At 44.7% G+C, this 115,343-nt stretch carries 101 protein-coding genes (2 of these 101 running past the window's edge); 60 read left to right on the top strand and 41 right to left on the bottom strand.

From position 1 onward, the window contains the following. From H4K34_RS09160 to H4K34_RS09140, 5 genes are all read right to left on the bottom strand, one after another. Window positions 1-737: the 5' portion of a serine hydrolase domain-containing protein gene (locus H4K34_RS09160; protein WP_210757123.1), read on the bottom strand. It extends 523 nt beyond the left edge of the window; 737 of the gene's 1,260 nt are visible here — the first part of the coding sequence; its start codon is at window positions 735-737; its stop codon lies off the left edge, out of view. 73 nt (window positions 738-810) lie between these two features. Next, window positions 811-1,527, bottom strand: a complete 717-nt coding sequence (locus tag H4K34_RS09155; RefSeq protein ID WP_210757122.1) for a hypothetical protein — start codon at window positions 1,525-1,527, stop codon at window positions 811-813. A gap of 68 nt (window positions 1,528-1,595) precedes the next feature. After that, entirely contained in the window at window positions 1,596-2,477 is an 882-nt protein-coding gene (locus tag H4K34_RS09150) for a cupin-like domain-containing protein (protein ID WP_210757121.1), read from the bottom strand. 252 nt (window positions 2,478-2,729) lie between these two features. After that, entirely contained in the window at window positions 2,730-3,428 is a 699-nt protein-coding gene (locus H4K34_RS09145) for a LytR/AlgR family response regulator transcription factor (protein WP_210757120.1), read from the bottom strand. Next, window positions 3,419-4,414: a sensor histidine kinase gene (locus H4K34_RS09140; RefSeq protein WP_210757119.1), complete on the bottom strand. Its 996-nt coding sequence runs from the start codon at window positions 4,412-4,414 to the stop codon at window positions 3,419-3,421. The genes H4K34_RS09145 and H4K34_RS09140 overlap by 10 nt, the downstream gene beginning before the upstream one ends. 218 nt (window positions 4,415-4,632) lie before the next feature. Between H4K34_RS09140 and H4K34_RS09135 the strand changes: the two genes are divergently transcribed. From H4K34_RS09135 to H4K34_RS09090, 10 genes are all read left to right on the top strand, one after another. Next, window positions 4,633-5,607 carry a hypothetical protein gene (locus H4K34_RS09135; protein WP_210757118.1) on the top strand — a complete coding sequence of 325 codons (975 nt, stop codon included), beginning with the start codon at window positions 4,633-4,635 and terminating at the stop codon, window positions 5,605-5,607. After that, window positions 5,604-6,542 carry a hypothetical protein gene (locus tag H4K34_RS09130; protein ID WP_210757117.1) on the top strand — a complete coding sequence of 313 codons (939 nt, stop codon included), beginning with the start codon at window positions 5,604-5,606 and terminating at the stop codon, window positions 6,540-6,542. Before H4K34_RS09135 ends, H4K34_RS09130 begins: the two co-directional genes overlap by 4 nt. Continuing rightward, on the top strand, window positions 6,539-7,384 hold the full coding sequence (locus H4K34_RS09125; RefSeq protein ID WP_210757116.1) for a DNRLRE domain-containing protein: 846 nt from the start codon (window positions 6,539-6,541) through the stop codon (window positions 7,382-7,384). The genes H4K34_RS09130 and H4K34_RS09125 overlap by 4 nt, the downstream gene beginning before the upstream one ends. A gap of 180 nt (window positions 7,385-7,564) precedes the next feature. Continuing rightward, entirely contained in the window at window positions 7,565-8,356 is a 792-nt protein-coding gene (locus H4K34_RS09120; protein WP_210757115.1) for an AraC family transcriptional regulator, read from the top strand. Between the two features lie 67 nt (window positions 8,357-8,423). Then, window positions 8,424-8,987, top strand: coding sequence for a hypothetical protein (locus H4K34_RS09115; protein WP_210757114.1), 564 nt, complete (start codon window positions 8,424-8,426; stop codon window positions 8,985-8,987). Beyond that, on the top strand, window positions 8,984-10,036 hold the full coding sequence (locus H4K34_RS09110; protein ID WP_210757113.1) for an alpha/beta fold hydrolase: 1,053 nt from the start codon (window positions 8,984-8,986) through the stop codon (window positions 10,034-10,036). The genes H4K34_RS09115 and H4K34_RS09110 overlap by 4 nt, the downstream gene beginning before the upstream one ends. A gap of 9 nt (window positions 10,037-10,045) precedes the next feature. Then, window positions 10,046-11,674 (top strand): T9SS type A sorting domain-containing protein, encoded by a 1,629-nt coding sequence (locus H4K34_RS09105; protein WP_210757112.1) that lies wholly within the window; start codon window positions 10,046-10,048, stop codon window positions 11,672-11,674. 6 nt (window positions 11,675-11,680) lie between these two features. Further along, complete coding sequence (locus H4K34_RS09100) at window positions 11,681-12,589, top strand: TolB family protein (RefSeq protein WP_210757111.1); 909 nt, start codon at window positions 11,681-11,683, stop codon at window positions 12,587-12,589. Window positions 12,590-12,599: 10 nt separating this feature from the next. After that, window positions 12,600-13,136 (top strand): hypothetical protein, encoded by a 537-nt coding sequence (locus H4K34_RS09095; protein ID WP_210757110.1) that lies wholly within the window; start codon window positions 12,600-12,602, stop codon window positions 13,134-13,136. 27 nt (window positions 13,137-13,163) lie between these two features. Then, window positions 13,164-14,270, top strand: coding sequence for a hypothetical protein (locus tag H4K34_RS09090; protein ID WP_210760506.1), 1,107 nt, complete (start codon window positions 13,164-13,166; stop codon window positions 14,268-14,270). Between the two features lie 64 nt (window positions 14,271-14,334). Here H4K34_RS09090 and H4K34_RS09085 read toward each other — a convergent pair whose 3' ends face one another. Continuing rightward, complete coding sequence (locus tag H4K34_RS09085; protein WP_210760505.1) at window positions 14,335-14,835, bottom strand: hypothetical protein; 501 nt, start codon at window positions 14,833-14,835, stop codon at window positions 14,335-14,337. 65 nt (window positions 14,836-14,900) lie between these two features. Next, window positions 14,901-15,032 (bottom strand): hypothetical protein, encoded by a 132-nt coding sequence (locus H4K34_RS09080; protein ID WP_407644578.1) that lies wholly within the window; start codon window positions 15,030-15,032, stop codon window positions 14,901-14,903. A gap of 105 nt (window positions 15,033-15,137) precedes the next feature. Between H4K34_RS09080 and H4K34_RS09075 the strand changes: the two genes are divergently transcribed. From H4K34_RS09075 to H4K34_RS18140, 3 genes are all read left to right on the top strand, one after another. Next, window positions 15,138-15,602, top strand: coding sequence for a replicative DNA helicase (locus tag H4K34_RS09075; RefSeq protein WP_210760504.1), 465 nt, complete (start codon window positions 15,138-15,140; stop codon window positions 15,600-15,602). 84 nt (window positions 15,603-15,686) lie between these two features. After that, the gene (locus tag H4K34_RS09070; RefSeq protein ID WP_210760503.1) at window positions 15,687-16,220 is read left to right on the top strand and encodes a hypothetical protein; all 534 of its coding nucleotides are present in this window, start codon (window positions 15,687-15,689) and stop codon (window positions 16,218-16,220) included. 37 nt (window positions 16,221-16,257) lie between these two features. Beyond that, complete coding sequence (locus H4K34_RS18140) at window positions 16,258-16,386, top strand: hypothetical protein (protein ID WP_281384742.1); 129 nt, start codon at window positions 16,258-16,260, stop codon at window positions 16,384-16,386. 85 nt (window positions 16,387-16,471) lie between these two features. Here the strand turns inward: H4K34_RS18140 and H4K34_RS09065 are convergent, their stop codons facing one another. Genes H4K34_RS09065 through H4K34_RS09045 form a run of 5 tightly spaced genes read right to left on the bottom strand, consistent with a single transcriptional unit; the run spans window position 16,472 to window position 20,254 of the window. Beyond that, window positions 16,472-16,936: a GNAT family N-acetyltransferase gene (locus H4K34_RS09065; RefSeq protein ID WP_210760502.1), complete on the bottom strand. Its 465-nt coding sequence runs from the start codon at window positions 16,934-16,936 to the stop codon at window positions 16,472-16,474. Continuing rightward, window positions 16,929-17,330 (bottom strand): hypothetical protein, encoded by a 402-nt coding sequence (locus H4K34_RS09060; protein ID WP_210760501.1) that lies wholly within the window; start codon window positions 17,328-17,330, stop codon window positions 16,929-16,931. Before H4K34_RS09060 ends, H4K34_RS09065 begins: the two co-directional genes overlap by 8 nt. 5 nt (window positions 17,331-17,335) lie before the next feature. Further along, complete coding sequence (locus tag H4K34_RS09055) at window positions 17,336-18,778, bottom strand: aldehyde dehydrogenase (protein ID WP_210760500.1); 1,443 nt, start codon at window positions 18,776-18,778, stop codon at window positions 17,336-17,338. Between the two features lie 2 nt (window positions 18,779-18,780). After that, window positions 18,781-19,569, bottom strand: coding sequence for an SDR family oxidoreductase (locus H4K34_RS09050; protein WP_210760499.1), 789 nt, complete (start codon window positions 19,567-19,569; stop codon window positions 18,781-18,783). After that, the gene (locus H4K34_RS09045) at window positions 19,559-20,254 is read right to left on the bottom strand and encodes an ABC transporter ATP-binding protein (protein ID WP_281384741.1); all 696 of its coding nucleotides are present in this window, start codon (window positions 20,252-20,254) and stop codon (window positions 19,559-19,561) included. Before H4K34_RS09045 ends, H4K34_RS09050 begins: the two co-directional genes overlap by 11 nt. Window positions 20,255-20,430: 176 nt before the next feature. On the opposite strand from H4K34_RS09045, the gene H4K34_RS09040 reads away from it, so the two are divergent. The 4 genes from H4K34_RS09040 (at window position 20,431) to H4K34_RS09025 (ending at window position 24,664) form a co-directional block, all read left to right on the top strand. Continuing rightward, on the top strand, window positions 20,431-20,616 hold the full coding sequence (locus H4K34_RS09040) for a Sec-independent protein translocase subunit TatA/TatB (RefSeq protein WP_210760563.1): 186 nt from the start codon (window positions 20,431-20,433) through the stop codon (window positions 20,614-20,616). A 10-nt stretch (window positions 20,617-20,626) separates the two neighbouring features. Further along, window positions 20,627-22,045, top strand: coding sequence for an Asp-tRNA(Asn)/Glu-tRNA(Gln) amidotransferase subunit GatA (gene gatA / locus H4K34_RS09035; RefSeq protein ID WP_210760498.1), 1,419 nt, complete (start codon window positions 20,627-20,629; stop codon window positions 22,043-22,045). Between the two features lie 80 nt (window positions 22,046-22,125). Next, complete coding sequence (locus H4K34_RS09030) at window positions 22,126-23,652, top strand: lytic transglycosylase domain-containing protein (RefSeq protein ID WP_210760497.1); 1,527 nt, start codon at window positions 22,126-22,128, stop codon at window positions 23,650-23,652. A gap of 4 nt (window positions 23,653-23,656) precedes the next feature. Then, complete coding sequence (locus tag H4K34_RS09025) at window positions 23,657-24,664, top strand: DUF4837 family protein (protein WP_210760496.1); 1,008 nt, start codon at window positions 23,657-23,659, stop codon at window positions 24,662-24,664. Here H4K34_RS09025 and recO read toward each other — a convergent pair. Together recO and porZ are read right to left on the bottom strand one after the other, a co-directional pair. Further along, window positions 24,661-25,386, bottom strand: a complete 726-nt coding sequence (recO, locus tag H4K34_RS09020) for a DNA repair protein RecO (RefSeq protein WP_210760495.1) — start codon at window positions 25,384-25,386, stop codon at window positions 24,661-24,663. The two genes, H4K34_RS09025 and recO, sit on opposite strands and share 4 nt — an antisense overlap. Beyond that, the gene (porZ, locus tag H4K34_RS09015) at window positions 25,386-27,698 is read right to left on the bottom strand and encodes a type IX secretion system anionic LPS delivery protein PorZ (RefSeq protein ID WP_210760494.1); all 2,313 of its coding nucleotides are present in this window, start codon (window positions 27,696-27,698) and stop codon (window positions 25,386-25,388) included. Before porZ ends, recO begins: the two co-directional genes overlap by 1 nt. Window positions 27,699-27,831: 133 nt before the next feature. Between porZ and H4K34_RS09010 the strand changes: the two genes are divergently transcribed. From H4K34_RS09010 to H4K34_RS08970, 9 genes are read left to right on the top strand one after another with little or no spacing between them, the layout of a single operon-like run. Then, window positions 27,832-29,169 carry a PSP1 domain-containing protein gene (locus tag H4K34_RS09010; protein WP_210760493.1) on the top strand — a complete coding sequence of 446 codons (1,338 nt, stop codon included), beginning with the start codon at window positions 27,832-27,834 and terminating at the stop codon, window positions 29,167-29,169. After that, a complete protein-coding gene (locus H4K34_RS09005) occupies window positions 29,153-29,647 on the top strand; it encodes a gliding motility lipoprotein GldH (RefSeq protein WP_210760492.1) in 495 nt (164 codons plus the stop codon). The genes H4K34_RS09010 and H4K34_RS09005 overlap by 17 nt, the downstream gene beginning before the upstream one ends. Then, window positions 29,628-31,958, top strand: a complete 2,331-nt coding sequence (locus H4K34_RS09000; RefSeq protein WP_210760491.1) for a transglycosylase domain-containing protein — start codon at window positions 29,628-29,630, stop codon at window positions 31,956-31,958. Before H4K34_RS09005 ends, H4K34_RS09000 begins: the two co-directional genes overlap by 20 nt. Window positions 31,959-31,979: 21 nt before the next feature. Further along, complete coding sequence (locus H4K34_RS08995; RefSeq protein ID WP_210760490.1) at window positions 31,980-32,681, top strand: CoA transferase subunit A; 702 nt, start codon at window positions 31,980-31,982, stop codon at window positions 32,679-32,681. Continuing rightward, window positions 32,682-34,409, top strand: a complete 1,728-nt coding sequence (locus tag H4K34_RS08990; protein ID WP_210760489.1) for a hypothetical protein — start codon at window positions 32,682-32,684, stop codon at window positions 34,407-34,409. It begins immediately after the preceding gene. Between the two features lie 6 nt (window positions 34,410-34,415). Further along, a complete protein-coding gene (locus H4K34_RS08985) occupies window positions 34,416-35,072 on the top strand; it encodes a CoA transferase subunit B (RefSeq protein WP_210760488.1) in 657 nt (218 codons plus the stop codon). Further along, window positions 35,073-36,407 carry a hypothetical protein gene (locus tag H4K34_RS08980; protein WP_210760487.1) on the top strand — a complete coding sequence of 445 codons (1,335 nt, stop codon included), beginning with the start codon at window positions 35,073-35,075 and terminating at the stop codon, window positions 36,405-36,407. It abuts the gene before it with no gap. Further along, window positions 36,404-37,798, top strand: a complete 1,395-nt coding sequence (locus tag H4K34_RS08975) for an ArnT family glycosyltransferase (protein WP_210760486.1) — start codon at window positions 36,404-36,406, stop codon at window positions 37,796-37,798. Before H4K34_RS08980 ends, H4K34_RS08975 begins: the two co-directional genes overlap by 4 nt. A 40-nt stretch (window positions 37,799-37,838) precedes the next feature. Continuing rightward, on the top strand, window positions 37,839-38,558 hold the full coding sequence (locus H4K34_RS08970; RefSeq protein WP_210760485.1) for a hypothetical protein: 720 nt from the start codon (window positions 37,839-37,841) through the stop codon (window positions 38,556-38,558). A 24-nt stretch (window positions 38,559-38,582) separates the two neighbouring features. Here the strand turns inward: H4K34_RS08970 and H4K34_RS08965 are convergent, their stop codons facing one another. Next, window positions 38,583-40,241: a dipeptide ABC transporter ATP-binding protein gene (locus H4K34_RS08965; RefSeq protein WP_210760484.1), complete on the bottom strand. Its 1,659-nt coding sequence runs from the start codon at window positions 40,239-40,241 to the stop codon at window positions 38,583-38,585. A gap of 125 nt (window positions 40,242-40,366) precedes the next feature. On the opposite strand from H4K34_RS08965, the gene H4K34_RS08960 reads away from it, so the two are divergent. Next, on the top strand, window positions 40,367-42,553 hold the full coding sequence (locus H4K34_RS08960; RefSeq protein ID WP_210760483.1) for a bifunctional alpha,alpha-trehalose-phosphate synthase (UDP-forming)/trehalose-phosphatase: 2,187 nt from the start codon (window positions 40,367-40,369) through the stop codon (window positions 42,551-42,553). On the opposite strand, the gene H4K34_RS08955 is transcribed toward H4K34_RS08960, so the two are convergent. The 3 genes from H4K34_RS08955 to H4K34_RS08945 are packed head-to-tail and all read right to left on the bottom strand — an operon-like array spanning window position 42,550 to window position 47,668. Then, window positions 42,550-44,337, bottom strand: coding sequence for a glycoside hydrolase family 15 protein (locus H4K34_RS08955; RefSeq protein ID WP_210760482.1), 1,788 nt, complete (start codon window positions 44,335-44,337; stop codon window positions 42,550-42,552). The two genes, H4K34_RS08960 and H4K34_RS08955, sit on opposite strands and share 4 nt — an antisense overlap. 51 nt (window positions 44,338-44,388) lie before the next feature. Next, window positions 44,389-45,102: a 3'-5' exonuclease gene (locus tag H4K34_RS08950; protein ID WP_210760481.1), complete on the bottom strand. Its 714-nt coding sequence runs from the start codon at window positions 45,100-45,102 to the stop codon at window positions 44,389-44,391. Between the two features lie 10 nt (window positions 45,103-45,112). Next, window positions 45,113-47,668, bottom strand: a complete 2,556-nt coding sequence (locus H4K34_RS08945) for a T9SS type B sorting domain-containing protein (protein WP_210760480.1) — start codon at window positions 47,666-47,668, stop codon at window positions 45,113-45,115. Between the two features lie 44 nt (window positions 47,669-47,712). On the opposite strand from H4K34_RS08945, the gene H4K34_RS08940 reads away from it, so the two are divergent. After that, window positions 47,713-48,699 (top strand): aspartate-semialdehyde dehydrogenase, encoded by a 987-nt coding sequence (locus H4K34_RS08940; protein WP_210760479.1) that lies wholly within the window; start codon window positions 47,713-47,715, stop codon window positions 48,697-48,699. A 98-nt stretch (window positions 48,700-48,797) separates the two neighbouring features. Beyond that, window positions 48,798-49,358, top strand: coding sequence for a peptide-methionine (S)-S-oxide reductase MsrA (msrA, locus tag H4K34_RS08935; protein WP_246452222.1), 561 nt, complete (start codon window positions 48,798-48,800; stop codon window positions 49,356-49,358). 52 nt (window positions 49,359-49,410) lie between these two features. Here the strand turns inward: msrA and H4K34_RS08930 are convergent, their stop codons facing one another. Both H4K34_RS08930 and H4K34_RS08925 read right to left on the bottom strand, forming a co-directional pair. Continuing rightward, window positions 49,411-51,285 carry an ABC-F family ATP-binding cassette domain-containing protein gene (locus tag H4K34_RS08930; protein ID WP_210760478.1) on the bottom strand — a complete coding sequence of 625 codons (1,875 nt, stop codon included), beginning with the start codon at window positions 51,283-51,285 and terminating at the stop codon, window positions 49,411-49,413. Between the two features lie 23 nt (window positions 51,286-51,308). Further along, window positions 51,309-51,950, bottom strand: a complete 642-nt coding sequence (locus tag H4K34_RS08925; protein ID WP_210760477.1) for a hypothetical protein — start codon at window positions 51,948-51,950, stop codon at window positions 51,309-51,311. Window positions 51,951-52,138: 188 nt separating this feature from the next. Between H4K34_RS08925 and H4K34_RS08920 the strand changes: the two genes are divergently transcribed. After that, window positions 52,139-53,302 carry a methionine aminotransferase gene (locus H4K34_RS08920; RefSeq protein ID WP_210760476.1) on the top strand — a complete coding sequence of 388 codons (1,164 nt, stop codon included), beginning with the start codon at window positions 52,139-52,141 and terminating at the stop codon, window positions 53,300-53,302. Here the strand turns inward: H4K34_RS08920 and H4K34_RS08915 are convergent, their stop codons facing one another. The 3 genes from H4K34_RS08915 to secA form a co-directional block, all read right to left on the bottom strand. Continuing rightward, complete coding sequence (locus tag H4K34_RS08915) at window positions 53,303-54,742, bottom strand: hypothetical protein (protein ID WP_210760475.1); 1,440 nt, start codon at window positions 54,740-54,742, stop codon at window positions 53,303-53,305. It abuts the gene before it with no gap. Further along, complete coding sequence (locus H4K34_RS08910) at window positions 54,743-55,336, bottom strand: RNA polymerase sigma factor (RefSeq protein WP_210760474.1); 594 nt, start codon at window positions 55,334-55,336, stop codon at window positions 54,743-54,745. Between the two features lie 145 nt (window positions 55,337-55,481). Next, complete coding sequence (secA, locus tag H4K34_RS08905; RefSeq protein ID WP_210760473.1) at window positions 55,482-58,823, bottom strand: preprotein translocase subunit SecA; 3,342 nt, start codon at window positions 58,821-58,823, stop codon at window positions 55,482-55,484. Window positions 58,824-58,964: 141 nt separating this feature from the next. Here secA and H4K34_RS08900 point away from each other — a divergent pair, with 141 nt between their 5' ends. Both H4K34_RS08900 and H4K34_RS08895 read left to right on the top strand, forming a co-directional pair. Next, the gene (locus tag H4K34_RS08900; RefSeq protein WP_210760472.1) at window positions 58,965-60,092 is read left to right on the top strand and encodes an FIST signal transduction protein; all 1,128 of its coding nucleotides are present in this window, start codon (window positions 58,965-58,967) and stop codon (window positions 60,090-60,092) included. Next, window positions 60,079-62,226 (top strand): ATP-binding protein, encoded by a 2,148-nt coding sequence (locus H4K34_RS08895; protein WP_210760471.1) that lies wholly within the window; start codon window positions 60,079-60,081, stop codon window positions 62,224-62,226. The genes H4K34_RS08900 and H4K34_RS08895 overlap by 14 nt, the downstream gene beginning before the upstream one ends. A gap of 29 nt (window positions 62,227-62,255) precedes the next feature. On the opposite strand, the gene H4K34_RS08890 is transcribed toward H4K34_RS08895, so the two are convergent. Together H4K34_RS08890 and H4K34_RS08885 are read right to left on the bottom strand one after the other, a co-directional pair. Beyond that, entirely contained in the window at window positions 62,256-62,480 is a 225-nt protein-coding gene (locus H4K34_RS08890; protein WP_210760470.1) for a DUF2795 domain-containing protein, read from the bottom strand. 96 nt (window positions 62,481-62,576) lie between these two features. Further along, window positions 62,577-63,119 carry a cob(I)yrinic acid a,c-diamide adenosyltransferase gene (locus tag H4K34_RS08885; protein WP_210760469.1) on the bottom strand — a complete coding sequence of 181 codons (543 nt, stop codon included), beginning with the start codon at window positions 63,117-63,119 and terminating at the stop codon, window positions 62,577-62,579. A gap of 83 nt (window positions 63,120-63,202) precedes the next feature. Here H4K34_RS08885 and H4K34_RS08880 point away from each other — a divergent pair, with 83 nt between their 5' ends. The 6 genes from H4K34_RS08880 to H4K34_RS08855 all read left to right on the top strand — a co-directional run bounded on the left by H4K34_RS08880 (window position 63,203) and on the right by H4K34_RS08855 (window position 71,812). Then, on the top strand, window positions 63,203-63,613 hold the full coding sequence (locus H4K34_RS08880) for an arsenate reductase/protein-tyrosine-phosphatase family protein (protein ID WP_210760468.1): 411 nt from the start codon (window positions 63,203-63,205) through the stop codon (window positions 63,611-63,613). A gap of 42 nt (window positions 63,614-63,655) precedes the next feature. Further along, window positions 63,656-65,491, top strand: a complete 1,836-nt coding sequence (locus H4K34_RS08875) for a cation:proton antiporter (protein WP_210760467.1) — start codon at window positions 63,656-63,658, stop codon at window positions 65,489-65,491. Between the two features lie 304 nt (window positions 65,492-65,795). Next, entirely contained in the window at window positions 65,796-67,070 is a 1,275-nt protein-coding gene (locus H4K34_RS08870) for a glycoside hydrolase 5 family protein (protein ID WP_210760466.1), read from the top strand. Then, a complete protein-coding gene (locus H4K34_RS08865; protein WP_210760465.1) occupies window positions 67,057-70,725 on the top strand; it encodes a glycosyltransferase family 2 protein in 3,669 nt (1,222 codons plus the stop codon). Before H4K34_RS08870 ends, H4K34_RS08865 begins: the two co-directional genes overlap by 14 nt. A gap of 33 nt (window positions 70,726-70,758) precedes the next feature. Beyond that, window positions 70,759-71,178 (top strand): RidA family protein, encoded by a 420-nt coding sequence (locus tag H4K34_RS08860; protein ID WP_210760464.1) that lies wholly within the window; start codon window positions 70,759-70,761, stop codon window positions 71,176-71,178. Then, window positions 71,171-71,812 (top strand): HD domain-containing protein, encoded by a 642-nt coding sequence (locus tag H4K34_RS08855; protein WP_210760463.1) that lies wholly within the window; start codon window positions 71,171-71,173, stop codon window positions 71,810-71,812. Before H4K34_RS08860 ends, H4K34_RS08855 begins: the two co-directional genes overlap by 8 nt. 49 nt (window positions 71,813-71,861) lie before the next feature. Here the strand turns inward: H4K34_RS08855 and H4K34_RS08850 are convergent, their stop codons facing one another. Next, window positions 71,862-72,587: a hypothetical protein gene (locus tag H4K34_RS08850; protein ID WP_210760462.1), complete on the bottom strand. Its 726-nt coding sequence runs from the start codon at window positions 72,585-72,587 to the stop codon at window positions 71,862-71,864. Between the two features lie 17 nt (window positions 72,588-72,604). Next, window positions 72,605-73,015 carry a hypothetical protein gene (locus H4K34_RS08845; RefSeq protein WP_210760461.1) on the bottom strand — a complete coding sequence of 137 codons (411 nt, stop codon included), beginning with the start codon at window positions 73,013-73,015 and terminating at the stop codon, window positions 72,605-72,607. Between the two features lie 403 nt (window positions 73,016-73,418). On the opposite strand from H4K34_RS08845, the gene H4K34_RS08840 reads away from it, so the two are divergent. Both H4K34_RS08840 and H4K34_RS08835 read left to right on the top strand, forming a co-directional pair. Beyond that, the gene (locus tag H4K34_RS08840; RefSeq protein WP_210760460.1) at window positions 73,419-73,748 is read left to right on the top strand and encodes a helix-turn-helix domain-containing protein; all 330 of its coding nucleotides are present in this window, start codon (window positions 73,419-73,421) and stop codon (window positions 73,746-73,748) included. Between the two features lie 89 nt (window positions 73,749-73,837). Continuing rightward, window positions 73,838-74,785, top strand: coding sequence for an ATP-binding protein (locus H4K34_RS08835; RefSeq protein ID WP_210760459.1), 948 nt, complete (start codon window positions 73,838-73,840; stop codon window positions 74,783-74,785). 22 nt (window positions 74,786-74,807) lie between these two features. On the opposite strand, the gene H4K34_RS08830 is transcribed toward H4K34_RS08835, so the two are convergent. The 4 genes from H4K34_RS08830 to H4K34_RS08815 all read right to left on the bottom strand — a co-directional run bounded on the left by H4K34_RS08830 (window position 74,808) and on the right by H4K34_RS08815 (window position 82,166). Continuing rightward, on the bottom strand, window positions 74,808-76,343 hold the full coding sequence (locus H4K34_RS08830) for a T9SS type A sorting domain-containing protein (protein ID WP_210760458.1): 1,536 nt from the start codon (window positions 76,341-76,343) through the stop codon (window positions 74,808-74,810). Between the two features lie 59 nt (window positions 76,344-76,402). Beyond that, window positions 76,403-79,924 carry a T9SS type A sorting domain-containing protein gene (locus H4K34_RS08825; protein ID WP_210760457.1) on the bottom strand — a complete coding sequence of 1,174 codons (3,522 nt, stop codon included), beginning with the start codon at window positions 79,922-79,924 and terminating at the stop codon, window positions 76,403-76,405. 251 nt (window positions 79,925-80,175) lie between these two features. Continuing rightward, window positions 80,176-81,075 carry an SMP-30/gluconolactonase/LRE family protein gene (locus H4K34_RS08820; RefSeq protein WP_210760456.1) on the bottom strand — a complete coding sequence of 300 codons (900 nt, stop codon included), beginning with the start codon at window positions 81,073-81,075 and terminating at the stop codon, window positions 80,176-80,178. A 32-nt stretch (window positions 81,076-81,107) separates the two neighbouring features. Continuing rightward, the gene (locus H4K34_RS08815; RefSeq protein ID WP_210760455.1) at window positions 81,108-82,166 is read right to left on the bottom strand and encodes a transporter substrate-binding domain-containing protein; all 1,059 of its coding nucleotides are present in this window, start codon (window positions 82,164-82,166) and stop codon (window positions 81,108-81,110) included. 387 nt (window positions 82,167-82,553) lie between these two features. On the opposite strand from H4K34_RS08815, the gene ileS reads away from it, so the two are divergent. From ileS to lipB, 5 genes are all read left to right on the top strand, one after another. Further along, window positions 82,554-85,949: an isoleucine--tRNA ligase gene (gene ileS / locus H4K34_RS08810; protein ID WP_210760454.1), complete on the top strand. Its 3,396-nt coding sequence runs from the start codon at window positions 82,554-82,556 to the stop codon at window positions 85,947-85,949. Window positions 85,950-86,025: 76 nt separating this feature from the next. Then, window positions 86,026-86,403, top strand: a complete 378-nt coding sequence (locus H4K34_RS08805) for a TraR/DksA family transcriptional regulator (RefSeq protein ID WP_210760453.1) — start codon at window positions 86,026-86,028, stop codon at window positions 86,401-86,403. A 1-nt stretch (window position 86,404) separates the two neighbouring features. Continuing rightward, entirely contained in the window at window positions 86,405-87,043 is a 639-nt protein-coding gene (locus H4K34_RS08800; RefSeq protein WP_210760452.1) for a lipoprotein signal peptidase, read from the top strand. Continuing rightward, on the top strand, window positions 87,040-88,029 hold the full coding sequence (locus H4K34_RS08795) for a bifunctional phosphoglucose/phosphomannose isomerase (protein WP_210760451.1): 990 nt from the start codon (window positions 87,040-87,042) through the stop codon (window positions 88,027-88,029). The genes H4K34_RS08800 and H4K34_RS08795 overlap by 4 nt, the downstream gene beginning before the upstream one ends. Next, window positions 88,011-88,724: a lipoyl(octanoyl) transferase LipB gene (lipB, locus tag H4K34_RS08790; protein ID WP_210760561.1), complete on the top strand. Its 714-nt coding sequence runs from the start codon at window positions 88,011-88,013 to the stop codon at window positions 88,722-88,724. The genes H4K34_RS08795 and lipB overlap by 19 nt, the downstream gene beginning before the upstream one ends. Before the next feature lie 6 nt (window positions 88,725-88,730). Here lipB and H4K34_RS08785 read toward each other — a convergent pair whose 3' ends face one another. Beyond that, window positions 88,731-89,126, bottom strand: a complete 396-nt coding sequence (locus H4K34_RS08785) for a (deoxy)nucleoside triphosphate pyrophosphohydrolase (protein ID WP_210760450.1) — start codon at window positions 89,124-89,126, stop codon at window positions 88,731-88,733. A gap of 29 nt (window positions 89,127-89,155) precedes the next feature. Here H4K34_RS08785 and uvrC point away from each other — a divergent pair, with 29 nt between their 5' ends. From uvrC to H4K34_RS08740, 9 genes are all read left to right on the top strand, one after another. After that, window positions 89,156-90,964 (top strand): excinuclease ABC subunit UvrC, encoded by a 1,809-nt coding sequence (gene uvrC / locus H4K34_RS08780; protein ID WP_210760449.1) that lies wholly within the window; start codon window positions 89,156-89,158, stop codon window positions 90,962-90,964. After that, window positions 90,961-93,120: a patatin-like phospholipase family protein gene (locus H4K34_RS08775; protein ID WP_210760448.1), complete on the top strand. Its 2,160-nt coding sequence runs from the start codon at window positions 90,961-90,963 to the stop codon at window positions 93,118-93,120. The genes uvrC and H4K34_RS08775 overlap by 4 nt, the downstream gene beginning before the upstream one ends. 67 nt (window positions 93,121-93,187) lie before the next feature. Next, a complete protein-coding gene (locus H4K34_RS08770) occupies window positions 93,188-93,763 on the top strand; it encodes a TetR/AcrR family transcriptional regulator (RefSeq protein WP_210760447.1) in 576 nt (191 codons plus the stop codon). Beyond that, window positions 93,760-94,500 (top strand): outer membrane lipoprotein-sorting protein, encoded by a 741-nt coding sequence (locus H4K34_RS08765; RefSeq protein ID WP_210760446.1) that lies wholly within the window; start codon window positions 93,760-93,762, stop codon window positions 94,498-94,500. Before H4K34_RS08770 ends, H4K34_RS08765 begins: the two co-directional genes overlap by 4 nt. 1 nt (window position 94,501) lies before the next feature. Next, entirely contained in the window at window positions 94,502-95,722 is a 1,221-nt protein-coding gene (locus tag H4K34_RS08760; protein WP_210760445.1) for an ABC transporter permease, read from the top strand. Beyond that, the gene (locus tag H4K34_RS08755) at window positions 95,719-96,939 is read left to right on the top strand and encodes an ABC transporter permease (protein WP_210760444.1); all 1,221 of its coding nucleotides are present in this window, start codon (window positions 95,719-95,721) and stop codon (window positions 96,937-96,939) included. The genes H4K34_RS08760 and H4K34_RS08755 overlap by 4 nt, the downstream gene beginning before the upstream one ends. A gap of 11 nt (window positions 96,940-96,950) precedes the next feature. Next, a complete protein-coding gene (locus tag H4K34_RS08750) occupies window positions 96,951-97,634 on the top strand; it encodes an ABC transporter ATP-binding protein (protein WP_210760443.1) in 684 nt (227 codons plus the stop codon). Continuing rightward, entirely contained in the window at window positions 97,631-98,812 is a 1,182-nt protein-coding gene (locus tag H4K34_RS08745) for a hypothetical protein (RefSeq protein WP_210760442.1), read from the top strand. Before H4K34_RS08750 ends, H4K34_RS08745 begins: the two co-directional genes overlap by 4 nt. A gap of 12 nt (window positions 98,813-98,824) precedes the next feature. Further along, the gene (locus H4K34_RS08740) at window positions 98,825-99,454 is read left to right on the top strand and encodes a hypothetical protein (RefSeq protein ID WP_210760441.1); all 630 of its coding nucleotides are present in this window, start codon (window positions 98,825-98,827) and stop codon (window positions 99,452-99,454) included. Here H4K34_RS08740 and H4K34_RS08735 read toward each other — a convergent pair. From H4K34_RS08735 to H4K34_RS08720, 4 genes are all read right to left on the bottom strand, one after another. Next, complete coding sequence (locus H4K34_RS08735; protein ID WP_210760440.1) at window positions 99,451-101,106, bottom strand: DUF6798 domain-containing protein; 1,656 nt, start codon at window positions 101,104-101,106, stop codon at window positions 99,451-99,453. The genes H4K34_RS08740 and H4K34_RS08735 overlap by 4 nt on opposite strands. 106 nt (window positions 101,107-101,212) lie before the next feature. Further along, window positions 101,213-101,884: a nitroreductase family protein gene (locus H4K34_RS08730; RefSeq protein WP_210760439.1), complete on the bottom strand. Its 672-nt coding sequence runs from the start codon at window positions 101,882-101,884 to the stop codon at window positions 101,213-101,215. A 143-nt stretch (window positions 101,885-102,027) separates the two neighbouring features. Beyond that, window positions 102,028-103,011: an NAD(P)H-dependent glycerol-3-phosphate dehydrogenase gene (locus H4K34_RS08725; RefSeq protein WP_210760438.1), complete on the bottom strand. Its 984-nt coding sequence runs from the start codon at window positions 103,009-103,011 to the stop codon at window positions 102,028-102,030. Between the two features lies 1 nt (window position 103,012). Then, on the bottom strand, window positions 103,013-104,692 hold the full coding sequence (locus H4K34_RS08720) for a M28 family peptidase (RefSeq protein ID WP_210760437.1): 1,680 nt from the start codon (window positions 104,690-104,692) through the stop codon (window positions 103,013-103,015). A 125-nt stretch (window positions 104,693-104,817) separates the two neighbouring features. Between H4K34_RS08720 and H4K34_RS08715 the strand changes: the two genes are divergently transcribed. The 6 genes from H4K34_RS08715 to H4K34_RS08690 all read left to right on the top strand — a co-directional run bounded on the left by H4K34_RS08715 (window position 104,818) and on the right by H4K34_RS08690 (window position 111,599). Beyond that, window positions 104,818-106,281 carry a lipopolysaccharide biosynthesis protein gene (locus H4K34_RS08715; protein ID WP_210760436.1) on the top strand — a complete coding sequence of 488 codons (1,464 nt, stop codon included), beginning with the start codon at window positions 104,818-104,820 and terminating at the stop codon, window positions 106,279-106,281. Continuing rightward, entirely contained in the window at window positions 106,278-106,712 is a 435-nt protein-coding gene (gene dut, locus H4K34_RS08710) for a dUTP diphosphatase (RefSeq protein ID WP_210760435.1), read from the top strand. The genes H4K34_RS08715 and dut overlap by 4 nt, the downstream gene beginning before the upstream one ends. 83 nt (window positions 106,713-106,795) lie before the next feature. After that, entirely contained in the window at window positions 106,796-107,800 is a 1,005-nt protein-coding gene (locus H4K34_RS08705; protein ID WP_210760434.1) for a sugar phosphate nucleotidyltransferase, read from the top strand. Next, window positions 107,778-109,475: a tetratricopeptide repeat protein gene (locus H4K34_RS08700; RefSeq protein WP_210760433.1), complete on the top strand. Its 1,698-nt coding sequence runs from the start codon at window positions 107,778-107,780 to the stop codon at window positions 109,473-109,475. The genes H4K34_RS08705 and H4K34_RS08700 overlap by 23 nt, the downstream gene beginning before the upstream one ends. After that, on the top strand, window positions 109,475-110,257 hold the full coding sequence (locus tag H4K34_RS08695; RefSeq protein ID WP_210760432.1) for a DUF4292 domain-containing protein: 783 nt from the start codon (window positions 109,475-109,477) through the stop codon (window positions 110,255-110,257). Before H4K34_RS08700 ends, H4K34_RS08695 begins: the two co-directional genes overlap by 1 nt. Before the next feature lie 46 nt (window positions 110,258-110,303). Then, window positions 110,304-111,599, top strand: a complete 1,296-nt coding sequence (locus H4K34_RS08690; RefSeq protein ID WP_210760431.1) for a murein hydrolase activator EnvC family protein — start codon at window positions 110,304-110,306, stop codon at window positions 111,597-111,599. Here H4K34_RS08690 and H4K34_RS08685 read toward each other — a convergent pair. From H4K34_RS08685 to H4K34_RS08665, 5 genes are all read right to left on the bottom strand, one after another. Continuing rightward, window positions 111,576-112,049, bottom strand: coding sequence for a methyltransferase family protein (locus H4K34_RS08685; RefSeq protein ID WP_210760430.1), 474 nt, complete (start codon window positions 112,047-112,049; stop codon window positions 111,576-111,578). The genes H4K34_RS08690 and H4K34_RS08685 overlap by 24 nt on opposite strands. Further along, window positions 112,050-112,379 (bottom strand): hypothetical protein, encoded by a 330-nt coding sequence (locus H4K34_RS08680; RefSeq protein WP_210760429.1) that lies wholly within the window; start codon window positions 112,377-112,379, stop codon window positions 112,050-112,052. Window positions 112,380-112,559: 180 nt separating this feature from the next. Further along, complete coding sequence (locus H4K34_RS08675) at window positions 112,560-113,186, bottom strand: 2OG-Fe(II) oxygenase (protein ID WP_210760428.1); 627 nt, start codon at window positions 113,184-113,186, stop codon at window positions 112,560-112,562. Window positions 113,187-113,303: 117 nt separating this feature from the next. Further along, a complete protein-coding gene (locus H4K34_RS08670; RefSeq protein ID WP_246452221.1) occupies window positions 113,304-114,155 on the bottom strand; it encodes a metal ABC transporter permease in 852 nt (283 codons plus the stop codon). Then, window positions 114,152-115,343: the 3' portion of a metal ABC transporter permease gene (locus H4K34_RS08665; RefSeq protein ID WP_210760427.1), read on the bottom strand. 95 nt of this gene lie beyond the right edge of the window; 1,192 of the gene's 1,287 nt are visible here — the last part of the coding sequence; its start codon lies off the right edge, out of view — the gene reads right to left on this strand; it ends in the stop codon at window positions 114,152-114,154. Before H4K34_RS08665 ends, H4K34_RS08670 begins: the two co-directional genes overlap by 4 nt.

The following is a 115,343-nucleotide window of genomic DNA, read 5'->3' as shown; positions in this document are numbered from 1 at the left end:
ATAGCCCTCAAATAATTGGTATCGGCCAAAACCTTTTGCCCGTTCCATTCTCCTTCCGCCAGGAGTAGCAAACCAAAACGAGCCATTTGGCGTGCATTCGAAAAGTAGAGATTATCCAACCATAGTCCTCTAAATCCAATGCTTCCCGCTAAGGTATTTTGGGTATAGCGATTTAGCCCGGTCCCGGAGGCCTGCTCCAAAACATCTTTTAAAAGGAGATATGGAGCATTGTGATAATACCATTGTGTTCCGGCATCCATTCGATAGAGCAAGCAAGAATCGGCGGTACAATCCAGATTAGGCACCTGATAATCTAATCCGGTGGTCATTTGCAATTGATCCTTGATGGTGATCAAAGCTTCCTTATTGGCCGGAGCACTGGTCCAGCCCCTTCCTAAATATTGCGAAGTACTGTCGTTGATATCTAATAAGCCTTCCTCTTGAGCCTTACCGATCAAGAAAGCCATCAAGGTCTTTCCGGCCGAAGCCCAGTACCAAACTGAATCTTGCGTATAGCTGCCATAATAGGCTTCATGCACGATTTTTCCATCCTTTAAAATCAATAAGGATTTGGAGTGGGCAGCAAGGGCAAAACTATCTAAAGCGGCAATTTGAGGAGGGCACCAGTTAAGGCGGGTCGGACTTAGGGTATCCCAAGAACCATTGCTAGCGGGAAAGTAAAGCTGAGCTTTGACACCAAAACTCATCAAGATTAAAAAAAGTAGGAGCTTTCGCATGAAGCAGATTTAGCTTTAAATCGAAGGGAAAATTACAAAGAACTCCCCTCATCCTACCTCATAATTCTCTGATTTATAGACCCGGACCCAAAACCAAATCCGGACTTAAATCATCAAAACCCGGACGTTTAAAGGCCATGGCCTGCGGAAATAGGCTTAAGCACTGCTCTTTAAAATCTTCACTGGCCAATTGAAAAGCGGCGATGCTTTGGTGGTATTCCGGATACAGCCGATCCATGATTTCCAATACCAGTAGAAGATGATTGAGAGCTAGAATTAAGACCTTGGCGCTTCCATTCCAATCGCTTTGCAAGGGAATCTGACCTCCGGCATCAAAGCGTCCGCCCAAAGCTCGATGGAGTTTAGGACCTAAAAAATTACGGTAATGCAGCAAGACTTCCCGAGCGTTTAAGCGCTGTAGAAAATGAGCTTCCCGCACAAAGGAATCCTGCTTTTGCATGGCCTGCTCCCAGCTTTCGGTTAAGTGCTGCAATACTTGGCCATAATGCCCTTGCCACTGATCGTAAATCCCTAAAATTGGGGAAGCATCCGGATTAAAATCCCCCTGGTCTTCGAGCTCTTTAATCTTAGCTGGCAGGGCCTCCACCTTCTTAAGATCGATCTCTTCAAAAACATGGCGAGGCTCTTCTCCTGAAGCAGGACCAGACCATTCCTGAGGATCTAATTCCTCATCGCCATAGCGGGCATGATATAAACCACACAAACTGCTTAAGGGGCAGCGTTGGCACCAGCGATTGCAATACTGTTGGATGGAAGGAATCCGATACAAGGGAATAATTTCCCTAAAAATAAGAAAGGTCGGCGAGCTGCCGACCTTCCAGGTAATTTCATCAGGGCCTAGTCCTTGTATTCGGCCGAGCGACTGTCGATAATTTCATTGGTGCGTTCAATGGCTTTTTTGAGCTTGTAATCGCTCCAGCTATTCTTGTAGAATTTATTGAAGTACTCATCCAATTTGCGAATCACAAATACATTGTAGGCTCCTTGCAGTTTCCCCATTCTACTAGGGTTTAGAGTTCTCAAGCTTAAGGAGAAAGAGCCGTCGATGTATTGAATATAGTGCCAAATACCGCTAGGCATAAACAAGGTTTCGCCCGGCAATAAATCCGTTTGCCAACCCGAAGCCAGTTTCAAGGCCGGATATTTCTCGTAATCGATATTCCCAAGATCGGCCGCACTGTGGGTGGTAAAGGGTAATTTATAGAGGTACTTAGTTTGACTTTGATCAAAGAGGGTAATGCGCTTGGTGCCTCCAAACTGGGTGATAAAGACATTGGAAAGATCAATATCATAATGCAGGCGAACATCACTCCCTGCGCATCCGAAAAACATATATGGATAGTCTTCCAAGTATCCATCCATGATGGGTGGAAAATCGAAATCATTAAGCAGGGAAGGCTCCAACTTGAAAAGGTTAAACAAGAAAATGCGGAGATCAGATTTTACATCTCCCTCCAACATATCTAAATACTCTCCAAAAGTGGTCTCCTTTACATGGGGCATCACAATTTGCGTGGGCCCATTATCTTGCCAAGCACCATGAAGTTTTACCTTATGGTCACCGGCTATTTCTTTCAAAAAAGGATAGGTCCATTTTTCACGAGCCTCCCAGTTTTTAGAATAGTTCTTTAGCTTAACCGGAATACGAGTTTTGACATATTTCTGATAAAACTCTTCCGGACTTATATCGTCTACAACGTCTACCGCTTGCAGTTGCATGCTATGGAAATTTGATTGGCAAAATTACAAAATTGCTTCGCTGAGGATGGGCTTATAACGCATAAACCTCAAAATTGATCTCTGCTTCATCAAAGAAAATACCGAAATAGTTTTGCGCCAATATTTCAGGCGGGCGTTGAGCTTAACCTTTATTTGACTATAAAATCTAGCTTATTTTTCTTCAAATTTCTCTTCCAAAATGCTGGCAATCAATATCACTAAAAGCTCAATTTCTTCTTTGCATTTCTTCTCCTACATTAATGCATTTAGTCGCTTTAAGAGTTCATCTTTAAATTGCCTTCCTACTGGAATTTCTTCTTTCCCGATATATATGGTATTTCCATAAATTTCATCAATTCGGTTTAAATTAACCAGATAGGACTGATGCACTCTAACGAACTGCATGGGCAAGGAGAGGCCCGCCTTTTTTAAACTCAAATGCAGGGTGTAGGTTTTCTCTGCGGTGATCAACTGCAGGTAATTGGAAAGTCCTTTTAAAAAGAGTATCTCCGAATATTCCAATCGCAAATAGCGACTACCATCCTTCACAAAAAAACTTTGTTCTTCAACTTTCGAAGCCGTATTAATCTGCAAGTATTCGCGCATTTTATAGGTGGCCGCTAAAAATTTAGGATAAGCCACTGGCTTGGTGAGATAGGCTATTGTATTGTAGTCATAGCTCTGTACTGCATATTGATCGTAGGCTGTCACAAAAATTGTGGGGATAGGCTCATCGGCCAAAGCCAATAATTCTTGCCCATTGATATGCGGCATTTTCACATCCAGAAAAAGGAAATCAAAGTCAGAACGGCGATCCTTAATAAAATGCAAGGCCTCTTGGGGGTCACTAAAAACACCAGCCGACTGCAAAAAATCCGTCTTACGAGCATATTCCTCCAGCAAGGCGATTGCCGGTGGTTCATCTTCAATAATCAAATACCTCAGTGCCATATCAATATTCGTATTTGGAAACGCTCCCCTTCTTCCCTTCTCTCAAGGCGATAGTGTCCGGGGAAGTTCAAATCCAATTGTTTCTTTAAACTTTCCAAACCCAAATTGCTACCTGGGCTTTCCGCCGATTGCGAACCAATTTTATTATCCGTAGAAAAATAGAGATAGCTCTTTGTGGAGCGCAGTCGGAGCTTTATCCAACCTTGGCGGGATAAGTCACCATGCTTAAAGCAATTTTCCACCAGATTAATCAAACTGAAGATCGGGATTTCGAATTGCGGGTTTATGGGGCGAAACCTGGTATCTACCGGAAAATCCTTCAAGAGTCGCTGTTGCTGTACAAATAGATAGTCTTCCAAAGGCCCAATCTCCTCTTGAACCTCCACTAAAAAACGCTCTCGATTTTCCAGATTATAGCGCAATATGCCCGCCAGCCTAAGCAGGGTTTCCGGCAATTGCTTTTGCTGATTCAGGCTTAGGGATAATAGGGTATTGAGGGCATTAAACAGAAAATGCGGATTTAGCTTGGTCCGTAAAAATCGCGCTTCAGCCAGGGCTTGCTCTCGTTCCAACTGGGCCTGTTTTTTCTCCAATGCTATAGCATTACGCGCCCCGCCATAGAGGTAGCCTGCCAATACAAATAGGATTCCATTAGTAAGGTAATAGAGGTAGAGCTCTAAGCTATAGGTCATAAACTCCACGCCCAAAAACCAGTGGTATATACTCATATATACCGCATAACTAAGTACCGGGGCAATTAATACCATGGCCAAAGCCCCTAATCCCGACCAGGGTTTAGGCCGTGGAAATATCAATAAGGCGGTGCAATAAAATATAAGTGCATTTAAGCCCTGCCCGAAAATAGCCTTGGCAATTACCGGGGCAATTTCATAGGAATGATTAAGCGCTTCGGAGAAAGCTTCACTGCAAATGATTAAAATCCAAAGCAGGAAATGCACCCATTTATTGGCCAGAAAATTCTTCAAAAAACTAAAATTAAAGGACCAAAAATAGCAGGCTCCACCTGCGAGCTGGAGATTTTCAATAAAGATTAACTATTGTTTAACTTATTGAAATTTAGCAAGATAGAACAAGCTAAAAAGTCATTGAAAATCGGTTGATCCCATTAAAATTTGGGTCGATCGCATAAAATGTTTTTCCCTTTTAGAGCGGCATCAATACTTCGTAGGGTAAAACGAAAATTATGATGCGACTTTGTCTTTTCCTCCTGCTCTCCTCTATGGCTTTTGCCCAGAGCACCGGTTCCTTTCATCAGGATCACACTTTTAATACTAGCGACTTTAACAATCTCAATCGCCGTTTTTCCTTTTATGTTCCGGCCACTTATCAGGCCAGTCAAAATCATACTTTAATTCTGGCCTTACCCGGTTGTGGGGTGGCCCCGAATGATTTCCGCGATGACCTTCGCAATATTGCTGATTCCCTCGATGCCATTGTAGCCTGCCTCGATGCCGGGGGCAATGCGATTACCGATGAATATGGTGGCCGCGAAGTAAAATTGCTCGAATACCTCTACGATTCTGTTCAAGCTCATTATTCTATTGATTCCAATGCTGTTTATCTCACCGGCTTTTCTTGCAATGGTCGCGAAGCCATGCGCGTGGTTTTAGAAGAACTTACGACGGTTCCTTTTGCAGGTGTAATACCCTATTCCGGGGCCTTCAACCATCCTAATTTCAACCCGCCCAGTTTTGCCCGTTCGCAAGTAAGCCCGGTGTGTTTGTGCATGGGCACCCGCGATTACTTTTATACTCAGCTGCCCTATTATCATGATCTAATTGATAGCCTGCAAGCTCGCCAGGCACAGTTTCACGAAATCCTTATGCCCAATGTAGGGCATACCACCGTGCATCCACGCTTTGATGAATATATGCTGGACTGCTTCGAGTATTTGTCCAATACTACCACCATTGGTTTAAGGGAAGATTCTGGTCAGGAAGCTCCCTTCCAATATCGTCGCCAGGGAGAGAAGGAAGTTTGGGTTTATTCGAATAGCCCGGGAAAGGCTCGGGCTAAAATTTTAAGCCTCGATGGTAAAATGCTATTTGATGTGCTATTTCAAGATGAGCAGTCCTTCAGCTTGCCTCAAAAAGGAATCTACTTTTTGCAGCTCAGCAATACTCAGGGCCAGCAATATGAAGTAAAACTTGCCTTGTGAAAAGCCTGAGCTATTTAGTTCTGCTTTGCTGCATCCTGTGTGGAAAGACTCTATCCGCACAGGATCAGTATCGCCTGGAAATAGACACTTTGAATTATCAAAGTCGAAGCGGTGGCACATTGCTTTTTCCGGCTTCAAATTGGGATCCTTTTCAAACGGCCCAAATAAACCTGGGCTTCAATTTCCCTTTTATGGATACGGTTATTAGTTCCGTGAAATTAGAGGCGAGTGGCCGTTTGGTTTTTGATGCGCGACATCATTATTGGCTCGACCTCAATACTATTGCCTGGCTAAGAGCCGCACCTGGTTTAAGTTCATCTCCAGTACGACTAATCCGCGAAAGCTTTAGCAACGGCAGCCAAAAGGTGATCCTTCAATTTGAGAATGCCCGCTTTGACCATAATCCCTCTAAGGCTATCAATTTTCAAATTTGGTTTAATGAGCATGATGCTTCTCTCAGCTTTCACATGGGACCCCATGATAGTATAGATGTGCAAAATTTAAGCATGGGACCCTTTTTAGCCTACAGCAAGCTGGAAAGCCTCAATCCCTTAAAATTTGAGCAATACCATTGCTGGTACGGCAGCCTTGGCCAATTGAAAGACACTTTGGTGGAGAACCGCAGTTTTAATGCCTTCCCCAATTATCATTTAAATGGCCTTTGGGAGGAGAACACTTTAATCAGCTTAATCCCCAACAATGGCATTGGACAGGCCGAAATCCGAAAAACCGATTACCAATTTATACCTACTCGAGACCGCATCCTTTTACCAGAAGGTCAGTTTCAATACCGCATTTGCCAGCTTAATGGTCTTTGCTTGGAAGAAGGACGCATTCAAGAAAGCCTTGACTTAGAATCACTCAAACCAGGCCTATACCTCATTCAATTCGCCGCCGATCAGCAAGTTCAAACCCTTAAAATTCAAATACTGTGAAAAGACTTTTCCTCTTCGTGCTCCTTATTCCTTTTAGCCTTTGCGCGCAAAATTTCAGTGCCGACAGCGATGCTTGGATATGGTCCTTACCCGCAGCTCAAAATATCAATTTTGGAAAGCCTAATGCTCAAAACAGCGGCTTACACAATGTGCTTCGCGCAGAAAGTTGGCAATGGCAAGGCACTCGAAATGATACCATCCGTTTTCTCATTCACTTTCCGGCCGATACCATTCCGCCCCAGGATATAGATAGTGCTTTTCTGTATTTGAAGTTTTTTGCCAATCCCAATTTCACGCAGCAGGTTGGGCAAAATGCCTTTCGCATTCATCCCATCACCGAAGCCTGGCAAGAAACACAGGTTACCTGGGCCAATCAGCCGGCCATTGATGATCAAGTATTTGTAGAAGGAGCCACCAGCCAAAGCGATACCCAAAGCTATCGATTGGATGTAACTCAATTATTGAAATCTGCCAACCAACAGCAGGCCACTGGCTTTATGGTAAAGCTACGCACAGAAACTCCTTTCGCGGGTGTAAGCTTCGCCTCTAGAGAGCACAATCAAAGCGCATTACACCCCAGATTAATAGTACATAGACCCAGCGGTATTGGTTTAAAAGAAAAAGCCAAAACTGCAATTGAGTTCAATAATCCTGTAAATGACAAATTGCAATTGAAGGCCTCAGATGCTGAGCCGCTGGAAGTACAAATATTGGATAGCCAAGGTCGCAAAGTTTATCAAGGTAGCCTCGACAACACTTTGAACATCAACACGTCGGAATGGGCTATTGGTCGCTATTATATGTGGATCAATGGAGAACAACATGCCTTGGTAAAGCTTTAGTTTTCAGCAGAGCATGACTTTGGCTATGGGACCCGGACCTCTCTTAATCCTCGGATGCACACGAAGAGAGGTTCGGCTCTCCCGATTTTTAAGATGAATGTTTAAGCTCAGGGAAAATTGTATTTTTGAGGACCCTCATTCGAGGATAACCGATTTTCCCTTTACCACAGCCCCTATTGTATGACGTGGCATTTCCGGGAATATAAAGCAGAAGGCTTACTGGCAGAATACATTGATTGTTTCTGGTCCGAAAATTATATGGACCGGAGTGAGAGCAAACAATTAATGATTTTCCCGGATAATACCGTAGAACTCATTTTTTCGGAAAATCCATTTATTCGCAATGGGCAGCGCTATCTCAGTCATTTAAGTGGCTTAAAAACCCAAAGTCAGATGGTAGCGGTAGAACGCAGTCCCTTAGTAGCGGTGCGTTTTAAACCCTATGGCTTAAAGCCCTTCATTAATTGCGCAAGTCAGGAACTTCTAAATGGCAGCTTTGCACCCGAAGAGGTATTCGGTCCGGAGATTCGTGCAATTGAAGAACAATTATTTGAAGCCGCTGATTTCGAGAGTCGGGTTCAAATCTTAAGCCAATACTTCCTCTTTAAGCTTAAGAAACAGACATCCGAAAAACCTTTTGCATCCCCTATAGCGGCTTATATTTCTGCACAGCAAGGCCAGGCAACGGTGCAAGGTTTAATGAATTGGTCTGGGCTTTCCCTCAAAAGCTTAGAACGTCATTTTAAGAAACATTTCGGCTTAAGTCCCAAGCAATATCTCAGGCTGCAACGAGTGCTTATGGCTCTAGTTCGCACCAAGGCTGATCATCAAAGCTCCCTCACCGCCATTGCTTATGATTTTGGCTATTTCGATCAAGCCCATTTTATTCATGAGGTGCAAAGTTTTACGGGTTTAAACCCGATGCGCTTCCGCAGTGAACTTAGCGATTTACAAGCCCAATTATTCGTGTAGGGCCAAAAGCTAAACTGTCGATTTTTTACAATTTTCCTTTCGTCCATCCGGCTTCTTTTGTTTCTAAATGAAGATCCCTACCACTCTGTTTCTATTGCTATTGGCACTAGGTGCTAAGTCGCAATGGCTCAATGCCGATGGCTATTCCCTAGCCTACTATGGCGAATTTATTAGTCATCCCGGGCTTAAAGGAAGCTTGCATTATTCGCTTAAAGATTGGAATTCGAGCAAAGATTCGCAGCGCCAGCGAAGTATAAGCTTAAGTCCAAGCCTCGGCTTTTTCTACCATGCTAATTATCAAAGCAGCTTCTTTGTGGATGCAGAATTGGCTTATCAGCGCAGTAAAAAAAGACATGCCTGGGAATGGGGCCTAATCGGAGGTTATCAGCGATCCTTCATCCCAAACTCTTGGCGCATTTTGCACAATGGCATTGTTGAACAACATCATCCATCCTACGGAGCCTTGCGCAGTGGCCTCTTTGTGAAATACCAGAGACGGATCTATCAAAATGAAGAGTATCATTTAAACCTGTATATCAAACCCAGCACGCTGGCCGCCTGGACCGGCTTTCCCTCTTACACCGGTTATTTTTTCCTGGAAATCGGTCTTAATATGAAGCACAAAGCATGAAAAAGCTAATCACTCTAATCTTGATTGGAAGCCTTTTTGCTTGCCAAAAATTTGAAAGCAGTACTAGCGCCGAAACCTATTTTCACCTTACGGTGGATAAGGCTAGTATTCCGGTTTTGCTTCGCGGTAATACCGCCTCGAATAAAATTATGCTCTTCGTAAACGGGGGCCCAGGCCTAACCAGCTTGGATCTGGCCGAGGCTGATCTTTTTAAATGGAAAACGAATCTCGAAAAATCTGTAGCCATTGCTTATTACGACCAAAGGGGCTGCGGAAATGCCCAAGGTAATTTTGAAGAATCGAGTATTAATCTCCAACAATACCGCAAAGATCTTCATTACGTTTTAGGCGTTTTAAAGGCCCAGTATCCCGATGCGGAGCTCAGCCTCTGCGGGCATAGCTTTGGCGGCTTCTTAGCGAGCTCTTATCTCTTGGAATATGGCGATCAGGCCCTGGCCGATAAGCTCATTCTAATAGATGGTGCCTTGAATTATGACTTCGATCTCACTTGGGAATATCGCCGCATTTTCCTTCAGGAAATGGCCGAAGCTCAAATCAATTTGGGGGAAAATATAGCCCATTGGCAAGCGGCACTAGATTGGCTAAATACGGAGCCAGATCTCAGTGATAATGCCCAAAAGAAAATCTGGAATCAATATGTAGGTCAACCCGGTGAATACCTTATCCCCGATGAATATTTAGCACTTTCCCTACGGGACTATATGAAACTAGGCTTCGCCTCCTCCTATAATCCATTCCCTGCTTTTTTATCCTCCAATTTGGAGAAGGTAAATGATCTTCTGAATGCAGAACTAGAAGGTCAAAATTTACAAAGTGACTTAAAGCAGATTAAGCTTCCTGCCCTCTTCTTGTGGGGTCAATACGATGATCTTATTCCCCCCCAAGAAGGCAAAGCTATGTTCGACAGCTTAGGCACGGTAGACCATCAAAAAGAATTCATCAGCCTCCCTAATGCGGGTCATGAACCGATGTTTAGCCAAAACGGAGCGCTGCAAGCCTTTATTAAAAACTTCATTCTGCACTCTTAATTCTTTCTTATGAAAACAAAGATTCTCAGTTTCAGCTTGGCCCTTATAAGCAGCTTGACCCTCATGGCTCAGCGAACAACCACCCTTCGAACCAATAATTTTGAGGCCGTCCTTTGTGATAATGGCGGGCTATTTCAGGATTACAACGGCATAGGTAAATTAACCATTAAAAGCCCAGGTGGTCAAAGAATTATGACTAATGGCCTGCTTTGGATTGGTGCCTATTATAACAATGCGCAATACATCGCAATGCAAAAAGGCTACAACCCCGACTTCGATCCACAAGGCAGTAAAACTGACTTTCACACGGGACCAATTAGTAATGATTTTAATGATCCCAACTATATCAATCAGTTTGTAAAGCTTTGGCAAATCAGTCGCATAGACATTGATTACCACAATGCGCATTATAATGAGGCCAATTACCTGATGCATAGCACCATTCGCGATTGGCCTGCCCATGGAGACACTAATCGCGGAGAGGCCTTTTATTTAGCTCCTTTCCATGATCGTGACAGCAATGGTATCTATGAACCTTCTCTAGGTGATTATCCGATGATTCGAGGTGATGAGGCCGTGTATATGATATTCCAAGATTTAAACCGGGATATAGCCTTTTCTGACACCAATAGCATGGGCCTAGAAATCCATTTAATGGTCTATGCCTTTGACCAAGCCCAGGTTTACCATCTCAATAACTCCATCTTCCTTAATTATCGGATCATCAATCGTAGTAACCGAAGCTATGAGCAATTCAGTACGAATTTTTATCAAGCAGTAAGCGTTGGAGGTGATTGGAATGACCTGATCGGAAGTGACTCCAGTAGAGCCATGATCTACGCTTATAATCGCGATTCCACTGATTCTGGATATAGATCTTTTGGAAACTATCCAGGTGCCGTTGCAGTTTACGATTTAGACTATAAAGCCAATGGCTCCCTTTATTACAATAACTACATTCCTACAGTAGACACTAACACCTGTTACCCTAAAAATATAAACCATTATTTCAACCTAATTCAGGGACGTTGGCGAAATGGTGAAGTCTTGCGATTAGATAATCCGAGCGGACTTTTTGATACCCTAAACGGAGAAGGTTACCAAAGTTCGCCTCCTTTTAGTCCACAAACCAATTGGGTTTATAATGACCAAAACAACTGGTACAATTCACCTAATAAATCGCTTGTAACAGATTGTCTTTTACGTTATACCAAGCCCTCTTTTCCGCCTGGAGATACCATTTGTTGGAACTTGGCTATTAGCTACGCTAATGATTCAACGGACCTCAACCCCTATGCTTCGGTGGTAAAATTGAAGTCCAAATCTGATGCCCTAAGAGCCTTTTATCAGGCGCAAAACTATGACTGCCAAACCTATAAGATTGGCTTGAATGAAAAGGTCACATTGCCTCAAATCCAAGTTTATCCGCAACCTGCTCAGGGATATCTGCAAATTGAGGCACCCTATCCCCTGCAAAAGGTGGAGCTGTATCGCTTGGATGGACAAAAGTGCCTGAGTTTAGAAGGAAACCAAAAGCAGATTCAAATCAATTGCGCTGGCCTGGCTCCGGGCATTTATATCCTGCGTATGGAATCTAAAGAAGGAGAGCCTCAGACTAAAAAAATTCTCATTCAATAAACGGAAATGAATAGCATCCCCTGGTCTACTTTCCGCATTCCAATCCTACTGATAAGCTTGACTGCCGCAGTCTGGGCCTGTCATCCGGAAGCCCCCCAAGAAACTGGTTCGCAAGCACCGGCTAATGGTTATCCATGGCTACCGGATGACTTGGGTCCGGTCCCCCAAATCCTGCGGCCCGGTGAACTCTCTACCGCCATCGACAAATTCAATTTCACGCTAAGCCCTGGTGGAGATACCGTTTTCTATTGTGCCACCAATCAAAAGCTGGGTTTTACCGCTCCCGTTTATCAGGTTTGGAATGGAACCGCATTTGACCCACCACAATGGCTTCCCTTTGCCGAAGCGGAAATACCGATGGCCGATGTTCAAATGAGTCCCGATGGTAAGCATTTATTCTACAGCACCTTTAAAGATTATCCCGGAAAGGCAGAAGGTTTTCATTTCGATCTCTGGCAAGTGCAATGGAAGAATAATGCCTGGCAGGAACCTCAGCCTGTAAAAGGTGAATTGGCCAGTGCTGGCAATGAATTTTACCCGGTGTCTACAAATAGTGGTCGACTCTATTTCAATTCGGATTTCGAAAACACTTCCGACCTCTATTACGCCGACTTTAAGGATGGTCTGTATGGAAAAGCTATTGCCCTTCCCGCAAATATTAATACCGAAGCGCGCGAGGCCGATGCCTTTGTGGCGGCCGATGAATCGTATATCGTATTTGTTCGAGTAGATGCGGAAGACGGTTTTGGCAATAGCGATCTCTATATCAGCTTTCGCCGATCCGACACCAGCTGGACCGATCCTCAAAATTTAGGTCCTACCATCAACAGCGATCAAATTGACGGTAGCCCTTGGCTGAGTCCGGACGGGCAATATCTGGTTTTTACTACCGGCCGAAAAGAAGCCCAAATATGATCCCGTTAAAATGGAAGCAGATTACGAGCGCTTCATCGATTCTTTGAAGGCCTTCAAAATAATGGCCGATTATCCTGGCGCAGTTCGAAAACTACTGTCCTCGGACAAGGAAAAACAGCTAGCCGGTATGAAGCTTTTAGCTGATAGTCATGAACCCGAAATTATGCCTTGGCTGGTTTCCTTTTTACATTCAGAGGATGATGATTTGCAAAGGGCAGCCTATGCTGCTATGGAAGAGCTAATCACCTATCATGCCCTAAAAAGGCGTGACCCGGAGATCGGCGAAAAGATTGTAATCCTGCCCCTGGGGCCCGATGATTTTAACCTTCAAGCTTTAGCCTGGCCCATTTTCCAGGCCCTAAATCGACCCGATCTGTACCCCTCTAGCGTTTTAGGCACCGCAGCATTTAGTGCAGGCTATCTCCTCCTTGAGGATTTTGAGCCCCTCCTTAAGCGCTTACTTACTAATGAACATCCCGCCAACCAACATGCAGCTCGAAGTGCTCTAGAGATCATAGAAAATTCAAGAAAACAACAGACAAACTAAAGCTCCCCTAACTCAAAATCCCTTTTTATGAAAAAGCAGTTTTTAGCTCTGATTCTGGGCCTTTCCTTCTCTGGAATGGTTCAAGCCCAAAGCGATGCCAAAGCCCAAGTTAGCTTTGTGTATCCATTAGGTAGCAGTGGCATTCATTCCCTTTCTGAGGTTCACAATTTCTCCTTCAATATTCTGGTAGGATTAAATGGTGGCCTCAATGGCTTTGAATTAGGCTCTTTGCTCAATTACAACAATGCCGATGTGCAAGGTTTCCAGATGGCAGGCCTCAGCAATATTAATATGGGCAACCTGAATGGCTTTCAGAGTGCAGGTCTCTTCAATTTAAATTTGGGCTCTAGCGGCGCCGTCATTGCCGGTTTAGGAAACCTAAACTTAGGTCGCGTGGAAGGCATTAATATGGCCGGACTCTTTAATATGGCCAGCGAAAGTCAGGGAATAGCCATTGCCGGTTTGAGCAATCTAAACTTGCAAAAATTCCAAGGCATTCAAATGTCTGGCATCTTAAACCTGGCTAAGCATATGGAAGGTTTCCAGATTGGAATGATCAATCGTAGTCGAAGCCTTGGTTCCAAAGAAAATACCGGCTTTCAATTGGGCTTGGTTAATATTGTAGACTCCGCTTCCGAAGGTTATTCTTTAGGCTTAATCAACATCATCAATAAAGGTTATTATGCCTTTGAATTGAGCAGCACCGAAATGCTGTACAGCAATCTCCAATTTAAAATGGGGGTCGAAAAGCTCTATTCTTTTGTGAGCCTGGGCTATGGAAGTTTTGATCAAGAAAACACTCTGGGCCTGGGTCTGGGTTTAGGAAGCCTGTATAACTGGAATGAAAAACACGGAACCGCATTAGAGTTTGGTTTCCAGCATCTGCGGAATGATTTTGATGGTCCGGATAACTATGCCTTTTGGACCAGTGCCCGCTTAAACTATCAATACCACTTAACTGAGGTATGGTCCCTAAGCGGCGGTTTGAGCTTTAACCACTATCGCTCGGATGAATTTGATGAAGCCCATTTTGCCCGCGTGAACAGCGCTTTGGAGTTGAATAGTTCCGTTGGGCCCGAAGCCCAGCAAAAAGCCTGGATTGGCTTCAACCTGGGTATAATCAGTCGAATTTAATTTACGACTTCTCTCAAGAAAAAAGGCCCCAATTTGGGGCCTTTTTAGCTTTTAGTTTGGAAGCTTAGTTTAAGCTTTCCTCAACATAGGTCTTGAGCTCGCCCTCTTCCATTTTCTTGGATAGCTTTTTAAGGCTACGATCCTTAGACAGCTGATCCTTATACTGATTGTAATAGTTGATTACCATTTCCAATCCGGCTACATTTCCTGCAGTGGCATCTTTATCGCCTGTTTCTAAAACATATTTGGCCCATCCTCCCATAAAAAGGATTAATAGTTCTGGATTCTTCTCAGAATACTCAATCATCTCAGCATGCAATTCCATGCTAACTGCCGGGGTTCCGGTAAGCCACATCAGCAAAAATGCAGAAGCCTTTTTTCGCTTGCTGCTTTCTTCCTCCGGTCCATGACTGCTAAGCCAATTGATACAAGCCAAAACATCTTCTTCATAGGCCTTATAGTCTTCGGCCTTTTCCATTTTGGGTTCTTTAGGTACTTTAAACTCTTGCGCCCCAGCGGGCAACATAAAAGCCAGTAGAAATAGCGAACAGATAAATACTTTCATTTTAAACTTTGATTTGGCAAGGAAGTTAAGCAATGATGCTTGGCTAGAAAAGGTATCCGGAAATTTCAGAGTACTTTCTCAAAACAATAACTAGTTTCCACACCTTCATAAGGCGGATAATTGGGAATCCGCTGATAGCCGTTCTTCTCGTACAAACGAATGGCTTCTGGCTGATTGATACCGGTTTCAAGAATCAATCGAACAAGCTATCGCCATTGAAGCCACAAAACCGATCAGGAATTCTAAACTAATCATAGGCGACACCGCTCAGGTGACAATTGAGGGTTCCCAAATCAAAGCAAATGAATTCCAGATATGGGATAAAGCTCATAATTGTAAATTACCTGCAACTGATGTCTGGAATTAAAAACAAAGATGCCAATCGTGAGCAAGAGATATCAAGAATTTCTGGAGGATTGAAAATGGTTGCCAAGGAACTAGACATCCCTGTTATTGCACTTTCACAACTCTTGCGTAGTGCAGAAAGTCAAGGTGGGCATAAGCGACCTATGCTATCCCATTTAAGAGACTCAGGCTTCATTGATCAAGACGCTGATGTGCTATTGTGTTTGAATCGACTCGAATACTACGACATTGAACAATGGGACGACTATCATAGTGAACCCACTAATGGTGAAGCGAAATACATCCTTACCAAAAACCGAAATGGAGACCTTGTTCGCAACCGAATGGGATTCGAAGGCCAGTACACCCGATTTTTTGATTTAGAAGACTTTAAAGACTTGAGAAAAGGCAAAAAGCCCTAGTTAATCTCAGAAAAAGCCCTTTTTAAAATTCAGGGAAAACTCCTTAACAGTTAATCTGCGATTATTTTCACATTTACTAAGCTCATGAAAATCAATAAAATGATAAAGAAAACGATTCTTTTTGTAGCATCATTCCTTCTTTCAATATCTCTATATAGCCAAAAAGCTAAAACCAAAGATTGGAGATTAGGTTTAACCGTCCCCGTTGTATCCGTTGATTCATATCAAAGAGAAATGTGGAGCGGAGTATCTGCATCATACAAAGGGTTCACTTTAAATTATTATGGAGTCCTAACAAGTGAATTTATTGCTGAAGGACGCGGGGAATTTCGGAGACTAGTATCCCAACCATGGGTCTATACCTCACGAATGTCTTTCGGGTACAGCTTTATGTTTGGAAGAAAAGAAGAATCAAATTTTAAGCCCATTGTAGGCTTGTACTTTCTTACAATGCAAGGATTAGAGCCAGATATTGATATGGGGTTTAAGTATAAAAACCTAGTTTTCTTTATTTCACCACATTTTGAAAGTCAATCAAACGCGAAGTGGTTTCCAACATTTGGTCAGGCTACATCAAGAAAAATAATATTGAAGTTTAAATTTCAATATATCTTATGACATCCTACAATAAAGTCTCCTAAGCAAGGTATATACTATGCGTTTTAAAAATTTTATTTACGTAACGGTAACATTCTTTTCTACCGGATCTTTAGCTCAAGATGAACTTTCAATAAGAGGTTTTCAAAAAGAAAAAGCACTGTCAATGCTGGCAGGAGATACTTAAAACCATGACGGTTACAATGTCTATGGGGGCCGATTTGCAATAAACAGCGTAAAAATAAGAGCTGCCTCAGAAATGAGACAGCTTCCTAATTCAATATTTTCTCAAAACAATAACTAGTTTCCACACCTTCATAAGGCGGATAATTGGGAATCCGCTGATAGCCGTTCTTCTCATACAAGCGAATGGCTTCCGGTTGATTGATTCCGGTTTCCAAAACCAATCGCTTTAAAGCTAATTCGCGGGCCCAGTCTTCCAAGGCCCCTAATAATTGACTGGCCAATCCTTGGGAGCGCTGGCTTTCGACTACATACATACGCTTGACCTCCGCCGTATCCGCAGACTTGTTTTTAAATGCACCACAGGCTAGGGCTTGATCTCCCTGGTATAAAAGCAAAGCCTGCTTTAAATCTTCAATGCCATTAAACTGATGGTAAAAGCTATTCATGGGTCCATCGCGATGAACCAGCTCAGCATCCAGCAATTGGACCAGGCTTATAAAATCCGGATTCTTGGAATTCGTTCTTTCTATCCTGAGCTCCTGTTTAGCCATTGCGTACCAATATCATCCCAAAGACCAAAAAGGCGATTCCCGCCCATTGAAATAGGGTAGCACTGAGATAAGCACGGATGTAATCAGGCGGAAAATTGTTGGCCTTTAATAGGCTCACTGATTTACGACCGTAAAAAACGGAGTACACAATCAGGCCGGCAAAATAAAAGGCCAGGGTATAATTAAGATCGAGTAATTCTGCCTGCCAAACTGCATATAGCCCGCCCATTAAGAGGGCCAACCAAACATAGCGCATGGGTGATCGATTGGAAAACAGGTCCACCATTTCGGCTTTCTTCTCGGGTTCCAATTTGCGATTAGCCCGATCCATCATCATCCTCGCCAAAAAGTAGAAGAGGATAAAAGGAATAAATGCGATCAGGTAATTACTCATACATTCTAGTAATTAAAGCAAACGTTCTTGGCCTCGGTAAAGAACTTCAAAGCTTCAAAGCCGCCTTCGCGACCGACGCCGCTGTTTTTCATTCCGCCGAAAGGCGTACGTAAATCGCGCACTAACCAATCATTAATCCACACAATTCCGCTATGGATATCGCGAGCCACGCGGTGGGCACGATTCAAGTCCTGTGTGAAGATGGTACAGGCCAATCCATATTCGGTGCTATTGGCCATCATCAAAACCTCTTCTTCTGTATCAAAAGGCGTAAGGGTTACTACGGGTCCGAAGATTTCTTCCTGATTGGTACGGCAATCAAAGCTCAATCCTTCAATTACTGTAGGTTCCAAGAAATAGCCCTTATCATAAGGCGCCGGCATTTCTACCCGCTTTCCTCCATGCAAAATCTGGCCACCTTCTTCCTGCGCTAATTGGATATAAGACAATATCTTTTCCATATGCGCTTCGGAAACCACGGCTCCCATGCGAGAGCTTTCTTCTTCTGGAGCCCCAACTTTTAAGCCTTTCACACGCTCAACAAAAGCCTCCTTAAATCGATCGTAAATTCCGCGTTGTACGAAGATGCGACTTCCACAAAGGCAAATTTGCCCCTGATTGGCAAAGGCCGCTCGAGTGCTGATTTTTACAGCCCGTTCAAAATCACAATCATCAAAAATGATATTGGGGTTTTTACCCCCCAATTCTAAGGACATCTTCTTGAATTTAGGTGCCGCAATGCTGGCAATACGCGCTCCGGTTGCGGTTCCGCCGGTAAAGGAAATCGCCTTGATGGTATCATTCTCTACCATGGCCTGCCCGGCCTCAGCGCCTAAGCCATGCACAATATTGAGTACCCCGGCCGGGAATCCTACTTCGATGCAAATCTGCGAAAGTAAATAGGCGGTATAAGGAGTTACCTCCGATGGCTTGGCAATAACACAATTCCCACTGGCTAAGGCCGGAGCAATTTTCCAACTGAATAAATAGAGCGGTAAATTCCAGGGAGAGATACAGGCCACAGAGCCTAAAGGCTGACGCAGGGTATAATTAAATCCCTTGCCCCCCATATTGTGAAACTCATCTTCCTGATGCAAAATAGCGGTGGCAAAGAAGGCAAAATTGTCGCGTGCTCTGGGGATATCCACCGACTGAGCCAATTTAAAAGGCTTGCCATTATCCCGACTTTCGGCCATGGCCAATTCATCGAGGCGCTCGGCAATGCGATTGCTTAGTGCCATTAAGTGCTTACTGCGCTCAGCATTACTTAAGGCCGACCAAGCGGGAAATGCTGCTTCGGCCGCTTTTACTGCCGCAGTTACATCTTCGGCCCCCGAGCGAGGAATTAAGGAATAAACTTCGCCTCTGGCAGGTTCATAATTATCGAGGTATTCCCCTTTTACCGGAGCACAAAGTTTGCCTCCAATATAGTTCTGTAATTTTTCCATCCTTATAAGTTTGGCGTACGACCACCGTCTACCGGCACATTAATTCCGCTGATATAAGCTGCCGCCGGGGAGGCTAAAAAGGCAATGGCATTGGCCACTTCCTCGGGCTTAGCGAAACGGGCTAATGGAATTTCGGAGGTCATTTCGGCAGAAACCTCTGCTTCACTCTTTCCGGTTTTTTGGGCTTTATTGCTGATAATGGAACTTAAGCGCAGGGTTTCTGTAGCTCCGGGTAAAACATTGTTTACGGTAATTCCATCCGGACCTAATTCGCGGCTCAAAGTTTTAGACCAATTGGCCACTGCTCCGCGAATGGTATTGCTTACTCCCAAATTAGGTAAAGGTGCTTTTACAGAAGTGGAAATCACATTAATGATTCGTCCATATCCGCTTTTACGCATCCCCTCTAAAAGGGCCTGGCTAATTAATTGATTGGCTAATAAATGGCGACGGAAGGCCGTAACATATTCTTCCAAACCGGCTTTATGCGCAGGTCCGGCGGGCGGTCCACCACTATTATTAACCAGAATATTGTAATCGTTCCCGGCGCGAAGATGTGCGCTTAACTCAGATTCGAGACCTACTAAATCATCAAAGTCGGCCACCAAAATTTGATGCTGCTGACCATGGGCGGTACTGAGTTGGGATTTTACTTTTTCGAGTTTTTCAGGGTTGCGAGCCAATAAGGTTACACTGGCTCCCATGCGGGCAATTTCTTCGGCTGCCGCTTTACCGATACCGTCACTGCTGCCGCAGATCAGGGCTTTCTTACCACTAAGATTAAGATCCATGTTCGTTCTTTTCGTCGGATTCGATCATACCATCGCGCAAACGAATAATGCGATGTGCGTGCTGAGCAATGTCCTCCTCATGCGTTACCAGAATTACGGTATTCCCTCGAGCGTGGATATCGCTAAAGAGCTTCATAATTTCTACTGAGGTTTTGGAATCGAGGTTACCCGTGGGCTCATCCGCCAATATAATGGAGGGATGATTTACCAGGGCTCTGGCCACGGCTACCCTTTGACGCTGCCCACCACTGAGCTGATTAGGACGGTGATCCATGCGATCACTTAAACCTACGGAGTTTAAAACTTCTTCGGCTCGAGCCTGACGATCGGTGGTACTGGCTCCGGCATAAACCAAAGGCAAAGCCACATTCTCGAGCGCAGTACTACGTGGCAAAAGGTTAAAGGTTTGAAAAACAAAACCGATCTCTGAATTGCGCACTTCCGCCAACTCATTATCGGTCATTTTGCTTACATCCTTTCCGTTTAGCCAGTATTCGCCGCTGCTGGGTGTATCGAGGCAGCCCAATAAATTCATCAGGGTCGATTTCCCGGATCCTGAGGGGCCCATTAAAGCCACATATTCATTGCGACGCACATCCAGATCAATGCCTTTCAGCACTTTCACCACCTGACTTCCAAGGGGAAAGTCACGCTTGATCTGGCGAAGCTTGATGATCTCTTCCATGTTCTAGATTCTGGTTTGGCAAGATACAATATTGACGAGGTATGCGCAGGTTTTATTGTGTTTAAGGCCTCTCGTCCCCTAATTCTTTGAGGGCGAAATACTGATCTTGGAAAGCCGCCCCAATGGGCCGTTTAATTTATACCTTTGCGGCTCATTAAATTCATGATACAATGACGATGGCAAGCCTGTTTTTAGGATTTGTAGGTCCCTGGCAAATTATTCTGATTGTTGCCTTGGTACTGCTCCTTTTTGGCGGACGTAAAATTCCTGAATTAATGCGCGGCCTTGGTGGCGGCATTAAGGAGTTTAAAGATGCTGTGAAAGAAGACGATAAAGAAGAATCGCCAGAGAAAAAATCCTAAAGTCAATACCTTGAAAGATTACCGGAAGCTGACCGAAATCCAGTCCGACCTGGAATCAAAATCCATCAGCTGCGTACAGCTTGTAGAAAATTACCTGGAGAAAATTGAGGCGCATCAGGATCTGAACGCCTTTTTAGAAGTATATGCCCACGACGCTCGCGCCCGGGCCACGGTAATTGACGCCAAATTGCAACACGGCACTGCGGGTAAACTCGCAGGGATGGTAATTGGAATCAAGGATAATATTGTTTACAAAGACCATAAGGTTTCGGCCGCTTCCAAAATTTTGGAAGGTTTTCAATCTCTGTTCTCCGCCACGGTAGTCGAAAGACTTTTAGCTGAGGATGCGATTATTATTGGTCGACTCAATTGCGATGAATTCGCCATGGGTTCCTCTAACCGCTTTAGTGCTTATGGGCCGGTTAAAAACCCACTCGACACTACTAAGGTTCCCGGTGGAAGCTCCGGTGGATCAGCGTCTGCGGTTGCGGCAGGCTTATGCTTAGCTTCCTTGGGAAGTGATACCGGTGGATCTATTCGCCAACCCGCCAGCTTTACCGGCATTTATGGTTTTAAGCCCAGCTATGGACGAATTTCTCGCCATGGTTTGATTGCCTTTGCCTCCAGCTTCGATCAAATTGGTCCCTTTGCCCGCTCTGTAGAAGATATTGCCCTCCTTTACGAAGTGATGGCCGGCGCAGACAATTATGACAATACCGTAAGTAAACGTGAGGTAGAGTCGGTACAATCGGCCCCCGAGCCTGGCAAAAAGCGCATTGCTTATTTCCGCAATGCTATGGAATCTGCGCATCTCGATCCCGAAGTACGCAAAGCTTCTGAAGCTATTATCGAAAAGCTAAAGGCTGATGGTCATACCGTGGAAGCGGTAGATTTCCCTCTGCTCGACTATATGGTACCGGTATATTATATCCTTACCACTGCCGAAGCCAGCTCTAATTTGGCCCGCTATGATGGCATCCATTACGGATACCGCAGTGCCAATGCCCATGATTTGGAGAGCACCTATAAGCTTTCGCGCACCGAAGGTTTTGGCCCCGAGGTTAAGCGCCGTATCCTGCTAGGAACTTTCGTGCTTAGCAGCGGCTATTACGATGCCTATTATGGCAAAGCGCAAAAAACCCGCCGCCTGGTGGTAGAAAAAACCGAAGCCCTTTTTAAGGACTACGACCTACTTTTCTCCCCTACCACACCCCACACTGCCTTTGCCTTGGATCAAGAACAAAATGATCCTACGCAGGCTTATTTAGAAGACATTTTTACCGTACACGCCAATATCAGTGGCATTCCATCTATCAGCTTGCCGATGGCAACTCATAGCAATGGATTACCGCTTGGAATGCAATTTTCGGCTGCGAAATATCAAGAAGCCGATTTGCTGCGTTTTGTGGATACATTAGTTCACAATTAGCGGTTAAAAACCTCGTTAAATGCTTACTGGGAAAGGCATTTAATCACTTACCTTTTCCCTTAGATATTTCTGTGCTGAACATGAAACTTAAATTACTTGCACTGGGTTTTGGATTGGCTACTCTGCCATTGGCGGCCAGCCCCACTCAACCCGGTGGCGAACATAAGGATACCGATACCATCATAAAGCCTCAGTTTTTAGATCTGGAGGCTATTGATCTTAAGGATCATCCCGTGGCGGCCCGCCTCGACTCCTTGCTATACCTCAATTTCTTTCAGGCTACCGCCGAAGAATTTAGTACCCTCGACTCCAACTTTTTGGCCGATGGAGAATTACCGGATTGGCATGATTCGGTCTATGAAGCGCGCCTCAAGGAACTGGATGCTCTAAGTCCCATGGATTTAGATTACAATCCTGTTGTCCGCTCCTTTATCGATCTCTACAGTAAAAGACGCCGCGAGCAAGTGAGCCGCATGCTGGGCTTGGCTCGTTACTATTTCCCGCTTTTTGAGCAAACCTTGGATAAATACAATATGCCATTGGAGCTCAAATACCTGGCGGTAGTAGAGTCAGCTTTAAATCCAACCGCTCGTTCGCGTGTGGGAGCAGCAGGCTTATGGCAGTTCATGTATTCTACCGGTAAATTGAATGGACTGAGCGTTAACAGCTATGTAGATGAACGCCATGATCCCATCAAATCAACGGAAGCCGCTTGTCGCTATCTCACCACCTTGTACAATATTTTCGGTGATTGGAACCTAGCTCTAGCGGCCTATAATTCGGGTCCTGGTAATGTAAACAAGGCCATTCGCCGCTCTGGTGGACAAACTAATTATTGGGCCATTCGTCCCTTTTTGCCTCGTGAAACAGCGGGTTATGTTCCCGCCTTTATCGCGGTGAATTATATCATGAATTACCACGAGGAGCATTTGCTTTTCGCTACCGACATAAAACCTTCCTTCTTCTCGACAGACACCGTTGTTATTCGCGAAAAAGTAAGCTTTGAGCAGCTTTCAAAATTGATCGCCATGGACGAGGAAGAATTACTCTTCTTAAATCCTGCTTATCGCTACAAGGTGATTCCCAAAGTTTCCAATCATGCTTATCGAATCGTTCTACCTTCGGATAAGGTAGGCTTGTTTATTGCCAATGAGGATTCGATTTACAGCATTGCGGAAAACGATTTTGCTAAAAACAAGACCGTAGCACCAGCCGTGGTGGAAATGAATGATCGCATTCGCCACAAGGTTCGCCGGGGTGAAGTTTTAGGCACCATCGCCGAAAAATACGGCGTTAGTGTGAGCAGCATTCGCAGATGGAACGGTCTGCGCGGCAATACCATTCGCGTTGGACAAAGATTAACTATTTATCCACGCCGCATGCCCAGCAGCTCTACGGTGGCATCCAACAGTAGCAGCAGCTCGCAGACCAAAACTTCCACCGATGGCAAATACGAAATGTATCGGGTGCGCAGTGGTGAAACCTTTTATTCCATTGCCCGCAAATATCCCGGTGTAAGCGCTCAAAATATTATGTCGTGGAATGGCATTAATAATGCGAAACGCCTGAAAGTGGGAATGACCTTAAAAATCTACCCTCAAAGCTGATCCTATGAAACTAAAAACCGGCCTCTTATTCCTGCTTGCTCTTAGCTTAACCATTTCCTGCTCAAGCCCCGAAGGTGAAGAGTCGGCTTTAGAGAAAATCTTTAACGATGATACCCTGCCTCCTGCCAATGGGGGTATTCTGGATATTTTGGTGGTAGCCGAGGACAAGGTTTGGAACGGTGGTCCCGGTAGAGCTTTCGAAGAACATTTTATTGGCATGGTCTACGGCCTGCCTCAACCCGAACCGCGCTACACAGTACGTCAGGTGGCTCCAAAAGAATTTAGCGACCTTCTTAAACGCTCCCGCTATATTGTGCTTTTAGACGCTAATGCTGATAGCAGCAGCCTGGTTTTCGAAATGGATAAATGGGCGCGTGGCCAAATGGTAAGTCACCTGAGCGCTCCCACCGAACTGGATTTACGGAAATTGACCCTTCAGCAAAATGATGCCATTGACGCCCGCATCAGTGCTTTAGAATCTGAACGTCTCTATACCAAAATGCGGCCGCTTACGCATAAAGAGTATCCTGAGTTTTTCAGCAAGCACAATCTCAAGTTAAATGTTCCCAAAGACTTTGCTCTTTCGGTGTCTACAGACGATGTGGTAGTGTATTGGAAAACCACCACTTTGGCCGATAATGGTATAATCATTTACGTAGGTGACTTACCAGCAGACGAAGCTATTATTGGCAATAACATTATTCCCCTAAGGGATAGCCTCACCAAACTCTATGTTCCCGGACAAAGAGATGGCAGCTATATGATTACTGAGGACTTAGTAAAACCGCAATTGAACCCAACCGAAGTACAGGGACGCTTTAGCATTGAAGCGCGTGGCTTATGGCGTACGCATGGCGATATTATGGGTGGCCCATTTGTGAGCTATACCATTTACGATGAAGAGAATAATCGATTGATTTACATCGATAGCTTTATCCTAGCTCCGGAGAAAAAGAAGCGCAAGAGTCTTTTCGAATTAGAGAGCATTATTCGCAATCTCGAAATTCTTTAAGCCAGTACTTCGCGTAAAACCGCCAAGGATTTCAAGTCACCAAAATCATGTAAATGAAGGCGGTAATAATCTATTAAGCTGGCTAGAGCCTTGCGGCGGATAGCGGATCCTTTGATATTCAGCTCCTCGTAGTTTTCCATTCCTTTGGCTTGAAGCTCACGCCAAATCTGCAATTCATCTTCTTCAATAAAATGGGCATGATCCGGAGGCTGAATGCTTAATTGAGAATTTAATAAGTCGAAATATCGGGCAGTACCTTCTTCCAATTGAGGCCGCAGTCCTAAATGCGCGCTTAATTCCATTAAAAAGGCCAAATGGAAATTGGCCAAACCTGTTTCGGCTGAATCCAATTGAATTAGGGCCTTCCGTACAAATCGATAGAGTTCCGGATGTCCTTCTTCTTCCCGCAATACCTTGTAGAGAAACTCGGCTAAGAAGAGCGCCATACAGGACAAAACCGGATCAAAATACAATTGCTGATAAGGATAGAGTATGCGGGCATCCTGAAGGCGCTTTAATTCGCCTTTATTCCGCTCAGCATGCTGAATTTCGAGAATCTGGAGGTTTTGAAAATGGGCCTTCTTTAAACCGCTTTTTCCCTTTTTAGAAAGGGTAGCGATCAAGCCGATAGTTCCTAAATCCGGTGTAAGAAGATTGAGAATAATGCGGCTTTCACCATAGGGAACACTGCTTAATACGATGCCCTCCCGAATCTCGGCCATTAATTCAAAATCATGATTTTAGCCACCTCCGTATTAACACCTAAATCATCACTGATAAAGGCCAGATAAATTCCTGAAGCTACTTTCAGTCCATCGAAATTTTTACCATCCCAAATTGCCTGACCACCTTCGGCCACCGTTTCGAAAACGATATTTCCTTCCACATCGGTAATCTTAACCTGAGCATTGGTTACCAAGCCACGAATTAAAATCGGACCGCTGTATCCCGGCTCTACCGGATTGGGATAGGCAAATACATCACTCATGGTTTTCTCCCCGGCTGTAGCCTGACCTTGATAGGAAACAATTCCCTGATCCGTTCCAAAGTACACCATTCCGGTTTGATCGTCGATTTCAATATCCAAAATCACATCACTGGCCAAAGGGCTATTGGTTTTACTGAAACGCTGCAATTGAGTACGGCCATTAGAATTGGTATAGAACACTCCATTATTGGCGGTTCCGAACCACTTCTTATTGGCTCCATCCACTTCAATATCATTAATGGCTTCCGAGCCTAACACGCGCTCCCCATTACCATCACCATCTTCATCAATTACCAGGATTGAAGCATCGTAACTGCGATTGGGCTCAAAGATATTCTCGGGGCTAAACAGTACGGCTAGGCCCTCATTGGTACCAATCCAAATCTCTCCATCCTGATCTTCTGCAAAGCAAAGTACCGACTCCGAAGGTAGGTCGCCACTTCCCTCACTGGCCCCTAAACGCACCGTTTCTTGAGGCACCCCATCTTCCAGGCGGGTTACTAAAATCCCATTATTCCGAATCTGTTGCCAAACCTGACCACCCGAGGTAACCATTAATTTCAAAACATTGGCACCGGCACCAGCGGCACCTAAACCATAGCATTCTACCGTTCCATCCGGACGAATCACACCCAAGGGACGATCGGTTAAAGGATTACTGAACCAGATATTTCCATCGGCATCCAAATCCATATCCGCCACCCGATGTTCGCCACTTCCGCTAATGGAAGGCATTGCGCCATCGGTAGTGGCCTCATTAATTTCGCGCTCTATAGAAACGCTCTCACCATCAATGGCCAATTCCAATAAACCACTTCCAAAGCTGGAAGCATAGATATGATTCTCTTTTGTTGGATGCGGAAGGATTTTAACGATGTCTTTAAATGAACCAAAGAGGGCATTGGGATAATTGGTCCAATTCAATCCTTCGAGGTGAAAAATACCATCATTATTAAAAACGGGGGTACCCACCACATCGTAACCACCGGGGGCTACCCATATTTTACCTTCATCCTGTTGAAGGCGAAAAGCATTACGAGTGGCCGGGCTATTGGGAACTACCTCGAGCGGGAAAATTTGAAAAACCTGGTAAATTCCGCTACCCGCATCGGCGATCCAGAAATTATCGGATCGACTGCCCATAATTGCTGCTACTGGCGAAAAGGCCGTATCACCAACGGTGGTGCTGTTCCAGTTTTTCACTCTTTGAAAAGCCGGATCATAAGCACGAGCACTAAAATTATTTACGACTACCAGATTCCCTCGCGATTCACGTAAATCCCGATTATCTGAAATTTCGTTGGCCGGAAAGAAGGTCCAGCTGCCATTCTCTTTATACCAGATCGAATCATTATTGGGAGGAATATTGCGATTGACGAAAAGCTTGCCATCGAAATAAGCCAAATGATCAATTTCCCTCGCCATTGCTGGGTCTACCGACCAATTACCAAAAAAGAATTTAGCAGAACTAAGGGGCGCACTATACAAACCTTCGGGAGTAGCGGCGTACAAATATTGATCATCATTCTCCACTTGATACACAGCCAAAGTACCACCTCCAGGTCCGATGATATAGGGCGCTTCTCGCACTAATCCCTGGGCAATATCGTAGGCCACAATCCCAAAATCAGTCGCGATAAAAGCCACAGAATCCATCACATGAATGTGATTAATCCGTTTTAAGCCGCTGTAATTTCCGGAAAGGCGGATATCGGGAAAACTGATAATCTCATCCCCATCGAGAATATCGAGGGTGCCATTTTCATAGCCAATAAAATATTGATCAAATTGCTCACTATAGGCAATACAACTTAAGCCAACATCACTTAAGCCATTAACCTTGGAAACACGGTGAATGCTGCGATCTTCAAGCTCATAACGATACATACCTTGTTCGGTGGCAACGTAGGCCACACCGTCGTTTTCGGCGATGTCTACCGACTTGGTATAAGGGAAATGATCGACCCAAACCCCCAGGTTATTTGATACCTGTGCAGAGAGGGAAATGGTGCCAAAAATGAAGAGCAGCCCTAAGCTAATTCTCATGCGGGAAATCCGTTTTGGGAATGAAACGTTAAAAGTAGCCAAAAATGATACTGCGGACGGCAAATTGTCAAAGATGTGAAATGGTATCTTTGCGCAGGTCCGCGAAAAAGGACCCTAAAAAAGAGACCTTACAATGGGATGTGGAAGTTGTAGTACAAGCGGGATTCCCAAAGGCTGTAAAAGTAATGGCTCTTGTGGCGTAAAGGGTTGTGAGAAACACACCGTTTTCGACTGGTTAAGTGATATGGAACTACCGGGGCACCTCGCTCCTTTTGAATATGTCGAAGTTCGTTTTAAGAACGGCCGCAAGGAATATTATAAAAACCCAAGCCAAATTCGCCTCTATATGGGCGATGTGGTTGCAGTAGAAGGAAATCCCGGACACGATATAGGCGCTGTTTCGCTCACGGGCGAACTGGTACGCCTACAAATGAATAAACGCAAATTGCGCCCGGAGTCTCCGGATGTGCGCAAATTATATCGCAAAGCCAATCAGCGTGATATTGATATCTGGCAAACTGCTCGCGATCGAGAGCATGAAACCATGGTACGTAGTCGCGAGATTGTAAAAGAGCTAAATCTCAATATGAAGCTCAGCGATGTAGAGTACCAGGGCGATAATGCCAAGGCTACTTTTTACTATATCGCTGATGAACGGGTTGATTTCCGTGAGCTGATTAAACTATTAGCTTCTGAGTTTAAGATTCGCGTAGAAATGCGCCAAATCGGAACTCGACAAGAAGCCGGTAAAATTGGGGGTATTGGCTCTTGTGGCCGCGAATTATGTTGCAGCACCTGGCTTACGGATTTTCGTTCGGTTAACACTGCCGCGGCCCGGTATCAGCAGCTTTCGCTGAATCCGACCAAATTGGCAGGACAGTGCGGGAAATTAAAGTGCTGCCTTAACTATGAGCTGGACACCTATTTAGACGCCCTCAAGAATTTCCCCGACACCAATAAAAATTTGGAAACCAAAGCGGGCCGGGCTTACTTCCAGAAAATGGACATCTTCAAAGAATTACTGTGGTATGCCCTTCCTGACCAAGGGAATGAATGGGTAGCCGTAAAGCTTGAGGATGTAAAGCATATCATGGCCTTAAATGAGAAGGGCGAAAAGCCTGAAAATTTAACGGATTTTAATGCCAATAAGCCTTCGGAGGAAAGTGTCGCCTATGAGAATGTGGTAGGTCAGGATGAGCTAACCCGCTTCGATCAAAAAGGCAGAGGCTCTGATAATCGCCGTCGGAAAAGCCGTAATCGCCCGGCTAAAGGTAGAAGCAAGCCCAATGCGCAAAGCAATGGACCCAAGCCCGAAGCCAAGGCTAATCCTCAAGCGAAAGCACCATCGCCTCGCAACACGAAAGAAGGCGGTAGCCCGAATAAAAGTGGTGGCACAAACCGCAATCGCAATAATCGCAATCGCCGACGTAAAAACAGCAATCCCGGAAATAACGATGCTCCGAAGTCTTAAGCAGCTATTTCTATTAGGCCTATTGGTCAGCCTTGCCTTTGCCTGCTCCGAGAAGCCTTGGTACGAAAGCTATTCGCCCGTATCTCCTGAAGGTTGGCATGCAGATAGCATTGCCAGTTTTGAGGTGGAAATTGAGGATACCCTGAGTTCCTACCTCATCTATTTCAATATGCGGGGGAATAATGATTATCCCTTTTCAAATCTGTACCTTTTCAGGAAAATATATTCAGAGGGAGGCATGGAATACAGTGATACTGCCAACCTTACCCTGGCCGATCCCTTTGGTAAATGGTTGGGAGAAGGAGTGGGTGAGCTTAAGACCTTTCAAAGAGTATTCAGAAGAGAACCTCTGCGTTTTACCAAGGCCGGCACTTATCGCTTTGAATTTGTGCAGGCCATGCGCGAAGATCCTCTTCCCGGCATTGAAGATATTGGCATAAGCATTTACAAACAGGAAAATGGCGAAGCGAAAAACTAAGACCCAAAGAACTGCGAAGAACGATTACCGCAAGCTGGTACGCTTGATGTGGATCCTCTATTTTTTGGGGATCTTAAGCATCGTAATTGTAGTTAGCCTTACCACTTTAGGGGCCTTTGGAAAACTCCCCACCTTCGAAGAAATTGAAAACCCTAAGAGCAATGTGGCTACTGAGATCTTTAGCTCGGATGGCGAAACCCTGGGGAAATTCTTCAAAGACAATCGCACCCATATTGAGTACAGCGAATTAAGTCCACACTTAATTAATGCCCTGGTTGCTACTGAAGATGAGCGTTATTACAGCCACAGCGGAATCGATTTCGAAGCCTTGGCCAGAGCCATTGTTCGAATGGGCCAAAATGGTGGGGGTAGTACCGTTACCCAACAGCTGGCTAAACAGTTATTCCATGACCCTCCGTCTTCGGTTGTTGAACGAATTTTACAGAAATTCCAGGAATGGGTAATTGCCGTTCAATTGGAGCGCCAGTACACCAAGGAGGAAATTGTAGCGATGTACCTCAACCAGGTCGACTTTGTATATGATGCCGTGGGGATTAAATCGGCGGCTTCCACTTATTTTAACAAAACACCAGATAGCCTTAATCTGCAAGAAGCGGCCCTATTTATTGGCATGCTGCAAAACCCCTGGCAAATCAATCCCCGACGGGAGCAAACCGCTCCACGAGCCTTGCAAAGAAGAAATGTGGTCTTTGGACAAATGCTTCGCAATGAGATGATCACCGAGTCTGAAATGGATTCCCTCTCTGCCTTGCCTATTGAACTGGAATTTAATCGTCAAGGTCATATCAGTGGAACGGCCACCTATTTCCGAGAATACCTACGTCAGTATATGGCGCGATGGATTAAAGAACATCCCAAGCCTGATGGCAGCGAATACAACCTTTATACCGACGGTTTAAAAATCTACACTACCCTCGACTCTCGTATGCAGAAGTATGCCGAAGAAGCGGTAACCGAGCATATGAGCAATTTGCAGCGGGTATTCTTTAAAATGGAGGAGAACCGCAAATTAGCGCCCTTCCATTATCTTACAGCCGGTGAAGTTGAAGATCTGCTAGGCAAAGCCATGCGACAAACTCCGCGGTTCCGCCGCATGAAAAAGCAGGATATCTCCATGGACAGTATTATGAAGGTATTCCACACCCCTATCGAAATGAGTGTTTTTGCTTGGGGTGGAGATGTAGATACTTTAATGAGCCCCTGGGATTCTATTCGCTATTACAAGCATTTCTACCAATCCGGATTAATGTCGGTGGAGCCTCAAACTGGTTTTATTAAAGCCTGGGTAGGTGGTATCGATTTCCGCCATTTCCAGTACGACCACGTACGTCAAGGAAAACGTCAGGTAGGCTCACTCTTTAAACCATTTGTGTATACTACCGCCATTCGTCAAAAAGGCTACTCCCCTTGTTTTGAGGTGCCCAATGTGCGAACCTGTATCGAAAAAGGGAAATACGACTTGTTAAAAGATTGGTGCCCCAAAAATTCCGATGATAAATATGGCGGAATATATACCCTAAAATATGCCCTCGCCAATTCTGTAAATACAGTTACAACCTATTTAATGAAGCAAGTAGGTCCTGTGCCGGTAATCCGAATGATGCATGAAATGGGAATTGAAGATGAAATCCCGACTCAGCCTTCTATCGCATTAGGAACAGTAGACCTATCGGTGCATGATATTGTAGGCGCCTACACCACCTTCGCCAATAAAGGGGTGTATACTGAACCCATCTTTATTACCCGTATTGAAGATCGCAATGGAGTGGTACTGCAAGAAATTAGTCCTCGCACCAATGAGGTGATGAGTGAGCAAGATGCCTATGTGGTGCTAGATCTTTTAAAAGGCGTAACTGCTTCCGGTACCGGTGCTCGTTTGCGCTCGGCTTGGGGCTCTTACTCCAATGATGTGGTAACCGGCTTCCCTTGGAATTTCACCAATCCCATTGCGGGTAAAACCGGAACTACTCAGTTTAATGCGGATGGCTGGTTTATGGGTATGGTGCCCAATTTAATTACCGGCGTTTGGGGTGGTTGTGAAGATCGCTCTGCTCATTTTGGTTCCACTTATTATGGACAAGGGGCAACAGTTTCCTTGCCGGTTTGGGCCTTATTTATGCAGAAATGTTATGCCGATCCAAGCTTACAAGTAAGCAAAGCCGATTTTGAAAAACCGATCGATCCCCTTAGTATTGAACTGAATTGTGAACGCTATAAAGCAGCTTTGGGCAGCATTGATACTGCCAATGTTGATAATGGCATGGGACACGATCAATTTAATCCTGATTAGTGCCTCTTAAAATTATTAGATATGATTCGTAAAGTAGTAAGCGGAGCCGAAGAAGCGGCCCAGGGACTAAAAGACGATATGACCTTAATGCTGGGAGGTTTTGGCCTCTGTGGGATTCCTGAAAATTCCATTTCAGCCATTCGCGAAAGCGGAGTAAAAGGCCTTACCTGTATTAGTAATAATGCCGGTGTAGATGATTTTGGATTGGGCCTGCTATTGCAAACGCGTCAGATCAAAAAGATGATCAGCTCCTATGTGGGTGAAAACGACCTTTTTGAAAAGCAAATGCTGAGCGGTGAATTGGAGGTAGAGCTTATTCCTCAAGGTACCCTGGCGGAACGCTGTCGTGCTGCCGGAGCCGGAATTCCCGCATTCTTCACCCCTGCAGGCTATGGTACTGAAGTAGCTGAAGGCAAGGAAGTACGCTGGTTTAATGGCAAACCTCATATCTTGGAACATGCTTTTGAAGCGGATTTCGCCTTCGTAAAAGCCTGGAAAGGTGATGAAGCCGGAAACCTCATCTTTAAAGGCACCGCCCGCAACTTTAACCCCTTAATGGCTATGGCGGGTAAAATCACCATTGCTGAAGTAGAAGAGTTAGTGCCTGCCGGCGAATTAGATCCTAATGAAATTCATTGCCCGGGCATCTTCGTACAACGCATTTTTGAAGGAGTGAACTACGAAAAACGCATCGAGCAGCGCACGGTACGTCCTTCCGCCTAAATGTTTAAACGCCAGCATAAGCCCTTTAATTTGAGCTTGCTTTTTTTAGGCTTGCTTTACTGGGCTTTTCTCTGGATTCGGGCTTTTCAAAATCCTCTGGTTTTTGATGAGGCAACCAGCTTCTTTAGCTATATCCAAAGTGGAAATTTTTGGCCGGGAAGCGCTTATTGGTCTGCCAACAACCATTTCCTCAATTCCCTTTTAAGTCACCTTGTCTATCGCCTAGGCGGCATGGATGAATGGCTTTTGCGGCTTCCTAATCTTCTAGCTTTCCCCCTCTTTTATGGCTATGCCTGGCGCTTTTTAGCCCATTTTAAAAACCGCGAATTAGTGGTAGTTGGACTCCTTACTCTTTTGGCGGCCGGCTATCCCATGGAATTTTTCGCCTATAGTAGAGGTTATGGCTTAATGTTCGCCTTTATGATGGCGGCGGCCTATCATATCCAACAATTGGAAGCCAAAGGAAAGCTCTCCTCCTCATGGCGCTTTTTACTTTTTGCCAGTCTGGGCATCCTCAGTAATCTGAGCTGGCTGCCCCTTTTAGGCTTCCTAAGCTTAATGCACATTTATGTGCTCTGGCGAAAAAATCACTCCGTCAAAACCTATCTCCTCTTCGCATTGAATCTAATTCCCATTGCCTATGCACTTTGGATGAGCTTCGAATTAAAAGCGCATCAGCAATTGTATTATGGCAGTCAAAATGGCTTTCTGCAAGACAGTATAGGCAGCCTTATTCAAGTGGATTTCGGTTTAATCCCAATTTTCCTTTTTCAAATTTTCATCCTCATTTTAGCTTGGATTAAGCGCGATCAAATTTCCCAGCCCTTTGCCTGGTTTTGGGCCTTGTCCTATTGGCTTATTCCTCTCTTTTACATCCTTGGCCACTGGCTTATAGACTTAAACTTCCCCTTTGACCGTGGTCTCATGTACTGGTCTTTCTGGGCTTTGATCTCCGCGCTCCCCTTAGCCAGCCAAATTTGGCAAAAAGCCTATTTAGGTCGTGCCTACTGGATCTTGGCCTGCTTTATTCCCCTCTGGTTTTTAAGCCCAAGAATATCGCTTAATCACTCATTGGCAAGATCCTGGTCCAAAGAACAAATTCCGGATTCCTTCTATCAATCCCTGGCTGATCAAGAAGTGCAAAGTTTAAGTGGCTCTTATCTCTTAGCCCCGCAATGGAACTACTTACAGGTTAAAAATGGGGCGGCCATTCCCGCTTTTCAGAAATCGGAAAACATAGCCAGTCAATTCCGTTTAAGCTTTGCGCCTTTGCGGCTTTCGCCGAAATACGACTTAATCGCTACCAGTCCCTCCGAAAATTTATTCCTTCTCCAAAGAAAGGAGAATTTATTCTGGACCAATTCAAGCCACGGCTCCATTCGGAATTTAAGCAATCATCAAGAAGGAAAACAACTTTTCGAATGGACCAAAGACTCTATTCCCCAAGCCCTTCAGCTCCAGCTTAACATTCAAAGTCCTGAGGCACTGCATAAACTGGCCATCGCCTTTCAAAGCTTTGATGAAGACGGAAATTCCATTGCTTTTGAAGCCTATGAAGCGCGTCATTATTTAAGCCCAAAAGCAGGCTGGCAAGAATGGAGGCTTTTTGTAGTTTTGGGAACAGTGGCTCCGGAAACGGAGAGAATGAAGGTTTTTATCTGGAATCCTCATTCCGAGACCTTTAGCCTCAAAGACGCTCAATGGCGCACACTTAGAAACGCTAATTAAAGACCTATGCTCGATAAGAACGGTATTGCCCAGCGCATTGCTCAAGAAATGCAAGACGGATTTTATGTGAACCTCGGAATTGGCATCCCCACCCTGGTTGCCAACTATATTCCTCAAGGCATTTCAGTTGAGTTTCAAAGTGAAAACGGCATCTTAGGCATGGGGCCATTCCCCACCGAAGATCAGGTGGATGCCGATCTTATTAATGCAGGCAAGCAAACCATTACTGCTCTTCCTGGTGCCACCTTTTTCGATTCGGCAACCAGCTTCGGAATGATCCGCGGACAGCATGTACAAATGACCGTTTTAGGGGCCATGGAAGTTTCTCAAGGTGGTGATATCGCCAACTGGAAGATTCCCGGTAAAATGGTAAAAGGCATGGGGGGTGCGATGGATTTAGTGGCTTCGGCCGATAATATCATCGTGGCCATGATGCACACCAATAAAAAAGGGGAGTCGAAACTACTTACCAAATGTACCTTACCTCTTACCGGTGTAGGTTGCGTTAAAAAAGTGGTGACCAATTTGGCGGTACTTGATATCAAAGACAATGCTTTTTACCTGCGTGAATTAGCACCCGGCATTAGTGTGGATGAAGTACGCAACGCCACCGAAGGACGCCTGATTGTAGAAGGCGATATCCCTACCATGAAATTGGACTAAATGAAGTCCCGCTGGTTTCGTCTGGAACGCATTTACCAGCTCCTCATTCTGGTATGCCTGCTGGTTTTTATTTCCTCCCGCTTTTGGAATAAAAAGCCCACTATCGATTGGGATATTACTCTCTATTACCATTATCTCCCGGCGCTTTTCATTTACGATGACCTGAAATTTGAGCATCCGGTGGAAGAATGGGGTAAGCGCCATTTTTATATGAAAACGGATGCCGAGGGCAATCGCTTTGTAAAAATGACCGCCGGACCCGCCATTTTATACAGTCCCTTCTTTTTTGCCGGCCACCTCTATGCCAGCCTTAGCGATACTTATGAAGCCGATGGCTTTAGTGCCCCCTACCGCTTAGCGCTCCTAGCCGCAGCCTTGGCCTATGCCCTCGCCGGGCTCTATTTCTTGATACGCTTTTTACAATCTTTTCTCAGCCCTGGAATTGCCTCCCTTGCGGCAGTTCTCATTTTCGCCGGCACCAATATGCCCCACTACAGTTTTGTGGAGCCCATGAGCCATATTTTCAGCTTTGCCCTGGTAAGCTTGGTCCTCTGGCGCTTTGAAGTCTATCGCAAAAAACCCTCTATTAAAGAGGTAGTAATCATGGGTCTGGCTGCAGGGTTTATCATCTTAATACGCCCCACTAATGTAATTGCCTTAGTCTTCCCCATATTCCTTTTGATTTGGGATAAACCTTTAAAAGGCATTCAATGGTGGATACACGGTGGCCTTGCCGCTTTACTGATCTTAATAGCCGTATCGCCCCAGCTTTTTTACTGGAAATACATGACCGGCCACTGGATCATTTACTCCTATACCGAAGAAGGGTTTTTCTTTCTCAGTCCAGAAATTTGGAAGGGCCTCTTCAGCTACCGCAAAGGCTGGTTTGTGTACAGCCCCCTACTCTTTGTAAGCTTACCTGGCTTTTACTTCCTATTTAAGGCCCATCGCAAAGAAGCAATGGCAACGGTGCTTACCCTGCTCCTGGCTTTTTGGGTCACCTTTAGCTGGTGGTGCTGGTGGTATGGCGGTAGCTTTGGTGCCCGCCCCTTAATTGAGTTTTTACCTTTTATGGCCCTGGCCTTAGGCTTCAGCTTGCAGTGGATTTTAAAGCAAAAACTTTGGTTAAAGCTCCCCGCCTTTTTAGTGATCAGCTTCCTAGTGGTATGGTCCATCTTTATGAATAAGCAGTACAAAAGCACCATTATTCACTGGGACAGCATGAGCAAAGAACTGTATTGGAAGCAGTTTTTTATCGACCATTACGTTAAAGACCACGACAAATACCTCGACCCACCCGATTATGATGCGGCTTTGAAAGGGGAAGAGGAATGATGGCGCAAAAACACAAGGCGCAGCTCATCTTTATTTACGGTGCCATTCCGCTTGCACTACTAGCTTTATTCCTCTACTTAATCCAAAAGCCCGATTTCCTTTTTTGGTGGGATGAGCGTTTCCATGCCCTGGTCGCTAAAAACCTGCTAAACTATCCTTGGATAGGGCAATTATACCCTCTGGAAGTATTTGAAAATGCCAGTGCAAGCAGTGCTTGGTATAACAGTCATATCTGGCTGCATAAACCCCCACTTTTCAGCTATATCGAAGCCCTCTTCCTAAAAGTCTTGGGGGCCGGTTTATTTCAATTTCGCTTCGCCAGTGCCTTATCCATGCTCTTGCTTTATTTCAGCTTTCTGCGCATCCAAATCCTCCTGGACCTCGAAAAATGGACGGCCAGCTTTATTGCAGCTGGTCTCTGTTTAAACCCTTTCCTATTAAAACTCATGATGGGTTGGCAAGGTATGGACCATAATGATCTGGCCTTTATCACTTGCATTAGTCTGGCCTTTTGGATGATTTTAGCCTATCAACAAAAGAAAAGCACTGGCCGCCTCATCCTGATATCTCTCTTTATAGCCGCTGCGGTCCTCACAAAATGGTTAGCAGGTTTCTTGCCCTTTCTCTTCTGGTTCCTGGCCGATTTTAAGAAAGGCCGCATTCAGGGTTTAGCCCCAAAATTAAGGGCCCTGGGCTTAAGCCTGATTCTGATTGCTCCTTGGCACATCTATACTTTTTGGGCTTTTCCGGCCGAAGCAAAAGCCGCCTTCGCCTTTAATCAGGAACACTTTGCAGCGGTAGTCGAAAACCATCAACAGCCCTGGTATTTTCATTTCCAACAGTGGGGAAGTCACTTCTTTCTTTTGCTTGCCTTATTCCCTTTGGCCTTAATCCTAAATAAAACCTCGAAGAAAGCCAAGCCACAATTCCGGGCCGCAGTATTTAGTGTGGGATTCGTCCTGGTTTTCTTTAGTCTGGCTCAAACCAAATTACCGGCCTTTAGCTTCATTGCCTTGCCTTTGGTGCTGATTCTACTAAGCAGTTTAAGCCCCAAAAAGCCATTTTGGCGCTACATCAGTTTAGGTTTTCTGCTCTTAGCCTTGGCTCAAATGGCCTATCTCCCTTTTGTGAATTTCGCAGATCGTTATCCTGAAAATCACTCCCGAGCTCAATTCTACCGTAGTTTAAAGGGGCGGCTTTCGCCGGATGCGATATTAATCGGGGCAAGGGAATTCAGCAATATTGAAGCACAGTTCTATTGCGATTATTTGGTTTTAAATCTATCCACACCCACGGCCTTCCTGCAAAAAATGGAAGCCAGCCAAAGACCCATCTATCAGATAGTTTATGATGAGAAAGGGCGGGAAAAAGAATTACGTCCTCTGCCCTAATGAAAGGACCTAAACACAATTCAAAATCTGTTAAGAACCGGTGAAACTAAAATTATTCCTTATTTCCATTTTTTTGGGTTTAAGCGCAAACATTGCCCGCGGCCAGTCTACTCAAAAGAATTTCAGCTTTGATCTCAGTCCAGGATACAAGGCCGGTCTTATCAATACTGACTTTTTAGCTTTCACCAGGTTACGAGTAGATGATATAGAACGGTTTCATCAGTCCACTATGAGCCTCTTTAACCAATTATCAATTGAGCCTAGAGTACGATTCGGAAACCATTATTTCGGACTGGGAATTGCTTATATCTTTTCTAAAGCTTCCTATCCAAACTCAAGCTTTAACACGCTCGGAGCATCTGGAGGTATATACCCATCAGATCTCAGGTATCTCAGTTCAAGCTATGCGGCCATAAGCTTAAACCTTAATTACGAGAAAAGGCTTCGTTTTAAGAAAGGCTATCTTGTTCCTAAGGTTTCTTTGGGAATAGGCTTTGTGAATAGAATGCATGTACTTTACGAAGGCATAAATGGAGGTACTTACGAAACGAATAATACCCTCGCACCTTCTACACTAAGCCGAAATCCTCTAAGCTTTGAAATAGCTTGCCACTATCAATCAAATCAAAGGCGATCTGGAAAGGGTCTAATGCTAAATTATAAAGTGGGCTCTTATCTAGGCCTCATCTCCAATGCAGAGTTTGATCAAATATTCTTTCTTAATGGCGGGCTATCCTTGCAATTCCCCTTTTCATTTTAATCCATTAAAAGACTTTGGCCAACTCTAATGCTGATCCGCTATTAAACGAGCGGTATACTCCTCCTGCGGATTTTGGAATAAGCTCTCTGCAAATCCCTCTTCCACCAATTGCCCGTTTCGCAATACCAATACACGATCGCAGAAATAGCGCACCACCTGCAAATCATGTGAAATAAAGAGGTAGGTAAATCCATACTCCTCTTTTAAATCATTTAAGAGATTAAGGATTTGGGCTTGCACACTTACATCCAAAGCACTTACCGATTCATCACAGACCAAAAATTTAGGACTTAAGGCCAGAGCCCGGGCAATGCCTAAACGCTGTCTTTGTCCACCACTAAACTCATGGGGATAACGACCGGCATAATCCTTCAGGAGCCCTACTTTCTCTAATAAATTCAGTGCTTCTTCTTTAGCCTCCTCCTTGTTGCGATGGGCATTCACCCGTAATACTTCCGCGATGCTTTCGCCCACGGTAATGCGGGGATTAAGGCTACCATAAGGATCCTGAAATATGATCTGAATCTCCCGATTCAATTTGCGCCAGGCCTTTTTGGATAGATTGCGAATATCCTGACCTTCATAGAAAATCTCACCCGCCTCCGCATGTTCAAGGCCTACCAAGATTCTGCCGATGGTACTCTTACCAGAACCCGACTCACCTACCAGACCCAGGCTTTCGCCCGGATAAATATCGAGATTGACTTCATGAACCGCTTTCACCTCTTTCCAACGACCTAATAATCCACTTTTTGAGCGGTATATCTTGTCTATGGCCTTAATGCTTAAAAGCGGACTTTGCTTGGCGCGGGCCATCGCTTTTTGCTCCTTCTTGGCCGGATCGATTTGCTCCAAATCCTGAACATGACCCAATAAAAAATCCTGCACCAAAGGCAAGCGTTTAAAATGGGTATCGGGTCCCGGTCTGCAAGCAATTAAGCCCTTGGTATAGGGATCCTGAGGCTGATTAAAGATTTGCTCAGCACTGCCCTGTTCCTTCAATTGACCTTGATAAAGCACCAAAACCTCATCGGCGATTTTACGCACCAGGCCCAAATCATGGGAGATGAAAATCATCGCCATATTGTATTCTTCCTGAAGCTTTTTAAGCAATTTCAGAATGCTAGACTGCACACTTACATCCAATGCCGTGGTAGGCTCATCCGCGATAAGCAATGCCGGATTATTGGCAATGGCCATGGCTATTACCACTCTTTGCTTTTGCCCGCCACTTAATTGATGGGGATAGCTTTGGTAAATTTCCTCTACTCGAGGTAGTTCAACTTCCCGAAAAAGGTCCAAGACCCTTTCCTTTATACCTTTATTTTGGCCGTGTACGGAGAGAATTTCAGCTACCTGCTTACCACATTTCATGGAAGGGTTTAGGGCCGACATGGGTTCTTGAAAAACCATCGCCACCTCCTTACCACGAAGTTTAGACCAGGCCTCTTCATCTAGGTCCTGTAAATCCCAGTCCTTTAATTTCAGCTTTCCCTTTAAGCTTAAGCTCGAAGGCAGTAAACCCATCAGCGCTAAGCTACTCAGCGTTTTGCCCGAACCTGATTCACCTACAATAGCCAAAGTTTTAGCCGGGGCCAATTCAAAGCTCAGGTCCTGAACCAAAATTTGGCCGCCTTTCGAAATTTCCAAATGCTCTACTCGCAGTAAGGGCTTGTTTAACATGCCTCTAAATTAAGAATCCTGATGGCCTGATTTAAGGATTTAATGTTCGCTTTAAGGCTTGATTCATAATTTATTGCGAAATTCAGGGGTCTGAGATTGTTTCTAAATCCGACAAGAAATCTACTATGCCTCGAACGATTATCGTTTCCAACCGTCTTCCTCTCCGCGCCGAACTTCATGAAAATGGGTACCAATTTAAAGCCTCAGAAGGAGGTCTGGCTACCGGCTTGGGCTCCATATATCGTGAAGGAGATAATGTATGGTTGGGTTGGCCCGGAAAGGAATTCAAGGATAATCAAGAACAAAAGCAGGTCCGAAAAGAATTGGCTAAGGCCAATATGGCGCCGGTCTTTCTTAATCAAGATGATTTGGACGGCTATTATCTGGGTTTTAGCAATCAAACCTTATGGCCGGCTTTTCACTATTTCGTGCAATACATCACCTACAATGAAGAGCAGTGGGAAGCCTATGTGCGCGTCAATCAAAAATTTGCGGATGCTATTCTAGAACTGGCCGATCCCAATTGCCGCATCTGGATTCATGATTATCAATTAATGTTGGTACCCAAAATGCTCCGCGATAAAATGCCGGAGGCCAGCATTGGCTATTTTCAACATATTCCTTTTCCTTCTTACGAGGTTTTCCGCATGCTTCCCTGGCGCAAAGAGCTTTTGGAAGGAGTCTTGGGTAGTGACTTCTTAGGCTTTCATACCTACGATGATATGCGCCACTTTTTAAGTTGCGTGCATCGACTTACTGACTATGAATATCGCAGCAATACCATTTCTGTAAATGGCCGCCACGTAGAGGCAGATGCGCTACCCATGGGAATTGACTATGCCAAGTATGCTGAGCAGGCTCGCGATCCTGAAACCCTGGCTATCGTTGACAAATACCGTAAGGCGATTGGCAATCAAAGGGTTATTCTTAGTGTCGATCGTCTGGATTATTCTAAAGGAATCCCCGACCGCCTAACCGCATTTCGGAAATTCCTGGAGCAAAACCCGGCTTACCATGGCAAGGTTTCTCTCATTCTAATTGTGGTGCCCAGTCGACATCGAGTACCTTCTTATGGCCGCCTTAAGGATGATGTGGATGAACTGGTAGGAAAGATTAATGGCTACTTCTCCGATATGAACTGGCAGCCCATTCACTATTTCTACCGCAGCTTTAGCCTGCCAGAACTTTCGGCCTTTTATGTGATGAGTGATGTGGCTATGATTACCCCTATTCGTGACGGCATGAACCTGGTATGCAAAGAATACATCGCCTCTCGTACCCAAAGGGATGGAGTATTGATTTTGAGTGAAATGGCTGGTTCGGCAAAGGAGCTTTCAGAATCTATTCTTGTAAACCCCAATGATCAAAAAACCTTGACACAAAGCATCGGTCAGGCTTTGGAGCTGAGTAAAGAAGAAATGGGTCGCCGCATGGCTATTATGCAAGAAACCCTGCAGAACTATAATATTTTCCACTGGGTAAACTTCTTCACCGAAAACCTGGATCGTGTGAAAGCTGAGCAGGCTAAAATGCACACGGTAAGCCTTAATGATCAACAGCGAAAGAAAATTGTAGATGCCTATAAAAGTGCTTCCCAGCGATTATTGCTTTTGGATTATGATGGCACTTTGGTTGACTTTCATACGGATCCCTCTAAAAGTGTACCCGATGCAGAGTTAAGAGATGTATTGGAGAAATTAATGTCTAATCCCAAAACTGAAATAGCTATTATCAGTGGTCGACCCGCTAGTTTTTTAGAAGAGCATTTAGGGAATTACCCTATTGCCATGGCGGCTGAGCACGGTATGTGGTTCAAGAAAAAAGAAGGCCAATGGCGGGTAAACCCGAATATCCCCAATGATAAAAGTTGGAAAGATGAAGCTCGCAAGGTGATCAACTTTTATGTGGCCCGAACTCCAGGCTCCTTCTTGGAAGAAAAAGAACATTCCTTGGTTTGGCATTACCGCAAGGTAGAACGTGGGCTGGCCGCATTTCGCAGCAGCGAACTCAATAGCCATTTAAGGCATAAACTGGCCGATAAAGAAATTGAGGTGATGAGTGGCAATGCTGTGATTGAAGTAAAGCCCAAGGCATCCAATAAAGGGAAAGCTGCCCTGCGCTTAAAAAATCTATTTAAGCCAGATTTTGTTTTAGCAGCCGGAGACGATCAAACCGATGAATATATTTTTGAGGTATTAAACCCCGATGACTACTCCATCAAAGTTGGTAATGGGGTTACCCACGCCGGACTGTATGTTCAGGATTCGCAAGAAATTCGCCTTTTACTGAAAGAGCTAGCTGATCTGGATTAAAGAAAATTGGGTTCGTTAATCTTATTGTTAATCCGATAAGCAGCATTTACCAGACCCACATGGCTATAGGCCTGAGGGAAGTTCCCCCATTGACTGCCCGTTTCGGGATCAATATCCTCAGCAAAAAGCCCTAGGTGGTTTCCATAATTACAAAGCTCTTCAAATGCTTCACAGGCTTCATCAATTCGGCCTACACAGGCCAGAGCCTCAGCATACCAAAAACCACAAATCATAAAGGTGTTTTCGGGCTTTCCAAAATCATCTTCGTGAATGTAGCGGAAGAATAATCCTTTACCCACCTTAAGCTCCGACTCCAGGGCCTTTAGATGATCCCGCGCTTTTTGTGAATCATGCGGAATGTAATTCATCAGAATGAGTTGCAAGGTGCTGGCATCCAAATGGGGCGAATTGATAGCATGAGTGTAGGCCCTTCTTTCGGCCGAGTAGGTTTTTTCAATATTAGCAGCCGCTCGTTTTTGCAAGGCCTGCGCCATTCGCGCTAAATTCGGATGTTCAAATTGCTCGGCCATCTTTGCGGCCGCAGCGCTGCCTGCCCACTGAAATAAATTAGTATAAGTATGCTTTAAGGCCATCCCTCGGAACTCCCATAAACCGGCATCCGGATCATTAATAGTGCGTTCAATTTTTTCCAATACCGACATGACCAATTGCTCGGAACTGGCGCTGCTAAAATTGTTAAAGCGACGGTCTACATAAAGCGGTAAAATGGCTAAGAGAATCTGACCGTACACATCGTTCTGGATATGAGTATAGGCATCATTACCAATGCGCACCGGTCGGTTATTACCCATATAACCTGGCAGGTCGAGTATTTCTTCCGTCAACTTACTTTGACCTACAATACCGTAAAGCGGTTGAATTTTATCCTTTTCATGCATGGGGATATTGGCCAAAAAGGAAAAGTATTTCTCCATTTCCTCAAAGTGACCAATATGGTTAAAGGCATTCAGAGTATAGAAGGTATCGCGCATCCAGGAAAAGCGATAATCCCAATTTCTTCCACCGCCATTAATCTCTGGCAAAGAGGTCGTAGGCGCGGCTACAATGGCACCGGTATCCTCATACTGGCAGATCTTTAAGGTTAAGGCAGAACGAATTACTTCTTTCTGAAAAAGCTTGCCAATACTGGTCGACTTTACCCAACGCTGCCAGTACTTTGTAGTCTGGCTAAGAAAGTTTTCTGCGGTTTTTACGATTTCACCTTCTAAGGGAGCACCGTAGGTAAGGAACAAATAGAAAGGACGATCCACCACAAACTCCCGCTCTTCAATAATATAATTGAGAGGTATGTCGGTGGTTAAGCGCAAGCTTTCATCCAAGCCAAAAAAGCGCAGGTGATTACTACCGCGTTCTCTATCCAATTGTTTCTTGCCGTAATCCCCGGTTGGGCGGCAACGTACTTTTACTCTTGGCAATCCCCGTATTGGCTCTATTTTTCGCACCAGCATTAAAGGCCGATAATAGCGATCGGTTTGCATAAAACGCGGAGCCATATCAATCACCTTATAAGCATCAGAGCCTTGGTTAACTTCGGTCTCTAAAATGTTGGTGTTGTTGCGGTACTCCTGGCGAACCAGATATTCACCTTCAGCGGGTTTAATGGAGAATTCCCCTCCCTTTTCACCGGCAATTAAGGCTCCAAAAACGAAAGAAGAGTCGAAGCGAGGCAAGCACATCCAATCAATATTGGTGTCCTTATTAATCAGAGCTAAGTACGCGCAGTTGCCAATAAGTCCATGCGGATACTGGTGGAAATCGGCCATAAATGATCCTTTGTAAGAGCAAATTACAAAAGGAACACTGCAAGACCTAGTCTACTGCTGATTATTGTAAACTTCAAAATCCATCGGGACTTCCGCCTGAGTGATCTGTATAAAGACCTTCACCAGCGTTACAACATCCTTTTCGCAATAAACTCGGATGCGGTCCAAATCCTGTTCCTGCCAGTACACTGCTCCTACCTGCGAACCATCGATATCATCCTTAGGACTGGGAATTCCAAATAGAGCAGCCAATAGTTTAAGACTGGTAAAGCTTTTATAGTCCCCAAATTTCCAGAGTTCCATGGTATCGATATGGGGAACTTCCCAGGGTTTTTTACCGGCATTATTGAGTTGACCCGGAAGTTTAATACCATGACTAATCATCCTTCTACTGAGGTAGGGGAAGTCGAATTCCTTACCATTATGTGCGCAAAGTCTGAAATTGGGCAGACGCTCCAAAAGCTGGGCAAAATCTTGCAAGAGCTGTACCTCATCCGAATCGCAAAAGCTCTTCATACGTAATTCCCATTGACCATTTTGCAAGCTGAAGAAGGCGCAGGATATGCAAACCACTTTGCCAAACTCGGCCAAGATAGCGGCACGTTTAGGATAGAATTCGGCCGGACTTTCCTCCTGCCGCTGAAAACGGGTCTTATCGGCCCAAAGCCCCTGCCAGTCCTCACTCATTTGCTCGAATTCGGCATGAGAACTTACGGTTTCTATGTCTAAAAAAAGGACTTGTTGAATCTGTTGTAAACTGATCATAATCGGAAAATTAATGACTTAATACGAAGCTGCAACGTGCACGACCCATTTCACCATCGGCAAAACGATATTCCAAATAAGCTAGGTAGACGCCGGCCGCACATAATTGCCCACCTTCATCCTGACCTTGCCATACCACGAAGCCCTCAGCACTCGCTTGATCTCCGGCAATTATCTCCTTCTGCAAATTACCCTGGCGATCATAAATGTGAATCTGAATCCAGGCATCTTTTGCCAGATTATAATGGAGCTCCAAATAATCGCGATAGCCATCTCCATTTGGGCTTAGGTATTCTGGATAGGCTTGCCATTGGACTTTAGAGGCAATATTCCGTTTAATATCCGGACACCAACCGGGAGTCGCATAATCCCAAGTGGCAGGGCTACTTTGCCATTGATCTAATCGCAAAGCATTTTGCTGAAAATCGAGCCGATATAAACTGACTCCCTCGCCAGAACTTAAGAAGGGAGCATGCGATTCTTCACTGAGAAAAACGCGATCTAAAATTTCGAAATCGGAGCGCATCAAGACCAGTTCCAATCCTTCATCCGGCATGGAGGGGAGCTCTGCTACCGCCTGAAAATTCGCTTCTCTGAGTTGGTAAAATGCATGGAGTGCTGCTGCCTCAGTGGCCAATACCAGGCAAGAGTCTGCTGCTATAAGTCGATGCTCTAGGCTTAGGACCTTGGCATCAATCGCCTCTTGCAATTCGGAATTCCAGCTAGCCAAACGCAGATCGGCTAAATCCACAAAACCGGGACCTAAATTCCTAATTTCAACAAAGTCCTTCCCTTTGGGATATGGGTTAAAGAGAACTTCGGAAATGCGCAGCTGACCAGGCTGGGGTTTTAAGGCTAAGCCGACTTTTAAGCTATCCGGCTGATAGATTTGATTGCGGCAGTCCACCAAGCCTTCTTCGGTAAAAACCCGATATAAAAGCCCTTCTTCCAGAGCTTGGGATAAATAGATGTGATGGCTTTTCCCCTCTTGGGATAAGGCCAGGCTATCAATTAAAATTGGGGGATCTATTTGCCAGGGACCAAGGCCGAATAAACTGCGGTTAAAATCGATTTGAATTTCAAAGGGTGATGGGATTTTTAAGGCTAAGACTTGTGCTTTGAGGCTATCGTGATAAACATCAGCAATAGAGTTCCTTCGGCCGGGACTGGCCCCGGAAGGATCTTGGCTCGCCTGCCAATTCCAGATAGTATGACAATCGGAAGAGGGATCTTTCCTTTCCAAACTCCAACCTCCTTCTGCCTTCAGGGCCTCCTGATACCAGTCTGAACTGTAATGCAGGGATTCAATTTCTTCGGCCTCAGAACTATAAAGTGTGATACGATTACCATCATTCGTAAGAGCCGAACTTGACCAATTTAAGCCCAGAACCGGGATCTGCGCTGGCCAATAGACCGCAGTATTGGCAGCGCTAAGTATTAGGAAGGAATCAGGCTGCAGCCAAAAGGGAGGGCAAGAATAAAGACGCTCTCCAATTTGTATCTCAATTTGATCCATGGGAATCGCCAGTTGCGAAACATTAATCAATTCGATAAACTCCACTTCCGGAAAGCTATTGGGGTTCAAGTCCACTTTGGGACTAGGATCGGCCATGATTTCATTAATGCGGAGTTCCCCAGCTAAAACTTGGCGATAAAGTAGGTTGAGGCTATCAGAATAATGATTCCCGAATAGATCGGATAGCTTTTCTATCCGCAAAAGAATAGGCTGATTTGGAAGTAATGGATCTTTGAAATGGAGCATCAGCTCATGCGGATTATGAGCCTGCCATTCCAAGCTAGCCAATTGTATTCCTTGTTGAATTTCAAAGGCGCTAAGCTGAGGGGGAGCCAGCTTTTCAGAGAAATTCAACTGCAGGGCACTGTCTCCCTTCAAGCTCCAGCTTATGAGCTCAGGTGCGATACTATCCGGATAGGCTGCACCCACAACATAGAGGCTATCGAAATAGAATTTCGTGCTGCGGGTTTTGGTATAGTGGCATGTCATAGCCAAACCTGCACTAAAACGATGATTGCTATCCCTAACACTGGCCTGCAAATACCATTGCTCAAAGGAACCGGTATCCGCATAAAGTTCCCACAGAAGATCGGCATTACGCCTAAGGCTGATGTGATACTGAACCGTATTTAGATCTAAATAATCTGCGGCTGAGGCTGCCAGTAATTGATCGCCATTGGGATCCTGCCGGTAGAATTGAATTTGATCTTGAGCGTTCCCTCCCAGCTTAAGGTAATAGCCAAAATGACTGCTATCAGGCGGTAATTGACTGAGCATCACTTCGATTTTCAGGTAATTTGAGCTGCTGGGATTAAAGTCCATCCGACCATGAAAATCCCAACGAGCAGCCGTCATTACCCCCGAAGTATGATAAAGCGTGCTTTGCCCGGCCACCGAATCGTTTAAGGCTAAAGCTGAATCGCGAAACTCAAAATTTTGGAGATCCCCCTGCCAGAGGGAGTCTAATGATTGGCCAGCACTAAAGTCCTGATGAATTAAGTTTTGGCCACAAAGACTAAGGGGCAATAGAGCCCATAGATATCGCATCATAAAATCAGGTTTTAGGTTTAGTTTTGCGGCTTAAACTTAAAAGAATGAAAATAGCCGTAGTAGGCGCAACCGGCATGGTTGGTCAGGTAATGTTGCAGGTTCTGCACGAAAGAGGTTTTGAGAATCATGAAATTCTGCCCGTGGCTTCGGATAAGTCGAAGGGTAAGGAAGTGGCTTTTGCCGATAAGAAACTCAAGGTTATTGGCCTGAAGGATGCCCTGGAAGCGAAACCTGACATGGCTCTATTTTCTGCCGGAGGAGGCACTTCATTGGAGTGGGCTCCGAAATTTGCTGAGCAAGGTTGTTATGTAATCGACAATTCCTCAGCTTGGCGTATGGAGGAAGGTATTCCTTTAGTGGTGCCTGAAATTAATGGGGACCTCCTCGAAAAAGGCAAATACATTATTGCCAACCCTAATTGCTCCACCATTCAGATGTTAATGGTTTTGGCTCCCTTGCATCGTAAATATGGTATTGATCGCGTGGTGGTTAGCACTTACCAAAGTATTACCGGCACCGGTGTTAAGGCCGTACAGCAATTGGAAAACGAAAAACAAGGCCTGAGTGGCGAAATGGCCTATCCTTATCCCATCCATGAAAATGCTTTGCCCCACTGTGATGTATTTATGGAAAACGGGTACACCAAAGAAGAAATGAAATTGGTGAACGAAACCCATAAAATTTTGGATCCAACCATTGCCGTAACCGCTACTGCCGTGCGTATTCCCGTAAAAGGAGGGCATAGCGAAAGTGTGAATTTGGAGTTTAAATCCGAATATCAAATCAGCGATTTAAAACGCCTTTTGGCGGAAAGCCCTGGAATTAGCCTCCAGGATAATACCGACGTGAACCAGTATCCTATGCCCCGCTATGCCGAAGGTAAGGATGAGGTTTTCGTAGGTCGTATTCGTAGAGATTTAAGCAAGGTAAATGCCCTGAACCTTTGGATTGTAGCGGATAACCTGCGCAAAGGAGCTGCTACCAATGCGGTGCAGATTGCCGAAATGCTTCAGGAAAAAGGCATCGTTTAATATTTCTTTATTTTCTGGGGTTCAAGTGGATTCGTTAAAAAAAGCTTAATTCCGGAAACAAAAAGAGCTTGCTCTCGTCTAGTATAAAAATGCGAGCCATGCGAAAAATATTGATCCTTTTAATTTCCTTTATCGGACTGAGTTTAAATGCCCAAAAAATGAGTGAATCCAAAGAATACGCCCGTGCCCTCTTTGCCTCTGGTTGCTATTGGGGTACCGAGTACTATATGCAACAAGCGGAAGGTGTAATTGAAACCAATGTAGGTTATGCTGGTGGGCATGTTGCCAACCCTACATATAGAGAAGTATGCACTGGAAGAACCGGTCATGCCGAAACCGTAGAAGTAATCTATGATCCGGAAGTAACCGACTATGAAACCCTTTGCAAGCTTTTCTTTGAAACCCACGATCCCTCTCAGGTAAATCGTCAGGGTCCGGATATTGGCACTCAATATCGCACTGCAATCTTCTATTTAAATGACGAACAAAAAGCGATTGCCGAAAAGTTGAAAGCTCAATTAGAAGCCAAAGGCATTAGTGTAGCTACCGAAATTACGGGTGGTGCCACTTTTTACAAGGAGCAAGAAGAATACCATCACGACTATTACCAAAAGAAAGGTGGCACTCCCTATTGCCATACTTACACCAAGCGGTTTTAGTAAAGTTTGATAGAATTAGTGAAGCCCGGAGAGTTCTGCTTTTCGGGCTTTTTTATTCGGCGTACTCGCTAAGCTCCAGCCAACGCATTTCCTTTTCCTCCAATTCGGATTGGATAGCTTCTAATTGCGAGGAGAGCTCCATGATTTTATCTGCATCCGTAGCCGCCGCTTCTAATTGCGAGGCCAGGGTCTCGCGTCGGGTTTCCAGGTCCTCAATTTCCGCTTCTAAAGCCTCAAATTCCAGCCTTTCTGCATAGGTCAGCTTGGTTTTCTCCTTGGGCTTTTCCACCGCTTTAGCCTTGGTTTTCACCATGCTTTCATTCCGCAATTTGCGTTGCGCGGCTTCTTCAACTTGCGCCACTCGATACTCGGAATAATTCCCCGGAAAATCCTTGATTTGACCCTCTCCTTCAAAGGCAAAAAGGTGATCGCAGATCTTATCCATGAAGTAACGATCATGGGTAACCACCAATACACAACCCGGAAACTGCATCAGAAAATCTTCCAATACATTGAGGGTTAAAATATCCAGATCATTGGTCGGCTCATCCAATATCAAAAAGTTCGGATTGGCCATTAATACGGTACAAAGGAATAAGCGGCGACGCTCTCCACCACTCAATTTGGATACGTAGGTATATTGCTTGTCTCCATCAAAGAGAAAACGGTCTAAAAGCTGTGTAGCACTTAAATCGCCCCCCTTGCCTTCACGGGGAATGTACTCCGCAATATCCTTCACTACATCAATTACCCGCTTATCTTCCTTAAGCTCGAGACCCGTTTGGGTATAGAAACCAAATTGGACTGTTTCCCCGATTATGATCTTCCCTCCACTGGGTTCTTCTAGGCCGGTTAGCATTCTAAGCAGGGTTGATTTCCCTGATCCATTGGCGCCGGCTATTCCTATTTTCTCGCCCTTCTTAAAAACGTAGTTGAAGTTTTCAATCAGCTGCTTATCCACGTAGGACTTCTTCAGTTTATGAACTTCCAAAATCTTACTGCCCAGGCGAGTCATCTTAATATTCAGCTGGAGCTGATCTTCACGAAGGTCCTTGGTCGCCTCCTTTTTTATATCATCAAAGGCATCAATCCGGGCCTTGCTTTTAGTGCCGCGCGCTTTGGGTTGCCGACGGATCCACTCCAGTTCCTTACGCATCAAGTTGCGGGCCTTATCCACATTTGTGGCTTCTACCTCCTGACGCTCTGCCTTACGCTCTAAGAACTTACTGTAATTACCCGGATGGCGATACAATTTCGCATCTTCCAATTCCAAGATCGTATCACATACCGACTCGAGGAAATAACGATCGTGAGTTACCATTAAGAGGGTAATACTCTTTTGGCTCAGAAAGGTTTCGAGCCATTCGATCATATCCAAATCCAGGTGGTTGGTAGGCTCATCTAAGATTAGGAGATCTGGTGAAGAAATAAGGATTTTGGCTAGGGCCACCCGCTTCTTCTGTCCACCGGAAAGGGACTTAATCTTTTGCTTTACCTGATGCAGTCCTAATTTACCCAATACCGTGCGCACCTGACCTTCAAAATCCCAGGCTTTAAGCCGATCCATGGCGTCGAAAGCCCTTTGATAAGCTTCGGTGTCCTCCATGTTCTCCAGGGCTTCTTCATATTGAATTAAAGCCTTGCTCATGGGGTTTTCGGCGGCCAATACGCTTTCGATAATACTGCGTTCGGGATCCAAATCTGGTTCCTGACTAAGAAACTCCACTCGAATTCCTTTCCTAAAAGTAACCCGACCGGTATCGGGTGCTTCTATACCCGCAAGGAGTCGTAAGAGGGTAGTTTTACCACTTCCATTTCGGGCAACCAAAGCTGCTTTTTCGCCCTCAGCCAAACCAAAGGAAACCCCTTCAAAAAGCTTCCGGGCTCCATAGGCTTTGGCAATATTTTCAACTGATAGGTAATTCATCACGCAAGGCGCGAAAATACGGATTAGTTGAGGGCTGTGGTGGCTAGTTGGCGGCTAAATTCCTGATACTTATCCTGAATCAAAAGTGGGCATTTACTATCCAGCAATAAGCGTCCATAAAGTCTTTGTTTATGCTCCCAATCCGGGGCCTGTATTAAGCTAGCAATAGCTAAGGCTCTAAAGTAATGGAGGTAGTTAAGGCTTTTATTCGGGTTGGGATGCATTTCATTTTTACCAATCCATTGATGCAGCTCTGGCAGCTTTTGCCACCGACTTAGAAGTCCAAAACCCTCGCGGCGAAAGAAATCCTTAATATGGGCCGCTAATCGATCCAGATCACCAGCCTGAGAAAGCAAGAAATGACCTTGATCTTCCTTTTTAAAATTCAGGAGCGAACATTCATAGCTGTTCTCATTTGCCAAATTCTCCCCTAAACTTCGGGCATAAGGCTCTACCAATTGCTCCACAATATTGAGGCGCAATCCAAAACGACAATCGATATAAGATTGCTTTTCATGTTGCACTAAGCTCAAACTAATGATTTGCCAGCCCCAATCTTCGTTTTTCCGAAAGTGATAGCCCAGGGGTGCATAGCTAAAACCCGCTTTTTTAAAGAAGGGCTCCAACACTCGAAAGCTTTGACTATAGAGGGCATGCCTTAACATTGGCAAGTTTGGGATAAAGGTTTTTCCATAAGCTTGGAAAGGGGATTTTCCAGATCCTTTAAGCTTTCGCAGACCTGCGCTTCTCCGTACCTTAGCTCTTTGGTTTTAATGGTTGATGGTTTTGACATATTCTTTATCAACCCTAAATAAGACCAGAGGTTTACAGAAACGAACCGAAATTGCGCAAAATGTCCGATTCCGATAAACCCCTCAGCTTTAGCGGAAACTTAAGTCATGTAGGGGAAACCATTTTCAGCAAAATGACAGCCTTAGCCAACAAGCATAAGGCGGTGAACTTATCACAGGGTTTTCCCGATTTTCCGGTAGACCCCGAATTAATTGAGCGGGTTCACTTTTACGTTGATAAAGGACCGCATCAATACGCGCCCATGGCCGGGCATCTGGCATTTCGGCAAGAACTCTGCAAGCTTAGCGATCAAGAATTTGCCAGCCCCTACCAGGCTGAAACTGAAATTTGCATTACCGCAGGGGCCACCCAAGCCCTAGGTACAGCCCTAGCCTGCGCCATTCGTGAGGGTGATGAAGTGATCGTTTTTAGCCCCGCCTACGATTCCTACTTCCCCATGATAGAATTGTATGGTGGTCGCCCTATCACCATTAAACTTCAGCACCCCGACTATAATGTAGATTGGAATCAGGTTAAAAGGCTAATTAGCCATCGCACCAAGATGATCATCATTAACAGTCCGCATAATCCCAGTGGCCGCACCTGGAAAGAAGATGATTACCTCAAATTACAGGAGCTGGTAGGTGATTCCAATATTCTCATTTTAGCTGATGAAGTGTATGAGCATTTGGTTTTTGACCCAAAAGAGAAACGCAGTGTACGCCAGTTCCCAGAGCTTAGAAAGCGTTCCTTCGTAGTAGGTTCCTTAGGGAAAACAGTGCATGTTACCGGTTGGAAAATTGGCTATTGCATGGCCCCGGAGAATCTGATGCGGGAGTTTAAAAAGGTGCATCAATACTTTGTATTTAGCATTAACCACCCCTTGCAATGGGCCCTGGCTGATTACCTACCCAATCTGGATTTGAACAGCTTGGGTAAGCTATTTAAGGAAAAGCATGATTGGTTCTTTCGCAATCTACAGGAGCGCACGCGCTTTAAGCCTTTGGCCAGCGAGGGAACCTATTTTATGCTGATTGATTATTCTGAGATCAGTCAGGAGCCAGAATTGGCTTTCGCCGAAAGGCTTACCACCGAATTTGGAGTAGCCAGTATTCCGCTTAGTCCCTTTTACAGAGATCCGGTAGATAATAAAGTATTACGCTTGTGCTTCGCCAAGGATGATCAAACTTTAGAGCAAGGAGTAGATGCCCTATCCAAGCTCTGATTACTGCAACTTCATTTGCAGATTGAGGTTTAGACCCATTGAATAAGGGATTACCTCAAAAGGATAGTCTTCTGTATAAATACTATTGGTAAAGTACATCAAGGTAGGCTCAAGTCCGATGTTCATATTGGGACTCAAATAATACTGTACCCCTAATTTAAGGCTACTGGAAGCCATATACTTACGGTAGCTGCGATCCTCTAGGTCGATAAGCTCCAAAGTACGATAGTCGATGGTAGAGCCTTGTGCTTCAAGGAAGTAAAGTAAGCTAAAGCCAAATTCGAGATTAATCCGAAGATGATCTGAAGCCCAAGGCTGGTAGCTAATGTTCAAGGGGAAGTTTAAGAAGTGAAAGCTATTGAGGTCGCTAAAGGCAATACGCTGCGGGTCCTTCAACAAGGTGTAGTTGATGATCTCCCCATCCTCATCAAAGTTTGCATGACGGAAATTAACGAAATCGAACTCCGCATTATAGCTATTGTTAATGTACTCTATTCCACTATTTAGGTAAGTGATCGGTCCGATACGCTTGCTAATTTCCAGACCGATATTGATGTTCACCCCGGAAGTCTCTGACGCCTGCATGGCATCAATAAAGTCGCTATGAAGTAAAGAACGTTTTAGAGGATCGATCTTAAACTCGCGGAATGCGAAATTGGGATAGATGTTTAGACTGTAAGACCAGGGACGCTTTTCTTGTAGCGGACTGATATAAGGGCCGGTTCTGGTTTGAATAGTAGGTTTAAAGCCTGGCCTACGTGCCTTAATATCGTTCTCATTCAAGGTCATCTTAGGCAATTCATAATCGAAGGGGAAAGGGCCTTCGCCAATCTTTTCACCATCTTTTAGAATGCTGCCCGCAGGTAGGTTTTTGATTTTTGCCTGATGCTCCGGGCGGGAAATGATTTCCTGTAAACTCCATTCTTCGAGAACTTCATCATCAGTATTATCCGTAGTCGCCACCTCAGTCGCATCGGCCATAGCCAGCAAAGGGCCCTGAGCTTGCGCCGGACCTTTGGGATTGTTCTGACTCAATATTTTAGGAGGCGCTTCCAGTTTTGGACTTTGCTCCGAAGTAGAATTCTGGTCTAAGTCCACCACTTGGTTATTGGATGCCGGGGTTCGAAGTACTTCCAGAGATTTGGTACTTTCCGACTCCTGCTCCATTCTCGTAGCTGGTTTGCTTTTCGTTTCCTGGACCGGAGCATCGAAAGCCTGCTCCTGATTCCGCCGAAGCGGCCAATCACCACTAATAAAGGTTTGGCTAAAGCCCAAGAGGAGCAAAACGCTCACCATCCCTGCCACGCGTTTCATTTGTCGGATGCGCGTAGCCCGACGCAATTTGCGCTCAAAATCCAGCCAGTCCGTTTGGGAATCTCCATCCAGAAGACCCAATTTACTGCGGACAAAATCCTCGATATGTCGTAATTGCTTTTTCACTTATGCTTCACCTCGTAGTTTTTTTACCAAGAGTCTCTTGGCTTTGGCTAGTTGGCTTTTACTGGTTCCTTCACTAATGTCTAGTTCCTCAGCTATTTCGCGATGGCTATATCCATCTAAAACATACATGCTGAATACGGTGCGGTAGCCCAAAGGCAGTTCATTGATCTTTTCAAAAACCTCCCTTGCACTCATTTCTTCGCTTTCTTCCATTTCAAAGAACTGAGGATCGGGTTCCGGAATTTGTACATCTTCCAAATTCACCTTAATTCCTTTGCGAACTTCCTTGCGAATAGCGCTAATGCTATTGTTAATCATAATCCTGGTAATCCAGGTTTGCAGGGAAGCCTGTCCTTTAAACTTTCCGATATTCAAGAAAACCTTGATAAATCCGTCGTGCATTAAATCGCGAGCATGCTCCTGATCCTTTGCATAGCGACGGCAGATATTCAGCATCTTGCCTGAGAACAATTCGTAAACCCGTTTCTGCGCAAGCTTTTCCCCCGCCGCACAGGCGATCACCAACTCTTGCTCGGAGTTGTTTAGCAGAATTTCCTTGGGGGGTCGATAAGCCTCCAGGTCCTCCAGCCGCATGATATGGTCGGGTTTAGAGCTCAATGGAAATCGGGTTCTTTTGATAATAGACGCAGAGTAAAATGAAGCGTTGTCCAATTTAGTAAAAAAAAAGAGGCCTTCTTTGCAGAAGACCTCTTTAACATCTCATTATCCGAAACTTAGACTATGAATCTATCACAATCCATTGGCCACTGGCCACCATATTTTCGGCTACTTTATACTTTAAATCGCGCTTTTCACCCGTACTAAGATTCTGAATAGTAACCTGTTCATTACGTCCAAACTTCTTTTCGGCTACTACCGGTTGACGTTTTGGAGCCGCTTTGGGCTGCTCACCGGAAGGGCTGCTTCCATCTGCTGATGGATGCGAAGTTTGCATATTATCATAAGCACTGCGCTGTGGGGCACGTGCTTGCTGTACCTGCTGCGCATCTTGATTAGGCAATTGACCTTTAAAGAGGAATGAAGCAATTTCTCGGTTCATTTCATCCACCATAGAACGGAATAGTTCAAAGGCTTCGAACTTATAGATCAATAATGGATCTTTCTGCTCATACTGGGCCGTTACTACGCTCTGGCGCAAATCGTCCATATCGCGTAAGTGTTCCTTCCACTTATCATCAATCAAGCCCAGGGTAATGGATTTTTCAAAATCGCGAATCAACTGGCGACCTTGGCTATTTACTGCTTTCTCAAGATTGGTAACAATCTGCATTTGCTTGGCCCCATCCGTAAATGGAATCACAATATTCTTGTATTGCTGGCCTTGATTTTCAAATACATTATTGATAATTGGTAATGCCATTTGAGCAATGCGCTCATTCTTGGAGGTGTAGGCCTTCATTACCGCTTCATGAATGGAGTTCACCAATTCATCCGGAGTACCTTTCTCAAAGCTTTCCTGACTAACTGGAGTGTCCATACTGAATACTCTCAGCATTTCCAGCTTAAAGCTTTCGAAGTCCTTAGTTGGCTGGGTTTCATTTACCACTGCCTCTACGGTTTCGTAGAACATATTGGCAATATCCACCTGCATACGCTCACCGTATAAGGCATGGCGACGACGACGGTAAATTACCTCACGTTGTGAGTTCATTACATCATCATACTCCAATAGGCGCTTACGGATACCGAAGTTGTTTTCTTCGACTTTCTTCTGGGCTCTTTCAATACTGCGGGTAACCATACTGTGCTGGATTACCTCACCTTCTTCCAGACCCATGCGGTCCATAATCTTGGCCACACGCTCCGAATTGAAGAGACGCATCAATTCATCTTCCAGAGAAACGAAGAACTGAGAACTACCGGGGTCTCCTTGACGACCAGAACGTCCGCGTAACTGGCGGTCTACCCGACGTGAATCGTGACGCTCCGAGCCAATAATCGCCAAACCTCCGGCGGCTTTTGCTTCAGGCGTAAGCTTAATGTCGGTACCCCGACCTGCCATATTGGTTGCGATGGTCACCTTTCCGGGCTGACCGGCTTCGGCTACGATTTCGGATTCCTTCTGGTGCAATTTCGCGTTCAGAACATTATGCGGAATCTTACGGATTTTAAGAGCACGGCTTAAAACCTCCGAGATTTCTACATTGGTGGTACCTACCAGCACTGGGCGGCCTTCTTCTACCAGTTTGGAGATTTCTTCAATAATCGCATTGAACTTCTCCCGACGGGTACGATAAACCAAATCTTCACGGTCGTCGCGAATAATTGGTCTATTGGTAGGAATTACGGTTACCTCCAATTTGTAGATATCCCATAATTCTTCGGCTTCCGTTTCTGCTGTACCGGTCATCCCGCTCAGCTTATTATACATCCGGAAGTAATTCTGTAAGGTAACGGTCGCATAAGTTTGCGTGGCCGCTTCGATCTTTACATTTTCTTTGGCTTCAATCGCCTGATGCAATCCGTCAGAATAGCGACGCCCGTCCATGATACGACCGGTTTGCTCATCAACGATTTTCACCTTATTATCCATCACCACATACTCATTGTCCTTTTCAAACAAGGTATAGGCCTTGAGTAATTGGTTCATGGTGTGAATGCGCTCACTCTTAATAGAGAAGTCGCGCATAATTTCATCCTTGCGCTTGGCTTGCTCATCTGCCGGCAGGCCTTCTGCTTCCAATGCGGAAAGCTGAGTGGAGATATCCTCCAAAATAAAGAAGTCCTTATCGGTATCGCCAGAGATCAGCTCAATACCGCGATCGGTAAGGTCAATTTGATTGCTTTTTTCATCGATGGTGAAGAAGAGTTCATCATCAACAAGATGCATGTTTTTATTCTGCTCTTGCATGTAGAAGTTTTCCGTCTTCTGCAAGAGAGTCTTAATTCCTTCTTCACTCAAGAATTTAATCAGAGCCTTGTTTTTAGGCATCCCGCGATGCACTCGTAAAAGCTTTTTAGCTCCTTCTTCTTTTTCTTCTTTATTGCCGGATGCAATTAAGCTCCGTGCTTCGCGCAATTCGCTGGTAGCTAAAGCTTTTTGGGCATTTACCAATTTTACCACATGGGGTTTCAATTGGTTAAATTCCTGGCGATCGCCTTGTGGGGTTGGTCCGGAAATAATTAATGGTGTACGAGCCTCATCAATTAATACGGAATCCACCTCATCCACAATCGCGTAATTATGGACTCTTTGTACCAAATCCTCGGGGCTACCCGCCATATTGTCGCGCAGGTAGTCGAAACCGAATTCATTATTAGTACCATAGGTAATATCTGCCTGATAGGCCTTGCGACGCTCCTCGGAATTAGGGCGGTGACGATCTATACAGTCTACACTTAAACCGTGGAATTGATACAAAGGTCCCATCCATTCAGAGTCACGACGCGCCAGGTAATCGTTTACCGTAACCACGTGCACCCCGCGCTTGGGAAGGGCATTTAAATATACAGGGAGGGTAGAAACCAGGGTTTTACCTTCACCTGTTGCCATCTCAGCAATAGAGCCTTTATGTAAAACCGATCCACCAATAAGCTGCACATCATAGTGCATCATATCCCAATGAATATCGGCACCAGCGGCTTTCCACTGGCTACTCCAAATCGCCTTGTCTCCTTCTATACGAACCCCATCGAGAATGGCTGCCATTTGGCGATCGTGCTCATTGGCACTTACTACCAACTCACCGTTTTCTTTCCAGCGACGGGCCGTTTCCTTCACTACAGCGAAGGCCTGAGCTCTAATACCATCCAAAGCACTTTCAATGCTTTCGGTTATTTTTTCGTTGAGCGCATCAATCTGCTCGTAGTATTGTTCCTTTTGCTCAACCTCCTCTTCTTGCTCAATCTTTTCGCGCAATTCAGCAATTTCCTGCTCCTCATTTTGGATGGCTTCCTGAATCTTAGCCTGGAACTCAGCGGTACGAGCACGGAGTTCGTCGTCAGATATTCCTTTAAGTTTTTCGAACTCAGCGTTAACCTCGTCTACTAAAGGTTGAAGGGCTTTCATATCTCGGTCACTCTTGGTGCCGAATATCTTGGCGAGAATGTTTCCCAACATTTAATTTCAATTTTGTCTTAAGCGAAGGATCGCAAAGGTATTAAAAGGTGTCGCGTAAGCCTCATAGAAATTAGGCGCTAAAAGCCTTTTTTCACTCAAGGCTTAGGAATATTCGTAAATTAACTTCCTTAAAGCCCCTGCATGAAAAGCTATCAATTAAGCCTTCCTCAAAATTCGATGGACGGCCTCAATCAAATTGATTTCGAGCCTCAACTTATTTTGATCTTCGGAGGAAAAACGCTTCTCCAACAAAGCGACTGGGTTCAAGAAATACGCCGGAAATTTCCGCAAGCCATAATGGCAGGCTGTTCCACGGCAGGAGAGATTTCGGGCACCACCGTAAGCGATGAAAGCTTATCGCTTAATTTTCTGGCCTTCGAAAGAAGCGAAGTACGCTATCAAGAATATGAAATTCAGGATAATGCCCAGAGCTACGAAGCTGGGAAAACCCTGGCCCAGAGCTTCGAAGCGGAAAACTTAAAGCATCTCTTTGTTTTATCCGACGGACTTAATGTTAATGGTAGTCAATTGGTAGATGGATTGCGAGAAGGAATTCCAGAAAATGTTTCTATTACCGGTGGATTGGCAGGTGATGGCCCCCTTTTCGAGCAAACTCTTTTAATTGATAATGAAGGCCACTTAAAAGATCAACTCTTAATTGCCCTGGGCTTTTATGGAGACCTTGAGGTGAATTACGGATCTATGGGAGGTTGGGATTCATTTGGAATTGAGCGACTGGTTACCAAAAGTCGAAATAATGTGCTCTATGAACTCGATCATCAACCGGCCTTACAACTCTATAAAAGCTTTCTGGGTGATGAAGCCCGAAATCTACCCGCCTCCGGCCTGCTCTTCCCCCTAAGCATGCGCTATTCGGAAGACAAGCAACCTCTGGTGCGCACCATTTTGGGGGTGAGCGAAAAAGATCAAAGCCTAACCTTTGCTGGTGATATCCCAGAAGGTTCTTCGATCCGACTGATGAAGGCGAATGTAAATCGTTTAATTGATGGAGCCGAAGAAGCCGCTGATCTAGCAAAACTGCCTTTCACCGAATTTGCCATCTGTATTAGCTGCGTGGGTCGTAAATTAGTTCTACGCCAAATTGTGGAGGAAGAAATTGAAGCGGTAGCCGAGCTTTTAGGGCCCGATTGCCTCTTAACTGGCTTCTACTCCTATGGCGAAATTGCTCCTTTCAAAAAGGGCGCAGACTGTGAGTTACACAACCAAACCATGACCATAACCAGCTTCTCCGAAATTGAAAAACACTGATCTCCATAGATTATTACGAAGACAAATTCGGAAGTACCTCAATGATGATGAGGAAATTCCCGCTGGGTTTTTAAAGGCGGTAAACCAAGCCTATCTGGATTTTGATCAGGATATAAAACAAGCTGAAAACATTTTAGAGCTCAGTTCTCAAGAACTCTTTCGAGCTAACCGGGAACTGCGCAAAACCATCGAAACCAAAGCGGCCGAAGCCGATGCTTTAAGCGCACGCTTATCGCGGATCGTTAATAATGTTCAGGAGGTAATCTTTCAGACCGACATTAATGGTTGCTGGACTTTTTTGAATTCGGCCTGGGAGCGAATTACCGGCTATTCTGTTGAAGAAAGCTTGGGTACCAGCTTCACCACTATGGTGTATCCAGAAGATAAGGAAACCAGCATGTACCATCTTTCGGAGCTGGTAAATGGCACAGAAACTACCAGTCGCTATAATTTAAGATACATCACCAAATCGGGAGAAACCCGCTGGACCGAAGCTATTGTTACGTTAGACCTCGACCCTGATGGTCGATTACTGGGCGCCTCCGGAACCCTTACGGATATTAATGCCCGTTATGTGGCTGAAGAAAAGTTACGTCAGGCCAGCTATAACCTCAATCAGGCGCAAGCCTTAACCAAATTGGGCTCTTTTGAGCATCCGATATCCGCGAATGGGAATTCCTATTGGTCTTCTCAAATGTTCCGCCTCCTAAACCAACCGGGAATAAACGCACCGCAGCTAAGTGACCTGCTGGAAGTGGTAGATGAACCCTGGCGGGAAAAACTAAGTATTGCCTTTAATCAGCTTATTGAAGACAATCAGGAATTTAGGATGGAAGTTTCGGTGAATCAGGAAAAAGCCTGGATGTTGGTTCGCGCTGAAAAGCAAAAAGGACGATTAAGCTCCGGCGAGGTTATCACTGGAACCCTTATGGATATAACCGAAAGAAAGGGCTTTGAAAAAGAATTGATTGCAGCCAAATTAATGGCTGAAAAGGCTCTCGCCGCCAAATCGGATTTCCTGTCTAATATGAGTCATGAGATCCGTACCCCCATGAATGCCATTGTGGGACTAACCGAGATCTTACTGCAAGAAAAAAATCTGGACCCCACCGTTCTTCGCAATTTGGAATTAATAGAATATTCCGCCGATAACCTATTGGTAATTATTAATGATATTCTGGATTATTCGAAGATTGAGGCCAATAAAGTAGAGCTGGAACAGATTCCCTTCGACCTCCGAAACCTACTTAATAAGCTACTGGAAACCTGGCAATTAAAAGCTCGACACAATAAGGTGGAGCTGCTATTGGAGATCGATGATCAAATACCCGATCAGCTGCTGGGCGACCCCTATCGTCTCAATCAAATACTCCTAAACCTGATTAGCAATGCGCTTAAATTCACTCGTGAAGGAGCGGTAAAAACTTCGGTGCAAGTAAAGCTCAATAAGGGTGAAGAATGGGATATCCTCTTTAAGGTGCAGGACAGCGGCATTGGCATTTCTGCCGAAAAACTGGGTAGCATTTTCGAAAGCTTTACCCAAGCTTATACCGATACCACTCGCAACTTTGGCGGCACTGGTTTAGGGCTGGCCATCTCCAAAAGATTGGTAGAACTACAGGGCGGTGAAATTTGGGTGGAGAGTAAAATCGGCGAAGGCAGTTGCTTCTACTTCAATGTTATTCTGCATGAAAGCCATGAAAGTGCTAGGAAGGATCCCGAGCTAGAGGCAGATCTGAGCAATGGCCTAAATGGCATTGAGATTTTGGTGGCCGAAGACAATAAGGTGAACCAAATGCTGATTATGCAGGTTTGCAAAAATTGGAATGCGCTCATAGAGATAGCCGACAATGGTAAAATCGCCTTGGAAAAAAGCCGCGAAAAAGAATACGATGTAATCCTAATGGACCTCCAAATGCCCGAGATGAATGGCTTTGAGGCGGTGCAGAATATTCGACATGATGAAAGCAATCGCAATTTTAAAACGCCCATACTAGCGCTTACGGCGGATGCAATGCCGGAAACCAAAAACTATGTGAAGCGCAATGGCTTTAATGGCTATATCACCAAACCCTTTAAAAGCGAAGAACTTTTAAAGGAAATCACCATTTGTATGGAGCAAAATCAGAAATAAAAAAGCCCCCAAAATGGAGGCTTTTTGTTTTAGTATTCATCTTCATTCCACAGGAAATCCTCTTCCGAGGGGTAGTCAGGCCAAATGTCTTCGATGGATTCATAAACTTCTTCCTCCTCTTCTTCCATCGCCTGAAGGTTTTCTACCACTTCCAATGGCGCACCGGTTCTGATCGAATAGTCAATCAGTTCATCTTTAGTAGCAGGCCAGGGAGCGTCGCTCAAATAGCTTGCAAGTTCTAAGGTCCAGTACATACGCGTTCGCTAAAGTGTTAGAGTCAAAATTTTTGCAAAAATAATTTTTTCAAGGACCTACGCAAGTGGAAATTCACAAGGATTGTCCTAAGGGTCTCAAGGTTTCCATTTGGTTTCCACCCCATTATGCTTAAGCGTGAAATAGCGCGCCAGCGTAAAAAGGTAGTCACTCAGTCGGTTTAAGAAAGGGACTATTACTGGATGAACGGCTATTTCTTGGAGCTCCAAATCAATTACTCGTCTTTCGGCTCTGCGGCAAATAGTGCGTGCTACATGGGCATAAGAAGCACTTAAATCACCACCCGGAATAATGAAACTTCGCAATTGCTCCAGCTCCAAATTCATGGTATCCATATCCTCTTCCATCTTTTTAATGAGCTCTTCTTTAATCTCCGGAAGAGGGTATTTGTTCTTTTCGGTAGCCGATAAATGCGAGCCAATCGAAAATAGGGTGCTCTGAATTATTTCAATATCCGCATTAAAATCACGGAATTTTGCACTGTCCTTCATTACCGCAATGCAGGAGTTCAGCTCATCTACGGTGCCGTAGGCTTCAATTCTTGCATGATTTTTAGCAACCCTCTCCCCTGATACTAAGGAGGTTTGCCCTTTATCGCCAGTTTTTGTATATATCTTCATTCCCTATAGGGTCTATTTTAATAAATTCACGAAGCAATATTAGCATATCAAGGGGGAAGGTAAATTGTTCAAAGAAATTCAAGGTGTCACAAATACTGATTGTCGGGCAAGAAAACGCCATTCGAAGTCAAATGCTGGAGGGAATATTAAAAAAGATACTGGGCCACAAATCCCGAATTTACAGTTGTGGTTTTGAGCCCAGTGGTGTGGACCCACAAGCGATACGCGCTATGGCCGAAGAGCAGGTCGTTATTGCTGGCCATACTTCCGATGCCCTCGAAGAATTCCACAGTTTTCAGTTTGATCACATTTTCTTCTTCCCCATAGAAAAGGAAGAACATATCCAATCACTTTTCCCTCAAAGCAAGCTTATACACTTAGCCATCCCCGAAATTTCAGGCTATGGTGGCCTCGAACGTTTAGAGCAGATTAGACGTTTACGAAGTGATTTGCAAGAAAAGGCGCAGGAGCTTATTGCCGGCTACCTTTCCTGAATAATCTTTGTCGTATATTAAAAAACCAAAAAGCACCTGTAGATGGAGGGAATGGCCGAATTAGCCAGCATTCTGATTCTTAGCGTATTTGCGCAATGGATGGCCTGGAAAATTAAAATTCCAGCCATTCTACCATTAATTGTAATTGGCCTGGCCCTGGGACCTGGTTCCACTTATTTCACTGCCAATGGTGAGAAAATTCTGGATGGCGATCATATTTTTTCTGGAGACCTCCTTTTTGCTTTCGTATCCATCTCGGTAGGAGTTATCCTTTTTGAAGGGGGCCTTACTTTAAAGCTGCGCGAAATTCGGCATCAGGCAGGAGTAGTTCGTAACCTCTTATTTTTTGGACCCATTATCACCTTAGTCGGTGGTGGCTTTGCTGCTCATTATTTAATGGGCATGGATTATACCCTTTCCTTTTTGTTTGGAGCCCTAATCATTGTGTCCGGTCCAACGGTAGTAACCCCCATTTTACGAAACGTAAGACCCAATATTCGCATTAATAATGTGCTAAAATGGGAAGGTATTTTAATTGATCCCCTTGGGGCCTTAATTGCGGTTTTGGTTTATGAGTTTATCCAAACCTCCGACTTTGCCAGCCCTAGTACTACCGGTGTTTTTAAAGAATTCTTTTTAACTGTAGCCTCCGGAATGTTTGTAGGGGGCATGGCCGCTTTTTTCCTGCGCTGGCTGCTTCAAAAAAATCGAATCCCCTCCTACCTCCGCAATGTGATGGCCTTGGGGATGGTAATCTTCGCCTTCACCTTTGCAGAGTTTCTGGCGCATGAGGCAGGCTTAATGTCGACCACCTTTATGGGTATTATTCTGGCCAATGTGAAAGTGCAGGAACTCAAGAAAATCCTCTCCTTTAAGGAAGACGTGAGTATCATTTTAATCTCGGTACTCTTCATCCTGCTTTCCAGCCGAATTCATGTTGAGCAAATTGAAAAACTCGGCCTTAATGCCTTAATCCTCTTTGGGATTGTAATTCTCATTTTACGTCCCTTGGCCGTATGGCTCAGCACCCGAAACTCTGGCTTCAATTGGCGCGAAGTGGTGTTTATGTCTTGGGTGGGCCCGAAGGGAATTGTGGCTGCAGCAGTGGCCTCTCTTTTTGCCCTGCAACTAACTTCTGGGGAAAGAGCGGATGTAAATGTGGCTCAGGCCGAATTGATTTTACCCCTTACCTTTTTAATGATTGTGGGAACGGTAATCCTGCAAGGCGCTACAGCTAAGCCCTTTGCCCGATTGCTAAAAGTAGAGCGTGAAGAGCCCCGCGGTTTTCTGATCGCCGGTGCTAATGAGAACTCCCGTTTCCTAGCTCAGTTCCTACAAGATCAAGGCGTGGATGTGATTTTAGCAGACACCTCTAAAACCAATCAACAAGAAGCTCGACGCATGGGCTTCGAGGTTTTTGAAGGCAGTATCCTCAGCGATAATGTATACGAAGAGCTCGACCTCAATAATATTGGGATACTCATGGCCATGACCTCCAGTGCGGAGATCAATGGATTGGCTTTGAAGTATTTTGATGAAGAATTCGGATCCAATAAAACCTTCAGACTCTGCAGCAAGAAGGAGCAGGAGCTGCCAGAGATTGAGCATCCCCCCTGTGTTTTATTTGGTGGGCGGGTCGACTATCTAAACCTGGCCCAATCGGTTAGGCAGGCGAAGAAAATGACCATTCGGGATTGCAACAATATGGAAGACTACGAGCAAATTTGCAAAGAGTACCATTCGCAGATCATCCCCATGTTCCGAATCCACAAGGAAAATTTGGAGGTTATCGCAAGAGACCTACCCGATTTTAGCAAAGGTGATCAATTGGCATTCATCCCGCTGCACAATGCCAGAACTTCATCCAAAGACGCTTAATTTGGTGATGAAGGGCTCATTTTAGAGTGTGAATGTTAATATCTTTAGCCTGTCGCTAAGTCCATTTAGTAAGGTTGGGGGTTTTATTTAAGGAAGATTTGCCCGCCCGAGCAAGCATTAATCGGGATTTCCCAAAATTGATCTCCATTGGAAAAAAGCAGAAAGACCAAGAATTGATCTGCTCGAATGAACTTATCGAATGTTGAAAATTAGCAGATTCCGAAATATTTTAAGCATTAGGAGCGTCTAAGTTTGTAAAATGCCAATAGTATCAATCCCCCACCAACTGACATAAGACGCTGACATGCTTCGCCTTATACTAATACTATTTCTTTGCGGACTCTTAGCTTCCTGTCAATACCAGAGGCCTGAAGATGCCAGGGTTCAGATTCAAGAAATCGAAGGACAGGCACGCTTTACCATTGATGGGCAGGTACATGAAATTAAAGGCCTAGCTGGTCATACTCATTTGCAGGAGGCCCATAGTATAGGTGCCAACACCATCCGCACCTACGATACCACCGGATTGCAATCCATTTTAGATAGCGCTCATCATTTTGGACTTAAAGTAGTTGCCGGCATTTGGCTTCCTAAGAGTCATGTTCCTTGGCTTTATAAAAACGAAGAGCAAAGAGTTAAGCTGAGTAAGGAACTAGCAGTTTTAGGCAGGAAGTATCGCGATCATCCGGCGCTTCTAAGCTGGTGCCTGGGCAATGAGCTGATCTTTTACGATCTGATGGATTTTGATTTCTCCAGCACTTATAATCGCCTTTTAGATTCACTTCGCAGCGGAGATCCGGAACATCCTGTGGGAACGGCTTTTGCCAATTATGGCCATAAGGCTATTCTCAATTTTGCCCTGAAAATTCGTAGCCTGGATTATCTCATCATCAACACCTTCGGGCGCTTACCCAAATTAAGTGAGGATATGAATGACCTGGACTTTCTCTGGTCGAAACCTTTCTTAATTGGGGAATTTGGTGAAAATGGGCCCTGGGAAACAGAATGGACAAAATGGGGTGCCCCTTTGGAACCCAGCAGCAGTCAAAAAGCGGAAATTACCGGAAGGCGATTTAAGGAGCTCCCGCGCGAGCATCCTAATTTTTTAGGAGCACTCTTTTTCAATTGGGGCTGGCGCCACGAACAAACCGACACCTGGTTTAATGTCTTCTCTAAAGATGGAGAACGCAGCGCTCTTTATTACGCCCTGGCAAAGCAATATGGCGATAGCCCGGTGCCAGAAATTCCAAAAATCAAAAACCTTAAAATTGACCATGGCACTAATGCCAATGACTTTTGGTTTGAAAGCAATCAATGGCATGAAGCCCAATTGGAAATCCCCGAAAGTCTAAACCAAGACAGTTTAGAAATTCGTTGGTCTATACGCACCGAGGATTGGTTTTTCTTAAAAGCTGATAGCCCGCCGCCTCTGCCTGATCTGATTGAGTACGCCAGTGATCGTCAGAAAATTCGCTTTAAAACTCCTGGCAAAGCTGGTCCTTTTAGGCTCTATGTAAGTATTCACGATCGCTCCGGGCATTTTGCTGCGGCTAACCTTCCTTTCTATGTGGTACAATAGAAGTCGCCCCAAGCCTGTTATTGCGCCTAGTCCGCGCCAGCGTTTCGTAATTCGGGCGATGATCATAGTGGGTATTGCAGCTATGGTACTTTTCTTCACCGAAATTACCAGGAAGGAGTACATCGGCTACCCTTACTTTTACTATCCCTTACTCTTTTCTTTGGGATATATGGGCCTGCGTATTTTATACGAATGGTACCATTACTGGGATATGTCAATACCGGAAACCCCAGCGCTAAAGCAAGATTTTTCGGTAGACATCTTTACCACCTTCGTTCCGGGAGAGCCCTATGATATGCTCATCCACACGCTGGAAGCGATTCAAGCGATTAGTTATCCCCATACCACCTATCTCTGCGACGAAGGAAACGACCCTTACCTTAAAGAGCAATGCGAACGCCTTGGGATTGTGCATGTATATCGTGGCACAGTAAAAACCAATGCCAAAGCCGGAAATATCAATCATGCGATATACACCCATGCAAAGGGAGATATCTGCTTGATTTTGGATCCGGACCATGTTCCGGCTCCTGACTTTCTGGATTGGGTTTTACCACACTTCCAAAATCCCGAAGTGGGCTTTGTTCAAGTAGTACAGGCCTACGACAATATTTACGAGAACCTCATCGCCAAAGCCTCGGCCCAGCAAACTTTTCAATTTTACGGGCCCATTATGATGAGCATGAACAGTTATGGCACTGCTCAAGCGATTGGCGCTAACTGTACCTTCCGCCGCAAGGCTTTGGATAGCATTGGCGGACATGCTCCGGGCCTCGCCGAAGACATGCACACCTCCATGAAGCTGCATGCCGCGGGATGGAAATCGGTTTATGTACCGCGAGTTTTAAGCCGAGGCCTGGTACCCAATACCTTATCTGCCTATTACAAGCAACAGCTTAAATGGTCGCGCGGGGTTTTTGAATTATTGGTCACCACCTATCCCCGTATTTTCAGCAAACTAAGCTGGCGACAAAGGTTTCATTATGGCCTGCTGCCCTGGCATTATTTCATGGGATTCCTCTTCCTGATCAATTTCATGATCCCCATTTTATCGCTGTTTAGCTCTTACATTCCCATGCAAGTGGGCTTGGCCTACTTCCTCACTTTTGCAGCGCCGCTCTTGGTATTCATTATCCTCATTCGACATTATGTCCAAAAATGGGTTATGGAAGAAGACGAAAGGGGTTTCCACGTACAGGGAGGACTGATATCGATTGGTACCTGGTGGATTCATGCCTTGGGTTTTGTATATACCCTGCTTCGCCGCAAGGTGCCCTATAATCCTACTCCCAAAGATGGACAAGAGGAAAATACCCTGCGCTTAAATATCCCCAATTTGGCCATGGCCGGCCTAAGCATTGCGGCAATTATCTATGGCCTTTGGCGCGACTTCAATCCCTATAACCTAATTATGGCGGGATTTGCGGGTCTTAATATCCTGTTTATTGGTTTCGTATTCTTTGCCAGCATGCAAAATCGCTGGCGAGCCTATAAAAAGGAAGTGCCCTGGCTCGAGCGATTGTTTGTTCGCATTTGGTACCTTAAAGATTGGTTTTGGAAGGTGCGCCACGGCTCCTATCAATTTGTACGATCAGTAGCTTTTCCAATAGTTATTCTCTTGGCTGGTTTCCTTTGGTATATAAGCTTACAGCGCGATATCACCAATATGGAAACCACCAAGGAAGACCCCAAATTGGCGCAACATTTTGTGGCCGATCAAAATGCAGAATCACCCTATCGGGTTCAATATCGCTCCTTTCCCTTTTTAAGTCCGGCTATCCCAATCGAAGGATTTTTACTGCGTTGCAATGGCAATCAGAAATACCCCTATATCCATTGGCAAATCCAGAATGACAGCATCAGCTTAAAAGCTTTCCATAAACTTCTCCTGGATGGACATTTCGATAGCCAACTTGGTATTTGGTCCGAGGCCATTAAAGTCTTTAAACATCCCATTTATTTAGCTCCTTTTCCAGAATACGGAGCCAGTTCCAGTCTACAAATCCAAAAGAAACATAAAGAACTCTGGGAATACTTAAATCACTTCTTTAATCTGGAAGGGATCAATAACCTCATGTTGGTTTATAACAGCCCCAGCCCTGAACTAATTGAAGCCTCCTTCCCCGGTTTTAAATATTTGAAGTTTATTGAAATTGATGCCGGGGTGATGCTCCAAAGTGAAAATCCTTTAGACAGCCTCCAATCCTATTTAGTGCGGGCCAGTTTTCAAAATGATGTGCCTTGGGTACTACGTTTTAAAGAAACGGTAAGTGAATCTAATCGGGATCTCCTGGACAGTATAAGCAGTCTCTATCCGAACTTTAGCGGTATCCTTTGCACAGATGCTAAAGACCCTATTGCTGATGGTTTAAGCAGGCCCTTCCGATTTTTCCGACAAAACCAGGTACCCGAACCCCAAATGGTGGAGCGAGAAAATAAAATCACCCCTCTTAAATCCGCATTCTACTCGCAAACAAAAATGGCCTGCAATTATTACAAAGGCTTGGATTGGAAACACACCAAGCATCCTCTATTCCGCAGGGTTATTGAATCGGATTTTAAGGAAATGAAAAGCCTCGGCATAAGCCATATCAATCGCTACGGACCGAGCTTTTACGATGCTAACATATTTAAGGAAGCGGAAAAAGAAGGACTGGAAATCAGCTATTGTTTCTACATCGGCGATATCAAAAGCTTCAGTCCGGAGAATGAAGAATTGCAAGCGGTCGAAAAAAGCATTTTGGACTTAGTTCGCGATAATCGTGATGAAAAGAGTATTGTGGCCTGGCATTTAGGCGGAGCAGCCTTTAGCCAATTATCCCAGTTCTACCAAGCACCACAGCTCTTGTACGAAGAAGATCATCTTATCCGCTGGTTAGATAAAATGAGTAAGGAAATAAAAGCGCTGGATTCTACCCGACCGCTTTCTGCCGAATTAAACTTTAGCGTAAACCTTATAGAAGAAGCCCGAAGCATCTTTACTGGAGCTAGATATTTGGATGGCATTGGGGTAAATATTGAAGAAGGACAAACCAATTTGGCCGAATTGCAAAAAAGGATGGCGCAATGTCAAAGTCCGCTTTTTATCCAATCGGTTGGCCCGGATTTAGGTGTTCCCCTGGCACAAATGGGTTTTAGGGTTAGCTTTAATGCCTGGCAAGATGATATCTTCTCCAGCCATGTTGCTTTACAAGGCCTTAAGAATTTGGATGGATACAAAAAGCGAGGCTATGCTAAGTTGGAAGCCGCTCAGATAGACTCGGCTACTAATCCACTAAGCAGGGCCGAAGAGTTTAAGGTGATTCCTTTGGCAAGAGCGGCCTTTAGCGGGCAAAATCAATCCTATCTCTGCTTGCTCAAAGAAAATGGAAAGTGGCGGGCCTTGGATGAAGAGAAGGTCCAAGTAGATTGGTACCTCCTCAAGCTCGATAATTTTAATGAGCCAGCTTTAATCAAGCGACTGCGGGAAAAAGGGCCCTATATATCCATTCAGCTGCCGGAGGCCAGCCATCGCTATCAATTAGTGGCCTATTTGATTAAAGATGGCTACACCCTGGGTACGCGCAGCAGCCTGAGCACTCCTCTCTATTTTGGTACTGAGCTACATAAACCTACTCGTGAAGAACTCGAGTATCAGCGAAAGAAAAGCCTCTGATTGCTTTAGTACCTTTGTCCAAAATCCACAAACATGAGCAAAGCACCCAAGCCGGTTGGTTCTTATCCTTTAGCCCGTAAAGCAGGCGGACTCCTATTTTTAAGTGGGGTGGGGCCCCGAATTGCCGGTAGCGATCAGCACGACTCCGGGGTACCGGGTTTAAGCCTCGACCACAATGGTAATTTCAAGGAATTTGATTTTGCTGCTCAGGTGCACAGTGTTTTTGCCAATGTTAAAGCCATCCTCGAAGAAAATGGCAGTTCCTGGGAAAAGCTGGTCGACATTCAGGTATTCCTGGTTGATATGAAAAGGGACTTCCACACTTTCAACCGTATTTACGCCGAGTATTTTGCCGATGTAGATCCCAAACCTTGTCGCACAACCATCGCCATTAATGCCCTGCCCACCCCAATTGCCATTGAATTAAAATGCGTGGCGGAGCCCAATGACTAATTCCGAGCTAATTAAGGCTTGTGAAAAGGAAATCCTTGCGCTTAGCGCTGATGCCGAAAAGGGTCATGATTGGTTTCATATCAATAGGGTGCGTAATAATGCCTTGAAAATACAGGCATTGGAAGGCGGCGATCGAGACAGCCTGGAACTCGCTGCCCTCTTACATGATATTGATGATGCGAAGTTTAATGGTGGTGATGAGGAGGCTGGGGCCGAAAAAGCCTTTGCCCTGCTTCAGAGATTAGGAGCATCAGAACCGATGAGTCGCCAGATTGCCGATTGGATTGCCGATTGCTCTTATAAAGGCGGGAATCAAAAAGAAAGCGATCAATTGGAAGTTCTGATTTTAAGGGATGCCGATCGGCTGGATGCCATTGGGGCCATAGGCATTGCCCGCTGTTTTCATTATGGTGGCTTTAAAAATCAGGCGATTTATGATCCGGAAATAAAGGTTCGAGATCAAATGAGCACCCAAGAATACCGCCAGGGTAAGAGTAGCAGTATTAATCATTTTTACGAGAAGTTGCTCAAATTGAAGGACGGCATGCATACTGCTACCGGGAAGGCAATGGCCGAAGAGCGCCATCAGTTTATGCTAAACTACTTGGAGCAGTTTTATCAGGAATGGTCCTAAAAAGAAAAGGGAACCTATCGGTCCCCTTTCCCATCTATGGATCGCCTCACTATTCCGGGTTTTGAGGATTCTCCGGTTTAGTATATTCAGTCACTTTTAATTTGCATTCTGCACAGGAACAGGCAAAATCGCCAATTGCACCACCGTGCCGAATCAGACATTCTGCCTCGCAAGGCTGTTCACAAACCGCCCGAATTACCGTTCCTTCTTCCTTACTGTACTGCACAATGAGATTGTCTACAGTACCATCATCTAAATGATAGAGGTATTCATAAGAATAGAAGTCCAGCGTATCCCCGGTAAAAAAGCGGATTTCATCAATATCATAATTGCTAATACCCTTGCTACTTAGATAATCTGCTAAATGATCGATGGAATCCAGAGGATAGGTTCGAAAGAGGTTTTGCAAATAAGCATCGCGATCAGCCGGAGGCACCGCAATTCCATTTTCAATAATCAGGAAGCCACAGCCCTCGCAGCTGCATTCGATATAATGCATGGAATGCGTATCGCCGGGATACATAGGTCCAAACTCGCGCTTTTCTTTACAGATCCCACCATTATTGCAATCGGTTTCGCAACCCATAGACAGGTAAACCAGCGGTGGGTGCCAGGAATTCCCCCCCGGATCTTCCTTAAATCGGTGGTCGTTGATGTCCTGAGTTGTGCTTGGTTCAAGGCTATCCTCGCAGGAAGAAGAAAGGATACTAAGGCTGGCAACAAGCACCAGCAGTCCTGCGCCCCTCAGGAGCGCTTTGGTTTTCAATTGTTTCATGAGAATGAATGTTGAGGTTAAAGCTGTGGCCGATAAATAATCAGCTCACCGGAACCCTGGATATAGTAGGCGACTACTTCTTTGATTGTGGGGTCTTCTCGATAAATGAGCTTTCCCTTAGTTTTAAAATCTTCTCCCAAACCATAAATCACGATATAGGCCATGGGGCCCCAGTGATCTACTACTCGCCGAAAGTCTTTGGTATTGATAAAGCCATAAAGCGAATCGGATGAATGACCTTCGAAACTGCAGTTTAGAGTTTTCGGCTCATATCGAAACCCACCTTCGGTAATCAAATAGATCCGCGTGCTATCCGTAAAGGAAACGGAACAACTTGGACCTTTGAGTTCCTTTCCAAAAATACCCTTCGACTGCCCATGTAAGGCTAGGCTCAAAAAAAAGCAAAAGAGAAATTTTATTGATTTCATCCTATTTTAATATTTTTAAAGGTTCATTTTAATAATTTAATTTCATCAACTGAACCTTTACAAACCTAAATATTATAAAGGGTAAAAACATGAATAAAAAGTTCAACTATAGGAAATGAAAGTTCAAGCATTGAACCTGTGGTTTCTTTTATTAACTTGACACCGCCTTAATTAAAGCCCTTTCACTAAGCCGTCCGCTAGAGGGCTACAAAATAATTCCTGTTAAGAATAATTATTACTAGACCGAATAATTATTCCATTTATGACAATGGGAAGTTTAAAAAAGTGGAAAGTTCTTTTAATATTACAATATTTTATTTTCCTTCGCTATTAATTGACACCCCCTCAATAACTAATCTCCATTTCACAAATGTGGATTTGAATACTTGAAGCCTGGAGGGAAATGATACTAGACGAATATGCACTGAGCCAAAAAATCCGCAAGGCGCGAGAAATGCGGAATTACACCCAAAGCTATATGGCCCAAGAACTGGAAATAAGTACTCGTGCCTATTCTAAGCTGGAGTCTGGAGAAACCCGTCTTAGCGTTAAACGTCTTTATCAAATTGCGGAGCTCTTAGAAACCTCTGTATATGAATTCCTGCTTTTAGACAAAGCCGATCTGAGGGCCTTAAAACTAAAAAGCAGCGCCAATAATACCGATGCTTCCTCACAAAACGGAATCTTGGAATTAAAGGCCTTGCTTGAAAAGCTTCTGGAAGATGAAGCCTAGAAAAATTGATAGCTAAGTCCAAAATTGGATTTTAAAAGGCGGTCTTCAAAAACCTTCCTTTCATACCTTCGCTGCAAATCCCCTACCTTATGAAGGATCTGGTACGCGAAAAGGAACTGCAACTGGCCTATGACCGCATTATGGCTCGCGAAAACCTCCAAATTTCAGGTGCTCCGGGCATGGGCAAATCTTACCTGCTAAGAGCCCTGGGACAAAAACTACAAGGCCGTAGAATTCTCCTTGAACTCAATTTTACCGGGGTTTTTCAATTTGAAGAACTGGTCTTTCGCCTCCATGAGGGTATCGAAAAAACCAGTGCCCAGCACGCCGGACTAGAGTACCAGATCAAACGCTTACATCAAGAGCATCCTCCCCATCGTATTCGCCAGGCACAAGATTTACTGGAATACTTAAAAACTCTTACTACCATGCTTTTTCAAGCAGGGCAAGACGTTATCATTAGTCTCGAAGATCCGGAGTACTGCGAGGTACAAGAGATAAAGCCCGAAGAACTGGTAAAGGAATTCAAAAAGATGAGCACTGCTGCCAATATTCAGCTAATCATCCTTTCGGAGTTTCCGCATTTAAAGGCAGCGGAGCAAATCCACTTACAAAAACCGGAGGCCCATGAAATTTGGGTAGAAGCCACTACCGAGCAAAGAAACTTAGTCGACTATTCCCTTGGTAATCTCTCCTTTTTAAAAGCCTTGGTTGAAAACATCAATCAGCATCAAGGAAATTTCAATCCCGAAGCTTTTTTCAAGAGTCATCAAAATCAATTTCTAATGCTGCGCCAACGTTTTACAGACTTGCAATGGCGCTTACTTAGAGCCCTGGCTTCAGAAGAAGTGGTTACTCAACCGCATGCCTTCGACTTTTTGGTACGCCACAAACTCGGTGCCGCCAGCTCCGTAGAACGAGCCTTGCGAAATTTACTGGATAGCGCCTATATCCTTCGCGATGAAAAAGGCTATCGCATTAAAGATCCACTGCTCCATCGCTGGTTGCAGTATTTATATTACCGGAAGACTTTTTAATACATAAGCAGTTTTAAAACCGCTAATTCACTGCAATTTTATTTTGATAAATAACTTCTAAACCCTTTAGCACTCTTAGGTAATAAACTCCTGGACCAAAAACATTCACTGGAATACTTAATTGATTTTCGGTCCACACTACCTTAGACTCAGACCAAAGGACTTTTCCGGTGGCATCAAATAGCTCAACTTTACCTGAACCCTCCAAGCCTTGCTCATACCAATTCCATTGTAATATCGCATAATCAGTTGTGGGGTTGGGGAATACGCTAAAATGGCTGGTAGAATTTAGGTCTAATTGCGGCAGACCAATACGGTGGCAACCCGGGCTATCACAACCATATTTATCCGTGCGCAACAACCAGAAATATTGCAGCCTATCTGGATTAAGGCTATGATTTACATCCACATAACTACCCAAATGCATAATGCCAGAATCCGAAGTTTCGAAAAAACGCCAAGCATAATGCCAATCTGTAGATTCATCATGATAATAAGTTCTAAACCAAAGACTATCCCCTGCCGAATTAAATTTATACCCGGCTAACAATTGTTGATTTGCCGTATCCAAGAGTCCTGAGACATATAAATTTCCATCACTAGTTTTAATTAAATCGGTGAAATCAAAGCGTTGTAAAATTGGGCCACTCCTTCGATCCCATAAAACCGTACCGTTCGTATCAAGTTGACCAATAAGTAGCTCATTAGTAATAGACCAATCAGTTCTTGGCCAATAACGAAGAACCTTCCGGCGTATGAAAGTATAACTTCCGTTTTCATTATCTACAGCCGAAAAATTTTGACTACCAATGTCTTTGTCAAAATGTTTTAACCAAATCAACTTACCATTAAAACGATCAATACGAGCAGCATAAGAATAATGTACAAATTGGTTTAAGGCCGTAGGGTCTCGCCCTGTTGCCTTGCCAGAGACCAAAAGAGAACCGTAGGCATCTACCACCAAGTCCTCTCCAAAATAGCCGCCATTCATATAGGCCAAGCTATCCTCTATGCGCAATTGCCATAGTGGATTAAAAAGGGTATCGAAACGGCCCACCCAGAGGTCGTACTTATTGCGACTGGTATTCCGATAAAGGTATCCCGATATCAAAAATGTGGAATCAGTATCAAACTTTAGATCACAACCTACAGGCATTGCACCTTGAAACTCCAGAAGCTTTTTGGTCATTACAGTATCTAGGTTCCCGTCCAGTTTTGTAAATCGAGTAAGCGCAGAGTCACCTCTAACAAGGTCATACTGCGTAAAATAAATTCTCCCACCATTTTCTTCCAAACAAGAAAAACATGGAATTGAGCGGTAAATGGAATCACTGGTGTAATCGTAGGTCTTCAAGCTTAAAATACCTCCCAGAGAATCAAAACGACCAAATTGTATCGCGCGAATGTTAGATAGATCCGATCCGGCAATGAGATAGTCTCCCTCCTTGCTTTCCATCCCAGCCGCAACCGATGCACTCCCAAAATTGGTATAAATGCGATTTATGGGTTGTGCAAACAAGCTAGCGGTTAACAAAAGGAAGACTAAAGTTATTCTCATAAGCATTGACTGATAGTAATTCCCTACAAGCTGGTATCTTCTCTCAGAATGATTACCCATTATTCAATTTGCAATTTCTGCTGAAATAAGGTTACTCCAGCTTGTTCCAACTTCAACAAATAAAGGCCGGCAGCTAAATTATGCCATCGAAATAGATGGGAATTATCCTGTAAATCCAAAATAGGATCGCTTTTAACCAAATGCCCAGATACATCATAGAGTTGAACTTCACCTGAACCCTCCAAGCCTTGCTCTAACCAATCCCATTGTAGTATCACATAATCGGTTGCGGGATTGGGATAGAGTATAAACTGTGCATTCACCACATCCGGACGCATTGTTGAGCTAAAGGAGGAAGCTAATTTTTTCATTCCAAGCCCGGTTAAAACTGGCTCAACATAGCCTACATTCTGACCGTTGAGGAAAAGAGCCGCCCTGGCTCTACCCACTGCATAACCCTTCCCATTAAGCTCAATATCCCTTAAGCTTATCAATGCAGATTCACTCATTTCATCAAGGGGTCCAGACGAATTTATAATTAAGCTGTAATACTGCTTCATCCAGTTATAGGCTTGCTCTTCTTCTCTACCTAATGCACATTCTGTAGGAATTAAATCCAACTCCCCCTGGGCAGCCTCATGATTCTCTTCATAGATATAGAGGTCTATTAAGGCATAGCGGAAATAGACCTCATTTCTGTTCTTCAAATGAACTTTTATCAAATCTGAATTATCTATACCCATCGAATCGATATGCGAGGCATAGTACTCTAACAGGAGCTTGGAACTCCAATCTCGGCTTACCTGTTTAGAGGCAATTTGCATTTCCAAGAGGTCTTTAGCCGTTATCGTTTGGGTCCCGTTCTGAATATCGTCCAAAGTTTGCTGACTAAGTGCCGGCTCTTTTTCCAGGAGCATTTTCCATAAATAAGAATTACGGGCTCCATGAGGATTGGCTATTAAAATATTTCGCAAGGCCAGTTCTGGATAATTTTCCAAAGCAATTAATTTTTCTAGGCTTTGATCCGAAACATAAGGCGCCATATCCATCAGGTCTACATAAAGGCTTTGATAATCCGCCGGACTTGAGGCAAACAAAATCTGAGCTTCTACACTGGGCGTGCTCCCTTCATCTAATAGCTGTTGACGTAAATTAATGTCGTTTTGCAAGCTGGTGTTCAAATTGGCCAAGCCTGTTACTGTAGCGGATGGGCTTACAATGGGAGGCATTGGTAAGGACTGACATTCGCCATTAAAGTCCGCAGGTGCCGGTCGAGATTGTAATTGAAGATTCAAATAATGCGTAGGTACCACACGTGTATCTCCTGTACCATAAGGGTAAAAAACCGTGGGTCCAAAATTATCGAAATGGCGGCTGCCGGCCCCAGTACTAAAACGATTATTAGGCAGCCCAGCGCTGAGACCCTGCGTACCGGCAATAAAGCCCAAAGGATCCACCTGCACATCTTTTACATTAGGGTTTTGGCTCCCAAAATCGTTACAGATAAAGTTCAGTCCAAGCTGTTGATAATTTGAATTTCGATTATTTCCGATTGCTTGAGCCCCATAATAAAATCTATCCATCTTATTAAGCTGGATTTGATCTGAAGCTCCCCCATTGTCCTTAACCACAATGCCCACCGACTCCACATTGGTATTATCCAAATTATGAATGTCATTATCGTGCAAAGCAAAAATGGAACAGTAATCCAAGTACACCCCATAGCCTTTAGCCTGAAAGCCAACACCGGCTGGTGGACTATAATTGTGATCACTTTTTACATTAATAAGATTATGTGCAATCTTGGCATTTTCACAAGCATTTAAATAAATCGCATGAATGTTATTATGAAAAGTGGCTCCAACAATAGTAATTGGAAATGAAACGGATAAATCATCATCGCTCCGAAGTGCATCTGCATACCCTTGAAATTGACAATTTTCACCACTGGTCGCATTATGCACCCGGTATGAAGCCTGAATAGATTTTAGTCCCCCGCCATGGTATTGTTTATCACCAGAGTTCAGGTTTCTAAATAAGCAGCCTTCTATATTCACTCCTGCTACCTTCCACATACTAATGCTCGGTAACATTTCACTATGTTGATAAAGGGAATTCCGAATAAACTCACATCTGATAAAAGACGCTTGGTACTTTTCGTTTTTCGCATTAGGAGAAATATAAGCTAGAAGGGCAACATCCTTGCGATTATTGATAAATCTAGAATCGCGGGCATCAATTATGCCTCCTGTAGTTCCCCAGATCCACTCATTATTTTCCCCTATACCAATTGTTGTAATTGCATCTTTGGCGTAGGAAATCTGAGCATCATTTTTTAAGGTGATTTTAGGTTGTAAAAGTGCTGTTTGGACACTATTAGAATTCCCATGTAAGTAAACTCCCTTCCACTCTGTCTCATACTTAGTCTTAGTAAGGTGGCCACCGTCTAAGATTAATTCTGCACCTGGCTCAATGATTATTCCTGCTTCTTTAACAAACTCTATCTTACATTGAACCGTGAGGGTGCTGCCTGATTTAATCACTAAGTCTTGATACAACTTTATAGGAAAATCCCAAACTTCATTCTGACTTATTTCCAAAGGATCTTCCGAGTAGCCCGAAGCATAGCGCCACCGATCTTTATCCAGCGAGAGCAACCTGTGTATTCTACCCATCTGAAGAGGAGAAAAATAACCCGCACCACTGGTACTACCCATAATGTTATTCGTAGCGGTATTCGAAGAAGAAAAGGGATCCAATAACCATCCTCCTTGATGGTAACTATATGGCGGGCCCACAAATACATCCGAAAGGAAATCAATATTCGTAGGATCTATACTCTCCTTGCAAGGGTCACAACAACTGGTATGACACAAACCCAGAATATGACCTAATTCATGCGTTAATAACTGAGATACAGCCCAATTGCCATTCCCTACGGCGCCACTTCCTGTTCCTGTGCCATCTCCGTGATAGCCTGTCCAAATTAAATAGTTTTGCTCCAGAGACAGGCCAGTACGGGAAAATGTGGCATAAGCGTGTGTGGCAGTGGGGTTTGCAGACATATGAATATTAATGAAAGCTCTGCACTCCGGATTCTGAGCAATGGCAAATTCATTCATTCCAATCCCACTACTACTTTGAAAATAGGAAGTATTTGGATAAAAATAGATGCCTTCCAAATTCAAACGAATTTTTGTGTCGTTAATAAATGGCACTCCACTTATAGGGTCTGATGGCTGATCATTCGCTCCAAAAAATTGATTACTAGCAATATCTATAAAGGAGCTCAGCACCTGAATATCTGCAGGGGTATTTTGCCAATTCCCACCACCACTATGATCTTGCCAAACATGAATAGCCACCTTTACGGTTTTAGTTGCAGTGGTATTATTGCTAATAAAGCTCTGTTGTAAGCGATACTTACCCTGATAATCAACGCTTAAGCTTTGGCAATTAAGAGCTTCAGGGCTACCACTAACCAATCCGGATGAATCAGGAAAAAAGCCCGAACAGGCCACTTGAGACTTTAACTGAATAGCGAAAATAAATACGAGCAGAAATAGGATAAGTTTTTTCATTTTAATGTGATTTTTTACATCTATCAAGATGTTTATTTATCACATTAAAAAAACACGTTAAGCAAGTTGCACCATTAGAAATTCAATAATAGAATATCATGCTTAAAACAAATCATGCTCATTATTAGGGGCTTATCATCTTTTCCTATTTAATTTGAACTAATAATAATTATCGCATTATTATTATAATGATTATTAACTACCTTTAAATAAGAACACTAAAGGGATTATTTACTGGCTTTTAACACATGTTAATGCATTTTAAAAGCCGAAACCTTATTCCCAAAAAAGCGAGGTACATATAAAACCTGATCAGCAGCATTATAGCCAATATCCGCAGTTTGCAGTTCCTCAGCTTTGCTATCCAATAATTTGGTCGACTGTCCCCCATTTAGATACCAAACCTCACCCTGCCATCTGCTGGCAATAAAACGATTGGAACCCAAAGGCACCAAACCATCGCCGCCAGTTAATTCTGAATTAATGGTTTCCAATACTTCACCACCCAATGACAGACGCAAAAGACCTTGCTCCGTTAGCGCATAAAGCTCATTTTCGAAGAAGCTCAATCCATTAATACCGGTCAAATCCTCATTCAAAGTATGCACCACACCTTGCTCTAGATACTGCAATTTACCCGTATTCATATCCGAAAAATACACTCCATTTAATCCTGGGGTGATATCATTTAAGAAAGTAGATCCCGGCACGGGAAAGATCAATTCGTCCTTTGGATTTGCGAGGGACACCGAAACTATGCGGTCGATATCCGTAAAATACAAACGCCCATTACTAATACACATTCCCTTTGGGGCATTATAGCCCTGAGCCCAGGCTGAATCTATAATAGTGCCATCCAAGTTAAGACGAGCAATATGACCCTTGCCGTCTTTATCGGTCGGATTGCCCGCAATGCAGCTCACATACAAAAGACCCTGACTTTCATCCAATAAAACCGACTCATTGGTAGGATACCACATATCGGTTTCCCAAAGAGGCTCGAGGCTTACACCGGTCTCTGCATCAACCGGAGCCTCTTGCGGCGCTTCCTCTTTTGAAGAATTTTGACCCTCCTCATTTGCCGCTCCTGAATTACAGGCCTGCATGCCCATCAAGGCTATTAGCCCTAAACTAAGTACTTGCTTTTTCATCTTCAATTTGTTTATTCTGAATTCTTTTATTTCTAATCCTGTCCCTTGCTGGCTTTGCGCAAAATGAAATTCCAGGAATCCGACTTTAAGGCTCTCACAATTTTAGGGTCTAGGGCCTCTCGTAAAGGACTCCCCTTAGGATAGGTAAAACTGTAATAGTCGGTCTTCAAATTTCGGCTGTCTAATACCAAGTCTTGATTATCACTTTTCTCCAAATAGAAACGCAATACCGGGCGATCAAAAACAAAAATGTCAATCTCTTCCTTTCGCAAAGCCTCAAAGCCCTCTTCTACACTGGCATAATAATTATCCGGCAAACCATAATTCCCGAGATACTCTGCAGTTCCGGTTGCATCGATGGTCCCGGTTTTAAAGCGTCTTAAATCTTCAATGCTTTCAATTTTACTTTCCATGCTTTTCACCGTTAAGGCAGAGGCCACCCCGGCGGTTAAACCTGAGATGAGTAGTATGGCCGTAAACATCCAAATAAAAGCGATGGTTCTACCACCACTGGTTTCGGGCGATTTATCCCCATAGCCCACGGTAGTCATGGTAACGGCACTCCACCAAAAACCATCGAATATACCCCGCCAGTTTTTCCGGAATTGTACGCCCTCAGGATGCCGACGTTCGAAGAACCACACTAAGGTTCCGAAGAGTAAAATCACACCCAGTAAAATGGCGATTGCAGAAAAGAACTGCCGACTAAAAAAATTCTCCAGGAATACCATCCAACTGCTTTCCGAACGGCGGACCATGGCTGTACCAGAGATAAAGTAGGGTTGCGAAAAATCCAGGCTATCCATTCGCTGCTCGGTAACAGTAACGGGATTTATGGATAAATCCACCTCTCCGCGGGCCAGAGCCTCCAACATACCCTCCATATCATCGTACCAGCGGTACTGCACTCGCGCAGGCACTTGATCATCAATAAGCTCCCAAAAGCGATAACTCAAACCTGCCGGTCTACCTGAACCCTCTTGCACTATAAAAGGCGGTGTGGGTTTAAGGCCAATAGTTAAGGTGGAGTCCTGAGCCCAAATTGAAGTACTTATAATGAAGAGTAGGAAAGCTTTAAAAATGCGCATCATTCGGATTTAAGCCCGAAAGTAAGAAAGGGCTAGCGCTCTCACAATTGTAATGCATTCTAACAGCGAAGCGGTCTAACTTCTAATAGCGAAGCGGTCTAAAATCTAACAGCGCAGCGATCTTAACTCTGGAGCATAGCGACCCTTTTGCTTCAACACAGAGTACAGCCATCGTAAACTCTGGCTTCGAGAACTCGGAGGCACACAGAGAACTGGCACTGCAATCTAATTTCTCCTAGCGTAGCGGTCTAAATTCTAATAGCGCAGCGGTCTAAATTCTATGCTCTAACAGCGCAGCGATCTAAAATCTAACAGTGAAACGATCTAAGTTCTAAAAGCAAAGCGTACATATTTCCTTACCTTCGCAGTCTTTTAAAAATCGACAAGTAAATGTCTCGCAAATACCAAGAGTACAAGCACTTAAACCTCGCTCAAATCAATCAAGAAATCCTTCAGTTTTGGAAGGAGGATGAGAGCTTTAAGAAAAGCATTAGCAGCCGCGATGGCGCTGAAAGTTTTGTGTTCTACGAAGGCCCGCCCTCCGCTAACGGAAAACCGGGTATTCACCACGTTATGGGTCGTGCGATTAAGGACATTTTCTGTCGTTTTAAAACTCTGCAAGGATATCAGGTAAACCGCAAAGCGGGTTGGGATACCCATGGCTTACCAGTGGAACTGGGAGTGGAAAAAGAATTGGGCATCACCAAAGAGGATATCGGTAAGAGCATCAGCGTAGAAGAATACAATGAAGCCTGTAAAAAGGCGGTAATGCGCTATACCGACATTTGGAATGAGCTCACTGAAAAGATGGGTTATTGGGTCGATATGGACGATCCCTATGTTACCTACCAACCTAAATACATGGAATCGGTATGGTGGCTACTCAAGCAATTATGGGATAAAGAACTTATCTATAAAGGTTATACCATTCAGCCTTATAGCCCAAAAGCGGGTACCGGACTGAGCTCCCATGAATTAAATATGCCTGGTAGCTACCGCGATGTAAAAGATACTTCTGCTATTGCGCAGTTTATCGCCACTCGCGATGAGGCCTTCCAAAAGGTGTTTGGTGATGCCGTGCAAGCGGATGATCTGGTGTATTATATCGCCTGGACCACCACCCCTTGGACCCTTCCTTCCAATACGGCTCTTACGGTAGGACCGAAGATTGAATATCAGATGATAGACAGCTATAACCCTTATACCGGAAAACGGCAAAAGGTGGTTTTAGCGAAAAACCTGGTATCCAAATACTTTAAGCCCGAAGGCGCCGAGCTCGAAATGGATTCTTACGAAGTAGGAGCCAAAGTAGCCCCCTGGCGCGTAGTTTGGGAAGGTATTGGTCGTGATCTGGAAAACCTGCGCTACGAGCAATTACTGGATTGGGCCCTACCTTATGAAGGTGCTGAAAATGCCTTCCGTATCATTTTAGGCGATTTTGTTACTACCGAAGATGGTACCGGAATAGTACATACGGCCCCCACTTTTGGTGCCGATGATGCCAAGGTGGCGAAAGAAGCTAATCCCCCAGTACCACCGATGTTGGTGCTCGATCAAAACCAAAATCCTGTTCCTCTGGTTGACCTCCAAGGTCGTTTCCGTGAAGGTGTAGGTCCTTATGCTGGCTTCTACGTTAAAAACGAGTACTATGCCGATGGCGAAGCGCCCGAAAAATCGGTGGATGTAGAAATCTCCATCCTGCTGAAGGAGCGCAATCAAGCCTTTAAGGTAGAGAAGTACAGCCACAGCTACCCCCATTGCTGGCGTACCGATAAACCTATTTTATACTATCCATTAGATTCCTGGTTTATCCGCGTAAGCGAGGAACGCGAAAAGATGGTAGCCTTAAATAAAACCATCAATTGGAAACCCAAAAGCACCGGTGAAGGTCGTTTTGGAAACTGGCTCGAAAATGCCAATGACTGGAACTTAAGCCGCTCTCGTTATTGGGGTATCCCATTACCTATTTGGTCTACTGAAGATGGTAATGAACGTCGCATTTTTGGCAGTGTGGCCGAGCTTAAAGAAGCCTGTGATCAGGCGGTGGCTCAAGGCCTGATGGAGGAACATCCCTTTGCCAATTTCAATCCGGAAGACATGAGCGATGCCAACTACGATCAGGTAGACTTGCACCGCCATATTGTAGATAAAATCGTATTAGTTTCCCCCAGTGGTAAGCCCATGCGTCGCGAAGCAGACCTGATTGATGTTTGGTTCGACTCAGGCTCTATGCCTTATGCTCAATGGCATTATCCCTTCGAGAATAAAGAGAAATTTGACAGCCTTTATCCTGCCGACTTCATTGCAGAAGGCGTAGATCAAACTCGTGGTTGGTTCTATACCCTACACGCTATTGCCAGTTTGGTATTTGATAAGGTGGCCTATAAAAATGTAGTTTCCAACGGCTTGGTACTGGATAAAGATGGTGCGAAGATGTCCAAGCGCTTAGGCAATGCCATTGATCCTTTCGAAACCATTGAGAAATACGGCAGTGATCCCGTGCGCTGGTATATGATTAGCAATGCCTCGCCCTGGGATAACTTAAAATTTGATTTGGATGGGGTGGCCGAAGTGCAACGTCGCTTCTTCGGAACCTTGTACAACACCTATAACTTCTTTGCGCTCTACGCCAATATCGATGGTTTTGCCTTCAACGAAAGTCAGGAGACCCCTTGGGAAAAACGTCCTGAACTAGACCGTTGGATATTATCGCGTTTACAGGAACTGATTGTAAATGTAGAACAGGCCTATACTGATTACGAACCTACCAAGGCGGCTCGTGCCATTGAGTACTTTGTAGATGAGGAATTGAGCAACTGGTATGTACGCTTAAACCGCCGTCGCTTCTGGAAGGGTGAGATGAGCGAAGACAAGCAAATGGCCTACGAAACCTTGTATCGTTGCTTGCGTAATTTAGCTCAATTGATCTCACCAATCGCTCCATTCTTTGCCGATCGTTTATATCAGGATTTAGAGCCAGGAAAGGGTGATTCCGTGCACTTAAGCTATTGGCCAAACGTACGTGCAGAAGCCATTGATTTGCGTTTGAATGAGCGTATGGCCGCGGCTCGCAATTTGAGCTCCATGGTATTATCTCTGCGCAAGAAAGAACGTATTAAAGTGCGTCAACCGCTGCAGAAAATTATGGTACCCGCCCTGAGCGACGATAAAGCAGAGTTATTAGCGAGTATTAAGGATATACTTTTAGCGGAAGTAAACGTTAAAGAGCTGGAAGTACTTCGCGAAGTAGAGGGTATTTTGGTGAAGAGCATCAAACCCGACTTCAAAAAACTCGGACCTCGTTTTGGTAAGCAAATGAAGCAGGTGGCTGCGGCCATACGTGAATTTGATCAAGCTCAAATTTCTGACTTGGAAAGCCAAGGCGTCATTGAGTTGGAGCTCGAAGGCGAAAAGCTCAATATTGAACTGAATGATGTAGAAATTCATACCGAAGATATTCCCGGATGGTTGGTGATGAGTGAAAACAAACTCACCGTAGCCTTAGATATTCATATCGACGAAAAACTCAAATTAGAGGGTATTGCCCGCGAGCTGGTGAACCGCATCCAAAATCTCCGTAAGGACAGTGGTTTGGAGGTTACCGATCGCATTGAGGTGCAATTGCAGCGCCAGGAAATGCTGGAGCGTGCTTTATCCGAAAATGAAAGTTATGTTAAAGCTGAGGTTCTGGCCGATTCAATTGAGTGGTTTTCCGACAGTTTTGAAGGGGAAGTCCTTGATTTTGATGATATCCAAAGCAAACTAAGCTTAAAGCGAAGCCATTAAGGGATTTTTCTATATTTGGCAAATTCTAAAAAACGGGCTAGGTCCCGTAACGCAACTATTTTAATTTCAACGCATTATGAGCGAAGAAAAAATGAGATATAGTGACGAAGAACTGGATGAGTTCCGTCAAATTATCCTGGCTAAAATCGAAAAAGCCGAAGCCGACTTGGCAGTATTAAAAGAAAACTTCGCCAACGACCGTAATAATGGTACTGATGATACCTCTCCTACTTTTAAAGCATTTGAAGAGGGTAGCGATACCATGAGCAAAGAGGCCAACAGCCAATTAGCAGCGCGTCAGGAGAAGTTTATTCGTGATTTGCACAATGCAATTAATCGCATCGAGAATAAAACCTATGGTATTTGCCGGGTTACCGGTAAGCTCATTAGCAAAGATCGTCTGCGTTTAGTACCTCACGCAACCTTAAGCATCGAGGCTAAAAACCGCCAGTAAAATGCGAAAAGCACTTTGGATCATTCTGGGTGTACTGATCCTCGATCAAGCCCTTAAAATTTGGGTGAAAACCTCTTTTACCCTGGGTGAAGATCTGGTCATCACAGACTGGTTCATTTTACATTTTACCGAAAATCCGGGCATGGCCTTTGGGGTCGAATTTGGCGGTACCTGGGGTAAGTTACTCCTCAGTGTATTCCGAATTGCCACAGTGGTGCTGATTTTCCTCTGGCTTAAAAAACTGAGCAAGCGCGATATCCCCTTTGGGGGTATTGTGGCGGTAGCGCTGATTTTAGCTGGTGCCCTCGGTAATATTATTGATTCTGCACTGTACGGAATCATCTTCGAAGCCTCTACTTATGATCATATTTCCCAGGCCTTTCCGGCAGATGGTGGCTATGCGCCCTTTCTTTTTGGGAAGGTGGTAGATATGTTCTACTTCCCCATATTTAAAGGCTATTTACCCGAATGGCTGGGAGGAGATTACTTCGTTTTCTTTAGGCCGGTATTTAATTTAGCGGATGCCGCTATCTCAACTGGGGTAGGACTCTTAATTTTACACCAGAAATCCGTTTTTAAAGAGGAAGACACTTCGTCTAAAGAAGAAATTTCGCCTGAAAACCAAAACAAGCAACCGTGAAAGACTTAATCGCGAGTTTTAGTGCCCATTTGCAAGACGCCTTGCAAACCTTGCAAAATTTTCAATTTAAGGCTCCAGATCGCGCCATTCAAAATGTGATGATTACCGGCTTAGGTGGATCAGGCATTGGAGGTAGTACGATTTTAGATCTAACGATTAACGAAGCGAAAGTTCCGGTTACCGTAAATAAAAACTACGACATCCCCGCCTTTGTGGGTCGTCATACTTTAGTTATTGCCTGTTCTTATTCCGGCAATACCGAAGAAACTTTACAAGCAGTAGCTAAAGCGGAAGCGCAAGGAGCCATGATTGCTTGTATTAGCTCTGGCGGTCAGCTTAAAGCCATAGCCGAAGAAAAAGGCTACAATTGCTTAAGTATGATTGGTGGCAATGCTCCTCGTTCCATGTTTGCTTACCCCTTTACTTTCTTACTCTATTATCTGCGTGCATTTGGGGTAATCGGAAGTGATCCACAAACTGCAATCAGCGGTGCCATTGAACTCCTCGACGCCGAGGAAAACAATATTCGTCAAGACTCCGAAAAATTAGCGGAAAAGCTGCAAAATACCACCGTGCAAATTTTGGCCAATGCCGGCTATATTGGCGTTGCTGCTCGAATTCGTCAGCAGTTAAACGAAAACGCCAAAATGTTGGCTTGGGAGGCCGAGGTGCCCGAAATGAACCACAATGAGTTAGTTGGCTGGGAAGGTGGTAGCAATCAGTATTCTTGCCTCTTCCTACGCAATGACTCCGACAATCCTCGCAATTTGAAGCGAATGGATATTATTCGTGAGATTATTGGCGAAAAGACTCCCCATGTTTTCGAATTGCAGAGCAAAGGAGCAAACAATATTGAGCGTGCCTTGTATTTAATTCATTATGGTGATTGGTTGTCTTATTTCCTCTCCGAATTAAATCAGGTAGATATTATGGACATCAAATCCATTGATCTCCTTAAATCCGAATTATCAAAAATTCCACTGTAAATCAGGTACTGTTCCGCGACCTGGGTTTAATTGATTATCAAGAAGCCTGGGACTATCAAGAACAACTATTTCAGGAAACGGTAGACCGCAAGTTCCAAAACCGCAAATTGCCGGAAGCGGAGCAAAAGCCCACGCAGAGCTATTTACTCTTCTGCGAGCATCCCCATGTTTATACTCTGGGGAAAAGCGGCAAACGCGAACACCTATTGGTTTCTGAGCAAGAGCTCAAAGACCTAAAGGCTACTTTCTACCCTATTAATAGAGGTGGTGATATCACGTACCACGGGCCAGGCCAATTGGTGGGATATCCTATTCTGGACCTAGATCACTTCTTCCCCGATATCCATAAATACCTGCGCTACCTCGAAGAGGTCTTTATTAAGGTATTGGCCGACTATGGTTTAAAGGGAGAGCGTTCGGATGGCGAAACCGGAGTATGGTTTGATGTAGGTACTCACAAAGCCCGAAAAATTCTAGCCCTCGGAGTTAGAGCCAGTCGCTGGGTAACTATGCATGGTTGGGCTTTTAATGTAAATACCGATCTGTCTTATTTCGGGCATATTGTACCCTGCGGTATTTACGATAAGGACGTTACCTCCATGGAACGCGAATTAGGTCATCCGGTAGACATGGCCGAAATTGAAGCCAAGGCCAAGCAATACTTCTGCGAAATTTTTGAGGTAGAACTGATCTAAGTGGCTTTATTGCTGACTTAGGTATTTATCCAGATAAGGTAAAAGAGCCAGGTCTGCAATCATCATTTCGATCTCTAATAAATCTTCGATTTCAAACCAGCCCCATTCATCATGATCCTGGAGAACCATACCTTCCAAATCACTTTCGCAGATAAAGGCCTCCAATTGAAATACGCCGGTTTTGTTTTCCCAATTAACCGCATGTAAGGAGGGACCTATTTCTAAATCCAGGCCCAGCTCTTCTTGCAACTCTCTTTGGAGTGCATCGGCTCCCTTTTCGCCCTCTTCAATCTTCCCACCCGGGAATTCCCAATAGCCGGCAAAGCTTTTTCCGGGGGCGCGGCGGGCTGCAAATATCTTAGACTCAGGATTCAAAATAATGGCGCAAACCACTTCAGTCATTTAGCTCAGCATTTAAGTATTTTTGTTCCATGCCTGAGGAAAAAATCTCCAATATCTTAAAGACTTTGCCCAATAAACCGGGCATCTATCAGCATTTAGATAAGAATGGAAAAATCCTCTATATCGGCAAAGCTAAGGATCTTCGGAAAAGAGTTTCTTCTTACTTCACAAAAGGTCATGACAGCGCCCGCATTCGCGTGATGGTGAGCAAGATTGCCGATATCCAAACTATCATTACCGAGACCGAATTCGATGCTCTGATTTTAGAGAATAACCTGATTAAAGAGTATCAACCACGCTATAATATCAACCTGAAGGATGACAAAACCTATCCCTGGATTTGCATCAAAAAGGAACCCTTCCCACGCATATTCCCAACTCGGAACCCGGTAAAAGATGGCAGTGAATATTTTGGACCCTATGCCTCGGTAAAGGTGATGAAAACAGTACTGGGGCTGATCCGCCAACTATACCCCTTGCGTACTTGCAAGCTTAATTTATCGCCCGAAGCTATCGAATCCGGGAAATACCGGGTCTGTTTGGAATATCATATTGGCAATTGTAAAGGCCCTTGTGAAGGACTACAATCGGAGGAAGACTACCTCAAGGATGTGCAATCCGCCCGCGAGCTTATTAAAGGCCATCTTACTAAGGTGAAGCAAATGCTGCAGGAGCAAATGCAAATTGCCGCCACGAATCTTCAATTTGAGGAAGCCCAGAGACTGAAGGAAAAATTTGAGATCGTAGATCGCTATCAAGCCAAAAGTACCGTGGTGAACCCGGGAATTACCAATGTGGATGTTTTTACCGTTTTCAGCGATGCGGAATTCGCATATGTAAACCTGCTCAAAATAGTAGATGGCGCCGTGCTGCAATCTCACACCTTGGAACTCAAGAAAAAGCTGGAAGAAAGCAATTCCCGAATTTTGGAAATGGCTATCCCCGAATTGCGTCAGCGCTTTAAGTCGACCGCCCGCGAGATCTTTGTTTCCCACGAAGTAGATCTGGAAATCCCAGAAGTGAAAATCCATATCCCCCAGAGGGGAGACAAGCGAAGCTTAATTGAGCTTTCGCTGAAGAATGGCCGTTATTTCCGACTCGAAAAACTCAAGAACATTCAAATTGTAGACCCCGATCGGCATGTGAAACGCCTCATGAAGCAAATGCAACAAGATTTGCGCATGAAGGTAGAGCCGCGGCATATCGAATGTTTCGACAACTCCAATATTCAGGGGACCAATCCCGTTTCAGCCTGTGTGGTTTTTAAAGATGGAAAGCCCAGTAAAAAAGACTACCGTCATTTTAATATCAAAACGGTGGAAGGCCCTGATGACTTTGCCAGTATGTACGAAGCGGTATTTAGACGGTACCGCCGTTTATTAGATGAAGATGAGCCCTTACCCCAATTAATTGTAATTGATGGGGGCAAAGGACAATTAGGATCCGCTTTAAATGCCTTGGAGGACCTTGATCTCCGAGGAAAAATTGCCATCTTGGGAATCGCTAAACGATTGGAAGAGTTATACTTTCCGGGCGACAAATACCCCTTATATTTAGATAAGCGCTCAGAAACTTTGAAAGTAATCCAACGTTTGCGCGATGAGGCGCATCGTTTTGGTATCACCCATCATCGTAACCGGCGATCCAAGGGCACCTTTAAGAGTGAACTAAGCGAGATTAAGGGCATTGGCGATGAAAGTGTAAAACTGCTTCTGAGGAAGTTTAAAAGCGTAAAGAATATCCGCGAAGCCAGCCGCGAAAACCTGAAAGAGGTAATTGGCAGTAAGCGTGCGGGAATTATATATAATCACTACCACTCCGATACCGAGGGAAAATGAAAAAAACCCTGCTTCTGATTTTGGCTTGTCTAAGCCTAAATGCCCAAAACAAAGACCTTAAAATTGGTTTAGTCTTGAGCGGAGGAGGTGCCAAATGCATGGCACAAATCGGAGCCCTTAAAGTAATTGAGGAAGCCGGAATTCAAATCGACTATATCGGGGGTACATCCATGGGCGCGATTGTGGGGGCCATGTACAGCCTGGGCTATAGTGCCTCCGAAATTGAAAGCTACCTTGGACAGGTAAATTGGGATGCCCTGCTAACCAACGAAGTTCCACGCAACCGATTGAGCTTCTTCGACCGTAAGGCTGATTCTCGCTATATGTTAAGCTTCCCAATTGATAGCGGAGGGGTGCATATTCCGCGCGGTGTAAATTTTGCACAATATATCATGAAGGAGCTCAGCACCATAACCCAGCAGAGTTATCCTTATATCGATTTCGAAGAATTACCTATTCCCTTTTACTGCGTAGCCACTAATTTGGAAACCGGAAAACCCCGCATATTTAGTAATGGTCGTTTAATAGATGCCTTGCGAGCCAGCTCCGCATTTCCCTCCTTATTTACTCCATATCTATTTGAAGACAGTTTGTATATCGATGGCGGGGTTGTTATGAACTACCCCATCCAGATTATGGCCGAAAAAGAACTCGATTATATCATTGGGATAGATATGCAAGACTACCTCAACGATCGAGATGACCTGAACTCTGTGGTGCGAGTTTTGGAACAAACTTCCGCCTTTTTAAACTCCCGCAATAAAACCGCCTCCGAGGCTCTCTCTGATATTTGGATTACTCCTAAAATGCCGGAAGCAGGTGTAACCACTTTTGATCTTTTTGATGAAATTGTTGCCAAAGGAGAAGCCGAGGCCCGCGAGCATTGGGATGAATTGCGTGCCTTAGCCGAAAAAGACCAAGGACCTAAGCGAGAGATCATCAAAGCTACTCCCAAGCAAGAATTTTACGTAAAGAAGATTCAAGTGAATGGCCTAGTAAGCCTCACGCAAAGCTTTGTAGAAGGAAAACTAAGGGTTCGCGAAGCTGAGCTTTGTGAAGTGGATAAACTTGAGAAAGGTTTGGATCAACTCTATGGCACCAAGTATTTCACCAATATCGATTATACTCTGGTTCCTGCTGACACCGGCTATATCCTCAATATTAACCTCCGGGAACAGCACTATTTTCAGAGCCTAAAACTAGGCCTTAATTATAGCGACGACTACAATGCAGCGGTACTGGTTAATTATACCAACCGCAATCTACTCTTCAAAAACTCCCGGCTTAGTGTTGATTTTGCCCTTGGGGATATGCCCCGTGGTGAAATCAGCTACTTTGTGGATCGCGGCTTTATTCCTACTCTGGGTTTAAAGCTACGCAGCTATCGCTTCCGCTATCAAAACTACTTGAATAGGCAGGCCCTAAATGAGCGAATCTATCAGGATTATACCCTTGACCTTTTTCTACAATCTACCTGGCGCGATGCCTATGCCATTGGTGGAGGCATGCAAATTGAGGATATTGGCATCATTCAAAATTTTGATCAGGAAAGCTTCCCCAACTTCCAGAAGGGCTTCATTAATTACTACGCTTTTATCGACTTCGATTCCTTCGATGAGGCCAATTTCCCCCGCAAGGGATTCCAGCTCAATGCACGCTATCGCATTATTTCGGAAAGACAGGGTTTTGAGGTTTTCCGCGAACCCAGTTCGGTTTTAGACTTCTCCCTGAAGCAGGCCCTAAGCATCGCTCCAAAGTGGACCTTAATTAGCCGGGCTTTTGGCGCCACTACCATCGGACCTAATTTGGATGATCCCTATCGAATCTATTTTGGTAGCATGGGAATGTCCTATATCAATTATATCGAACCCTTCGTGGGCTACCGCTTTATGGAGCTCAGCGGCAGAAATGCGGTAATGCTGAGAACCGATCTCAATTATGAGCCTTTTAAAAATCACTTCATTCAGCTAAAGGCCAATATCGGACGTATGGAAAGCACCTTTGAGGAACTTTTTGATTACGATGATTTTATTCTCGGAGGCTATAGTCTTGGCTATAGCTACAATTCTTTGGTTGGACCTCTGGAGCTAAATATCGCCGGTAGCACCAATCACCCAGACCTTTACGCCTACGTACGTTTGGGCTTCTGGTTCTAAAATTTTTCATTGAACACGCGGTCAATTAAAACTTGTTCTATACATTTGACCAATCGTTCAATGAAAAATGAGTCCACGTAATTCTGCTCAAAACGAAGCCCAAAGGGCACAAACCCGTCAGCAAATCCTAATGGCAGGCTTAAAGGCTTTCGCCGAAAAAGGATATACCGCCGCCAGCATGGCTCATATTGCTAAAGAAGCTGGGGTATCCAAAGGTTTAAGCTACCACTACTTTAAGAGCAAAGAAGATCTCTTACACGGTATTTTCGAAATGCTGGTCGCCATGGGTGAAGGCATGGAAGATCAAATTATCGGCAAGAGCCCTAAAGAGCAATTGCGTCTCACAGTAGAAATGTCTTTTCAGTTTATGGAGCAGCAACTGGATATTGTTCGCTTTATGACCGCCATAGCCATTCAGCCTGAAGTAACCGAACGCCTTAAGGAGCTTATTACCAAGCATAAGAACCTCAGCATAGATATGTATCGCGACATTTTTGAGGCCCTCTCTTATGATGCCCCAATGGTGGAGGCCTATGCCTTTGGTGCTTTGATGGATGGTACCGTGCTTGGCTATTTAGCCCTGGGCCCCGACTATCCCCTGGAAGATATGAAGCAAAAAATTCTAACTAAATATCATTTATGAAAACGAAAATCCTCAGTCTGTGCTTAATCCTCTCTGCGGGCCTCTTTGCCCAGAACCCAGCAGAAATTGTGGAGAAAACCGAAAACAAATTGCGGGGAGAGCAGTCCTATGCCGAACTGTCCATGACCATTGTTCGCCCTAGTTGGAGCCGCACCATCACCATGAAAACCTGGAGTCGCGGTACCGATTACTCCCTCATTTTAATTACCTCTCCCGCCCGGGATAAAGGCACGGTATTTCTCAAGAATCGCAAGGAAATTTACAATTGGATTCCTAGCATCGAGCGTCAGATTAAGCTTCCACCCAGCATGATGAATCAAAGCTGGATGGGCTCCGACTTTACCAATGATGATTTGGTAACCGAATCTTCTCTGGTAAAAGATTACGAGCATAAGCTCTTGGGAGAAGACACTATCAATGGTCGTAAGGTGTGGAAAATCGAGCTAAAACCTAAAGCCGATGCCGCTGTAGTTTGGGGCAAGGTAGTTCTGCATATCGACCAACAGGAATATATCCACCTGAAAACGGAATTCTACGACGAAGAAGAGGACTTAGTTAATGTGATGACCGCCAAGAAAATTGGAAATCTCGGTGGTAAAATCCTCCCGGTAATTGTAGAAATGGAACCCGTGGCCGAGCCCGGACATAAGACCATTCTTCAATACCATCAATTAGACTTTTCGGTAAATATTCCTCGCGAACACTTTACCACTCAATACATGAAACGCGTCCGTTAAAATGCTATTCAAGATTGCCTGGCGAAATATTTGGCGCAACAAACGCCGGAGCCTGATTACTCTGGCTTCGGTTGCCTTTGCCCTCTTTTTCGCCATCGTAATGCGGAGCATGCAGCTGGGTACTTACGACAAAGCTTACTCCTCCGTAATTAATGCCACCACTGGCTTTATGCAGTGGCAAGCCAATGGCTACTGGGATAAGCAAACCCTGGAGCGCAGCTTTATCCCAGACAGTATGGCGCGTGAAAAAATGCTCAGCGACCCTGGTTTAGAAGCGCTATTGCCACGTCTCGAAAGCTTTGCTTTACTCGCATCTGATCAAAGTGAAACCAAACCCGGTTTTCTGAAAGGCGTTGATGCCGAAATGGAAAGCCAGTATTTCAACTTAAACGAAAAGCTCCTGCGCGGTGCCCTTCCTCAAAAAGGAGAACTAGGGGTTTGTTTGGCAAGCAAATTAGCCGAAAGCTTAAAGCTTGATGTGGGTGATACCCTCATTATTGTGGGTCAAGGTTATCATGGCATAAGTGCTAATGGCAAATATCCGGTATTGGGTGTGGCTGATTTGAAAAACCCGGTTGCCAATAAGAGCACAGTTTATCTGGATTTAGCCGAACTCCAATACCTCACCGGAGCTTATAATCGAGTGAGTGCCGAAGTATTGGTTCCTAAAGACCCTGAAGATTTGGAAGCCTTGCAAAGTCGATTAATTAGCGACATTGACACTGCCAGCACCACCCTGCTTACCTGGAGGCAAATGCTCCCCGAATTAATTGAGGCCATGGAGGCTGATAGCGCCGGGGGTTTGGCCATTCTCTTTATCCTTTACCTGGTGATTGGCTTTGGTGTATTTGGCACCATCCTTATGCTTACAGCGGAGCGAAAACCTGAATTCGGTATCCTCCTGTCCATTGGGATGAATCGCGGTCGTTTGGCCCTAAGCACCTTTATGGAAACTACCTTCCTCAATCTCTTAGGAATTATTACCGGCAGCCTTTTGGCCCTGCCCATTGCCCTTTACTACCATTACAATCCCATCGAACTCAGTGGTGATATGGACGCCATGATGGAGGACTATGGTATGGAACCACTCTTACCCTTTAGCATTGACCCCGACATTTGGTTTACCCATGGCGGAATTGTGCTTTGCATAAGCGTGCTGGTAAGCCTCTATGCTATTGCTAGCATTTACCGTTTGAACCCTGTAAAAGCCATGCGCCGATGAAAACTTTATTTAAAATCGCCTGGCGTAATATCTGGCGCAATCGCCTGCGCAGCCTGGTGGTTATCATCTCCATCATTTTGGGAATTTGGGCGGGTGTATTTGTAAGTGCCTTTAGCTTCGGATTGAACGACCAGCGCAAGGTGAGTATGATCCGCAATCAGATATCCCATTTACAATTCCATGATCCTCGCTGGGAAGAAGAGCCCAATGTTAACTACCTCATTTCGGATGCCAAAGCGGTTGAGAGTTGGTTAGAACAACAAAAGCCAGAAGCCTATGCCTTTCGATTGAAAACCATGGGCATGGCCGCTACCGCTCATTTTAGTGGAGGCGTGCAAATCATTGGAATACAGCCCGAGCAGGAAAGCCTCTTAACTGGTTTAGGTGGCCGCATTGATAGTGGTGACTATCTCAATGATAAAGGCCGCAATCCCATTCTAGTCGGTGAAGCCTTAGCCGAAAAGCTGGAGGTAAAACCCGGTTCCAGAGTTATTCTCAGCTTTAGTGATGGCGCACAAAATTTAGTTTCGGCTTCCTTTAAGGTGAAAGGACTCTATCACGATGTTTCCTCTCAGATTGAAAAGTTGAATGTCTACATCCGAGCCGAAGACCTTCAAAGTTTATTAGGCCTGGAAGCCGATCAATACCATGAAGCCGCCCTACTTCTTAAAGATGACAATCAAGTAGAAGCCGAGCTGAGCAAAGCCAAAGAGGCCTTCCCCCAGCTATTGGTAGAAAGCTGGAAAGACCTGGCCCCCGAATTAGCTTATGCTGATGAACTGATGTCGCAAATGCTCTATATCATAATTGGCATCATCATGCTGGCCCTCTCCTTTGGCATTATCAATACCATGTTAATGGCCGTTTTGGAACGTCGCAAAGAATTAGGCATGCTAATGAGCGTAGGCATGAGTAAAAGACGGGTCTTTGCTATGGTGATTATCGAAACCCTTTTACTGGCCTTAATAAGCGGACCCTTAGGCATTATAGCGGGCTATCTGAGCATCAGCTCTACGGCCGAAAGTGGTTTAAATCTGGCCATGTTTAGCGATGGTTTATCCAGCTATGGTATTGGCACCATTATCTATCCCAGCTTACCCCAAAGCTTCTATTTCGGAACCGCCGCCATAGTATTCATCATGACCTTGCTGGCAGCGATCTATCCCGCGCGACATGCGCTTAAACTCAACCCCGTTGAAACGATGCGAACTCTTTAAAATATTTCTCCATGTCTGTAATTGAAGCCAAAAACCTCAGCCGCATTTACCAGGATGGTGAAAGCACCATTCATGCGGTAGATAAAATCAACCTTTCGGTAGAAGCCGGCGAGTTTACTGCCATTATTGGTCCATCCGGATCCGGTAAAACCACCCTCCTCAACTTAATCGGAGGATTGGACAGCCCCAGCGAAGGAACCGTGGTAGTAGATGGTAAAGAAATCCATGAACTCCGCGATAATGCTCTAATCAATTTTCGCCTGCGCCACATCGGTTTCGTTTTTCAGGCTTATAACCTTATTCCGGTTTTAAGCGCTCAGGAAAATGTGGAATTCATTATGCTCCTCCAAGGCCAAAGCGCCAAGGAGCGAGAAGCCCGAGCCAAGGAATTACTAAAAGCCGTAGGCTTGGAAAATCAAATGCATAAGCGCCCCTCCGAATTAAGTGGGGGGCAGCAACAAAGGGTAGCCGTAGCCAGAGCATTGGCCTCTAAACCCAGCTTCGTTTTAGCGGATGAGCCTACTGCTAACCTCGACTCAAAAAGCACTGAGGACCTGCTCGACATCATGCACCGCCTCAATAAGGAAGAGGGCATTACCTTTTTATTCTCCACCCATGATCAAAGGGTAATCGACAGAGCCGAACGTTTAATTTATGTGGAAGACGGTAAAATCAAAAGTGACACCCGACAGTGAAACGACTGATTTTCATCTTAAGCTTTATACCCCTGAGCCTTTGGGCTCAGGAATCTCCCTGGCAATTTCAGGGCTATCTTAAATACCTGGGGAGCTATAGCCATCTCAATGCGAACTTTTATCCGAAATCGCTGCGACCGGGTTTAAAAGTGGACAACTACGATCAATTGATCCATAATCGGCTAGATCTAAAATACTACAAAGGACACTGGAGCGGCGCACTTAGCATGCGTAATCGCCTCTTTCAAGGTGCCAGTCCGGCGCAAGGGGATGCCTTTATGGATGCCCTGGATACTGATGCCGGTCTCGTAGACCTCAGCTTTTTGTACTGGCGTAGTGATGAAGTTTTGCTCCATAGTATTTTCGATCGAGCCTGGTTGCAGTATGAGTTTAAGGATGGAAATATCCGCCTGGGTCGACAGCGAATCAACTGGGGCATCAACACCATTTTTAATCCTAACGACATCCTAAATCAGTACAATTTCTTCGACTTCGACTATGAAGAAAGACCGGGTACCGATGCCGTACGCATACAGTGGTTCCCCAGTTTCGACAGTCAATTGGAACTGGCCCTGGCCCCGGCCAAAGAAATTGCGCAATCTACCGCAGCCCTGCGCTATCGCAATAATGCTCTCACCTACGACCTACAAGGAATTGCAGGCTATTTTAAAGATAATCTTACCCTGGGTGCTGGCTGGGCTGGTAATATTTGGGATTTAGGTTTCAAAGGCGAGTTCAATTACTATTGGCCGCTGAATGATTTACAGCGGGAAGCCTGGATATTTAGCACCGGTTTGGATTATGTGCTAAGTAATGGCCTTTATATCTCCGCGGGTTACCTCTATAATCAAAGTGCCCCCCAACAAGGAGGAATTGGCGATTTCGGTCAATTAGGGGCCGGTCAAGTTTTAAGTCCTAAAAACCCCTTTATATTCCAGCATACCGCTATTGTAAATAGCAATTATGCTTTCAATCCGCTTTTCAATGGTTCCTTTACCTTGATGTACAGCCCGGATGCACACAGCACTATAATCTTCCCCAGTCTTAGTTATTCTCTAAACACCAATTTAGATTTGATGTTGGCAGGGCAGTTTTTCCTTTCGGATAATCCTATCGAAAACGATAATTGGCAGTGGCTGGTTAGTGCTAGCTACCTGCGCTTAAAATGGTCCTTTTAATACCTTTAGGGCATGCGAAAATTTCTGTTTTTTGGCTTAAGCCTGATGCTTTTTGGGGCATGCGAAAATGATTCCATTTACAAGGTAGAAGCTGTAGAACGAGAGCTTCTGAATGATGAGAACTGCTTGATACACCAACGCTATCCTCAAATTCGTGGGATCCAAGACAGCATGACCAGCATAGGCTTAAATGAAACCCTGCGCAAATCGCCTCAGCTAGAGCAATATCTGGCTCAGTGCCTTGAACCGGATAGCGGACAACGTAAGCTGGTCTTAAGCGATTATCGTTTGCACTATGTAAGTGACAGCCTTATCAGCCTAGAGCTGTACCGAAAGGTAAAAGCCAGCGCCAATCAAGAGTGGCAAGAGATGTACTTTCCAATCAGCTTGCACTTACCCGAAGCCTTTTTCCCTCCTCTGGACCTAGTTTTAGGAGCCGATATTTATCCGAAAGTCCTCGCTCATTTAGAAAAATGGAAGGCAGAAGAAGAAGGACGAAACTTTAATGAAAGGGCCTTTGTAACTGGCAATAATTATATGCTACCCTTTTGCCTTTCGGCGGATAGCCTGATCTTATATCCAGGTGCTGAAGGTGAATTCGTGGGCCATCAGCGTTTAGCGATCGCCTTAAATTCTCTTTAGTTTCCTACGCTGGCTAAGAATACCGGCGTTTCTTTGGTGGGAAGTTGATAAACCACATAGTGCTCGTTTAAATAGGCCACCGGTAATTTATCTACACTGCGATCTGCATAGTGCACCACATAAGCTTCGCTGTGCTTATCGGATTCGCGATCCCAAATATTCAAGAAGTCTTGAGATTGTAAAGTGCTGTAATCTTCCTTCAAATGATCAGGGTCAGTACAATTAAGACGCGACATATGATCGTACCAATATTCAGCATATTGCTCACTGAAAAAGGCCTTGGTACCATCAAACCAATCACCATAAGAAGTTCTCAAACTACGCACTCTAAAGCCTAATTCGGCTGGAGGCACGATAGCCAAAGCATCCTGAGCGGTATTCTCGCGGAACCAATCCTGCACCTCATACCAATCTTTTTCCTGGTTACCCTGATGAATTTCGAGACCACCTCTCATCAACATCGCAATCAATCCTAAGCTTAGATAGGCAAAAGAAAGTCCTAAACTGGCTTTGCGTTTAAAGCCGAAATAACGAATAACAAACCAGGCCAGGCCTATCAGGCTTAAAGCCGAAATGGTTTTAGCCCACTCTCCATAAGCGTATTGTGCCAGGAAAGGAATTGCCAATAGGTAGAATATCGGTTTCGGGTTTTTCACCAACATACCGGCCCACAAGATTAAGCTTAAGGTGCCCATAAAAAGGAAGGCGCGATAAAACTGAAATTGGATGATCAATTTCACCGGATAGAACTCGGTAAAAACTGTTCCTAATAGCATCATAAATAAGATACTTCCACCAAAAGCATGTAAGAAAACCTTGGCCTTAGGAGCAAAATTCCCTTTAGCTAAAATCACATAGTAGGAAAGGATGATCAATGCTGTTTTCAGGAAAATGCTAGGTGGAAATTCACTAGGGAAGGTATGATGTCCATTACGCAAGCGCATTACCTCCATCCAGGTTTCCGAAAAGCTTAAAGAAGATTCACCACTGGTATTGCTAAACTTAAGCAGTAATACCGGGCTTACCATTAACAGTAAGAAGAAGCCTTGCCAAATGTGTTCTTTCTTCAGCCCTTCATTCAATAGAACGGCTAAACCAGAGGCGGCAATCACATATATCGCGGAAAGTGGGTGGATATTGAAGGCTAAGCCCAGCAATAAAATGGCATACCACAAGCGACCCTTATAGAGGTGTAAAATCGATAATAGCAAAATGGGGTAGGTAATGGTACGCTCCATTAAAAGCGTATCCCAAATACTTACATCACCAATTACGGGAAAGGCAAAACTTAATAGCACCACGGCCAAAACCCCGGCTTCTTTAGAATTAAAGATCTCCTGACCTAAGCGATAAAAACTATAAATAGTAAGAGCCAGGCATATCAAGTAAAAGCTAAAGAAAAGCAAGGGCACATTCTCCCCAAAGAAGGGCAAGGCCCACTTTAAGAGGAATAGGAAGAAAGTGGGCGAATTGCTGTATTGCTCCACTAAAAGATCGTGAGGGTAATTGGAAGGATCAATCAATTCGTACAACCAGGGAAGGGAAATAAATTGATTCCACATCCCAAAATGGTATTGATTAATTCCAATCACCGAGGCCACGGCCACAATGATTAAAAAGAATGGAACTTTAATTCTGTCGATGATTGTCATTACCCTAAATCTTATCCGATACAAATGTGTAACAGACCTATTAAAGGGCTCTGAATCTTTCGATTAGAAGCGCCATTCACACGATGAACGGCTAAGGTTTAGATTTTTAGAGTATAGAACTATGCTCCTCGAAGCTCTTTTTGCGAAGCTCTGGAACCTGAGCATCCTCCGCCGGATAGCCAAGGGGCAAAAGCAAAAATGGCTTTTGATGTGAGGGTCGCTCTAAAATCTCCGAGAGGAAATTCATCGGGCTAGGTGTATGCGTTAAAGTCGCCAAGCCTAATAGATGAATCGCGGCAATTAAAAAGCCCGAAGCAATGCCCACCGACTCATTCACATAATAGTGCTTGTTTTTGCTGCCATTTTCATCCTGACCGTAGATTTCCTTAAACACTACTAACAACCATGGCGCAGTGGTGAGGAAAGGCTTTTGCCAATCGGTTCCCAGAGGAGCTAAATCCTCCAGCCACTCCTTGGGAGCGCGCTCTTCGTAAAAGAGTTTTTCCTCCGCTTCGGCGGCTTCGCGAATACGGGCCTTAATTTCGGGATTGCGAACGGCCACAAAATGCCAGGGTTGCTTATTGGCACCGCTAGGTGCAGAGGCAGCAATTTGCAGGAGGTTCTTAACAACAGCCTCTGGAATATCCCGATCAGAATAATCACGGCAACTGCGACGTTGCAAGATTTCTGCCTGCAATTGATCCGCGGCATTGAGCAAGGCTTCACCTTCGTGTTTAACGCTAAAAGACAGGGGAATAAAGGGGTATTCTTTGGCCATAGTACAAAAGAGATCTGAGTGCAAACTCCTCGAAACAAGCAAACTAATGTATTTTTTAGTACATTAGAGTGTTGTTCGAAAAAACAATGTTTTTTATTCTCTCCCCCTGGACCTGCCCTTGGCAGGTCCTCCCGTTTAAGGACCTAAGAAAGTTTAAGGGCCAATTTGGCCATTACCTTTTTAGGGTTCCGATTTTCGTAAAGAATCTTATAAACGGCATCGGCAATGGGCATTTTAACCTCATTTTCTTTGCGCACTTCACGAATCAATCGGGCGGCATAATAACCCTCGGCCACCATATTCATTTCTAACATGGCACTGCGAATCGTATAACCCTTACCGATCATATTCCCAAAGGTGCGATTGCGGGAAAACTGCGAATAGGCCGTTACCAATAAATCCCCCAAATAGGCTGATCCATTAATATCGCGCTTGATAGGATGAACAGATTTTATGAACTTCTTCATCTCCCGAATCCCATTACTCACCAATACCGCCTGAAAGTTATCGCCATATCCTAAGCCATGGAAAATACCGGCGGCTAAAGCATAAATGTTCTTTAATACCGCTGCATACTCAGTACCGTAAATATCATCTGAAGTTTTGGTAAGAATATAATCGCAAGTGAGGTTCTTGGCTACCTTTTTGGCCATGTCGGCATTGGTGCTAGCCACGGTTAAATAGCTCAAGCGTTCTAGGGCTACCTCTTCCGCATGACAAGGACCGGTAATTACTCCAATCTGATCCAGAGGCACCCCCAGATTCTGATTAAAGTACTCGCCTACAATCAGGTTCTCATCTGGTACAATCCCTTTAATAGCGCTAAATACATGCTTGTCTTTTATATCTACTTCCAATCCGGAAAGAGCAGATTTCAAGAAGGCCGAGGGAATAGCGAAAATCAGGCAGTCGGCATTACTAACGATATGGTTGAGATCATTCGAAATGTCGATACGCTCGGTAGCCAATTCCACGGAGCTCAAATATTTAAGGTTATTGTGATACTTCTTAATATGCATCACATTCTCCTCATCCCGCATCCACCAACCTACATAGTCGTTGTTCTCGGTTAATATTTTTACAATCGCTGTGGCCCAGCTGCCGCCGCCAATTACTGCAATATTCATCCTAAAACTGAATTTGAGCTTTTTCTACTTTGCCTTCCCGCTGATACAATAAGGTGGCTTTATCGCCTTGATTAAACTGCGCCAGGGCCTGCATATAGCTCTGCATATCACTTACCTGTACTTCGCCCAATTGAGTGACAATATCCCCGGCTTTTAATCCGGCTTTGGCGGCAGGCTTATCGGGACTAACCCCGTCGATTTTCATTCCATTGCCGCTGTAGAGATAGTCGGGCATTACGCCTAAGGTAACAGAGAATTTAGGGGCTTTGGTACTTTCAATCTTGGTAGTAGTAAAAACAAAATCTCCTCCCTGAGGAGTATTGCGAATAATTGAACTCATCAAACCTAAAACCCGATAAATTCCTACTACATTGATTTTATCTGCATCATCACTAGGCTTATGGTAATCAGGATGAGTTCCGGTAAAGAAATGCAGGGCTGGTACGCTGGCATAGTAAAAACTGGTATGGTCACTGGGCCCTACTCCGCTTTCGCCAAACTCGAAGTTTAAGCCACATTCAATCGGCTCAACCAAATCGCGCCATTGGGGAGAGGTACCCATGCCATTCACCGCAAGGCGATCATCTTCCATGCGACCAATCATATCCATATTAAACATATAGTACCAACTTTCCTGGCGGGTGGCGGTGCGCTCTACAAAGGCTTTCGAACCTAAGAGGCCCATTTCTTCGCCCGAAAAGGCTACTAAAAGGTAGTTGAAGCGACGCATAACCGGATCCTGAGTTTTAGAAAGGAAACGAGCCATGCCTAATAAACCGGCTACTCCACTGGCATTATCATCTGCTCCATTGTGAACCATAGGTTCCTCGCCAGTATAGCGTGAGCTTTCCCCACCAAATCCCAAGTGATCGTAATGAGCGCCTATAATAATGGTTCTTCTTTGGCCATTATTTATCATTCCTGCAACATTATAGGTCACGTCCTCAATGGCATGCAAGGAAACGGAGCCTTCCACTTCACGACTACGACGAAGCTTTTTAGCAATCTTAGGATCACTCACGTAAATCACCGGAATCCCGATACTCTCCAAACTTTTAAACTCACTTTTAGGGCTGTTTGCGTTGCCCTTGGTATGCACCAGAATAACGGCTTTGGCGCCCTTAGTTTTTAGAAGTCGAATACGCTTGGCGATATCGTGCCAGTCCTTGAATTTCGAATGGGGATGAATACCGTCGGGGGAGCTAATTTCCATTACGGCGATGGCGCCTTTCAAATCTTCATCATCGAGATCATCCCGATCCAATTTCTGGCTTTCAATACCAAATGAAACGTATTCTGTTTCGCCCTTAAAGCTGCCATTGCCAGAATACATCACCGGATAATAAGCTTCATCCAATTTGAGGGCATCTCCCTTAAAGCGGAAATAATTACCATCCGCAGGACGATCTACCCGATTGGGGACACTAAATTCCTGTAAATAGGTTTCTTTAAAATAAGGTTCAACTCCATGGTTTCTAAACTGCGCCATGATGTATTCTCGGCTCAGTTCATCTCCGTCGCTGCCGGGTTTACGGCCACCTAATTCATCCGAAGCGAGGTAAGCTACATCCTGACGAATTTGCTCTACCGCATCCCGAGGAAACTCGTAACAGCTGGAAACATTGCCCTGAGCCCAGAGTAGGGGGGCCCAGAAAGAGAGTACTAGTATTTTGCGAATCATTGTTCCATTATTAGGGCCTCAAATATAAAGATTGCAAAGGGCGCGTTGTTAATAGTGCCGTGTAGAAATCCGCTTGATTTTAGCGGCAGCGTTTAGAGCGACACCGTATTTTAGCTCCCTGCACTATGTCTTCACTTCGAAATTTAGCCTCGCAAACGGTTATCTATGGTTTAACCACCATTTTAGCGCGCTTGCTCAATTTCGCCCTTACGCCGCTGCATACCGGTCAAATCGATAAAGCGGATTATGGGGTGGTGAACGATTTATACTCCATGATTGCCTTCTTAATGGTGATTTTAACCTTTGGTATGGAGACCGCCTTTTTCCGTTTTAATCGCGATAAACGCTATGATCCGGATACAGTATTTAGTCATGCCTTGCTCTTTACCCTCTTTAGTAGCGGACTTTTAATCAGCCTCAGCTTTATTTTTCGCGATTCCCTGGCTAGCCTGCTGCAGTACGAAGAGCGTCCTTTCCTACTAATTTGGATGATGGGCATTGTGGCCATGGATGCGATTGCCGCGGTTCCTTTTGCCCGCTTGCGCGCCGATAATAAACCGATACGATTTTTAGTAATTCGCTTGGGCACCATCGGTTTGATGGTTTTACTCAACCTCATTTATTTCTGGCTCTTACCTAAATTGGCCGAAGATGCCAGTACAGACTCCTGGGTATTTAGTGTTTACAATGCCGAAAACGGCGTGATTTACGTTTTCCTCTTCAACCTGATTGGCAATGCTTTTATGATGCTTCTCTTTTTGCCGGAGCTTCTCAAAATCCGCTTTAAGATCAATCAGGATTTACTGAAGAAAATGCTGATTTACTCCAGCCCGCTGGTGATTGGTGGTTTAGCGGGCATCGCCAATGAAAAGGCCCAGTATCAGTTCATGAAGTACTTATTACCATTGGAAATCAACACAGTTTCTATGGGAATTTTCGGCGCTATGATGAAGATCGCCACCTTTATGATGCTCTTTATACAGGCCTTCCGTTTTGCGGCAGAGCCCTTCTTCTTTAGTGGGGAAGGTGATTTCAAATCGAAAATGGCTCAGGTAATGCGCTATTTCGTGTTGATCCAAAGCTTGATATTCTTGGGATTGGTCTGCTTTACTGATTTTCTGCAGTGGACTCACTTTATCCATCCCAAATATTGGGAAGGCTGGCATATCGTACCCATTTTGCTTTTTGCGAACCTCTTACTTGGAATCAATTTCAACCTCAATATTTGGTATAAGCTCGAGAACAAAACCAGCATGGGTATTTATATCAATTTTTTTGGTTTGATTTTCACCGTTTTGGCCAACCTGCTCCTGGTTCCCCTATTTAATTATACCGGCGCAGCCTTGGCAACCCTCATTAGCTATGCAGCCATGACGGCTTATTCCTATTACCTCAATCAAAAACATCAGCCTACCGCGTATCCCTTACGGGCGATCAGTTTTTACCTGGGACTTTCTTTGATTGGAAGTATTGTTAGCTTTTACCTTTTAGATCATTATTGGCTCTACAGCCTGATTATATTCAGCGCTTATAGCAGCTTAATTTTATGGCTGGAATGGCCACAACTTAAACTCCTCAAACGTCGATGAGTAAAGTAAATATCATTAACCGCTCTCCTTATCCCTTACCCGAATATCAAACCGAGAATTCGGCAGGATTGGATTTAAGAGCCGTATTAGATGAAACCCTGGAGCTAAAACCTCTGGAGCGCAGCTTAATTAAAACCGGATTATTCATGGCCCTGGAGCCCGGTACCGAAGCCCAGGTTCGCCCTCGCAGTGGATTGGCCTTAAAAAAGGGCTTGTCGGTACTAAATAGCCCTGGAACTATTGATGCCGATTACCGTGGCGAGGTGGGCGTGATTTTAGTGAATCTCTCCAATGAAAATGTGCTTATCGAACCCGGTGAACGCATCGCCCAATTAGTGCTGGCGCGCTACGAAAATATTGTCTGGAATGAAGTAGACGAATTGGATGAAACCCAACGTGGCAGCGGGGGTTTCGGCAGCACAGGTAGCTAAAGAATTAAGACTAAGATAATCCCATGAATATTAGGCAAAAGCTATTTTTGTAAGTATCATTGCCCCTATAACAAACCATCAGAATGAAAATTATCGTTCCTATGGCCGGAAGAGGAAGCCGGCTTCGCCCCCACACCCTCACCATTCCCAAGCCCCTGATTCCTATTGCTGGTAAACCTATCGTTCAACGATTGGTAGAAGATATTGTTAAAGTAGCCGGAGAAAAGGTAGATGAGATCGCCTTTATCATTGGCGACTTTGGTAAAGAAGTAGAAGCAAACCTAAAGTCCATCGCCGAAGGTTTAGGTGCTAAAGGAAGCATCTATTATCAAGATGAACCATTGGGTACCGCCCATGCCATTTTGTGTGCTAAAGAAAGCATGCAAGGCAATTTGGTAGTCGCTTTTGCCGACACTCTTTTCCGTGCCGATTTTAGTTTGGATACTGCCAGTGATGGCGTTATCTGGACCAAAAGAGTGGAAAACCCTAAAGCCTTTGGCGTAGTAAAGAAAAACACAGAAGGGGTGATTACCGACTTCGTAGAAAAACCCGAAACCTTTGTTTCCGACGAAGCGATTATCGGTATTTACTATTTCAAAGACGGAGAGTTCTTGCGTGATGAACTGCAATACCTCCTCGATAATGATATCCGCGACAAAGGTGAGTACCAGCTTACCAATGCCCTGGAAAACATGAAAAACAAAGGCAGTCAGTTTACCAGTGGAACTGTAAACGAGTGGATGGACTGCGGAAATAAAAATGTAACCGTTGAAACCAACGGTAAGATTTTAGGCTTTATTGATGGCGAGGAAGAGCTGATTAGCCCTGAGGCCAAGCTTGATAATTGCGAAATCATCGCTCCGGTATTTATCGGACCGGGAGCCAAAGTAAGCAACAGTACCATTGGTCCCCGCGTAAGTATTGGCGCCGGAACTGTAGTAGAGAATAGCAAGCTTAGCGATGTCCTCATTCAAGAAGACAGCCAGGTTTTAAATGCTAATCTGAGTAATTCAATGATCGGAAATAAAGCTAAATTCGACGGTAACTTTAGCGAAATCTCCATTGGTGACTATAGCGTATTGGAATAAATATATCGCCTCAATCTGTATCTTATTAGGCAGTCTCAGCCTTTCCGCTCAATCGAAAATTGAGGGCGAAAGGCTGCGGCTTTTTAATGAGCAATTTTTTGCAGCCGAAAATGCGAAGCTGCGGGAGGAGTATGATAAGGCCCTCGTAATATTCGAAGCCCTTTATCAAAAAGACCCGGAGAGCGCCTTGGTTTGTTATGAACTGGCCCAGCTTTATGCCCGCGAAGAAGAGGAGCAAGATGCCCTTTTTTATGCAGAAAAGGCCTGTGAAATTGAGCCCGAAAACCCCTGGTACTTCCGCCTAAAACTGGCAGTGTATGGGCAGTTTGGGAAATCGGAGCTCCTCATTAAAAGTCTGGAAGAAGCCACTGAGAAACATCCACAGGATGAAGATCTACTCTTCCAAATGGCTGAAGCCTATTACCGCAATGGCCAAGCCGAAAAAGCCATAGAAAGCCTCAATAAGCTGGAGGCGATTAGTGGTCCTCACGAGGAAATATCCAATCAAAAAAAGAGCATTTACCTCGAAATGGGTAATCTCGAAGGGGCCATTGCAGAATTGCAAAAGCTCATTGAAATCTATCCTAAAAACTTAGATTATCGTGGCTCCCTGGGGCAATTGTATCAGGCCAATAATCTGGATGAAAAGGCCTTTGAGGTTTATCAAGACATGTTGGCCATCGACTCCTTAGACCCCAGACCCCATTTGGATTTAGCCAATTACTATCAGCAAAAGGGCGAGTTCCATCAATCTCTATATCATCTTAAAAAGGCGATGAGCAGCAAGCAGCTCGATATGGAACGTAAAATCGCGGTTTTATTGAGTCTCTTTGATGCCTCTCGTTCCGACAGCCTTCTCACCGCCAAGAGCTTTGAACTGCTTGATGAAATTGTAAGTCAGGAACCTGCCGATGCCAGAATCTACGCCATGTACGGCGATTATCTTTCCCGTGAAGGTCGTGATGATGAAGCCCTCACATACTATAAGAAAGCCCTGGAATACGGTGAGAAATTTCAAATATGGGAGCAAATCCTCCTCATCGAAATTCAGAATCGAAAATTCGAGGCTTTAAAGCAAGATGCACCCCTGGCCTTAGAAAGTTTTCCTAATCAACCTCTCCCCTATCTATTGGCAGGTATTGCCTTTAAAGAGTCTAAAGAGTACAGCAAGGCACGCGACTATTTAGAAGACGGTCAAGTTTATGTTTTCAATAATGCCCGCTTGCAAACCGAGTTCAATTTGCATTTGGCAGAGGTTAGTCATGAAATGGGTCAGCACCTGGAAAGCGATCAATATTTTGATGCGGTGCTCAGTGTAAACCCCAAACATGCAGGTGCCCTTAACAATTATGCCTATTACCTCTCCCTCCGCAATGAGCGTTTAAAAGACGCTCTGCGTATGAGTACCGATGCCAATACCATTAGCCCTTCAAATCCCGTTTACCTCGATACCCAAGCCTGGGTTTTGCATCAATTGGGTCGCGATGAAGAGGCACGGGAGGTAATTGAAAAAGCCTTGAGTCTATTGGCCAAGCCAGAACCCGAATTAGCGGAACACTATGGCGATATCCTTTTAGGACTGGGTGAAAAAGAATTGGCTCGCAAGCAATATGAATTGGCCAATGGCCTGCAATCGAGCCCAAGCTTGAAAGCGAAAATTAAAGCTCTACCCTAATGCGCAAAATTGGGATCATGCTATTGATGCTACTTTTTGTAGCCTCATGTAAGCCAAAGGTAAAACTACCTGAAGGTGCTCCCGCCTATCTTAAAACCAAGGACCTCATCGAAAAAGTGAAGGCCGAAAGCCTGCCTTTCGAAACCTTAGTACTGGAGGGTAAAGGCCGCTATCAAAGCGGTAGTAGCAAGCAAAGTTTTCGCTTCGAAATGCGCATTGCCAAAGACAGTTTGATCTGGGTAGATCTGGCCGATCCTTTTTTAGGTTTAAAAGTGGCTCGAGGCCTGATTAGTCAGGAGGAAGTTGCCTATTACAATCGTTTAGAACGCAACTATCAAAAAGGCTCCAGCTCCGAAATCGCCCAAAAGATTGGCTTTCGCTTCGACTTTCAACCTTTAATGTCAGTTTTAAGTGCCAGTTTCCTGGATTGGAATCAAAACTGGTATCAGGATTATCAACCCGGAGTTTATCAATTGGTGAATTATCCCCTAAACGCTGATCAAATTCCCCCTTCTCCGGAATATCCCTTAATGACGCAAAGCTTCTCAGCCAAGAGCTATCGTCCATCCAGCTTCCGCTTTCAGAGACCTCAGGAAGGTCAAAACCTAGTAATCCGCCTCGATAGTTATCAAAACTTCGGCGAGATCTTATTTCCGGCACAAATGCATTTTGAGTACCTGGAAAAGTCTGAGATTATCATCGACTTGGAAATCACTGATCTTAAACGTAATGAAAGCCTAAGTTATCCCTTCCGCATCCCTGGCAATTATGAGCAACTTTAAGTACATAGGTCTTCTGGTTTTCGCCCTCCTTTGGAGCCAAGGGACAATGGCGCAAAGTAAAAAGCGACAGGAATTGGAAGCGCGCAAAGTGCGCATTATGGACGAGATTGAACTGGCTAACCGTATCCTGGCAGAAACCAAGAAAGATCGCAGCAATACCCTAGGTACCATTGAAACAGTACAGCAAAAAATCAAGCTACGCGAAAAACTCATTCGCACCCTCGATCGCGAGGTGGAGTTAATGGAAGAAGAGGAAGCCGAAATGCAGCGCGAAATCGACACCCTAAGGGTTCGAGTGGAGAAGCAAAAGGCGCAGTACGCTCACATGATCCAACAGGCCTATAAGAGCCGAAAAAATTCCAGTCGCTTAATGTTTATCCTCTCCTCCGAGGATTTTAACCAAGCCATGCGCCGTATCGAATACTTAAAGCAATACAGCGCTTATCGCCAGCAAAAGATCAAGGAAATTGAAAAGCAGGAACTCGAGCTAGGAGAAGCTATGGAGCGATTACGGGTTCAAAAAGTGCGCAAAAACGCTGTGCGTGGTCAATTACAGGAGGAAAACCGCAAACTGAGCAATGAAAAATTGAGTCAGGAAGAGGCGATTAAAACCTATGCCGCCATGGAGAAGGACCTGGAGAAAAAGCTCAAGGAAAAGCTCAAGGAAGCCGCCAAGGTAGAAGCGCAAATTGAAAAAGTTATTGCCGAAGAAATAGCCAAGGCCCGTGCTTTAGCAGCCCGCAAAGCCCTAGAAGACCGAGCGATTGACTTAGGCTTAATTCGCGGAAAAGATTTTAGTAGCAACACCACCAACAGCCGCTTAGAAGAGTTAATAGATGCCGCGGTAAAAGCTAGAGCCGCTGAAAATAAACCGGCTATTGCCAAGCCAGAAAGCTTTGAATTAACTCCGGCCGCCCGCACTCTGGCTGCTAATTTTGAGGCCAACCAAAAACGCCTGCCCTGGCCGGTAGAACGCGGTTTGGTAACCGGAAACTTTGGTCCGCAGCGACACCCGGTGGTTAAATCGGTTATTATCGATAGCAAGGGCATCGACATCACCACCGAAGGAAATACGCCTGTTAAAGCAGTATTTGGCGGAACTGTGACCCGTCGTTGGCGCCTACCTAACGGTCAATTAGCGGTAGTAATCTCACATGGAAATTATTTTACCGTTTACCTGGGTTTTAAAGAGGCCAGTGTAGATCAGGACGATGTGGTAAAAGCAGGGCAGCAAATTGGTATCACTTATACCAATCCTATCAACTCACAAACCATGTTGCACTTCCAGGTTTGGAAAGACAATCAGGCGGTAAACCCTCTACTTTGGCTTAGCAGTAAATAGATTGGGAATGAAACGCCCCGTCATTTTTTGATAGGAGGCGTAATTGGGAAAATAGGCTCTGAGGTTCTTTTCCTCGTAGCGACTTTTAAGGTAGAAAAAGAGGGCAAGGACTCCAGCCATTAAGATTTGAAATGGATCTCTGAAGTAGATGCCATATCCAGCAGCAAAAAGAATAATTCCACTGTAAATAGGGTGACGCACCAAGCCAAATACGCCCCAGGTAATAAGCTCGGCATCGGCCTTTGGTTTGGGAAAAGGGCTTAGGTATCTACCCATTTGCTTCAAGGCCCAAACCACTTCAATGATGCCAATGATCATGGCTAATTGAGCGGGCCAAAGCATAAGGTCGGGGATTTGCACTTCACTGAACCAATCCACCGGTATAAAAAACAGGATAAAAAGAAGCCCTTGCAGGCTTACTAAGAAGTAGTCAAGGGCTTTTAAAGGCATTTAATCGTCTAAATCATCCGATTCCACATCATCCATGTCGGCGGTGCCATCGTTTTCACCAACATCATCATTGTCATCGTCATCATCCTCTAGGAAGGCTTCGATCTGCTGATCCATTTGAACACTCACCTTCACCAGGTACTTAGTATCTGCTGTTTCGAAGGGCACAGCTTTTACCATTTCTCCCTTGGCATTCTTAAAGCGAATAATATCGCCATCGTCATAACCATAGGGGTAACGGTCTGTAAACAGATCCAAAATTTCGTTGGTTACATTCTTGTAATCTACGATTACGCGTCGTTTAGCATCGGATCCTTTAGAGACAGACATAGTATCGATTTTTAAAATTTTATTTAGTGGGTATATTCTGTTTCGTGACTACAAATATGCATTATCGAGGTTTTCAAACAAGGAAAAAATGGCCCTCTACTCGATTTTTTTCGGCTAGTAGATCAGCCTTTATAGCAGACTGATCATTAAGCACTTAGACAAGGTATAAAAAAGCTGGGATTAATCTTGAATGGGAAAATCTATCGGTCTGTCCAGCATCCAGCCCGTAATACTGCGTCGTAAAACCTTTGCTGGACGAACCGCATGCTCTACGGTGTCGCTTCGGAATAAAGCCAATCGACCCGCTAGTGGTTCCACATCAAAATGACCTCCCTCCTTAAAAATGCGCAGTTCGCCGCCATCCCCATCTTGCCAGCCCCTATTTAAATAGCAAGCAAAGGATAATATGCGGTGGCCATTCTTTTTAAACTGATCCACATGTTTTTCATAAAAAGCCCCCGGTGTGTATTCCGCCAAATGCATTTCAACATCCCTCAAGCTTAAGAAAAGCAAGGGATTTAAATCGGCCATCAAGGCTTCAATTCGCTTTTTGAAATCGGATAAAGCATCTTTATCGGGATTATCCGAAAGCCACATAATCCGATCCGAGCGAATGCTTTTATCCTGAGTGTATAGATAGGTATTACCAATGCCCGCCGCTTTAAAGTCTTCCTCTTGGGCATGGTAATCGAAAGCCCGGAGTAGAGCGTCTACCTCCTGCTGACTTAAAAACTGATCTAAAATCACCAGCTCCTGCTCAGCGAGAGCATCGGCTATCTCCTCCAGAGAGGATTGCACATAGTTCATTCAATCCCAAAAAAAGCGGGCAAATATAATTCGGTAATGTATGCCTTAAACAAAGGCATATAAAAAATAAAGGCCCTAAAATGGAAGAGCAATTTACTGCAAATCAGAGCACTAATTTCAAGCCTTCTTCTGAACCAGTACTTTTAGCAAAACGGTGATCGCTAAAAAGATTCCTGCCACGCTTACCATCGCTCCGGCAATGCTACCATTTAAACCCAGGGCCAAATAATAACCTCCCGCCGAAGCAGCAATGCCCAGAACCACGGCCAGGATGAGCATCGGAACTAAAGATCGCGTCCAAAGGAAGGCCGTTGCTGCCGGCACCACCAATAAAGCAACGATTAAAATGGCGCCTACAATTTCAAAAGCCAATACGGTAACCAAAGAAACCATGGCCATAAAGCTGAAATGCCAAACTTGAGTGCGTATCCCCAAGGACTTCGCATGGTCTTCATTAAAAGAAAGAAGCTTTAAGCCCTTAAATGAGATGATAATATAGGCAAGCGTCAACACAAACAAAGTAGCGGATATCAATACCGGACGAGGCCCGGTCCACAAGCCTCCAAAGCTTATCTGATCTAAAGGAACGTAGGCAATTTCGCCGTAGAGAACACACTCCTGATCCAAATCTACCTGGCCCGTATAAGCACTAATGAGCAATACCCCAATGGCAAAAAGCCAGGTAAAGCTAATGCCGATGGAGGCATCTTCTTGTAAGCGGGCTTTGCGATGCAAGAGTTCAATTAAAAAGGTCGCCAACAGCCCACTGGCCGCTGCACCAATTAAGAGGCTTAAGCTTTCGCGATGTCCCGAAATCAAGAAGGCAATTACAATTCCCGGTAAAACCGCATGGGATATAGCATCGCCCAACATAGCCATTCTTCGAAGCACCAAAAAGCTCCCCAATAATGCGGAGCTCGCCGCTACCAAAGCTCCGGTTAAGATGATGTAAAAGGCTTCGATACTCATGAGCGGTAGGGTATTGGGCTTTGATGCGGATCCTTATCGGGATAATCCAACTCTTCCAACAATTGCGCTTCAATCTCTGGAGAGATGATATGCTCCATGGTTTCGGCATTGGGATGGATATGATCGGACTTTAAGCGTAATCGCTGACTGAGATACATTTCCCAAAGACGATGCAGGCGAACTACCCTTCGCGCTTCATCCAAACCTGCCCGACTAAATTGAAAGGCCTCTCCCTTTCGCAGTAAATGGCCCTTATGGATAAGGCGTTTCAAAACTTTAGACTGATCTTCCTCGGCAAAATCGCGCACTTCCTCCAAATCCTTTAATTGAATCCATTGAGCAAGGTTGGCATGGCGTTCACCATAGTGGTAAAAGGCCTTGAGTAAGTTTTCATCATTGATCTTTTGCTGATGGCGCTTCTGCAAAAGCATCCGAGCCAACATACCTTTTTTAGGAGCTAAAAAGAGGGATAAGAGGGCAAGGATGGATAGGCACATCACAATCCAGGGTCCGGTGGGCATTCCCTTCGCACTAAAGCTAATTGCACTACCTAATAAGGCAGAGAAGCCGGCGATTAAAGCCGCAATGACTATCATGGCCTTGAGGCGATCAGTAAAATTTCGGGCTGCCGCAGAAGGCGTAATCAATAGAGCTGCCATTAAAACCACGCCCACTGCCTGAATTCCTAAAGCGATAGCCAATACCATTAGGCTGTTCATTAAAATTCGTAATCCCCGCACCGGCAATCCCAGAGTTTGAGCGAAGTCTGGATTAAAGCTTAGCAGTTTAAATTCCTTAAAGAAGATCAGCGTGCACAGAATTAACACAAGGGCCAGCCCTCCATAAATCCAAAGCTCACGACTTTTCATGGCTGCCGCCTGACCAAAAAGAAATTGATCTAAACCACTTTGATGACCACTCTCCAAATGTTGAATATAGGTGAGTAGTAAAATGCCTATCCCGAAAAAGACACTGAGCACGGTAGCAATTGCCGTATCCTGACTCAATTTGGTCTTTCTGCTTAGGAAGTCCATTAAGCTTAATGAAAGCCAACCGCTAATTAAGGCCCCTAGCATTAACCACCAAGGATCTTTGATTCCGGAAAATAAAAATGCCGCTGCCACCCCGGGTAAGATGGAGTGCGCTACTGCATCGCCCACCAGAGAACGCTTTTGGAGAAAGGTAAAA

Origin of the sequence: Croceimicrobium hydrocarbonivorans, assembly GCF_014524565.1 — a bacterium.
Classification (GTDB): domain Bacteria; phylum Bacteroidota; class Bacteroidia; order Flavobacteriales; family Schleiferiaceae; genus Croceimicrobium; species Croceimicrobium hydrocarbonivorans.
The sequence above is the reverse complement of the archived record's forward strand: the minus strand, read 5'-3'. Positions and strand labels throughout refer to the sequence as shown.

Excerpts from the sequence above, each read along its gene's own strand:
- H4K34_RS09150 (WP_210757121.1), bottom strand. The coding sequence starts at position 2,477 with ATGCAACTGCAAGCGGTAGACGTTGTAGACGATATAAGTCCGGAAGAG.
- H4K34_RS09145 (WP_210757120.1), bottom strand. The coding sequence starts at position 3,428 with ATGGCACTGAGGTATTTGATTATTGAAGATGAACCACCGGCAATCGCC.
- H4K34_RS09135 (WP_210757118.1), top strand. The coding sequence starts at position 4,633 with ATGATGCGACTTTGTCTTTTCCTCCTGCTCTCCTCTATGGCTTTTGCC.
- H4K34_RS09120 (WP_210757115.1), top strand. The coding sequence starts at position 7,565 with ATGACGTGGCATTTCCGGGAATATAAAGCAGAAGGCTTACTGGCAGAA.
- H4K34_RS09115 (WP_210757114.1), top strand. The coding sequence starts at position 8,424 with ATGAAGATCCCTACCACTCTGTTTCTATTGCTATTGGCACTAGGTGCT.
- H4K34_RS09110 (WP_210757113.1), top strand. The coding sequence starts at position 8,984 with ATGAAAAAGCTAATCACTCTAATCTTGATTGGAAGCCTTTTTGCTTGC.
- H4K34_RS09105 (WP_210757112.1), top strand. The coding sequence starts at position 10,046 with ATGAAAACAAAGATTCTCAGTTTCAGCTTGGCCCTTATAAGCAGCTTG.
- H4K34_RS09100 (WP_210757111.1), top strand. The coding sequence starts at position 11,681 with ATGAATAGCATCCCCTGGTCTACTTTCCGCATTCCAATCCTACTGATA.
- H4K34_RS09095 (WP_210757110.1), top strand. The coding sequence starts at position 12,600 with ATGGAAGCAGATTACGAGCGCTTCATCGATTCTTTGAAGGCCTTCAAA.
- H4K34_RS09090 (WP_210760506.1), top strand. The coding sequence starts at position 13,164 with ATGAAAAAGCAGTTTTTAGCTCTGATTCTGGGCCTTTCCTTCTCTGGA.
- H4K34_RS09085 (WP_210760505.1), bottom strand. The coding sequence starts at position 14,835 with ATGAAAGTATTTATCTGTTCGCTATTTCTACTGGCTTTTATGTTGCCC.
- H4K34_RS09075 (WP_210760504.1), top strand. The coding sequence starts at position 15,138 with ATGAATTCCAGATATGGGATAAAGCTCATAATTGTAAATTACCTGCAA.
- H4K34_RS09070 (WP_210760503.1), top strand. The coding sequence starts at position 15,687 with ATGAAAATCAATAAAATGATAAAGAAAACGATTCTTTTTGTAGCATCA.
- H4K34_RS18140 (WP_281384742.1), top strand. The coding sequence starts at position 16,258 with ATGCGTTTTAAAAATTTTATTTACGTAACGGTAACATTCTTTTCTACC.
- H4K34_RS09065 (WP_210760502.1), bottom strand. The coding sequence starts at position 16,936 with ATGGCTAAACAGGAGCTCAGGATAGAAAGAACGAATTCCAAGAATCCG.
- H4K34_RS09060 (WP_210760501.1), bottom strand. The coding sequence starts at position 17,330 with ATGAGTAATTACCTGATCGCATTTATTCCTTTTATCCTCTTCTACTTT.
- H4K34_RS09055 (WP_210760500.1), bottom strand. The coding sequence starts at position 18,778 with ATGGAAAAATTACAGAACTATATTGGAGGCAAACTTTGTGCTCCGGTA.
- H4K34_RS09050 (WP_210760499.1), bottom strand. The coding sequence starts at position 19,569 with ATGGATCTTAATCTTAGTGGTAAGAAAGCCCTGATCTGCGGCAGCAGT.
- H4K34_RS09045 (WP_281384741.1), bottom strand. The coding sequence starts at position 20,254 with ATGGAAGAGATCATCAAGCTTCGCCAGATCAAGCGTGACTTTCCCCTT.
- H4K34_RS09040 (WP_210760563.1), top strand. The coding sequence starts at position 20,431 with ATGGCAAGCCTGTTTTTAGGATTTGTAGGTCCCTGGCAAATTATTCTG.
- H4K34_RS09030 (WP_210760497.1), top strand. The coding sequence starts at position 22,126 with ATGAAACTTAAATTACTTGCACTGGGTTTTGGATTGGCTACTCTGCCA.
- H4K34_RS09025 (WP_210760496.1), top strand. The coding sequence starts at position 23,657 with ATGAAACTAAAAACCGGCCTCTTATTCCTGCTTGCTCTTAGCTTAACC.
- recO (WP_210760495.1), bottom strand. The coding sequence starts at position 25,386 with ATGGCCGAGATTCGGGAGGGCATCGTATTAAGCAGTGTTCCCTATGGT.
- porZ (WP_210760494.1), bottom strand. The coding sequence starts at position 27,698 with ATGAGAATTAGCTTAGGGCTGCTCTTCATTTTTGGCACCATTTCCCTC.
- H4K34_RS09010 (WP_210760493.1), top strand. The coding sequence starts at position 27,832 with ATGGGATGTGGAAGTTGTAGTACAAGCGGGATTCCCAAAGGCTGTAAA.
- H4K34_RS09005 (WP_210760492.1), top strand. The coding sequence starts at position 29,153 with ATGCTCCGAAGTCTTAAGCAGCTATTTCTATTAGGCCTATTGGTCAGC.
- H4K34_RS09000 (WP_210760491.1), top strand. The coding sequence starts at position 29,628 with ATGGCGAAGCGAAAAACTAAGACCCAAAGAACTGCGAAGAACGATTAC.
- H4K34_RS08995 (WP_210760490.1), top strand. The coding sequence starts at position 31,980 with ATGATTCGTAAAGTAGTAAGCGGAGCCGAAGAAGCGGCCCAGGGACTA.
- H4K34_RS08990 (WP_210760489.1), top strand. The coding sequence starts at position 32,682 with ATGTTTAAACGCCAGCATAAGCCCTTTAATTTGAGCTTGCTTTTTTTA.
- H4K34_RS08985 (WP_210760488.1), top strand. The coding sequence starts at position 34,416 with ATGCTCGATAAGAACGGTATTGCCCAGCGCATTGCTCAAGAAATGCAA.
- H4K34_RS08980 (WP_210760487.1), top strand. The coding sequence starts at position 35,073 with ATGAAGTCCCGCTGGTTTCGTCTGGAACGCATTTACCAGCTCCTCATT.
- H4K34_RS08975 (WP_210760486.1), top strand. The coding sequence starts at position 36,404 with ATGATGGCGCAAAAACACAAGGCGCAGCTCATCTTTATTTACGGTGCC.
- H4K34_RS08965 (WP_210760484.1), bottom strand. The coding sequence starts at position 40,241 with ATGTTAAACAAGCCCTTACTGCGAGTAGAGCATTTGGAAATTTCGAAA.
- H4K34_RS08960 (WP_210760483.1), top strand. The coding sequence starts at position 40,367 with ATGCCTCGAACGATTATCGTTTCCAACCGTCTTCCTCTCCGCGCCGAA.
- H4K34_RS08955 (WP_210760482.1), bottom strand. The coding sequence starts at position 44,337 with ATGGCCGATTTCCACCAGTATCCGCATGGACTTATTGGCAACTGCGCG.
- H4K34_RS08950 (WP_210760481.1), bottom strand. The coding sequence starts at position 45,102 with ATGATCAGTTTACAACAGATTCAACAAGTCCTTTTTTTAGACATAGAA.
- H4K34_RS08945 (WP_210760480.1), bottom strand. The coding sequence starts at position 47,668 with ATGATGCGATATCTATGGGCTCTATTGCCCCTTAGTCTTTGTGGCCAA.
- H4K34_RS08940 (WP_210760479.1), top strand. The coding sequence starts at position 47,713 with ATGAAAATAGCCGTAGTAGGCGCAACCGGCATGGTTGGTCAGGTAATG.
- msrA (WP_246452222.1), top strand. The coding sequence starts at position 48,798 with ATGCGAAAAATATTGATCCTTTTAATTTCCTTTATCGGACTGAGTTTA.
- H4K34_RS08930 (WP_210760478.1), bottom strand. The coding sequence starts at position 51,285 with ATGAATTACCTATCAGTTGAAAATATTGCCAAAGCCTATGGAGCCCGG.
- H4K34_RS08925 (WP_210760477.1), bottom strand. The coding sequence starts at position 51,950 with ATGTTAAGGCATGCCCTCTATAGTCAAAGCTTTCGAGTGTTGGAGCCC.
- H4K34_RS08920 (WP_210760476.1), top strand. The coding sequence starts at position 52,139 with ATGTCCGATTCCGATAAACCCCTCAGCTTTAGCGGAAACTTAAGTCAT.
- H4K34_RS08910 (WP_210760474.1), bottom strand. The coding sequence starts at position 55,336 with ATGCGGCTGGAGGACCTGGAGGCTTATCGACCCCCCAAGGAAATTCTG.
- secA (WP_210760473.1), bottom strand. The coding sequence starts at position 58,823 with ATGTTGGGAAACATTCTCGCCAAGATATTCGGCACCAAGAGTGACCGA.
- H4K34_RS08900 (WP_210760472.1), top strand. The coding sequence starts at position 58,965 with ATGAAAAGCTATCAATTAAGCCTTCCTCAAAATTCGATGGACGGCCTC.
- H4K34_RS08890 (WP_210760470.1), bottom strand. The coding sequence starts at position 62,480 with ATGTACTGGACCTTAGAACTTGCAAGCTATTTGAGCGACGCTCCCTGG.
- H4K34_RS08885 (WP_210760469.1), bottom strand. The coding sequence starts at position 63,119 with ATGAAGATATATACAAAAACTGGCGATAAAGGGCAAACCTCCTTAGTA.
- H4K34_RS08875 (WP_210760467.1), top strand. The coding sequence starts at position 63,656 with ATGGAGGGAATGGCCGAATTAGCCAGCATTCTGATTCTTAGCGTATTT.
- H4K34_RS08870 (WP_210760466.1), top strand. The coding sequence starts at position 65,796 with ATGCTTCGCCTTATACTAATACTATTTCTTTGCGGACTCTTAGCTTCC.
- H4K34_RS08865 (WP_210760465.1), top strand. The coding sequence starts at position 67,057 with ATGTGGTACAATAGAAGTCGCCCCAAGCCTGTTATTGCGCCTAGTCCG.
- H4K34_RS08860 (WP_210760464.1), top strand. The coding sequence starts at position 70,759 with ATGAGCAAAGCACCCAAGCCGGTTGGTTCTTATCCTTTAGCCCGTAAA.
- H4K34_RS08855 (WP_210760463.1), top strand. The coding sequence starts at position 71,171 with ATGACTAATTCCGAGCTAATTAAGGCTTGTGAAAAGGAAATCCTTGCG.
- H4K34_RS08850 (WP_210760462.1), bottom strand. The coding sequence starts at position 72,587 with ATGAAACAATTGAAAACCAAAGCGCTCCTGAGGGGCGCAGGACTGCTG.
- H4K34_RS08845 (WP_210760461.1), bottom strand. The coding sequence starts at position 73,015 with ATGAAATCAATAAAATTTCTCTTTTGCTTTTTTTTGAGCCTAGCCTTA.
- H4K34_RS08840 (WP_210760460.1), top strand. The coding sequence starts at position 73,419 with ATGATACTAGACGAATATGCACTGAGCCAAAAAATCCGCAAGGCGCGA.
- H4K34_RS08835 (WP_210760459.1), top strand. The coding sequence starts at position 73,838 with ATGAAGGATCTGGTACGCGAAAAGGAACTGCAACTGGCCTATGACCGC.
- H4K34_RS08830 (WP_210760458.1), bottom strand. The coding sequence starts at position 76,343 with ATGAGAATAACTTTAGTCTTCCTTTTGTTAACCGCTAGCTTGTTTGCA.
- H4K34_RS08825 (WP_210760457.1), bottom strand. The coding sequence starts at position 79,924 with ATGAAAAAACTTATCCTATTTCTGCTCGTATTTATTTTCGCTATTCAG.
- H4K34_RS08820 (WP_210760456.1), bottom strand. The coding sequence starts at position 81,075 with ATGAAAAAGCAAGTACTTAGTTTAGGGCTAATAGCCTTGATGGGCATG.
- H4K34_RS08815 (WP_210760455.1), bottom strand. The coding sequence starts at position 82,166 with ATGATGCGCATTTTTAAAGCTTTCCTACTCTTCATTATAAGTACTTCA.
- ileS (WP_210760454.1), top strand. The coding sequence starts at position 82,554 with ATGTCTCGCAAATACCAAGAGTACAAGCACTTAAACCTCGCTCAAATC.
- H4K34_RS08805 (WP_210760453.1), top strand. The coding sequence starts at position 86,026 with ATGAGCGAAGAAAAAATGAGATATAGTGACGAAGAACTGGATGAGTTC.
- H4K34_RS08800 (WP_210760452.1), top strand. The coding sequence starts at position 86,405 with ATGCGAAAAGCACTTTGGATCATTCTGGGTGTACTGATCCTCGATCAA.
- H4K34_RS08785 (WP_210760450.1), bottom strand. The coding sequence starts at position 89,126 with ATGACTGAAGTGGTTTGCGCCATTATTTTGAATCCTGAGTCTAAGATA.
- uvrC (WP_210760449.1), top strand. The coding sequence starts at position 89,156 with ATGCCTGAGGAAAAAATCTCCAATATCTTAAAGACTTTGCCCAATAAA.
- H4K34_RS08775 (WP_210760448.1), top strand. The coding sequence starts at position 90,961 with ATGAAAAAAACCCTGCTTCTGATTTTGGCTTGTCTAAGCCTAAATGCC.
- H4K34_RS08770 (WP_210760447.1), top strand. The coding sequence starts at position 93,188 with ATGAGTCCACGTAATTCTGCTCAAAACGAAGCCCAAAGGGCACAAACC.
- H4K34_RS08765 (WP_210760446.1), top strand. The coding sequence starts at position 93,760 with ATGAAAACGAAAATCCTCAGTCTGTGCTTAATCCTCTCTGCGGGCCTC.
- H4K34_RS08760 (WP_210760445.1), top strand. The coding sequence starts at position 94,502 with ATGCTATTCAAGATTGCCTGGCGAAATATTTGGCGCAACAAACGCCGG.
- H4K34_RS08755 (WP_210760444.1), top strand. The coding sequence starts at position 95,719 with ATGAAAACTTTATTTAAAATCGCCTGGCGTAATATCTGGCGCAATCGC.
- H4K34_RS08750 (WP_210760443.1), top strand. The coding sequence starts at position 96,951 with ATGTCTGTAATTGAAGCCAAAAACCTCAGCCGCATTTACCAGGATGGT.
- H4K34_RS08740 (WP_210760441.1), top strand. The coding sequence starts at position 98,825 with ATGCGAAAATTTCTGTTTTTTGGCTTAAGCCTGATGCTTTTTGGGGCA.
- H4K34_RS08735 (WP_210760440.1), bottom strand. The coding sequence starts at position 101,106 with ATGACAATCATCGACAGAATTAAAGTTCCATTCTTTTTAATCATTGTG.
- H4K34_RS08730 (WP_210760439.1), bottom strand. The coding sequence starts at position 101,884 with ATGGCCAAAGAATACCCCTTTATTCCCCTGTCTTTTAGCGTTAAACAC.
- H4K34_RS08725 (WP_210760438.1), bottom strand. The coding sequence starts at position 103,011 with ATGAATATTGCAGTAATTGGCGGCGGCAGCTGGGCCACAGCGATTGTA.
- H4K34_RS08720 (WP_210760437.1), bottom strand. The coding sequence starts at position 104,692 with ATGATTCGCAAAATACTAGTACTCTCTTTCTGGGCCCCCCTACTCTGG.
- H4K34_RS08715 (WP_210760436.1), top strand. The coding sequence starts at position 104,818 with ATGTCTTCACTTCGAAATTTAGCCTCGCAAACGGTTATCTATGGTTTA.
- dut (WP_210760435.1), top strand. The coding sequence starts at position 106,278 with ATGAGTAAAGTAAATATCATTAACCGCTCTCCTTATCCCTTACCCGAA.
- H4K34_RS08705 (WP_210760434.1), top strand. The coding sequence starts at position 106,796 with ATGAAAATTATCGTTCCTATGGCCGGAAGAGGAAGCCGGCTTCGCCCC.
- H4K34_RS08695 (WP_210760432.1), top strand. The coding sequence starts at position 109,475 with ATGCGCAAAATTGGGATCATGCTATTGATGCTACTTTTTGTAGCCTCA.
- H4K34_RS08690 (WP_210760431.1), top strand. The coding sequence starts at position 110,304 with ATGGCGCAAAGTAAAAAGCGACAGGAATTGGAAGCGCGCAAAGTGCGC.
- H4K34_RS08685 (WP_210760430.1), bottom strand. The coding sequence starts at position 112,049 with ATGCCTTTAAAAGCCCTTGACTACTTCTTAGTAAGCCTGCAAGGGCTT.
- H4K34_RS08680 (WP_210760429.1), bottom strand. The coding sequence starts at position 112,379 with ATGTCTGTCTCTAAAGGATCCGATGCTAAACGACGCGTAATCGTAGAT.
- H4K34_RS08675 (WP_210760428.1), bottom strand. The coding sequence starts at position 113,186 with ATGAACTATGTGCAATCCTCTCTGGAGGAGATAGCCGATGCTCTCGCT.
- H4K34_RS08670 (WP_246452221.1), bottom strand. The coding sequence starts at position 114,155 with ATGAGTATCGAAGCCTTTTACATCATCTTAACCGGAGCTTTGGTAGCG.